Origin of the sequence: Corallococcus interemptor, from assembly GCF_003668875.1 — a bacterium.
Taxonomy (GTDB): domain Bacteria; phylum Myxococcota; class Myxococcia; order Myxococcales; family Myxococcaceae; genus Corallococcus; species Corallococcus interemptor.
In genome coordinates this window covers 56,862-139,936 of sequence record NZ_RAWM01000006.1, presented here as the reverse complement: position 1 = coordinate 139,936, position 83,075 = coordinate 56,862, and the positions used below count along the sequence as shown (strand labels likewise).

The following is an 83,075-nucleotide window of genomic DNA, read 5'->3' as shown; positions in this document are numbered from 1 at the left end:
ACCTATTAAGTCGTCGGCAGCGTCAGATGTGTATAAGAGCCAGGTTCTTCCTGGGCGTGGCGGGGGTGGTGGGCTTCCTCCAGGGCGAGCCGGCCCGGGTGAAGTGCCTGGCGGCGTCCGGCCTCAAGGACGTGAGCGCCGCGGACCTGTACCCGGTGACGCGCTTCCTCCCCATGGCGGCCGAGGCGACGCGGCTCTTGCGCCCCCAGCTGGGCGACTGGGAGCAGGCGCTGCGCTACATCGGGACGCAGGCCACGGTGGACTTCCTGGCCTCCATGTTCGGCCGGGACTTGATGAACGCGGCCGCCGGCAACCCCTGGCGGATGCTCCAGCACATGGCCGAAGGCTACCGCGCCGCGGTCAGCTACGGCGAGCGCAGCGTCCTCTGGACGGGCGACCACAGCGCCCGCTTCGTGATGCGCCGGGACTTCATGCCCGCGCCGTACCACGAGGGCGTGCTCCAGGCCGCCCTGGAGGCCGTGGGCGCGCAGGACGTCCAGGTGCACGGGCGGCAGCTGTCGCTCCTGGACACCGAGTACGACGTCTCCTGGTAATCCCGGGTTGACGGGGCTGCGCGCGGGCGCGTGACGCGGGACGTTCACCAGCCAGCGCTCGGTGGTGAACGTCCGCCATTTCTCCCGCTGGCGTGACAGGGAGGGCCACTAGCATGTGGTGAAACAGGCCCACACCCCACGGGAGGAGTCACGCGAATGGATGCAGCACGAGGCTCCCGGCCGGTGGGGCGTTGTCGGGCCCTGGGGCTGATGGCCGGGGCCCGGGCATGACTCCCTTCCGGCTGCTGCTGGTGGAGGACAGCGTCAACGACGCGGCGCTGGTGACGGCGGAGCTGGAGCAGGCGGGCTACCTGCCCACGACGCGGCGCGTGGACACGCTGGAGGCGCTGCGCGACGCGCTGGCCGCCGGGGCCTGGGACCTGGTGCTGTGCGACCAGCGGCTGCTGGGCTTCACCGCGCTGGACGTGCTGTCCCTCCTCCATGAGGAGGGGCGGGACGTGCCCCTCATCGTCCTGTCCAGCCAGCTGAGCGAGGACCAGGCCGTCACGCTGATGAAGGCGGGCGCGCGCGACTGCTTCTCCAAGGACCGGCTGGCGCGGCTGGGCCCGGCGGTGGCGCGCGAGCTGGAGGAGACCCGCGTGCGGCGCGAGCGCGCCCGGGCGGAGCTGGACCGCGACATCCTGTCCCGGGCCAGCGAGCTGCTCACCGCGTCCCTGGAGCAGGCGGCGCGGTTGGACCAGCTGGTGCAGCTGATGGTTCCCCGGGTGGCGGACTGGTGCGCCTTCTTCCTCCAGGACCCGGACCAGGGCGGCCTGCGGCTGGTGGCGCTGGCGCACCCGGACGCGGAGCGGCGCGCGCATGCGTGGAAGCTGGACCAGCGCTTCCCCCTGGACCCCCTGGCCGCCGCGGGCCCCGCGCACGTGCTGCGCACCGGCCAGCCGGAGTTCATGCCGGACGTGCGCAAGCGCCCGGAGCCCATCACCCGGGACGTGGCGCACCAGCGCGCCATCGAAGGGCTGGGGCTGCGCTCCGTGGTGAACGTGCCCCTGCCCGGCAACGAGGGCCGGCTGGGCGTCATGTCCATGGGCACGCTGGGGGACCGGGTGCTCGCGCCGGTGGACCTGGCGCTGGCGCTGGAGCTGGCGCGCCGCACGGGGCTGGTGCTGGAGAACGCCCGGCTCTTCCAGGAGGCGCGCGAGGCGGTGCGCCTGCGCGACGAGTTCCTCACCGTGGCCGCGCACGAGCTGCGCACGCCGCTGACCACGCTGCGGCTGCAGCTGGGCACGCTCCTGCAGCGCTCGGAGGCGCACCGGCTGGAGCCGGACGTCGTCACGCGCCTGGAGCGCAGCGTGCGCCAGGTGCGCCGGCTGGGCACGCTGGTGGAGGGCCTGCTGGACGTGTCCCAGCTGTCCAGCGGCGAGCTGTCGCTGATGCCCGAGCGCTTCGACCTGGAGGAGCTGGTCTCCGAGGTGCTGGAGCGCTACCAGGCGGAGGCCGGCGCGGCCGGGTGCGAGCTGCGCCAGTCGCCGCGCCGCGGGCTGTGGGGGACGTGGGACCGGCTCCGGGTGGACCAGGCGGTGGCGGCGTTGATATCCAACGCGCTCAAGTTCGGTCCGGGGCGGCCGGTGGAGGTGGACGTGGGCCGGGAAGGCGGCTTCGCGCGCATCCAGGTGCGCGACCGGGGCATCGGCGTGCCCGTGGACCAGGTGGAGCGCATCTTCGAGCGCTTCGGCCGCGCGGTCAGCTCGCATTCGTATGGAGGCCTGGGACTGGGGCTGTACCTGGCCCGCCGCGCCGCGGAGGCGCATGGCGGACGGGCCTGGGCGGAGCCCGCCCTGTCGGGTGAGGGCGCGCGCTTCACGCTGGAGCTGCCGCTGGAGAAGGAGACGCGCGAGTGAGCCGGCCGCTGTTGGTGGTGGATGACGACACGGACCTGCGGGAGGCGCTGGAGGAAGTGCTTCGCGACGCGGGCTACACCGTGCTGGGGGCGGGCAACGGCCTGCAGGCGCTGGAGGTGCTCCGCCGGGAATCCGTGCCGCCCGCCCTGGTGCTGCTGGACATGATGATGCCGGTGATGGACGGCGCCACCTTCGGCCGTCAGATGCGCCAGGTGGAGGCGTGGAAGGACATCCCCGTGCTCGTCTTCTCCGCGTCCGCCAACGCGCGCCAGGTCGCGGAGGAGATGGGCGCCTGCGGCTACCTGCGAAAGCCCGTGGACGTGGAGACGCTCCTCAAGGCCGTGGACTCCAACAAGGCCCCCGAAGCCGTCTGAGCTTCCAGGCGCTCCCCACCGCGGACTCCCCGTCCCGCGTGGGTTGACGCTGCGCGCGAGCCCCTGGTAAGTGCGTCCTTAACACTTTCCCGGCGAGGCCTGTCCGATGAATCCCCACATGCTCGCCCAGCTCCTGGTCCAGCTCATCGTCATCATCACCGTGTCGCGGTTGATTGGCCGGGGCGCCCGGTGGCTGGGGCAGCCCCTGGTCATCGCGGAGGTGGTTGCGGGCATCGCGTTGGGCCCGTCGCTCTTGGGGTGGCTGGCGCCGGGCGCCATGCAGTGGCTGTTCCCGGCGGAGTCCATGCCGTTCCTGAAGATGCTGGCCGAGGTGGGCCTGGTGCTCTTCATGTTCCTCATCGGCCTGGAGCTGGACCCCAAGCTGCTCAAGGGGCGCGGGCACGCGTCGGTGGCCATCAGCCACTCCAGCATCGTCGTCCCGTTCGCGCTGGGCGCGGCGGCGGGCGCGCTGTGGCTCTACAAGTCGCTGTCCAGCCCGGACGTGCCGTTCTCCTCGTTCGTGCTGTTCATGGGCGTGTCCATGAGCATCACGGCCTTCCCGGTGCTGGCGCGCATCCTCACGGAGCGCGGGCTGATGCAGTCGAAGCTGGGCGCCATCGCCATCGCGTGCGCGGCGGTGGACGACGTGACGGCGTGGTGCATCCTGGCGTTCGTGGTGTCGCTGGTGCGCGCGTCGGACCTGGCGCACGCGGGGCTCACCACGCTGTTCGCGCTGCTCTACATCGGCTTCATGCTCCTGCTGGTGAAGCCGTTCCTCGCCCGGCTGGGCGCGCGCGTGGCCAACCGCGAGGGGCTCACCCAGAACGTGGTGGCCATCACGCTGGTGCTGCTGCTCGGGTCCGCGTGGACCACCGAGTCCATCGGCATCCACTCGCTCTTTGGCGCCTTCATGTTCGGCGCGGTGATTCCCAAGGAGGGCGGGCTGGCGGCGGCGCTGGCGGAGAAGCTGGAGGACGTGGCCGTCGTGCTGCTGTTGCCGGTGTTCTTCGCCTTCAGCGGCCTGCGCACGCAGCTGGGCCTGCTGGACACCCCGGAGGCGTGGCTCACGTGCGGCGTCATCATCGTCCTGGCGTGCCTGGGCAAGTTCGGCGGCAGCGCGGTGGCCGCGCGCCTCACGGGCCTGCGGTGGCGGGAGGCCGGCGCCGTCGGCATCCTGATGAACACGCGCGGCCTGATGGAGCTCATCGTGCTCAACCTGGGCCTGGACCTGGGCGTCATCTCGCCCACGCTCTTCACGATGATGGTCATCATGGCGCTGGTCACGACCTTCATGACCACGCCGTTCCTCAAGCTGCTGTATTCGCCGGCGGAGCAGGCGCGCGACCAGTTGCTGCACACGCCAGAGCCCGCGCTGCCCGCGTCCTCGTACACGGTGCTCCTGTGCGTGTCGCATGGGCAGGCCGGTCCGGGCATGGCGGTGCTGTCGCGCGCGCTGTCAGGTGAGCGCAAGGAGGCGAACCTCTTCGCGCTGCACCTGTTGTCCCCGGAGCGCTCGCTCAAGGCCCGAGGCGAGGAGGCGCTGGACCCCGCGGCCGCGTCCGGCGGCGCGCTGGCGCCCCTGGTGGGACGCGCGGAGAAGCTGGGGCTGTCCGTGCGCACGCTGTCGTTCGTGTCGTCGGAGCCCGCGCGGGACATCTGCCGCACGGCGCAGGCCAAGCGCGCGGACCTGGTGCTGCTGGGCTGGCACAAGCCGCTCTTCAGCCAGACGGTGCTGGGCGGCACCGTGCACGAGGTGATGCAGGAGGTGGGCGGCACGGTGGCGGTGCTGGTGGACCGGGGCCTGTCGCAGGTGCGCCGGGTGCTGGTGCCCTTCGTGGGCAGCCGGCATGACCGGGCGGCGCTGGGCCTGGCGCGGCGGCTGGTGAAGCAGGCCGGCGCGGAGGTGACGGTGCTGCACGTGACGTCTCCCAAGGACTCGGGGTCGGGCACCGGCGCGGGCCGCGCGCAGGTGGAGGAGCTGTTCCCCGCGGACGAGGGCGCCTCCGTGAAGCTCAAGGTGGTGCGCCACGCGTCGCCGGAAGAGGCAGCGCTGGAAGAAGCGAAGGCGGGTTACGACCTCGTGGTGGTGGGCCTGGGGGCCGAATGGGGCCTGGAAGACCGGTTGTTCGGCGTGCAGCGCGAGCGAATCGTTCGCGACGCGCCCGCCTCGCTGCTGCTCGTGCATCATCCGGAGGCGGCGACGGTGCTGGCCCAGACCCCGGAGCAGGCCCGGACGCAGGGGACGGCTCCGGAGACGACGCAGCCCGTCGGCGCGCGGAGCTGAGCGCCATGCACCTGGGTGCCACACTTCGTCTGTTGCGGGTGGATGCCGGGTTGTCCCTGCGCGACCTGGCGCGCCGCATTGGCGTGTCCAGCGCGTACCTGAGCCGCGTGGAGAACGGCGTGGACGCGCCGCCCACGCAGGAGCGGCTGACGGCCATCGCCCGGGAGCTGGACGTGCCCCCGGGGCTGCTCATGGACGTGGCCAACCGGGTGAGCCCGTACGTGGCGGGCTACCTGGAGGACGTGCCCGCGGCGGGGACGCTGATGCTGGACATCGCGCGGCGCCAGCTCACCGGCGCGCAGCTGGCGCGCGTGCGGGCCTTCCTGGACGCGGAGTTCCCCCTGCGCGAGGCGCGCGGCCACGAACCCGTGCCGCCGCTGGCGCCGCTGCTGTCCCCGGAGCGGGTGGTGGTGGGGCTGTCCTGCGGGGACTACGAGGACGCGCTGGACGTGGCGGCCGGGCGGCTGGCGGCGGCACTGCCAGGCCAGGACGCGGCGGCGCTCGCGGAGGGGCTGCGCAAGCGGGAGGACGCGGTCCCCTCCCAGGTGGGCAACGGCGTGTCGGTGCCGCACGCGTTCGTGGCCGGCGCGGCCCCGGTGGCGGCGCTGGTGACGCTGGCGCGGCCCCTGAAGCTGGACGCGCCGGACGGCCAGCCCCTGCGCCTGGTGGTGGCGCTGGTGGACGGCCACGTGGGCCGCGCGCGGCTGATGCGGCTGGCGCACGTGGCCCGGCTCGCGGGGCGTGGGCTGGCGGACCGGCTCCACGGCCTGCAGGACCCGCGGCAGGTGCTGGAGACGCTGGAGGAGCTGGAAGCGCTGCGCTAGCGCCTGCCTTCAGCGCCTGGGAGGCACCCAGTGCTCCCAGGCCCCGAGGTCGCGGAAGCCCAGGTGCCGGTACACGCGGATGCCCGCCGGGGTGGACTGGAGCACCATCGCGGTGCACCCGCGCTGGCGCGCCTGGGCGATGATGCCCCGCATCACCGCCGACGCGAGCCCCAGCCCCCGGGCCTCCGGCAGGGTGGCCACCAGGTACACGCCCGCCGTGTCCGCCACGTCCACCACCAGCCCGCAGGACAGCGCCCGGCCGTTCTCGCGCGCCACCACGGTGTGCACCGGCAGGCGGGGCGGCCGCTGCCACACGGCGAGGATTTCCCGCCACTCGGCGCCATAGGTCTGGACGTTGATTTCGACCAGGTCGTTCATGTCCTCCACGGGCTCCACCGGCACGCTGGGGGCCGCGTCCGGCAGGTCCTTCAGCCAGGCCCCCATGGCCACCACGGTGAAGTCCGGCCGGTAGCCCGCGGCGCCCAGCACGCGCGTCGCGTCCCGCTGCCCCGGCGTCAGGGTGACGCGCCACTGGGACAGCCCGTGGCTCCGGTAGAAGTCCATGACGGCCGGCAGCGCGGCCGCCAGCGCGTCCGCGTCCGTGAAGAGGACCTGCTGGAAGTGCGCGTCCTGGTAGATGGGCAGCGCGAACGCGTCCACGCCGGGCAGGTGCAGGTGGCGCAGCGGGCCGCGCTCGGCTTGAAGGCGTTTGAAGGCGATGAGGTTGGTGTGAAGTCGAGAAGTGAGTTCGGCATCCGTCATGCGGGCCGGCAGCCTAGACACGGGGACGACGGGCAAAGAACAGCCGTGGAGGAAAGGGCGCGCGCACGGTGCGCCACGGGGTTAGGTTTCCATCCCTTTTCGCGCCCGCCCCCATGACCCCGCGCTTCTTCCCGTTCGATCCACGCCCCACCCGAATCGCCCTCATCCTGGGCGCGTGCCTCCTGGCGGTCCTCACCGCGTGGGCCCTGGCGGACTACCGGGGCGGGGGGGGGCTGGTCGCCATGGCGCGGGCCGGCATCAGCGCGGGCCTGATGCTGACCTTCCTCGTCTCCGTCCACCGCCTGCGGCCCCGCCAGGAGTGGGGCATCACCCTGGACGCCGCGGGCGTGCGGGTGGCCCGCCCCTTCAGCGGCCAGCCGCTGGAATTGCGCTGGGGACAGTTGGATTCCGTGCGCCGGGTCGGCCGCAAAGGGAGCGTGCTCGGGCTCTTCCTGAAGGAAGAGGGAAGGGTGCTCGTCACGCGACATCTTTTCGCCCGCAAGGCTGTTTATGAAGAGTTGATCGCGGCGCTGGAGGACCGCCTCCCGCCCTCGCGTTTCGACGCCTGATTCATGAATCTTTCCGCAGCCTTGCGTGGGCTCCCGGAGCTTGTCCGGGATGCCCGGTGGTGGTAGGCACAACAGGCTTGAGCCCTGTCGCAACGGCAGCCTTTCCCAAGGACACGCTTCACATGGAAAAGACCCCCGCTACCGGTGTCGCGCCGGCCGCGCCGCCCGGCGAATATGGAACGGACGCCATCACCAAGCTCGAAGGGCTGGAGGCCGTCCGCAAGCGCCCCGGCATGTACATCGGCGATACGATGACCTACGGGCTCCACAAGCTCGTGTACGAGGTCGTCGACAACTCCGTGGACGAGGCCCTGGCCGGCCACTGCACGGACATCGACGTGGTCATCCACGTCGACGGCTCGCTCAGCGTCCAGGACAACGGCCGCGGCATCCCCGTGGGCCCGCACCCCGACCCCAAGTTCAAGGGCAAGGACACGCTGGAAGTGGTGCTCACGGAGCTGCACGCCGGCAGCAAGTTCGGCAACGGCGCGTACAAGGTGTCCGGCGGCCTGCACGGCGTGGGCGTCACCTGCGTGAACTTCCTGTCGGAGTGGTTCAAGGTCCGCGTCCAGCGCGCCGGGAAGATCTACGAACAGTCCTACGCGCGCGGCGTGTCCAACGGTTCGCCCCAGGAAGTGGGCACCACGGACAAGCGCGGCACGATGATCCACTTCAAGCCGGACTCCACGGTGATGGAGACGGCGGACTTCAACTTCGAGACGCTCAGCCAGCGCCTGCGTGAGCTGGCGTTCCTCAACGCGGGCCTGCACATCACCATCCGCGACGAGCGCACCCAGAAGGAACACGACTTCAAGTTCGACGGCGGCATCTCCTCCTTCGTGGAGTACCTCAACAAGGCGAAGGAGGCGCTGCACGACAAGCCCGTCTACATCAAGTCGGAGCGCGAGGGCGTGTCGCTCGAAATCGCCATGCAGTGGAACGATGGCTACGACGAGCGCATCTTCACCTTCGCCAACAACATCAACACCCACGAGGGTGGCAGCCACTTGTCCGGCTTCAAGGCCGCGCTCACGCGCACGCTCAACAGCTACGCGGAGAAGGGCGGCGTCTGGAAGGACCTGAAGGAGACGCCCACGGGTGAGGACGCGCGTGAGGGCCTGTCCGCGGTCATCTCCGTGAAGCTCTCCAACCCCCAGTTCGAGGGCCAGACGAAGACGAAGCTGGGCAACAGCGAGGTGAAGGGCCTGGTCGAGCAGATGGTGAACGACCAGCTCGCGTCCTTCCTGGAGGAGAACCCGCCGCTCGCCAAGAAGGTCGTGGCGAAGATTGGCGACGCGTGCCGTGCCCGCATCGCCGCGCGCAAGGCGCGTGAGACGGTGCGCCGCAAGGGCGTGCTGGACGGTGGCGGTCTGCCCGGAAAGCTCGCGGACTGCCAGAGCCGCGACCCGCACGAGAGCGAGCTGTACATCGTGGAGGGTGACTCCGCAGGTGGCTCCGCGAAGCAGGGCCGGGACCGGCGCAACCAGGCCATCCTCCCGCTGCGCGGAAAAATCCTGAACGTGGAGAAGGCGCGCTTCGAGAAGATGCTGACCAGCGCCGAAATCGTCACGCTCATCACCGCGCTGGGCACGGGCATCGGGGCGGAGGACTACGACCCGGAGAAGGCGCGCTACCACCGCATCATCCTGATGACGGACGCGGACGTGGACGGCAGCCACATCCGCACGCTGCTGCTCACGTTCTTCTACCGGCAGATGCGCGAACTCATTGACCGGGGCTACGTCTACATCGCGCAGCCGCCGCTCTACAAAGTCACGCGCAACAAGAAGGACACCTACGTCAAGGACGAGCGCGCGCTGAACGAGTACCTGCTGCGCATCGCCGCGGAGCACTGCCGGGTGAAGACGCCCGCCGGGGAGCTGGGCGGCGCGGAGCTCAAGGCGCTGCTGGAGAAGGTCATCACCTACGAGGAGCGGCTGGAGAAGCAGGCCAAGCGCCGCGACGCGCGCATCGTGGACGCGCTGGTCCAGGCCACGGACCTGCGCGCGGAGACGCTCGTGGACGCGGCGGCGGTGGAGGCGCAGCTCGCCACCATGCGCGAGTACTGCCAGCGCCGCATGCCGGAGGTGGTGGGCCGGCTGGCCACGCGGCTGGAGAAGGACGCGGAGCAGCAGGAGGCCCACCGCCTGGTGGTGACCACGGACGTGAACGGCTCCATGCGCGAGTCCGTCTTCGACCACGCCTACCTGTCCTCGCCGGAGTACCTGGAGCTCGTCGCCCTGCGCGAGGTCTTCCACTCGCTGGGCAAGGCGCCCTATCGCGTCCAGGTGGACGGCGGTGAGGTGTCCGCGTTCTCCGTGCAGGAGGTGCTGGCCGCGGTCCGCAAGGACGCGCAGAAGGGCCTGGGCCTGCAGCGCTACAAGGGTCTGGGCGAGATGAACCCGGAGCAGCTCTGGGAGACGACCATGGACCCCAGCCGCCGCACGCTGCTCCAGGTGCGCGTGGAGGACATGGTGGAGAGCGACGAGATCTTCTCGCTGCTCATGGGCGAGGCCGTGGAGCCCCGCCGCGAGTTCATCGAGCGCAACGCGCTGGACGTGCAGAACCTGGACATCTGAGGTTCGCAGCACGCCGTGTCTGAAGCATCACGCCGGGCCCCGGGAGAAAGACCCGTGGGCCCGGTGCCGTTTTCGGCTCCGCGCCCACGTGCCCTTCCCATCCTTTTCGAGCCGGGCCGCGGATTGAAGCACGGCGGCCCCCGTGAGCCCTTACGGAAGGAACCTGGCAACCAGTGACCAGCGCGAGGACGCCCCCGCGCGCATGTTGAGGATGGCGGTGATGCCGATGACGCCCGCCATGGTGGCGAGGTTCACGATGCCGCCCACGTCCAGGGCCTTCATCGTCCTGGCGGCCTTCTCCGGCGTGCCCACGGTGGGCGTCAGGCCCGTCTCCGAGGGGACCGCGCCCTCCGGCGCCTGCCTGGCCAGGAAGGCCCCGCCGAAGATGTTGGCCGCGCCCAGCGCCACGCTGGCGCCCAGCAGCACGTCCTTGGCAATCACCAGCCCGCGCGTGGTGCCGTCAATCTCCCGGCCCGTCAGCCGCGAGCGGCCCACCAGCCAGGTGATGGCCGCCAGGCCCAGCGACGCCGCGTTGACGATGTTGAAGCCGTTCCACGCGGCGTTCACCACCTGACCGCGCTCGGCCGTGGAGCCAATCACCTTCACCGCGGGGTTGAGGGCCACCTTGCCGAAGAGCGAACCGCCGAACCCGGCGGCGAGCCCCAGGTTGTGCAGCACCAGGCCGGTGGAGGACAGGACAGGCGTCATGGACGGACTCCATTGGAGAAGAAGTGGATGTCCGTGAGGGTAGGCACGGGCCCTTCGCGCGGGAGCAGCGCGTCAGGGCATCACCGTGAGTGAATCAGACGCCTGCCTGCCGCACGGGCTCCCGGACGGGGGCCCGGGAGGCCGCCTGCTACCGCTCGGAGCTGCGGGCGCCGCGCAGGGCCTCCGCGCGCTCCTTGCGGGACATGTTCGTCACGTCGACGATGTCGAAGTCGAGCGCGCCCTGGTTGTCCGTCAGCTGCAGGTCGGGGAAGACGCAGCGCAGGTCCTGCACGCCGGACACCTGGTAGCGCTTGCCCGTCTCGAAGAGGCGGTGCGAGCTGCGCACGGACTCGGCCTTGGGGCCCGTCTCCATGCACAGCACCGTGTGCACGCGGCCGAAGGAGCCGGAGCGCACCTCCGCGAAGTCGTCGCGCACGGTGAAGGCGTAGGTGGACCTGGGGTTGAGGCCGCGCAGCAGCATCTGGTGCTGGGGCTTCACCTGCAGGGCGTTCTTCTCCGGCTCGAAGAGCACGGAGCGCGGCGGGATGTACGCGGACTGCCGCAGGTGCACGCGGATGGAGCCGCGGTTGTCCTCCGGGCCGGTGGTGTCCAGGGCGAAGAAGTGGAGCTTCTTCGCGCCCTTGAGGGTGCGCGGCGCGTTGCTGATGAAGCCCACGGCGTTGTCCGCCGGCAGGTCGCCTTCCGCGTAGTAGACGAGCGTGCCGGACGCGGTGCCGTCGCCCTCCGCGAAGGCCGCGCTGCCCTCCGTCCACACGGAGTAGGCGGCCCCGGGCGACACGTCGATGGTGGCCGTGGGGTACTCCGGCAGCGGCAGCGCGTTGTACATGGGCCGCAGCACCAGCAGGCGCGTGGGGTAGTCCACCTGCCGCATCTCGCGGTCCTTGTCGTCCGCCAGTGCCTCCACGCCCGCGTCGGCCTGCGGAGCGGCGGCGGCCAGGCCTCCATCCGCGTCCGTCTCCATCCCCGCGTCCCCGGCGGGAGCAACTGCTGCGACGGCGCCCGGGCCCGCGTCCGTCTCCAGGGACGGGGCGCCCGCGTCGAGCGCGGCGGACGTGGTGGGGATCTCCGACGCCATCTGCGTGGTGCCGGGCGCGACCTCCAGCTCCGCCTTGAGGTGGACTTCGGCCTGGTTGGGGGTGAAGCGCCGCGTCCAGGCGCGGTAGCCCGGCTTGGTGACGACGATGGTGTGGGGCGTGCGCTGGTCCGCGCCGATGATGCGGCTGGGCGTGGGGCCGACCGGCCGGCCGTTGACGACGACGGAGGCCCCTTCCGGCTTGGAGGTGATCCACAGGACGACGGGCTCGTCGCTGCCCTCCGGCATCTCCGGCGGGGACAGGAGGTGGATCATCAGGCCGATGAAGATGACCACGGCCGTGAGGCCGAAGACGACCATGCTCAGCTGGCGCACCTGCTTCGCGCGCTTCTGCTCGCGCTCGGCGGCCTCGGCGGCCAGCTTGTCGCGCGCGTCGTCCGCGGTGGTGCGCGCCCGGGGGGACTCCTTCTCCTCGGGCTGCGGCGGCTCCGGCGCGATGGCCGTCTCCACCGGCGTGTCATGCGGCGCGGCCAGCGTGGGCATCGTCCGGGGGACCGCCGTGGGCTCCGTGCCCCCGTCGGTGTCCGGCTCGGGCGGAAGCTCCGGCGGCAGCGGGCGGCGGCCAGTGCCGGTGTTCTCCCGGGTGCCCCCCGGCGTCACGCGGCGCGCGCCGGTGGTGCTCTTGCGCACGGCGGTGGCCTGGGTGGACGAGCGGCGCGGGGCGCTGCCATCCGTTGACGGGCGCAGGGCGGGTGCGCTGCCGGACGCGCGCACGCCGGGGCTGGAGGGCCGCGCCACGCCCGCGCTGGACGGGCGGGCCACGCCAGAGCTGCTGGGGTTGCCAGGGTTGGAAGACCGGCCGTTGCTGGACGGCATCCGCGCGCGGCCCTGCGAGGGCTCCGACCCCGGCGACTGCCACGCGGCCAGCTGCTCCTTGAAGCCGGGCGGCAGCTCCACCTTGCGTCCCTCGGCGGCCAGCTCCTCCGCGAAGAGGTACGTCATGAGCTGGCTCAGCATCGTGGGCGTGAAGCGCGGCGTGTCCCGGTAGAGCAGCTCCACCGAGGACTCGCTCAGGTCCTTCGCCGTCTGGTACCGGGCCTCGCGGTCCACCGCCATCGCGTGCGCGACGATGGTCTCCAGCTCCTCGCCAATGGCGGGGTTGATGGCGGACGGAGGCAGGCAGTCGCCGGTGATGATGCGGGGCAGCACGGTGACGAACTCGCCCTCGAAGGGGCGCCGGCCGCAGAGCATCTCGTAGAGGACGACGCCCGCCGCGTACACGTCCGTGCGCGCGTCCAGGTCCTGCCGGCCCTGCGCCTGCTCCGGGGAGAAGTACGGGTACTTGCCCTTGAGCGTGCCAGGGGACGTCTTGGCCTCCACCGCGCTCGTGGCCTTGGCGATGCCGAAGTCGATGACCTTGACCTCGCCCTCGTACGAGATGAGGACGTTGTCCGGGGACACGTCGCGGTGGACCAGGCCCAGCATCTGGCCGTCCTCGCCCACGTGGCGGTGCGCGTAGTCCAGGCCCTCGCACAGCTTGCCGGCGATGTGCAGCGCCAGCGGCTGCGGGAAGAACCCGATGCCCGCGCGCGACGCCCGGCGCAGCACCTTCGACAGGGGCTGGCCGTGCACCAGCTCCATGGCGATGAAGTACTGCCCGTCCACCTCACCGAAGTCGAAGACCTGCGCGATGTTCCCGTGCGTCAGGCCCGCGACGAGGCGCGCCTCGCTGATGAACATCTCCACGAAGTCGTGGTCGTCCACGAAGTGCGGGAGGATCTGCTTGATGACGCAGGGCTTGGTGACGCCCATCGCGCCCGTCATGCGCGCGCGGTAGGTGACCGCCATGCCCCCCGCGGCAAGCTTGGAGATCAGGACGTACTTGCCGAATTGCTGGGGACTGGGTTCTGCCACGGGCGGGGAGGCGGGGCCGGGTTTGGGGAAGCCCCAGCATACTCGTCTTCCACCGAAAGTCCCGGATGCGCTCGCATGGCATGCGAAGATTTCGCTGCGGGTGCTGACTGGCCAGTCAGTGACGCCCTGGTGGGTTGGAACCGCCCTTGTGCAGGAGGGGACGTTCCAGGTGGGTGGGTGGAGCAGGCGTGAGGCGGACTGTTGCGCCGGTTCACACTTCTTCACGCTGCTTCGTTCGGCGCATTCCGGGGGCGGGGTTATCTCCTGCGCCATTCCGGGCTTCGGGCCGGGGTGGGAGGGGTGGAAGGCCGCTCCCAGGGAAGCGAGACGACGGCCATGGGGCATGGGCGCCCGGTGTGGAGTGCGCGGGCCACCTTCGCGGTGGGCCTGGGGCTTTGGCTCGCCTCGGGGGCTGCGTGGGCGCAGGACGGCGGGGGCTGGCGGTCCGCCTTCGACCTGCTGGCGAGCGGCCCGGAGCTGGGCGGCAGTGACATCCCCCGGGACGTGCCGGCGCGCCGGGGTTCGGACGCGTCGGTGGTGCCGCCGGAGGTGATGGCCCGGGTGCTGACGGAGGAGGGGCCCCGGCCGGTGCCCACGGCGTCCGCGGAGGGCCCGGTGGTGGCGCCGGAGGCTCCGGACGCCGCTCCGGATGCGTTGGAGGCTGGCCGGGTGTCGGAGCCCCGCGTGCGGCTGGTGGAGGACGCGCCCCGCCCGCCGTTCAAGGTGGCGCCGGTGGCGGTCGCGGTGGTGCCGGGCCTGCTGCTGCACGGGCTGGGGGCGTGGACGGCGGGGGACACGCAGACGGCGAAGGGGCTGTTCGCGGCGGAGGCCATCGGGCTGGGGCTGATTGGCGCGGGGCTGGTGCCCATCGCGTTGACGGGCGCGTCGCGAAAAACCATCGGGCCGCTGTACGCGGTGACGCTGACGGGCGCGGGGGTGTTCTCCCTGTCGATGCTGGCGAACCTGTACGCGGTGACGTCGCCGGCGTTCGACCCGGGGCGGGTGCCGGACACGCTGCCGCCGCTGGAGCTGGACCTGGGCTACCAGTACGTGAACGACGCGACGGCGGACTACCGGAACTTCTTCGCGCTGGGCGCGGTGGCGCGGCTGTCGAAGGTGCAACTTCAGGCCTCCGCGCGGCTGGCGCCGGACGAGGGCAACACGTTGATCCGCGCGGGCGCGGCGTACCGGCTGTGGGGCGCGCCGGAGCGGACGCTGGGGCTGGACGGGGATGGCACGTCGTTGGACGTGGAGGGCTTCGCGACCTACCACCGCTACCCGACGGAGGGCTTCACGCTGGGCGGCGGGGAGGTGGCGCTCAAGGGCCGCTACGCGATGGCGCGCTTCGGGCCGCGCTTCGCGGGCTCGTTCGTGGAGGGCGGCGTGGGCGTGTCCGCGCAGGCCTACAGCTATCCGGGGCGCGTGGACGACGACAACCTGTACGGCCAGCTGCTCTACACGTTCGGCTATGGCGTGTGGCTGGGGCGGGGCGGGCCGCTGCGGGGCGAGGCGGTGCTCTTCTACGACCACCGCAAGGACGGGCTGGTGGGCGGCCTGCGCGGCCGGGGCGGCGGCATGGTGGGGTCGTTCGGCTTGAAGGGGCGCGTGCTGGTGACGGAGCGCTGGGGCGTGGCGGCGGAGGCGCAGGCGGGTGGCGCGCTGATGGGGCGGCTGTCGCTGGTGTACGCGGTGGGAGGTGACACGTGAGCGGTGGACTTCGTGCACTGGGGTTGACGGCGGCGCTGCTGCTGTCCACGGGCTGCATGCGTCCCAGCGAGGACCGCGCGGTGCGGGACACGCGCGTGGGCCGGGCGGAAGCCGACGCATTGAAGGTGGAGGTGGAGGGCGGGCTCGCGTCGGTGCGGACGCTGGCGTCGGGGACGCTGGAGCTGTGGGGCCAGGCGCCGGTGTTCACCACGCGCGTCACGGCCGCGGCGGATGCGCGCACGGACTGGCTGTTCACGGTGCACAACGCGATGCCGGGCGCGGAGCTGGTGGCCGTGGACGGAGCGGGCTCGCCGCTGGACGTGGTGGCGCTGCCGGACGCGCACCCGACGGTGAAGGCATGGCGCGTGGCCCTGCGTCCGGGGACGGACATGCGCCTGACGGTGGCGCCGCCGGACTGGGACACGCGTGAGCCGTTCCGTTTCGCGGCGCTGGCGGACGTGCAGGAGGCGCTGTCGAAGGTCGGGGATGTCTACGCGAAGCTGAACCAGGACCCCAGCCTGCGCTTCATCTTCTTCGCGGGGGACCTGACGGAGTTCGGCACGCGCGAGCAGCTGGAGGAGTTCCAGCAGCGGCTGGAGGCGGACTCGCGCATCCCGCTGTACGCGACGCTGGGCAACCACGAGACCTTCACGGACGACGCGCGCGAGTACCAGCGGCTGGTGGGCCGGGCCAGCCAGCACTTCACCTTCCACGGCGTGCACTTCAGCCTGGTGGACTCCGGCAGCAGCACGGTGGATCCGCTGGTGGAGGAGGCGCTGGACGGCTGGCTGGAGGAAGCGCGCGACGCGGTGCACGTGGTGGCGATGCACATCCCCCCGTTGGATCCGATTGGCGTCCGGGGCGGAGGCTTCGCGGTGCGCAACGAGGCTGCCGGGCTGGTGGGGAAGATGGCGCGCGCGGGGGTGGACCTGACGCTCTACGGCCACATCCACAGCTACTATTCGTTCTCCAACGCGGGCATCCCGGCGTTCATCTCCGGAGGCGGCGGAGCGATTCCGGAGCGCTTCGACGGGGTGGGCCGGCACTTCCTGGCGGTGGACGTGGATCCGTCGGCGGGTGTGCGAGAGGTCGGTCTGGTGCGGGTGGATTGATCAGCGGGGTCGACATTCCGGCTGGTTAGAAGACCCCCTTGAAAGGACACTGAACATCTGGGCAGATAGGCGCCGTTCAAACGCCTTGTGAGGAGGCCTGTCCATGTTCGAAACCCCCGAGAACGATTCCATCTCCCCCGCGCTGCGCGCGCTGCTCGAGCTGTTCGCCACGGACCTGGCGGACGTGAAGTTCCCGGACGTGGACACGGCGGTGCTGGGCGAGTCCGCGGCGCACGTGCGTGAGAAGGCGGAGGCCGTGGCCCGGGCGCAGGCGGCGCTGGACGCGGCCCGGCACGCGCTGAACGAGAGCCAGGAGTCGCTCTTGCAGAAGGGCCAGCGCGCGCTGGCGTACGCGAAGGTGTTCGCGGAGGACGACGCGGACCTGGGCGCGAAGCTGGAGGCCATCCACCTGCCGCGTCCGGTGCGCAAGGGAGGCCCGGCCCAGGCGGAGCCGGTGGGCGCCACGCCGGGCAACGACGACAACGCCCCGCGCCGCCGCGGCCGTCCCCCGAAGCTGCGCCCGGTGGCCAACCTCTTCACGGACGGCGGCAACGGGCAGGACGGCGCGCAGGAAGAGGCCGCCGCGAGCCTGCAGTCGTAAGCCGGTCCCCTGGCCTCCGGCCCGGCGCTCCTGCGAGGGAGTGTCGGGCCGTGTTGTTTTCGGTGGGATGCCGAACTGGGGCGGAGCCTCGAAGTTGAAGTAAGGAGGCAGGCATGATGCCCAAGGCGGAGGCCCCGGATGCTTGAGCGGTTGGAGATGGAGGGTGTGGGCCCCAGTCCGCGCCTCTCGTTCGAGTTCGCGCCGCGCCTCAACCTGCTGACCGGAGACAACGGTCTCGGAAAGACGTTCGTACTCGAACTCGCTTGGTGGGCGCTGACTCGACACTGGGATGAGCCACCAGCCCTGAGAAAGGCTGACTGGCACGGTCCCTCATTCATCAAGGCCGGAATTCGCGGCAATAACGCGCAGATCTCCATCCGTCGAGAGGTTGGGCCGTTGGCACCGCTGGAGTTCTATGGCCTCCCTAATAACGGATTGACCATCTACGCACGTGTAGACGGTGGCTTCTCTGTATGGGACCGGATCCGGAACCGCCAAAGAGACGGCCACTCACCTGTGCCTTTCCTTCAGTCTTATGACTTCACGCCCAATCAACTATGGAACCGCTTGGAGAAGGATGGGCGCACGCTCTGCAATGGACTGATCCAGGACTGGGTGGCATGGCAGATAAAGAATGCAGAGCCCTTCCAGAGGTTGAAACGAGTTTTGACGGCGCTCTCGCCAGGGGAGCAGGAACCTCTTGTCCCTGGAGAGCCCACGCGGATTAGCGTGGATGACGTTCGTGACATACCGACTCTGCAGATGCCCTACGGAGTGGTGCCTTTGACGCATGCCTCGGCTGCGGTCAAACGCATCGTGGGGCTTGCGTACTTGTTGGTTTGGGCCTGGGAAGAACATGAACGTGCGGCGGCGCTCCGTCACGAACGTGTGACGGACCACATCGTGCTGCTCGTCGACGAACTGGAGGCCCACCTTCATCCGCGCTGGCAGCGACTCATTCTCCCCTCGCTGCTCGAAGTCGTCCGGGCCCTTCGAGAGGACGTGAAGGTCCAGGTGATTGCCGTCACTCACTCACCCTTGGTCCTGGCTTCGGTCGAGCCCCTGTTCGATGAAGCGCAGGATGCGCTCTTCATGTTCGACCTGGTGGGCCAGGAAGTTCAGGCCACCAAGGCGGAGTGGCGCCCACGCGGAGACGCCAACGCCTGGCTCACCTCCGAAGTCTTCGACCTGAAGGAACCCCGCTCCGTGGAGGCCGAACAGGCCATCACGGCGGCGAAGGCCGCGCTCAAGGATCCGAACCTCCCCATCGAAGAGGTCCGCCGCATCCACAACGAGCTCTACCGGGTGCTCCGGGACACGGACCCCTTCTGGCCACGATGGCTTGCGCGTGCGGAGGCCGCGGGCATCGAACCATGATCCACGTCGATCCGCAGCCAGAGCCCGCGGACTTTGATGCGCGGGTTCGCCAGAAGGGAAAGGAAGATCTCCAGGGCACGGACGAACTGCGTCCTCATTGGCGGCACTGCATCCCCCAGCTCTGGCAGGCGTACCGGGGCATCTGCGCCTACTCCTGTCTCCACATTCCGCGTGGGACGGGAGCCATGTCTGTCGACCACCTGCTGCCCAAGTCGAAGCAGCGTGCGCTGGCCTACGAGTGGAACAACTACCGGCTGGCCTGCAGCCGGATGAACGCGCGCAAGAATGCCTTCGAGGAGGTCCTCGACCCGTTCGAGGTGCAGGACGGTTGGTTCGCGCTCGACCTGTCCACGCTGCAGGTCACTCCTGGCGCGGGACTGGCGGCTCCAATCCAGCAGCGCGTCCAGGACACCATCGATCGCCTCGACCTCAACGACGATGAGTTCATCACCGCGAGGACGGCGTACTACGACAGCTATCGGGACGGGGACCTGACCTTCCGGCACTTACGGAAACACTTCCCCTTCCTCGCCATGGAGCTCATCCGCCAGGGACTGGCTCCCAAGGACTCCTGAAAAGAAGACCGCGTGTCCCCGGACGGTGTTGCCGGGAGCACGCGGTCATGTGTTCACCGAAGGGCTAGTTCTTCGGGAACGCAGTCCAGCCGGCCAGCCAGTTGGTGGTGCCCACCGCGCCGACGAAGCGCGCGCTGGTGTCGAAGCCCGCGCCCGGGGTGGCCGCGTTGTCCGGGTTGAGCGCCGGGGAGCCCGCCGCCGGAGCGAAGTTCGGGGCCTCCAGGTTCAGCGCCGCCGTCAGCTGCGCGTCCACGACCTTGTTGTTCAGGCCCGCGGCCAGCACCTTCTCCGCCTCCACGAACTTGCTCACGTCCGGATCCGTCACGTTGCCCGCCGCGTCCTTCTTGGGGTTCGGCGCGTTCGGGATGGAGGCCGTGTCACCCTTGTTGCTCCAGAAGAACGTGTTCTGGATGGACAGCTCCGGGGTGGCCGCGTTCCACAGCGCCGCGGACGCCGTGCCGTCCACGTCCACGGCCTTGTCCGCGAAGTGCGCCACGATGACGTTGCGCAAGAGGCCGCCCGCGCCCGTGTTGAACACCAGGCCCTCCTGCGCCGGCGTCGTGCCCGCCGGACGGCCGGAGCCGATGAACGTCGCGTTCCAGATCTCCGGCACCGTGTGCGGCTGCGCGCCGTTGTCGTTCTTGTTGCCGGAGGCCTCGATGCCGCGGTTGCCCACGGTGCCGTTCTGCTGCACCACCAGGAACTGCACCTTGCCGCGCCAGCCCAGGTCGTAGTCCAGGCCGTCGTCGTCCGGCTGGCTGATGACGATGTGCTTCAGGCCCGCCGTGCCGCCGAACATCTCCACGCCGTCGTCGGCGCCCTTGTGCACCTGCACGTAGTCGATGTCCGTCGCGCTGCCGCACGCGCCCGTCGTCAGGCCGTTGAGCTCGTTGTCCTCGGCCAGCTCGTAGCCCGCGAACTCGATGCGCGCGTACTTCAGCTTGCCGCAGTCGTGCGCGTCGTCGGCGTTGGCGCCGCCGCCGTACTTCGTGCGCGTGTCACCGCTGGTGGCGAAGAAGCCCTCGATGGTGTTCTCACCGCCGGCCACGTTGATGCGCGCCTTGCCCAGCAGCACCACGCCGCCCCAGTCACCGGCCGCGCGCGTTCCTGCCGCCTGCGCGCTGGTGAAGACGATGGGCTTCTCCGCCGTGCCCACCGCGTTCAGCTTCGCCTCGCGCGTGATGACCAGCGCGCTGCCCGTCCCGCCCTTGATGGTGACGCCCGGCTCGATGGTGAGCGTGCCGCTCTCCACGAACACGTAGTCCTTCAGCGTGTACGTCGTGCCGGCCTTCCACGTCGTGTCGCCCTGGATGCTGCCGGACACGTCCTGCCCGGTGGCCTGCGGGTCCCCGCCGTCCGGGGTGTTGCCCGGCTTCGGGTCGTCCTCGCCGCAGCCGGCGAGCAGCGCGAGGCTGGAGAGCGTGAGGACGGAGGCAAAGAGGTTCTTCATGTTGGATACGTCCTTTCAGGGGAAATGGGAGGGGCTACAGGGCCCAGCCGAGCGACGCGGTGAACGCCACGCCGGGCTTGTACGTCTGCACCGTCACGTCCCCCTGGCGGAGGGTGACGGACGCGTTGAGGAGGTTCGCGGCGGTCAGCTTCAGCTGCGTCGCGCCCAGCTTCTGCGTGAGGCTGAGGTCCACGCGGTGGAAGGGCCGCTCGTACACGTCCGGCAGGCCCTGCACGCCGACCTCGCTGATGCGTTGGCCGTACACGTTGTAGAGCACGGCCACTTCCGTGCCGCTCTCCGGCCGCTCGTAGCCCACGTTCACGTTGACCACGTAGGGGGACTGGCCCTGAAGCGGACGGTCCTTGTTCGTCTGCGCGCCCAGGGCGGCGTCACCCAGGTCCACCCGCGACTGGATGAGCGTGAGGTTCGCGCCCACGCGCACCGGGCGCAGCGCCGGGCTGAAGCGCGCCAGCGACGTGCGCGCCTCCAGCTCCACGCCGTAGCTGTCCGCGCCGGCCGCGTTCTCGAAGCCCAGGTCGCCCGAGTCCGGGTTGCGGATGACGCGCTCGATGGGGTTCTGGAAGCGCTTGTAGAAGGCGCTCGCGGCCAGCACGTCGTTCTCGCCCACGAACCACTCGGCGCGCAGGTCGACGTTGTGGATGCGCGTCTCCAGCAGGTCGGGGTTGCCGGACACGTTCCGGCGGCGCACGAAGTCGAAGAAGATGAAGGGCGCCAGCTCGCGGAAGGTGGGCCGCGCCAGCGTGTAGCTGTAGCCCGCGCGCAGGTTCACCTCCGGGGACAGCGCGTACGTCGCGTTGAGCGACGGCAGCACGTCCAGGTAGCGCTGATCCGCGCCGCCGTTGCCGCTCTCCACGCCGGTGAAGGGGTCCTTGAGCGTCAGCTGCTGGCTGGACGCCTCCACGCGCACGCCGCCCACCAGGCGCAGCGGCTCCACGGGCTTGTAGTCCGCGGACACGTAGCCGGCGTGGATGCCCAGGAAGGCGTTGTAGGCGTCATCCGCGCGGGTCGTCTCGCGCACGATGATGGAGCTGCCCACGTTCTCCGGGGAGAAGAGCTGCTCGGGGGTCTGGGTGCGGTCCACCGGCTCGTCGGTGAGCAGGTAGCGGAAGCGGCGCGCGTTGAAGTCGCGGAAGGACACCTGCGTGAGGCCGCCCACCTTCACGCGCAGGCCGGAGGTGAAGGGCAGGGTGAGGTTGAGGCTGCCGCCGGTGGACGTCTCGCCCAGGTCCGCGAAGAAGCGCTCGCCGCTGTTGGGCTGGTTGGGGAAGGACAGCTGCGCGTCCGGGTTGCTGAGGGCGGCGCTGTAGAGCGTGTCGCGCGTGTCCGGCTCGTCGCGGTCCACGCGGGAGATGTTGGCCTGCCAGTCCACCTCGGAGTCGCCCAGCAGCCCCAGGCGGTGGAAGCCGCGCAGCTGCGTGAAGGACAGCGCGCGGGTGATGAACTGGAGGCGGGTGCTGGCATAGGCGTCGCCGCGCACGTTGTTGTTGCCGTTGGCGGTGTACGTGCGCGTGTCGGTGCCGCGCGTGTAGAGGCTGAAGAGGGTCAGCTCGTTGTCGCGGTCGAACTGGTAGCCCACGCTGGCCAGGCCGCTGAGGTTCGCGGTGGAGAAGCCCTGCGTGGTGCGCGCCACGTCCTGGGAGATGAGGCTGCCGGACTCGTCGCGGGCGGCGCGGGCGAAGTCACCCGTCTGCACGCCGTCGCGGTGGCCGTAGTTGACGGTGGCCAGGTAGCCCAGGCGCTGGTTGCCGAAGCGCAGCGTGTCACCCAGGGACGCGCCCAGGCCCAGGTTCGGAGCGGCGCGCGTGGTGCGGCGCTCCCAGATGTTGGAGAAGCTCTCCCACTGGCCCTCCAGTTGCTGCGCTGACTCACCGCCCGCGCCCAGTCGGTGGTCGCTGGGGATGTCCCTGGGCAGGCCGCGGCCGGAGGAGGCGAAGCCCAGCGTCTCGCCGAAGCCGCCCTGCGCCTGTGCGTTGCGCGTGCGGAAGGTGGTGACGGTGTCGCCGCCCAGGGTGAGGCGCGGCTTGAACTCGAACTGGGACGGGTAGGTGTTGGTCTCGATGAGCAGCGTGCCGCCGCCGAAGGTGCCCGGCAGGTCCGGCGTGTAGCTCTTCACCACGTTGAGGTTCGCGAGCAGGCTGGTGGGGAACAGGTCCAGCGGCACGCTGGGCTCGTCCGGCTCGGGGCTCGGCAGGAGCGCGCCGTTGAGGAGCGTGGTGGCGTAGCGGCCACCCAGGCCGCGCAGGAGCACGTAGCGGCCGTCCACCACGGTGGCGCTGACCACGCGCTTCACCGCGTCACCGGCGCTGGAGTCCGGCGTGCGGGCAATCTCCTGCGCGCTGATGGCGTCGGAGACGGCGGCGGCCTTCTTGCGGTCCTGGAGCAGGGCGCCTTCGGCGCGGCGGTCGGAGCGGGCCTCGACGACGACCTCCTGCACCGCGCCCACGTCCGCGCTGAGCGCGACGTCCAGCTTCGTGGCCTTGCCCTGCGTGACGACGACGCCCGTGATGCGGCGGCCCTGGTACACGTCGTAGAAGGCGCGCAGGTCGTACTTGCCCGGCGGCAGCGCCAGCCGGTAGTTGCCGTCCAGGTCCGTGAGGGCCTGCTTGTCGGCGCCCGTCACGACCTTCACGGTGGCCTCGATGAGACCTTCACCGTTGGCCTCGTCCGTCAGCCGGCCGTAGATGCCCGTGAAGTCCGGGGGCGGCGTGGCGGCTTCGGTGACGGCTTCATCGCCCATGGCCGATTCATCGGCGGACGGATCAGCAGGCTGCGGGTTCGCGGCGCTGCCGGGCTCCGTGCCTGGCGGAGACGGAGGAAGCTCCCCGGCCGGCTGCTGACCGGGGGACGCGGAGGGCGAAGGCGCGCCGGGTGCCTGCGCGGAGGCAGGCAGGGTGATGAGCACGAGTGACGCGACGACGGCGCGCACGAAGGTCGAGAAAGACAACACGGCTCTCCTTGCCGACAGCGACGCGCACTCAACGCGACGCCCGTGGCATTGGGATGAAGGGTTTGTGACGTCTGTGGCGGGGGAGGGAAAACTCGGCGTCACGAACCGCGCGCGGCTTCACGAGAGCCGCGCGCGGGGCGCCTGGAGTCAGTCCGCCAGTCGTTCCGGCAGCACGGCGACGGTGATGTTCCCGCCCCGCGCCAGGTCCAGCACTTCCATGGCACTGCCGTACGGCACCGCGTCGCCCGCGTCGAAGAAGACGACCTTGTCCGCGCGCGCGTTGAGCATCCGTTGCAGCCGCACCACCACTTGGTCGCGCGGCACTTCTTCATGGTTGATGCGCAGCGTGCCGGCCTTGTCCACCGTGAGCACCACGGGCGGCTTCGCGTCCGGCGGTGGAGGCGTGGCCTCCTCCTTCTTGTCCGGCTTCGCGGGCACGTTCATCCACAGGTTCTTGGTCATCAGCGGCGTGACGACCATGAAGATGATGAGGAGGACGAGCACCACGTCCACCAGGGGCGTCACGTTCATCGTGGGGCGGACGCCGCCGCCCTTGTTGCCACCGACGTCGAATGCCATGGCGCGTGCCTCCCCTTCAGTTCTTCTTCCGGTCGATGACCTGCAGGCTGATGCCCGGGAACCCGATGTCCTGCATCGCCTTGAACACGCCGCGCACCTGCGCGTACGCCACGCCCTTGTCCGCCTTGAGCACCACGGGCGCGTCCGGCTTCGCCTGGTGCAGCGCCTTGAGCTCCACCACCAGCGCGTCCCGGTTCAGCTGCTTGCGGTCCAGGTAGAACGACCCGTTGGCCGCCAGGCTCACCGTGGTGGGCTCCAGGTTCTTGTTCTCCGCGTCGGGGTTCATCGCCGCGGGCAGGTCCACCGCGGCGCCGGCCTCCAGTTGCGGCGTGACGACCATGAAGATGATGAGGAGGACGAGCACCACGTCCACCAGCGGCGTCACGTTCATCTCCGGCGTGAGGCTCCTACGCGTGGCCGACATCGCCCGCCTCGGTCCGCGTGGAGACGACGTCCGTGGCGCCCGAGTGCGTGCCGCCGTGGGCCGCCACCGCGCGCTTGTCGCCAGCCATGTCCTCCAGGTGGTCCATGAACTCGCTGCGTGCCTGCTCCAGGGAGAGCAGCAGCGCGTCCGCGCGGGTGGACAGGAAGTTGAACATCAGCACCGCGGGGATGGCGACCAGCAGGCCCAGCGCCGTGACGACCAGCGCCTCCGCGATACCGGCGGACACCGCGCCCAGGCCACCGGAGCCCTCCTTCGCGATGCCGGCGAAGGCCTCGATGATGCCCACCACCGTGCCGAGCAGACCGACGAACGGCGCCACCGAACCCACCGTGGCCAGCACCGACATGCCCCGGCGCACGTCCGCGGTGATGCGCTCGTTGATGCGCACCAGGTCGCGCCGCGTGAGCTCCACCGCGCCCAGCTTGCCGGCCGGAGCGCGGGACTTCGCGAGGAACGTCTTCATGCCACCGCCGAGCATCATCGCCAGGTGGCTGCTCTTGTTGCCGTCCGCCTCCTTCACCAGCGCGTCGTGCTGCTGCTGCGCGAGCAGGGGACCGGCGCGGCCCGCGAACTGGCGGGACGCGGCGCGCGAGCGGAAGAAGACGAACAGGCGCTCGAAGAACACCGCCAGCGACGCGACCGCGAAGGCGACCAGCGTCCAGGCGATGCCCAGGGCGAAGACGCCCATGTGCGCGTAGATTTCCTTGAGATTGAAGTTCATGGCGATGGCTCTCCGAAGAGGGGAGGAAGGCGTCAGGACTTGAGGCGGAACGGGACCTTGAAGATGCGGAAGACGGCGGTGGGCTGACCGGACACGACGGCGGGCTTGAAGCGCCACGTGCGCACGGCGGCCAGCGCGGCGCTGGCGAAGGGCTCATCGCCGCGCATCACCTTGAGGCCGGTGACGCGGCCGTCGGCCTCGACGACGCCCTTGAGGATGACCAGCCCCTCGAGCCCCTTGGAGCGGGCGTCGGCGGGGTACTCGGGGATGAGGTTCGCGGCCAACGGCTCCGGCGGCGTGCCCGTCTCCGGGAGGTTGATGGGCTGCGCGCGGCCACCACCGATGGCCATGCCCTCGCCGCTGCCGGTGCCACCCACCACACCGCCAGGGACGAGCGTGCCCGTGCCGCCCACGGCCATGGGCGCCGCGGCGACCACTTCCTTCTCAGCCTCGGGCGGCTTGTCGAGCGGCACCGCGTCCGGCGCCTTCAGCGGCGCGGGAGCGACGGTGGGCATCGCCGCGGGCGGAGGCGCTGCCCTCGCCACGGGAGGCGCGGCGCGGGGCGGAGGCTTCGCGACGGGAGGCGGCGGCGGGGGCGGCGGCTTCGCCTCCACGACGGGAGGCGGCGGAGGCGGAGGGGGACGGAAGACGACGTCCACCTTCTTCTCCTTGATGACCTCCTTCACCGTGTTGGCCGCGGTCATCGCCGCCACGGCGATGAGTCCGAAGACGGCGACCGACGCGGTGGTGGAGAGCGCGAACCGCCGGGCAGCGGGGGCGCTGGAAGCGCTGTCGAACGTTTCGAACATGACGGGGACGCATATAGCGACACCGTGTGTCACGAAGGTTCAGGCTCCGTGACACTTTGCCCCCGGGCATGTCTCGATTGGGTCACGGACCGCGAGCGTTCAAGAATCCGCGCGGCAGGTGGGTCACGGTCTTGTCGGAAATCACCGCCGTGGGCGTTCCATGCCGCCGCGTCTGCCACAACAGGGCGATCAGCAGCGCGGCGTACGCCACCGCGAACGGACGCAAGAGCAACACGCGCCGGGCCCCTTCCGCTCCCAGCACGGCGTCCGACACGGCCACGCCGATGAGGGCCACGATGGCCACGCACGCCTGCCCCAGGCGCGAGCGTCCCTCCAGCGCCACGCGGATCACCGGCCACGCGAGCAGGTAGTTCGCGCGCCACGCCAGCGGTGACAGCAGCGTCACGCCCAGGCAGCAGAACGCGAGCAGCTCCACCGGACCGGGCCGGGCCCACACGAGCGCGGCGATGAACAGCGCCATCGCCACGGCCTGCGCCAGCGTCATCGCGCCTGCGGGAGGGATGGACTCCGGGGGCAGCACCAGCGACAGCAGCAGCGTGGGCAGGCCTTGAGGGTTGTGACCCAGCGCCCAGGGCGGCGTGGTGCGCGCCAGGATCTCCGTCCAGTCACGCAGCTGTGACAGCGTGCCCGTCCACCCGTAGCGGCCCAGCGTGGGCAGCACCAGCAGCACGCCGAAGAGGGCGGTGGTCCCCACCACGCGCCAGTGCCTGCGCGCCAGGAAGAACAGGCCCAGCAGCGCGGCCGGAGGCTTGAGCAGGCACGCCACGGCGAAGGCCGCGCCGGGACCCCACGCGCGGCCCCGCTCCGCACCGACGGCCGCGAGCACCAGCAGCCACAGCAGCACGGCGTCCACCTGACCGTAGAAGATCTCGAAGGAGAACGCGGGCAGGAGCGCGGCGGTGGCGAGCACCGGCGCCCACGGCCATGGCGCCGCCTCATCACCCCTGGGCACCGCGCGGCGCGTGAGCACGGACACGGCGCCCAGCGCGAGCACGGAGCCCAGGTTCCACAGCGCCACGGCCGCGCGCGGGGGCAGGGCGGTGAAGGGCAGGAACAGGGGCGCGGTGACGGGCGCGTACTTGAACGGCATGGTGCCGTCTTCCGCGCGGTAGAGGTCCGTGCCGTCGCGGAAGCGCTCCGCGGCGGTGAGGTAGACGCGGAAGTCCGCGCCGCGCCGGGGATGCTGGCCCACCGCCACGGCCGCCACGGCGAGCACCAGCAACAACGCCCACTCCACCTTCAGGGATGCGCGTTGGCGGTGCTCGTTCACGGACAGGGACACGGTGGGGCGCGCACCATTCCACGCGGGGGCGCCCCGCCGCAATCACAGGCCGTAGGCTTCCAGCAGGCGCAGCCACACCTCGCTCACGGTGGGGTACGACGGCACCGCGTGCCAGAGCGTGTCCAGCGGCACCTCGCCCGCGACGGCGATGGTGGCCGCGTGGATCATCTCGCCCACGCCGGGCCCGGTGAACGTGGCGCCCACGATGACCCGGCGCTGCTCGTCCACCACCAGCTTGGCCGTGCCCTGGAGGTCCTTGCCCATGACGGACGCGCCGGCCACGTTGCCCAGCTCGTACTGCACGGTCTTCACCGGCACGCCCGCCTTGCGCGCCTTCTCCTCGGTGAGGCCCACGCTGCCCACCTGCGGGTGCGTGAAGATGACCTGCGGCGTGGCCTTCGCGTCCGCCCACGCCTTCGCGGGCTTGCCCAGCAGGACGTCGCCCAGCAGCCGCGCCTGGTACTTGCCCATGTGCGTGAGCAGGTTGCGGCCGTTCGCGTCGCCGCACGCATACAGCCAGCCGCCGTCCACGCCCGTGGCGCGCAGCTGATCATCCACCTCGATGGACGCGCCGGGCTTGAGCCCCACGGTGTCCAGCCCCAGGTCGTCCGTGCGCGCGGTGCGGCCCATGGCGACGAGCAGCGCGTCCGCGCGCAGCGTGTCCCCGCCGGTCAGTGTGATGGTGTATTCGCCCTGCGCGCCGGAGCGCTGCACCTTGGTGGCCTGCGTCTCCAGGAGCACGCGCACGCCGGAGTCGCGCAGCGCCTGGGCCACCTGCTCGCCCACGAAGGGTTCGAAGCGCTTGAGCACGCGGGGCCCGCGCTGCACCAGCGTCACCTCCGAGCCCAGCTCGCGCCACGCCTGCGCCAGCTCCACGGCCTCCACGCCGCCGCCCAGCACCACCAGCCGGCCCGGCACGGCCTTGGCGCCGGTGCCCTCGCGGTTGTCCCACGGGTTGGAGTCCTTGAGGCCCGCGATGTCCGGCAGGCGCGGCTTGCTGCCGGTGGCGACGACGACCGCCTGCTTCGCCTCCAGCTCGCGCACCTTGCCGTCCTTGCCGGTGACGGCCACCTTGCGCGGGCCGGTGAGCCGGCCGTGGCCGCGCATCACGGTGAGCTTCGCGCCCTCGGCCCACTTCACCTGGGACTTGTCGTCGTAGTTGGACACCATCTGGTCGCGGTGCTTGAGCACGGCGTCGGCCTTGAGCGGCCCCTGGATGAGCTCGCGCACGCCGGGCGTGTGCTTCGCGAGCCACAGCGTCTCACCGGGGTGCAGCAGCGCCTTGCTGGGCATGCAGGCCCAGTAGGAACACTCGCCGCCCAGAAGCTCGTGCTCCACCAGCGCGACCTTCAATCCGCCCGCCGCCGCGCGCGCGCCCGCGTTCTCTCCAGCGGGACCCGCCCCAATCACCACCACGTCGAAAGTCTCGGCCATGACGCCTCCTGGCCCCTGCTTGCCCCGGGATGGCCGTCCCGCCAATCCGACCGGCGCCGCGCGTCGGATGGTGGATGGAGCGGCTGGTCACCAGAGGACAGCCCCGCCTTTGTCAGGACCTGGAATGTCCCCGCGTCCAGGCGGGCACGGATGCGTGTGTCTCTTCCGCGTTCGTGGACGGTCCGTGCGGCGGATGCGCGGCGGGAGGTGTGCCATGGGACGTGTCGCCAAGGTGGTCTCGGTCCGCTCCGCGAGGGCTCGCTTCTAGCGTCACCGGAGGCGTGTCCGCGTGGGGGCACTCACGTGCACACCCGGCCGTGCTTCCGGCACGGCTTGCAGGAACCCGTCTTCTTTCATGTCCTCTTCCAGGCATCGCCGTACCCGCGCGTCCAACCGGCGCTCGGGCTCCTCGCTGTTCCATTCCGAAGCTCCGTCCGCGCGTCACCTGCGCGTCCAGTCCACCCTCTCCGACGACGTCTCGCTGCTCTTCCGCGGCGAGCTGTCCGACCCCCGGCTCGAAGACGTCACCCTGGCGTCGTGCGAGCTGTCCTCCGAAGGCCGCACCGTGCGCATCGGCTACACGCTGCCGCACGACGCGGACCCCGCCGCCGTGAAGGAGGCCCTGTCCCGAGCAGAGGGCTTCCTGCGCTCGCGGCTCGCGCAGCACCTGAACCTCAAGCGCACCCCGCACCTGCGCTTCGTCCTCGTGGGCACCGCCCCGCGAACGGAGCCAGCGGAAGGAGGTGACTCATGATGCCCCGCGTCCTCGAAGTCCCACCGGGCGCGGTGCCGCTCCTCGCCTGGGCGCGCACGGTGCCTGTGGCGGCCCTGAAGCAGCTCCAGCAGCTGGCCGCGCAGCCCTACGTCACGGAGCACGTGGCGGTGATGCCGGACGTGCACCTCGCGTCGGGCGTGGCGGTGGGCACCGTCTTCGCCACCGAGGCCCACGTCGTCCCCGGCGCGCTGGGCAACGACCTGGGCTGCGGCGTGAGCGCGCACCGCTTCGCCTTCCCCGCCGCGTCCCTCTCGCGCGCGGACCTGGAGCGCGTCCTGTCCCAGCTCGCCCGGGTCATCCCGGTGGGGGACGCGGTGCACCGGGGCAAGGGCCTCCCCCTTCCTCCGGGGCTCGAAGCGCCTCCGCTGTCCACCCACAAGCTCGCCCGAGCCTGGGAACGGCTGGCGCCGCGCCATCTGGGCACGCTTGGCGGGGGCAACCACTTCCTGGAGCTGGACCGTGATGGGGCCGGGGACCTCTGGCTGCTCATCCACTCGGGCTCGCGGGGCGTGGGGGGCGCCGTGGGGGAACACCACCAGCGGGTGGCCCAGGCCATGGGCCAGGGGACACCGGCCGCGCTCCACACCGGTACGGGGGAGGGCCAGGCCTGCGTGAATGACCTGGACCTGGCGTGCCGCTTCGCCCGCGCGAACCGGGACCAGCTCGCCGCCCGGGCCCTGGCCGTGCTGGCGGACGTGCTGGGCGTGGCCCCGGACCCGGACAGCGCCGTGGACGTGCACCACAACCACGTCGCCTCCGAGACGCACTTCGGCCGCGTGCTCTGGGTCCACCGCAAGGGCGCGGTGGGGCTGGACGCGGGGGCCCGGGGGCTCATCCCCGGCTCCATGGGCACGGCCTCCTACGTCGTGGAAGGGCTGGCGCAAGCCCGGGCCTTCCGCTCCTGCTCCCACGGCGCGGGCCGGGTGCTCACCCGCAAGGAGGCCCGGGCCCGCATCCGCCCGGACGCCCTGGTCCACGCCCTGCGCCGCGTGGTGTTCGACCCGGGCCGGACGCACGCCCTGGTGGAGGAGGCGCCCGCCGCCTACCGGGACCTCACCGAGGTGCTGGAGGACGAGGCGGACCTCGTGACGCCCCGCGTCCGGCTCACGCCCCTGGCCGTGCTCAAGGGCTGAGGGCCTGGAAGGGGAGGGGGGCGCCTGTCGGGTGGATGACAGCCCGGCCGGGTGATCCACCCCCCGCACTCCACGGACAGGGGGGCCAGCGTCAGAGTGGGTTCCCGCGCCCGTCAAAGTGCCGTAGTATCGGCCCACGAGTACGCGTGCGAACCTGCTGGGGCGTCGTCTAATGGCAGGACGTCAGACTTTGACTCTGATTATCAAGGTTCGAATCCTTGCGCCCCAGCCACTCCGCTCCGGGGGGACGCGGTAACGTCGTCCGTCCGGAAGCAAAGGCGGTGGGCTGATGCCGCAGAAGACGCTCCTGCTGGTCACCGTGGGCAGTCCACCGTCCGCGCTCGTGAACGCCTTGCAGGATCCGTTGGCGACCCATCTGGGCGTCAGCGCGGTCTTGAGCCGGATGGCGTTGTCGTCGCCGGCCTACGCCTTCAACAAGGACCGGAGCCAGTACCACTGCAACGCCATCATGCGCCGGTTGGGGACGGTGCTGGATGAGTCGCCGCAGGACCTGGTGATGGGCGTGACGGACGCGGACCTCTTCGAACCGGACTCGCCCTTCGTGTTCGGTCAGGCGGACCGGGAGTCCAAGGTCGCGGTGATGAGCCTGTACCGGCTGCGCCAGGGCGCGGAGGGGGAGACGCTCCGCCGCCGCGTGCAGGTGGAGGCGGTGCACCAGGCCGGGCACCTCATCGGCCTGTCGTACTGCGAGGACTCGCGCTGCGTGATGTTCCTCCCGCAGTTCCCGCAGGACATCGACCGCAAGTCGCTGGGCCCCTGCAACGTCTGCCGCAACGAGCTCAACCGCCTCAGCCGCTGAAAAAAGGCGCGTGCGCGCTCCCGGACACGGGTGCGCGTGAATGCCTGCGTGCGCGTTGACGTCCTGTCCGGCGCGGCCTGTAGTGTTCGGGCGCGAAGCGCGTGTGGGACAGGGCCGGCACGGCGGGAGACACAGTGATGATGGGCATGCGGCGATGGCTCGGCGGTGTGGTGGCGGTGGGGTTGTTGGGGGCGTGCGAGCCCACGGACTTTGGCGGTGGCGGCACCACGGGTGACGTCCTCTTCGACCGGGGCTTCGCCTTCGTGCGCGAAGACCGGAACGTCTACGTGGTGGACGACGACGGCGACCCCAACAGCCCGCAGCGGCTGACGACGGCGGGCGGCGCGTACACGCCCTCCATCTCCAGGAACGGCAACAGCATCGTGTTCGTGCAGCGCTCGGGCAGCACGTCGTCCATCCAGACGGTGCCCACCTCGGGCGGTCCGGTGGCCACGCTGCTGAGCAGCAACGACGCGGCGTGCGGCAACTGCACCAACTTCCGCGGGCCCACGTTCAGCCCGGACGGCCGCACCATCGTGTTCGCGTTCGACCGGGGCTCGGGGTCGCAGAGTTCGCTGGGGCGCATCGCGGCGGATGGCAGCGGCTTCGTGGACCTGACGCCCGGCACCACCATCGCGTACGGCGCGCCGTCCTTCTTCCCCAGTGGGACCACGGTGGTGGCGCCCGCGGGCACCAGCGCCTTCCAGTTCAACCAGCTGGCCTTCGTGCAGGTGAACACCGGAGCCATCAACAACGTGTCGCTGGGCAACGAGGTGCTGGCCATCGCGAACCGCGCGGTGGTGTCGCCGGACGGGCGGCAGATTGCCCTGGATGGACGGCTGTCGTCGGGCAGCACGCGCATCTTCGTGGGCAACGTGACGGCCCAGAGCATCAGCGGAACGCTGCGGCGGCTGACGGACTACACCGCGAGCACCGTGCAGGAGAGCTTCCCCAGCTGGGTGAGCAGCACGGAGCTGGGCTTCCTCTTCAACGACTCCGGCGGTGACCCCAGCATCTACCGCGCGCCGGTGTCCTCCACGGCCAGCTCCGTCTCGCTCGCGGTGCCCGCCGCGAACGAGCCCTTCTACGGGCCCAACTAGTACGCGCCCAGCTGCCGTTGCGGCCGGGTGGCGGGCGGCCTCGAGTGCGAGGCCTCGTCGTAGTTCCGCAGCTTGTTCGAAGGCGGGGGCCCCCGGGTCTGCGGAGCCTGCTTCGCGGGCGCGTTCATCATCATGATGAGGGCCAGGGCCGTGAACACCACCAGTCCGAAGATGCCGGTCAGGGTGCCGAGCAGCCCCATCTCCGAGCCCACGCGCTGGTGCAGGTGGGGGTTGTCCGGCAGGTAGAGGACCTCCAGCAGATCGCCCGGGGATGAGCCGTGGGACCGGAACAGGCTGCGTTGTTCCTTGTACTCGCCAGCGATCTCCGAACCGTCCGGCAGGAAGAAGACGTACTCCACGATGCGGTACTTGCTGTTCAGCCAGCTCGTGCGGACGCGGAGCACCTTGCCCCGCGCGTGCAGGCCGTGCTCCTGCAGCCGCTGGGTGAACTGATACTGGCGCCACATCTGCACCATCATCACCAGGGGCACCCCGATGAAGAACATCAGGATCAGGATCGCGTTCAGGGGCATGGCCGCCTCAGGATGACGGGGTTGGGGACTCCGGGGCAACCGGCGCTGCCTTCGCCAGCAGCGCCACCCCTCCGATGAGGGTGAGGAACACCAGCACGACGGTGAAGAAGACGGCGAGCCCCAGCGACATCACCCCGTGGCCCTCCGGGAAGCTGCGGCGCGGGTCGCTCTGGCCGTACTGCACCTGGATGCGGTCCCCGGGGCGCAGCCGCGTCCACAGCGCCTTGGAGATGTTCCGCCGGTGCTGCTGGCGCTCGCCCCCCTGGGGCGTGAAGGCGTAGACGAGGATGAAGTCGCTGTCGTCCGAGGCCGCCAGGAACTCCTTCTTCACCACCGTTCCTTCCGCGTGCAGCCCCTCGCGCAGGATGCCCATGTCCCGCCGGTACGACCCCCAGGTCATCACCAGCATGGACACCCCCAGCACCACGAACGTCGCGCCCATCACCCGCGCCGCGAAGAGAGCCACGCCGTGCCTCCTGCCACCCCCTTAAGCGAGCTGCCGGCGATGCGAAACGGTAAGGCCCGCTGGGCCCCTTCAGGGCGCGTAGAACACCCTTGCGAAGGCCACGGCCATGAGGACCACCAGGCCGAAGATGCCAGCCATGACGGTGTGCCGCTCGACCTCCACCTCCGAGCATTGGTGCCGGTGGGGGTCTTCCGGCAGGTAGCGGACCTCCACGGGAATGCCCTCGAACACGGACTGGGACGGCAGCCTGTCCTTGTGGACCTTGTACTCGCCGCGGATCTCCGGCCTCCCCGGCGGGCGGAAGACGTACTCCACGACGAAGACGTTCCGCTTCATCCAGCTTTCGCGGATGTGGACCACCTTGCCCCGGGCCAGCCGTCCACGCTCCCGCAGCGCCAGGGTGAGCCGGTGCTGGCGCACCAGCAGCACCATCACGCCCAGAGGGGCCAACACGAAGAACACCGTGAACAGGATCACGTTGAGGGAGTGCATGGCGGGCTCGGGATGCAGGGACGGGAGGCCTTCCCCCGAAGTCTACCACCCTGCCTTGAGCGGGCTCCTGGCGTCGCGTCCTCCGAACCGCCATGCTCCCTCGCGTCCTGCCGGAGGTACGCACCGTGTCCCTGTTCGATGCCGTCGCCGCGGGTGACCGCGCCGCCCTGAGCGCCCAGCTCGACGCGGGCGCGGACCCCAACCCCTACGACGACGAGGGGCGCACGCCGCTGATGGTGGCCGCGCGCTCGGGCCAGGATGACCTGGTGCGCGTGCTGCTGGAGGCCGGCGCGGACCCCACGCTGCCGGACAACGTGGGCGAGACGCCCTTCGTCGCCGCCGCCGCGTACGGCCACGTCAACGTCTGCGCGCTCTTGTCCCCGCACGCGACTCCGGATGAGAAGGACATGGCGCGCACGCTGCTCAAGAACCAGGGCATCGATGAGATTCCCGCGCGTCCCTCGCGCGCGTCCGAGGTCTCGCCCGACGATTTCCGCCGCAAGCTCGCCTCCGCGGGCGCCTACGTCGCGGGCAAGCTGGGCGACGCCGGGGCCACCAAGCGCCTGGAGCGCGTGCTCCGCTCGGAGGGCAACGCTCCCAAGGGCCGCAAGTAGCAAAAGCGAAGGGCCCGGCCGCTCCCATTTCGGGGAGCCACCGGGCCCTCGTTACAGCCGGACCTCTTGCTACTCCGGCTTGGCGTTCACCACGGGGCTGGGGCTCACGGTGCCGCCCTTGTTGCTGACCTCCATGGAGTCAGCGACCAGCTCGGTGATGTCCTTGATTTGAATCTGATCACGGGCGGTGTCGTTCTTCGCGTCGTTGAGCATCGTGGAGCAGAACGGGCAGGCCACCGCGACGATGCCCTTGCCGCCCGGCTCCTTGTAGTCGCCCACCATGCCCGGCTTCTTCTTGTCCGCGGCGTCGGGGAAGGGCGTGTTCGGGTCCTCCGCGTGCTTGAGCGTGAGGGCCGCCTCGTTCATGCGGTTGTGGTTGATGCGCGTGCCGATGTGCTCCTCCATCCACATCCGGCCGCCACCGGCGCCGCAGCAGAAGCCCTCGCGCTTGCTGCGCTGCATCTCCACCACTTCCAGGCCCGGGATGGCGTTGAGCACTTCGCGGGGCGCGTCGTACACGCCGTTGTGCCGGCCCAGGTAGCAGGGGTCGTGGTAGGTCAGCTTCGTTCCGGCGTTCATCACCGAGGACAGCTTGATGCGCTTGTCCTTGAGCAGCTCGTTGATGAGCTGCGTGTGGTTGATGACGCGGTACTCGCCGCCGAACTCCGGGTACTCGTTCTTGATGGTGTTGAAGCAGTGCGGGCACTGCGTGATGACCGCCTTCACGCCCATCGCGTTCCAGGACTCGACGTTCGTCTTGGCCAGCGTCTGGTACAGGTACTCGTTGCCCATGCGGCGCGCGGAGTCGCCGTTGCACATCTCCTGCTTGGACAGCGTCGCGAAGGACACGCCCGCCTCGCGCATGATCTTCACCAGCGCGCGGCTCACCTTCTTCTGCTTGTCGTCGTAGCTGCCCGCGCAGCCCACGAAGAAGAGGTACTCGTACTCGCCGCCGTCACCCCAGGTGGGCAGCGCCAGGTCCTCCGCCCACTCGTCGCGCCGGTCCTGGCCCAGGCCCCAGGGGTTGCCCTGGCGCTCCATGCCCTCGAACACGCGCTGGATTTCGGGCGGGAACTCCGCCTTCACCTGCACCTGGTAGCGGCGCATGTCGATGAGGCGCGGGACGTTCTCGATGAACACCGGGCAGGCCTGCTCGCACCAGCCGCAGCTCGTGCACGCCCACACCGTCTCCGCCTTCAGCGCGCTGCCGACAATCTCAGGCAGGGGCTCCTTGGTGCCGTGGGGGCCGTAGCCCTCCTCCACCCACTTCTCGTTCTCCCAGATCCAGTGCTTCAGGTCCTGGTTCACGCCCTTGTGCGTGAGCGGCTTGCCCGTGATGTACGTGGGACAGTGCGTCTGGCACCGGCCGCACTCGGTACAGGAGTACAGGTCCAGGCCGTTCTTCCAGGTGAGGTCCTTCACCGTGGCGGTGCCGAACTCCTCCTTCTCCAGGTTGGGCGTGGACAGCTTGCCGGTGGAGTGCGTGCGCTGGAAGAAGACGTTGGGCAGGCCCGTGATGATGTGGAAGTGCTTGCCCAGCGGCAGGAAGTTCAGGAACGCCAGGATGATGGTCAGGTGGATGAAGAAGCCCGCCACGCCCAGCACGTGCGCCGCGGTGGCGCCCAGGGGCATCATGGCCAGGCCCGTGAGGCTGGTGATGGGCTCCCACCAGACCATCGCGGCCGGGGCCGCCGGCACCTGCGTGGCGCCCATGGGCACCTGCTGCGCGGCGGCGTGCGCGGCCACCATGTGGCTGCCACCGAACATGAACTCGGTGATCATCAGGCCCGCGATGAAGCCCAGGATGAGGTAGGCCTCCCAGGACTGGGACATGCGGTCCGGCTTCACCTTCCAGCGCGTCCACACGAAGTAGGCCACGCCCGCCAGCGCGAGCGCCGCCACGATGTCCTTCACCAGCAGGTAGACCTTGTAGAGGCCCAGGAGCGGCGGAGCGGCATCCCACGCCGGGTGGGACAGGTCCGTGAGCACGTCCAGCGCAGTGGACGAAAAGCCCATCACGAACAGCATGATGGTGCGCACCGCCAGCACCATGAACGCCGCGTAGATGAAGATGTGGAACAGGCCCGGCGTGAACTCCTCCGGATCCACCATGCGCTTCTGGCCCAACCCGAAGCGCACCAGCTGCGCCACGCGGTAGGGGATGTGGTCCAGCCGGTTCTCCTTCTTCATCGCGAGCAGCACGCCCACGCGGCCGGACATCGTGATGACGAAGAGTGAGACTGCGCCTGCCAGCAGCAGGCCGGTGATGATGGGGTTCATGGAACCTCTAGACCCTCTGGGCCGCACGACGGCAACGCCTGCGTTGCTGCGACGCGGCAATTCTGGAGTGTGAATCAACCCTAGCAAGGGTGATTCGCGAATCAAGCATCGTGCGGAGGGCGTGTCCGGCAGCGGTTCCTCCACTGCTCCCAGGGAGCCGTCCAGGGTGGTGCCCACCCACCCTCCCGCCCGGACCTTCCGTGCACGAAACCCACCCCGCCTGGCGTGCCGGAAGGCAGGCGGCCGGGCGTGGTCCGGCGGACGCTCCAGGAACTTTGCTGTTCCGAGGGCTTTACAAAACAGGAGCGGGCCCCCAACATGTCAGTAAATCGGTCAAGAAGTGCTTGTAAAGGGACCCGCATGGGGCGGGCCCGGTTGACCGACGCAGGGCGTCCAAGGGGACGCGAGCCGCTGCTGGCCGTACACCCCGTGAATGGAGCGCCAAGGAGCCGGACATGAGCCACGACGAGAGCACGTACCTGGACGAGGGGCGGGACGACCTGGAGCTGACGGCCGAGGGCGAGTTCGGACGGACGGTGAAGCCGGTGGAGCCCACCGATGACCGGCGCTGGGGTCACCTGGATGAAGAGGCCTGGGGCGGCTGGCACGTGGCGGAGTGAGGCCCAGCCCCCGCGGCCCGTGGCCTGCGCGGGGGCCTTCGTTGACGAACCTGTCGGACACTCGGACAGGTTGGGGAGTCATCACTCCCGGACGCTGATGCAGTGCGCTGGATGCCATGACGCTCCCCGGCTTCGAGCGGGTCGAGCCTGGCGGACGCGGGGCCCCGGAATGACCGGTGGCGGACCCTCCAGAAGTAAATTCGTAAATACCTGAACGGTCCTGCGGAAAAGCAGGTGTCTGTAGGTGACGCGCGGCGTCCGGAGCGGGCGTGGCGCGCTGATCGCCTCCACGCCGCGTGAGGGCCCCGGTCGGGCCGGACACGTTGCTTTCACGGCCTGAAACCCGACATCCTCCAGGCATACGCGACAGGAACTTCGGGAGACGGCGACGCGGGCCCGTGTGCACAGGGGCGCTGCCGGGGCTCCAGGGCGTCGTCGCGACAGGATTGGCGGGCAGGCAGCATGGGCCCACCCACCATGCGGGAGCGCGGATGAAGCAGACGGCCTGGGCAGTGGAGCGCGACGCGGAAGGCGGCCGCGAAGTGCTGCTGCTGGTGACCCTGGAGGCCGAAGCGGAGACGCCTCGGGCCCCGGTGGCGGTGAACCTGGTCATCGACCGCAGCGCGTCCATGCGGGGCGCGCCCCTGGCCGCGGCGGTGGAGGCGGCGCGCGCGCTGGTGGAGCGGGCGGGCCCGAAGGACTACGTGGGCCTGCTCACCTTCGACGCGGACGCGGAGCAGGTGCTGCCCGTGCGCGCGATGGAGCCCAACGCGAAGGCGGCCTTCCTGAAGACGCTGTCCCGCCTGGACTCCGGTGAGGGCACCGCGCTGCACGAGGCCGTGGAAGAGGGCGCGGAGGCCGTGCGGCGCGTGCTGGTGCCGGGCGCCCGGCCGCAGCTGCTGATGCTCACGGACGGCGAGCCCTCCGTGGGCCCCACCGCGCTGGGTGAGTTCAAGGTGCTGGGCCAGCGGGTGCACGACTCCGGCGTGGCGCTGCACGCGCTGGGGCTGGGCAGGCACTACCTGCCGGAGATTCTGGAAGCCCTCACCGGCCCGTCCGGCACGGGCTTCACGCACGTGGACGACGCGGAGGGGCTGCCGCTGGCGGTGGGCGCGCTGGGCGCGGAGCTGTTCGGCGAGGTGGTGGCGGACGCGCGCGTATACGTGCTGCCCACGGGCTTCGCGGACCTGCGCTGCCGCCACCGCTACCCGTCGCGCGTGGAGGGCGACGCGATGAGCGCCGCGTTGGGGGCGGTGTCGCACGCGTTCCCGCGCCGCGTCCTCTTCGTGGGCGGGCTGGAGAAGGCGGAGTGGAACCTCACCGTCAACGCCTCGTACACGGAGCACGGCGACACCCGGCGGGTGTCCGTGCCGGTGACGCGCCTGTTGCCGGACAGCGACGAGGGCCGCTTCGTGCGCGCGGTGTCCGCGGAGCTGGAGCTGGTGTCCTGCGAGGCCGCCGCCTGGAAGGCGCTCTCCCGCCGTCAGCAGGACGCGGCCGAGCGGGCGCTCGAGGGCGCGGACAAGGGGCTCTACAAGCTGGCGCGCCTGGGCTCCGCGGAGGTCCCCGCGCAGCGGCACGTGGACCGGCTGGCGGACCTGCGCCGCGCGGTGGAGCGCCGGGCGGCCCAGCCGTCCGCCCTGGGTGTGCGCCGGGCGCAGTCGGAGGTGTCGCGCATCACCATGAGCCGCATCGGGCCGGCGCTCCCGGCCCCGGCTCCCGCCCGCGCGGCCCTGCCCGCCGCCGCGAACGGCGGCGCGCCCCCGGCGGGGGCCCTGGACGGCGCGGCGATGCTGCCCTGGAAGACGGGCAACACCGAGTCGTAACCGCCCGGAGTCCTTGAGCGTATGGAGAGGGCGCGGGGGCCGGCGTGGCCCCCGGCGCCGGGCGTGCGGGCGTGCGGAATGCCCGGCTGCCCGGAAGGTTGAGTGCACCCTGTGGGGACGCATCCCAGGTAGCACGGCGTTTCCAGGTGGATTAACGGGAGTCGCATGACGCATCCGTGGAGCAAGAGGTCTGGAAGCCGGCTCGGTGGGCTGGGCGTGGTGGGCGCGTTGCTCCTGGCGACGTGGGCCCAGGCCGCGCTGCCTCCCACCGCCGTGGGCAGCACCGCGCCGGACGAGGGCGACCCGCGCCTGGAGGGCGCGCTGCTCCTGGACGTCACCCAGGTGAAGGCGGGCGGCGACTTCCGCGTGGGCGTGCGCCTCAAGCTGGACCCGGAGTGGCACGTCTACTGGAAGAACCCGGGTGACTCCGGCCTGGCCACGGACGTGTCGTGGGACATCCCGGGCGTCACCGTCGGGGATTTGCGCTGGCCCTTCCCCAGCACGTTCCGCACGCCGGACGGCTTCATCACCACGCACGGCTACCACGACGAGGTGCTGCTCTTCGCGCCCGCGCACGTGTCGGAGAAGGCCGACGGCACGCTGAACGTGGCGGCGGCGGTGGACGCGCTCGCGTGCAAGGTGCACTGCATCCCCGCGCAGCTGGTGCTGACGCGCACGCTGCCGGTGGGGCCGGAGACGGTGCTGGACCCTGAGTTCGCGCAGCAGTTCGACGCCTCGCAGGCCCGGGTGCCGGCGCCGGTGGGGACGCAGGGCGCGCCGCGCGTGGCGCTGACGCTGGAGGGCGCGTCGCTCACCGCGGGCAAGCCGTTCACCGGCAAGCTCACCGTGACGGGCGCGGACGGCAAGCCCTTCGCGGGCGGCGTGGAGGAGGACTTCTTCGTGCCCGGCCGCATCGCGGGCGTGGATACGGTGGCGCTGACGCAGACGGCGCCGGGGACGTTCGCGCTGAAGGGCCAGGCGTCGTCGATGGTGCCCAAGGTCGAGCCCCGGCTCACCGGCTCGCTGCGCCTGGGCACGAAGGCCACGGGCTATACGGCGGTGGACGTGGACACGGCGCTCGCGCCGATGGTGGCGGCGGCCGGTGCGGTCGCGGGCCCGGCGCCCCTGAAGCTTCCGTCGGTGAAGGACGCGATGGGCAAGGTGCAGCCCGCGGTGGTGGCGGCGCCCGTGGCGGCCGAGTCTCCGCTGGGCCTGGGCGTCGCGCTGCTGTTCGCGTTCCTGGGCGGCGCGCTGCTCAACCTGATGCCGTGCGTGTTCCCGGTGCTGGCGCTCAAGGCGTACGGCTTCACGCGGATGGTGCAGGAGGAGAAGGGCAAGGTGGCGCCGCACGCCGCGGCGTACGCGGGCGGCATCCTGGCCACGATGCTGCTGCTCGCCGGCGCGGTGCTGGCGGTGCGCGCGGGTGGGGCCAGCGTGGGCTGGGGCTTCCAGTTCCAGGAGCCGCTGTTCGTCGCGGGCGTGAGCGCGGTGCTGGTGGCGTTCGCGCTCAACCTCTTTGGCGTCTACACGCTGGGCGCGGACGGCACGGCGCTGGCGGGCAAGGTGGACCAGAGCCACGGCCTGATGCGCAGCGCGGGCGAGGGTGTGCTGGCGGTGGTGCTGGCCACGCCGTGCTCGGCGCCGCTGCTGGGCACGGCGGTGGGCTTCGCGTTCGCGGCGGGTCCGGCCACGGTGATCGCCGTGTTCATGGCGCTGGGCCTGGGCCTGGCGCTGCCCTTCTGCCTGCTGGTGCTGGTGCCGGGGCTGGCGAAGCGGCTGCCCAAGCCGGGCATGTGGATGGAGCGCGGCAAGCAGTTCCTGGGCTTCGCGCTGCTGGGCACGACGGTGTGGCTGGTGTGGGTGATGGGCGGGCTGGCCGGCGTGGACGGCATGGCGCGGCTGTTGGCGTTCCTCATCGCGGTGGGCCTGGTCACGTGGCTGTATGGCCAGTCGCAGGGGCTGGAGGGCGGACGCCGGGGCGTGACGATGGCGCTGGCGGCGCTGGTGCTGGTGGGCTCGGGTGTGGTGGCGCTGCGCTTCGAGGAGGCGCAGGCGTCCGTGGAGACGCGCGGCGCGGTGGCGTCGTCACACGGTGGGGCGCAGGCGTGGGACGAGGCGGCGGTGACGGCGGCGCTGGCGGCGGGGCAGCCGGTGTTCGTGGACTTCACGGCGGACTGGTGTCTCACGTGCAAGTTCAACGAGCGCACCGTGCTGTCGCGCGATGATGTGCGGCAGGCGTTCCTGAAGCACAACGTGGCCTTCTTCGTGGCGGACTGGACGCGGCGGGACGCGCGCATCACCACGAAGCTGGCGGAGCATGGCCGCGCGGGCGTGCCCATGTACCTGGTGCTGAGCCCGGGTGCGCCGGACAAGCCGGAGGTGCTCAACGAGCTGCTCACCGCGGACAGCGTCATCCAGGCGGTGCAGCGCGCGGCGGAGTGTGGGTCCCCGTTGAAGGGGGGCTCGGTGGTGTGTGCCCGGCCTTGAGCCGGGATGTTGTTCGTTCGTGCGCAGCGTTCAACTCACTGGAGGTTCCGTCATGAAGCAGGTCTTCACGGCATTCGCTCTCACCGCGGCGTTCGTGTCCGCGCCCGTCTTCGCTGCTGACACCGCGGAGGTGGGCAAGCCCGCTCCGGCGTTCACGCTGAAGGACGAGGCGGGCAAGGCCCACTCGCTGTCCGAGTACAAGGGCAAGGTGGTGGTGCTCGAGTGGACGAACCCGGAGTGCCCGTTCGTGAAGCGGCACTACGAGGCCAAGACGATGCAGAACACGCAGAAGGGCTTCGACGCGAAGAAGGTGGTGTGGCTGACGGTGGACTCGTCCTCCACGCACAACGCGAAGAGCGCCGCGGACTGGAAGAAGAAGGAGGGCTTCAGCCAGCCGGTGCTGCTGGACACGGACGGCACGGTGGGCAAGAGCTACGCGGCGAAGACGACGCCGCACATGTACGTCATCGACGGTGAGGGCGTGGTCCGCTACGCGGGCGCCATCGACAACGACCCGCGCGGCAAGGAAGCCACCAAGGTGAACTACGTGCAGACGGCGGTGGACTCGCTGCTCAACGGCAAGCAGGTCGCGACCCCGACCTCCGAGCCGTACGGCTGCTCCGTGAAGTACAAGAGCTGAGCGACCGTCCTGAAGGCCCGTGTCCCTGTGAGGGGACGCGGGCTTTCTCAGCGTTGCCATTGTCATTTTTCTTCGGGAAATTTCGTACCACCATGCCCGCTGCCGTCCATCCCATGCTCGAGCCTGGCCGCGTCTACCGGACGAAGGAGTTGGCTACGTGGGGCGTGAATGCGCCCCGGCTGGCCCGGCGATTGGTGGGCGAGGGCGTGCTGATTCCCCTCGCGCATGGGCTCTACGCCTGTCCGAAGCGAGGGCGCTTTGGCGTGGTGGCGCCGTCCGACGAAGCCATCATGAAGGCGTTCCTGGAGGGCAGCCCGTTCGTCTTCACCGGGCCGGAGCGGTGGAATGCGCTCGGGTTGGGGGCCACCGCGGTCTTCGCTTCGGCGCTCGTCTACAACACGAAGCGCTCGGGCCGCTTCGAGTTGGGGGGCAGGACCTTCGAGCTGCGGCGGGTGGCCTTCCCCCAACCGCCGACGCCGGAGTGGTTCGTGGTGGATCTCTTCGAGAACGCCGTGAGTGCTGGCGTCGTGCCCGCTGCGCTGACGCGTGCCTTGGCGCGTTTGCTGAAGCGCGGCGCGTTCAACGCCCGGCGGCTTGGAGAGATGTCGGAGCGGTTTGGTAGGCAGAGCACGCGTGAGTGGATTCGCGAAGCGATCCGCTCCGCCTCTGCATGACCTTCATCCACGACGACCCTGAGTTTGATCAACTGCTACGAATCGTCGCTGACAAGCGGCGGCTCTCCCTTGCGCTCACCGAGAAGGACTACTGGGTGACCCACACGTTGTGGGCACTGCATGACGCGGGCTTCGAGGTCTGGTTCAAGGGAGGCACGTCGCTCTCGAAGGGCTTCTCGCTCATCCAGCGGTTCTCGGAGGACCTGGACCTCAAGCTGGAAGCGGGGACGGTTGACCTTCCCGGGGTGACGGATTGGAGCCGCACGGGAGTGGGAGCGACGAAGGTCCGCCGGGCGTACTTCGAGGCCCTGGCTGAATGCATCCAGGTTCCTGGCGCGCGGACGGAACTGGACGCCGATGGAGCGGACCGGTACTGGCGCTCCGCGAACGTGCGCATCCTGTATCCCGCGCAACATCTGGGAGGCATGGCGGGCGTCCTGCGTCCCTTCGTCCTCCTGGAGGTCGGCAACGCGCGAGTGACGCCCTTTGTCCGGCGCGACATGGCGTCATTCGTCCACGAGGAGCTGGAGGCCCAGCGGCAGCTGACGGACTTCAAGGACAACCGCCCCAGGGCCGTGCGGTGCGTGCATCCCATGGTCACGCTGCTGGAGAAGGTGGATGCGCTCCAACGTCGGCTCCAGAGGGAACCGCTGGAGCCTGCGACCTTCGTGCGCCACTACGAGGACGCGGCACGCATCATCGCCGCCGAGGATGCGCTACCACCTCTTGCTGACTACCCGGACGTCCGTGCGCTGGCCGAGGAGATGATCCGGCAGAAGCAGATTGTGGCACCTCCGGCCGGTGATTCGCGGCACTTCCTCCCAGGTGGTGAAGGTACTGCGGCCATCCGTGCTGCCTTCGAGGCGATTGCCCCGATGTTCTGGGGACCGCGTCAGACGCTGGATGAAGCCGTGGCGGTCATCTGTGCCTGGCTCACCCGGTTTCATTCCGCGTCGCGGTGGGCGTAGTCCGGGCCCAGGCCTTCGATGCGGTAGGCGTTGCCGGGATAGGTGCGGTTGAGCGTCGTATCCAGGGTCGAGGGGTAGCGCTCCAGGGAGACGTGGCGTTTGACCCGCTTGCGCAGCTTGAGGGCGCCTCGGACCAGGCCTCCGACCCAGGCGGGTGGGGATTCGAACTGGATGGCGGGCAGCAGGCGCCGGGGCACCAGGCTCAGGCTGATGGGGGCCACCAGTGGACGCAGCGGGCGCGGCACCCAGCCGGCGAGGATGTCCACGGTGGATTGGGCCACCCGGTGGCTGGCTTCGTTGGGGACGAACTCTCGCGCCTCGTAGTCCCGGATGAAGGCGTCGTAGGCGGGCTTGTCCTCGGGGAGGTCCTTCAGCCCCATTCGGCGGCCGATCTCGCACCAGTAATGGAACCAGGCCTCCTGCTCGTGCCCGGTGAAGGGACGCCAGCCGTACTCCTTCATCCACTGGATGGGGAAGTCGATGAACGTCCACAGCACGAAGAGGAAGTCCTCGTTCGGGATGCGGAAGAAGGAATGGATGTGGTTCATCTGCTCCAGGGAACGGCGCCCTGCCTCTCCCTCCCAGCCGCACTCCATGAACCGCGCGATGAGCAGCCGCGTGTCGTCGTAGCGCTTCTGGCCCCGCTTGTTGAACTCACCCGTGCGGTCCAGCAGCCGTGAGACGGAGCGGCTGCCGTACGTGTGGAAGAGCGCGATCTCCGTGGACCGCACGATGTCGAACGGGAACTCGTAGTTGGTCAGCAGGTGCACGATGCGCTGGCAGTCGCGCCGCGCATCCAGGGAGGCGATCTCCTGGCTCACCTCTGGCAGCCGCGCTCGCCAGAAGGGCTTCCGGTAGACGGGCCCGGGCACGTGAGCGGCGGAAGGCTTTCCCGCGCCGCTGAAGGGGCAGCCCGTGGCATCAGCGGGAGAGACCGGTGGGGGCATGGCGGCTCCGGGAAGCGAGGCGACTGGCGATGCTACCCCGCTCCGCGACGCCTTGTCGGAGGATGGGACGCGCCGGACCTTGTCCTGGAGGGCAGGACATCCAGACAGGAGACGCGACATGGCCAGCAACAAGGGGCCGCCGGTGAGAGGGCCCGAGCGCACGGACACCCACAGCGCGGAGGAACTGGAGCGCGAAGCCAGACACCAGCGCCCGGGCACCGAGCGCGGCGACGTGACGGACGAGGACGTAGGCGAGGACCGCATCCTCCAGAAGGGCATTGGCGGCTACGGCGCGCAGAAGGGCACGGAGCCCGCGAGGGAAGCACCACCGCTCAGCGACGACGGCGAACGGTAACGCCATCCACCAGACAGCGGGCAGGGCCTCCGCGGGCCTAGAGTGCCGCCATGGCCTCTGCCCGCCTCGTGCGTTCCTGCTGTGTGCTGGTGTTGTTGTTCTTCGCGATGCCAGGCATGGCACAGGAGGTCGCTGCTCCAGATGCGCACGCGTGGCTCGCGGGGCGCAACGCGGAAGCGGTCCGCATGAACCAGACCGCGATGGGCATCCTGTTCGGCTGGGCGGTGCTGAACATCGGCACGGGCGTCGCGGGGCACTTCGCCAGTGAAGGCGAGACGCAGGCCTTCTTCCAGGCGAACGCGGCCTGGAACGTGGTGAACCTCGTCATCGCGGGGCTCGGCTATCACGGGCAGGCGACGGCGGATCCGGCCTCCTGGGACCTGGCGCGCAGCCTGTCCGAGGGGCAGCGGATGGAGCAGGTGCTGCTCCTCAACGCGGGCCTGGACGTGGGCTACATCGCCTTCGGCGGGCTCCTGTGGGAGCGCGGGCTGCGCAAGGACTCGGCGCGCCTGCGGGGCTGGGGCAAGGGCGTGCTCCTGCAGGGCGCGTTCCTGCTGGTGTTCGACGGCGTGCTGACGTTCCTCAACGCGAAGCTGAACGGGGAGCTCACGGCGCGCCTGGTGCCTGCTCCGGATGGCGTGGGCTTGATGCTGACGTGGCCGTGAGCCTCAGACGCTCGCGTGCCATTCGAGCCCACCGGGCAGGGGCCGCGCCGCGAACTCCAGGTGGATGACCCGGCGATGCGCGGGCGCGCGTGCCGGTGACGAGGCGTGCAGCAGCAGGGGCCGCATCACCAGCAGGCCGCAGCGGGGCACGAGGCAGTCCACGGGAGCACCGCGTTCGAGCCAGCCTGGGATGCTGGATGAGGACAGACGTCCTTCACGGTGCGAGCCCGCGAGGACTCGCACGGGGCCGTTGTCCTCGCCGCAGTCGTCCAGGTGCACTCGCACCGCGACCATGTCCTCCAGCACGGACGTGGGCGGCTGCACGCAGGGCACACCGGCCTTCTCCGACCAGGGGCCGCAGCCGGGCACGTCGCGGCGTTCACGCACGGCGACGGTGAGGTCCTGATGCCAGATGACCTTCCAGTTCGCGTCCGGGGTCTTGTCGAACAGCAGGCCTCGCACCGCGAAGCAGTGCGGACCCAGGACGGACTCGGCCACTTCGCGCACGGGCGCGGAGCGGGCCAGCTCCCGCACGGCGGGCACGTTCTCCAGCAGGTTGCGCACGCCTCCGCGCCGCTGGGAGGCCGTGGATTCTTCGCTCACGGCGCGCAGCGCGTGGAGCAGGGCGTCCGCGGTGTCTGGTGGGATTCCGCGCGGGAGGATGGCGAAGCCCTCGCGCTCGATGCGCGCGGCCAGCTCCTCCGAGGTCATGTCGTGCGCCGTCGATGCGGACATCGCGGCGCACAGCATAACGGCTTCAGGCCGCCACCGGCTCACGGCGGTGGCGGGCCCGGGCGGAGACGTCCTTGCGGCGGCCCTTGCGCAGCACGTCCAGGTGGACCTCCTCCTCGGAGGCGAGCGCCATCAGCCGCTGCAGGTCATCCACGCTGTTGACCGGCCGGCTGTTGATGCCGAGCAGCAGGTCGTCCGGCTGAAGACCGGCGTCATCCGCGGGCGTGCCCTCCTGCACCTTCAGCACGCGCACGGCTCGCGGTTGTCCGGTGTCCTTCGCGAGCGCGGGCTCCAGGTTCACCGCCGTGGCGGCGATGCCCAGGAACTTCCGGTCCACCCGGCCGCGCTGGATGAGCAGGCTCGCGACCCAGGCCGCGGTGGTGGCGCTCACCGCGAAGCCAATCCCCTGCGCGAACGGCAGCACCAGCGTGTTGAGCCCCACCACGCGCCCGCGCGTGTCGAGCAGCGGCCCGCCGGAGTTGCCCGGGTTGATGGCGGCGTCCGTCTGGAGCATTCCCTCCAGGATGACGCCGTCGGGCAGCGTGATGGAGCGGTTGATGGCGCTCACCACGCCCAGCGACACCGACTGCTCCAGGCGGAAGGGATTGCCAATGGCCATCACCAGCTGCCCCACGCGCACCGTCTCCGGATCCGCGAGCGGCAGCGTGGGAAAATCATCTCCCTCCGCGCGCACCACCGCGAGGTCCGTGGGGGCATCCCCGCCCACGAGCGTGGCCCGGCGCTCCTCGCCGTTGTGGAGCTGCACGGTGAGCCGCTTGGGCGTGCGCATCACCACGTGACGGTTGGTGAGCACGTAGCCGTCCGGCGTGAGGAACAGGCCGGTGCCGTGGCCCCGAGCGTGCTCCACGCCCACCACCGCCGGAGCCGCGCCGGCCACGAGTCCTTCCAGGTCATCCGAGAGCTGCTGCAACAGTTTCATGGCCGGCTCCTTTCAAGAACGCTTGCCCACGGTGATGGGCACCTCGCGCAGCTCGCCCGCGCGCAACACCTTCGCCTGGATGGACGTGCCCACCTTCTCGCCGCCCAGGTAGCCCAGCAGGTCCTCCACTCCGTTGAGCGTCTGGCCGCCCAGGCTCACCAGCACGTCGCCCAGCAGCAGCCCGGCCTTCTGCGCGGGGCCGTCCGGATCCACGGAGAGCAGGATGAGGCCCGCCTTGGTGCCGTCGATTTCGCGCGGCAGGCGCACCGGGTAGGCGCCCACGCCCATGTAGCCGCGGCGGATGCCGCCGTGCTCGCGCAGCGAGTCCGCCACGCGCGTCAGCGTGCCGCCGGGAATCACGACCGCGGCGGTGCGCGAGAAGGCCGCAGTGGGGATGCCCAGGAAGCGGCCCTGCGCGTCCACCAGCGCGCCGCCGGAGAAACCCGGAGGCAGGTCGGCGTCGGTCTCCAGGTAGCGGTCCACCTGGCCGCCCGCGTGCGTGCGCCAGTCGCCGCCGGACGCGCTGACGATGCCCAGCGTGGCCCGCGCCGTGCGGCCCGGGCGGCCGATGGCGAGCACGATGTTGCCGACCTTCACGTCATCGAGCGGCGCGGGCGTGAGCGCGGCGAGGCCGCTGGCGTCGGCCTTGAGGAGCGCGAGGTCGGTGCTCGGGTCACGGCCGACGAGCTCGGCGGACACCGAGCGGCCGTCCGCGAGGCCCACCTGGATGGAGCCTTCGTGTTCGACGGCGTGGCTGGTGGTGAGGATGTGACCGTCGGCATCCCAGACGACGCCGCTGGCGCCCCGGCGACGGCGGGCCTCCACGCGGACGAGGGAGGGAGCGATGCGCTCGACGACGGTGGAGATGGACTGCGAGAGGGACTGGAGGGCGTCGGTGGACATGGCGTGTTCCTTTCGAGCCAGAAACTAAAGGGCTCGAAATCGCGCCACATCGGCGGACCGGGCAGGATGGCGACCTACCCGTTCAGGCAGGTCCCCGGTGCTTCGGGCAGGAGGCTTCAGCCCACCTTGCGGAAGCGCTCGTAGCGCTCTTCCAGATAGAGCTTCTTGGGCTGCAATTCCTTCGCGCGCGGCAGCTGGAGCGTCTTGCCCACGAAGCCCTTCAATGCGTGCTCCAGCGTGGGGCCGTCCCGGGTGGCGAGCAGGCTGGGCGCCAGCTCGATGACGCCGTCGGGACGGAAGCCCATCAGGTTCGTGTCGAAGGCGCCGTGGTGGAGCCGGCAGAGCGCCAGTCCGTTGGGGACCTCCGCGTGGCCGCGTTCGTCGCGGTCCGGGAGGATGTGGGCGCCGTCCAACAGCTCCGTGCGAGGAAACGCGCAGACCGCGCAGCGGTGGTCGTAGGCGCGCAGGACGTGCTGGCGGAAGGCCGCCTGGTGCAGCCGCTTCTTGGCCTGCACCGTGGTGTAGCGCCGCTCCAGGGGCAACAGCTTCGCGTCCGCGACGAAGCGCTGTTTCACCATCTCGGGATCGGAGGCCATGACGTGGAAGGAGCGCGAGGCGAGGTCCACGTCGGAGATGTAGACGGGCCACAGGGGCCGGTAGAAACCGGGCTCGATGCCGTAGAAGTAGATGAGCGGTGCGTCCAGTTGCTGTGCGCGCACGAGCCGGCGGTTGTCTCGCGCCTCCACGTCCGTGCCCTGGAACTTGTAGAGGAAGGCTCCATCCGAGGCGATGTTGTCATCGTCGTAACGGGCGACGCGCGTTCCTCGCGGCACGGTGGTCTTGATGGACAGCGCGGTCTCCTGCATCTGCCGGGGCCAGAAGATGCCGCGCGTCCGGTTGGCGAACAGGTGCTGCTCGCCGTGGAGCTGGAAGCCCTCCGCGATGCGCTCCCACGACAGCACTTCTCCATGCCGCTCCACCAACGCGTCCAAGGCGTTGAAGGCCGCCACTCGGATGGCCTGGTCGTTGTCGGAGGGCGTGGGCACGGGTCCACGACCAGGTTACCAGGCTCAGCCTCGTTCGAGCAGGGCGCCACCCGGGCCGAAACCCAGGGACAGACACAGCACGCGGCGTCCCTTCACCTGGGGCGCCCGCCGCGCGGACTCGGCCGCCAGCTCCGCGTCGTTGAGCACGAGCACCGGTCCTCCCGTGTCCGGCAGGCCTGACTGGGCGAGGATGTCCGGGACCAGGGACGCCGTGCCCTCGAAGCCGTAGGTGCAGCCTCCGGGCATCAGGTCCTCATCCAGCGGACACGGCAATGCCAGACACAGCGCGTCCGGTGGCTCACTTGTGCCCTCCGCCAGGAACGTCCGCAGCGCTCCCGCGATGAACGCCACCGTGTCCCGGATGTGATGGCCGTCAGTGGGACGCGGCTGCCCGATGAACAGCGGCGGGAGCGTGGAGAGGTTCCGTTCCATCACCCGCGTGGTGCCAGGACGCGCGAGCTTGATGCTCGTCTGGCCCACGTCCACGCAGAGCGGACTTCGCGCGCCCTGGGCCTCCAGCATGCGCAGCCCCGCGCGCACAGGAGCGAAGCGCGGTGACAGCGCGATGTGCACCGGGCAGCGCAGCGATGCCGTGGCCTCCCGCACCGCCGCGGGAAAACCGTCCAGCTCCGCCAGGCCTCCGCTCAGGTACGCCGCGTCCGGTGCGTGCTGCTTTCCCAGCAGGAAGAGCGCTTCCGCCAGCGGCAGCATCATCCGCGCGGAGAGCGTGGCTCCAGGCACTCCCGCGCGCCGGTCCTCCTCCACCCACGGCGAGCCCAACACCTCCCACAGCTCGCGCCCGAACACCGGCAGGTTCCAGACCTCCAGCGGCGAGACACCGGCGGGGTGATGCCGGCGAGGACTCCACCTGGATGCACTCATGCCACGAGCCCGGCGATGCGTTCGGCCGCGGTCCTCGCGCCATCATTCGCGCGGTAGGACCGGGAGATCTCCGCCACGCGGTCCCGCATCGGCGACTTCGGTTCGAGCAATCGCGCGATGGCCTCGCGGCAGGACTCCACCGTGAGGGTCCTCGGGTCCCTCGCGAGCCCGGCTCCGGACTTCTCCAGGAAGTGCGCCTGCACGGGCTGGTCGTTGCACACCGGCAGCAGCAGCAGCGGCACGCCCGCCGTCATCGCCTCCATCACGGAGTTGGCGCCGCCGTGGGAGATGAACGCCGACGCTCGCTCCAGCACCTGACGCTGCGGCGTGTAGCGGACCGCCACCACGTCACCGGGGAGCGTGCCCGGGAAGTCCGTGTCCGCCAGCTCTCCCGCGCACAGCACCAGCGACACGCCGAAGGGCTTCGCCGCCTCCGCGATGAGGCGGAACAGCTCCGGCTGATACGAAATCTGGCTGCCGAAGGACACGTACAGCACCGGCTTCGCGCCCAGGCGCTCCCAGGGGAAGGGCACCTCGTCGCCTCGGGGTTCGGGCGGAATGGAGGGCCCCACCAGCAGCGTGTCCGGGGGCACTCCCGCGTCCGGGCCCAGGAAGGCCTCGGTGGCGAAGATGACGTTGAGCCGGGGCGACAGGCACTCGCAGGTGCGGAAGCGCGCGTCGAAGCGGTGACGGCGGAACAGCGCCTGCCGGTCGTCCTTCAAGGCCCGCACGTTGCGCAGCAGGGGAATCTCCGGCCGGGGCTCCAGCAGCGTGAGCGCGGAGGACACGCCCGCCCAGGGGATTCCTTCCGTGTGCGCCGCCAGCACCGCCGCGTACTGCATCCCGTCCAGGGCCATCACGTCGGGACGGAAGGCGCGCACCACCTCGCGCACGGGCTCCAGCATCGCGGGGACCGAATCCAGGAGCAGGCCCCGGATCCATTTCCCCAGCGCCACGTCATCGAGCACCAGCTTCGCCAGCGCTTCGCCTCCCGTCTCGATTCCCGGCGGCGCGGCTTCGACGTGCGGCAGCCGCAGCACCTCCACGCCCAGGGACTCCAGCTGCGGCGCGGGTTCCGGGATGCACAACCATCCGACGGTGTGCCCCAGCCGGCGCAGCCATTGGGCCACGCCGACCATCGGGTTGAGGTGGCCCTTCTCGGGTGAGGTGGCGATGAGGACTCGGGACATTCAGGAGGGCGCCTCGGCGTGAGCCTGGAGCATGGCCAGGGACATGAGGCGCATCAACAGCCGATCCATCGGACCGGCCTTCGGGTCATCCGGTGGCAGGCGCATGTAGCGCTCCAGCAGGCCCTGCTCCGCCCGCGAGTCGATGACCTGGAGGGGTTCCAGCCGGGCAGGAGACAGCCACGCGCGATACAGCTCCAGCCAGCGGGACCGCACCGGGCTGGAGAGGGCGGTGTGCCCGTACCGGGGTGTCTTGCGCGCCAGGCGGACCTCCTCCGGAACCAGCGACCGCACGGCGTGCCGGAACAGCCACTTGCCGAACCCATCCCGCGACAGCACGGCCTCCGGCAGGGCCAGCGCCACCCGCGCGAAGCCTTCATCCAGGTACGGCGTGCGGACCGTGAGCCCATGGGCCCGGGCGCCCCGCAGCTCGGGCGGGAGGATGAGCTCGGTGAGCACCCACCGGGCGTATCGCAGCTCCTCGGACGGGAGCGCATCCGCCGAGGGCAGCTCCCACGGCGCGGTCCCCAGGTTGTCCACAGGGGGGCGGCGCGGGGCGTGATCGCTGTCTTCGCGCTCGGAAACAGTCCTCAAGTTGTCCACAGGTGGGGAGCCGTCGCGAGGACCCACGGTTTGATCGGAACCTGGGTTCCTGGAGGGAATGGATGGCTTTGATTCCTGATCGCCACGCCGGGCCCCGGCCCGCGGCGGTCCCGAGTTGTCCACAGCCCCGGCGGCTGTCTCATGATCGTGCGAGCCGGCCCGGAACGGCGCCCCCGAGTTGTCCACAGCCACCAGGACCCGCGCGGCCAGGGCCCGGTCCTCGTCCACGCGCGCCTTCGCGGAGGCGAGCACCCCCGGCGTGCCCTGGAGCACTTCATCCGCGCCCGCGCCGCTCAGGAGGACGGGGCCCGCGCCCTGCCGCCGGGCCTCCAGATAGAAGACGTAGCTGGCCACGGCCCGGGCGTTGAGGATGACCGTCTGGTTGGCGAGGACCGCGTGCTCGAACAGGTCCGGGAGCACGGCGTCCGGGATGTGCACGTCCACCAGCTCCGCGCCCGTCACCTTCGCCATCCGCCGCGCGTTGCCGCGCTCCACCGCGTCCGCGAAGTGCACGTCCATGGTCCACGCGCGCACCTTCCCGGGAGCATGGCGCGCGGCCATCGCGCACAGGGCCGCGCTGTCCACGCCGCCGCTCAGGCTGACTTCGTGCGTGCCCGCTTCGACATGAGCTCGCACGGTGCCTGACCAGGCGGACAGCAGCCGCTGCGTGAGCCCTTCCTCGTCCCGTGCGTCGAGTTCCCGGGCGACTCGCGGCAGGGCCACGCTGATGGGCTCCGACCCTGGCCACAGGCCCGCGTTGGACGCGCGGGCATGCAGCAGCAGGTCGCTCACCGCCCGAGGAGACAGGCCACGCGCGGGAGACACCTTGGGAGGGTGGGTCGGCATGCGGTCCGCATCATAGGGGCACGAGAGGGTGCGATATCCTCCGAAGGCGAACAGGGAAGGGCGGGATGATGCGGGACGATGCGGTGGACGTCGTGTTGCGGGAGCGCTTCGGTCTGGAGTCCTTCCGGCCCGGGCAGCGTGAAGTGCTTACGGCGTTGCTGAAGCCCCAGGGCTCCGCGCTCGCGGTGTTCCCCACGGGCGGTGGCAAGTCGCTGTGCTACCAGCTGCCCGCGCTGCTCCTGGACGGGCTCACGGTGGTGGTGTCACCGCTCATCGCGTTGATGAAGGATCAGATCGACGCGCTGGAGCGGCGGGGCATCCGCGCCGCGCGGCTGGACTCCTCCCTGTCACTGGAGGAGTCGCGCGAGGTGACGGAGTCCCTGCGCGACGGGACGCTGAAGCTGCTCTACGTGGCCCCGGAGCGCTTCAACAACGAGCGCTTCATGGGGCTCTTGAGCGAGCTGTCCATCTCCCTCTTCGCGGTGGACGAAGCGCACTGCGTCTCCGAGTGGGGCCACAACTTCCGGCCGGACTACCTCAAGCTCGCGCAGGCGGCCCGCACGCTCCAGGCCGAGCGCATCCTGGCGCTCACCGCCACGGCCACGCCGCAGGTGGTGCACGACATCTGCGAGGGCTTCGGCATCCCGGAGTCGCAAGCGGTCGTCACCGGCTTCTACCGGAACAACCTCACGCTGGAGACCACGCCCACGGGGCCGGAGGCGCGCGATGCGCTGCTCGTGGAACGTCTCAAGTCGCGCCCGCCCGGCTCCACCATCGTCTACGTCACGCTGCAGAAGACAGCGGAGCGCGTGGCGGCGCTCTTGAGCGCGGAGGGCCTGCCCGCGAGCGCGTATCACGCGGGGCTCGAATCCGAGGATCGTGAGCGGGTGCAGGAGGCGTGGACCCATTCCGCGAAGAACATCGTCGTGGCGACCATCGCGTTCGGGATGGGCATCGACAAGGCGGACGTGCGCGCCGTGTATCACTACAACCTGCCCAAGGGCCTGGAGAGCTACAGCCAGGAGATTGGCCGCGCGGGCCGTGACGGCAAGCCCTCCGTGGTGGAGCTGCTCGCGTGCCCGGATGACGTGCCCACGCTGGAGAACTTCGCGCTGGGGGACACGCCGCTGCCGGAGGCGCTGACGGCGCTGGTGAAGGAGCTGTTGGGCTCGGGGCCGGAGCTGCACCTGGACCTGTACGCGCTGGGCAACCGCCACGACCTGCGGCCCCTGGTGCTGCGCACGGCGCTCACGTACCTGGAATTGGAGGGCGTGCTGCGCCAGGGCACGCCGTACTACGCGGGCTACAAGGTGCAGCCGGCGGGTTCGGTGGATGCGCTCGTGGGCCGGTTCCAGGGGGAGCGCGCGCGCTTCGTGCAGGAGCTGTTCGCGCACGCGAAGAAGGGACGCACCTGGTACACGTTCGATGTCACCGAGGTCGCGAAGGCGTTGAATCAGCCGCGCGAACGGGTGGTGAAGGCGCTCGACTACTTCCAGGAGCAGGGCTACGCGGAGGTGCAGGTGGCCGAACCGCGCCAGCGCTTCACGCGGCTGCGCGAGCACGAGGACGCCAAGGCGCTCGTGGCCCTGTTGCAGGAGCGCTTCCAGAAGCGCGAGGCCCAGGAGGTGTCACGGGTGCGCGACGTGCTCCGGCTCGTCACGCACGACGGTTGTCAGAGCAACGCGCTGGTGGCCCACTTCGGTGAGCACCGCGAAGCGCCGTGCGGCCACTGCACGTACTGCCGCACGGGCGTGGCGCGCGTGCTGCCGCCACCGCATCCCCGGCCGGAGCTGCGCGAACAGCTGGACGCGGCCACGTTCCGGTCGCTCGTGACGAAGCACCCGGAGGCGCTGGGCCATCCGCGTCAGGCGGCCCGCTTCCTCTGTGGACTGAGCAGCCCCGCGCTCTCCAAGGCGAAGCTCAGCGGGCACAAGCTCTTCGGCGTCCTGGCTGAATATCCGTTCGCCCAGGTGCTGTCGTTCTGTGAAGGCTCAGCGGAGCGCGGCCAGCAGGCTCGGTGAGAAGGGCGGCAGGGCAGCCCGGAGCGTCTTTCCGGCCCCTTCGCGGATCGCGCGACGGAAGGGGGCATCGGTGAGCGCCCAGAACCGCAGCTCGCGCCCGAACTCCGCGTCGAGCCGCGCGGCCTTCTGTTCATCGACCTCGAGCGTGGTCGCGAGGCCCTTCAGGACGTCGGCCTCATCGAGTCCGCTGAAGGTGGCGGCCACGGTTTCGGAAGACGTCTGACGGAGCGCCGGCTCCAGCTCCGTCACGTCCGGGAGCGGAGCCTCCAGGCACGCCTTCGCGTTGACGAGGCCCGCGCCCCACGCGAGCTGGCTCTGGGGCCAGGGGTCACAGGTGGCGCGGAGCACGTGGCGGAAGACCCGCGCGAGCGTCGCCCCACCCTGGTATCGCGCGAGCAGCGAATCCCGGCCATGGTGCGCCAGCCAGAGTGCTGCGATTCCCGCGACGATGGCCGTCGCATACGAAGTGCCGCTGCTCTGCTCGACCTTGTCGACGGGCTGCGCGGTCCAGACGTTCTCGCCCGGGCCGGTGGCGTCCACCGCCTTGCCATAGGCGGAGTGGGCCCAGGGCTGGGCGCTCGCGTTGCATGCGGCCATCGCGACGACTTCGGCGTAGGCGCCCGGCCAGACGACGATGGGGCCCGTGTAGTTGCCCGCGGCGGCGATGACGATGATGTTCGCCTGCACCGCCTGCTGGATGGCCCGGTGCATTCCGGCATTGGGCAGCCACCCCAGGCTGATGCTGATGACGTGGACGCCCCGCTGGATGGCGAACCCGATGGCGTCGCGCAGCCGGTCGGCGCCCACGTTGAACAGCACGGGCGCGGGGACGAACAGCGTGGGCTTCGCGACGCGCAGCGGGATGACCTCGGCCTTCGGCGCGATGCCATCCACGAACAGCGTCCCATCCGCGTTCGGGCCGTTGTACGGGCTGGACATGACGCTCGCGGTGCCCAGCCCGTGGCCTCCGCCCGGGTTCTCCGTCGTGGGGTCGTCGTCGATGAAGTCCCAGCCGAGCTTCGGCGTGAAGTTCGGTCCCAACTCGGGGTGGGGCAGGTAGCCGCTGTCCGGATGGCCGATGAGGATGCCTTCGCCCTGGCTCGCGCCGCCGGGCAGCTGCCATGCCTCGTCCGCCTTCACGAAGCGCAGGCTCCAATCACAGTCATTCGCGTTGAACGTCCGCGCCGTGTCCCCGGCTGGACCCGGTTCCGCGTAGACCGCCTCGAACGCCGGATCCGCATCCTCCACACCCGGGTCCGCCTGGAGCCGGCGTGCCAGCTCCCACGCCTGCGCGGGCTCGATGATGCCGGGCGGGAGCAGGTCGAACGCACGGCCGGTGGGCGCATAGGGCGCCGGGCGGATGATCCACGGCTCCGTCCCGGCGAGCTCCGCCACGGCCTTCTCCAGGCTGGTCCGGTCGAAGCCCTCCCGGAGGAGGACGTCGAGGGCGCGGAGCTTCGTGGACTCGAACTGCTCGGGCGGCGGCGCCATGGTGGCGCACCTGTACCTCCAGGACTTCGTGAGGGGCTACGGACCTCCAGGGCGGTGCGGGCGTGAACAGCTGGACGTGACCATTCGCGCAGGCGCAGGCGCTCTGTGAGGCACAGGGGCGCAGCGAGTGGTCACACCGAGGTCACTGGGAAGTCGTAGGTCTGCTGGAGCGCCTTGCGCAGCTCTTCGTCCTGGCAGAGTTTGTCCACGACCGATGCAAATGAGCATCCTGCGGCATGCACATCGCGCGCAGGGAATGCCTCGGAGGCCAGTGCGCTGTTGTGCTTCGCGCCCAGGCAGACCTGTTCCTTGGGCTTCCTGACCTCATCGAGCGTGTGCCGCTCTTGCTCCCAGCGTTGGAACTGGTCGGCGTCTCGCCCACCGTAATGGCGCTCGCAAAGACGGATGGCCACACGGGTGTTTTGGAAAAGCCAGGCTTCGATGCTGTAGAACGGGACAATCCGCTTGAGGCGATTCATCCGCTGGCGCGCTTGGGCTTCGACTTCCTGCTGCGCGACGGGTGTGGCGGCGCGTGTTGCCCGGGTCGAAAACTGCTCGACGATGAGCGTGTAGACCTTTGCCTCGATGAGTTGGCTGAACTTCGCCACATTCTCACTCGAGGAACGTTCAGACCAGGGACGGTCTCCATCGAAATGGAAAAACGCCCAGCCATGATCACGCAGGAGTTGAGTCGCCAGAGTCCGGACCAACTCCACCTGGTGGCGACGGTCGCGAGCCTTTTCGCTCTTCCACACATTCGCATGAAGGGCTCTGAGCGCTTCCGCGCTTCGAACAGGTTCAAAGGAAAGGCGGGCAGGCTGCGTCTGCGTGTACGCATCGACCTGCTTCAAGATCTCCTTCGCAAGCCGCTGAAGGGTGTCGAAAGCGTCGCTCCCAGAGTCTTCACTCAAGAGAAGGACAGAGAGGGCGGGCTGCGACGGGCTCACCACAACCCCCGAGTACGCAGGATTTCGCTGACGTGCTGGATGCCCACCTGGTACGCATCGAAGAAGCCCTGGGCTTCCTCCGAGGACATGTTCTCCCAGGTCACCTGAGTCCGATCTTCCTGCGCCTCGCTGCGACAATGAACAAAGCAGGACTGGACTTCTTCAGCTGTGTCAAATGACAGGTAATCCAGGAGCAGAGGGTTCTGGCTGGTCAGGAAGGCCTGCCGGCCATTCAAGTCCTCCAGGCATGCCTCGATCCATTCGTGATGCATGCCGTTCACAAGCTCGTCGGCAACAACAACAGATGGATTGAAAGCCATTTGGTAGTAGAAAGCCAGAAGCCGTTTCTGCCCGTAGCTGAGATGGGAATAGGACAGGATGGTTCTATCCGGTCTGGAAAACTCGAAGCGAATATTCCCGAAGTCAATGTCCTCTGCGTATCCGAAGGGACGGCGGGCTGTTCGTTCTAGTTTGGCATTCGCGACATCCAGCCCCACGAGGTGGATGAACTTGTTCAGGAAGTCAGCGGTGTGATTTCCCGTACTGAGACGGATCTCGTCTGCATCCGGATACCGGCGGAGCTGAAGCTGGGCTTCTTTGAGGATGGGAACAGGACTGTTACCAAAGAATAGAAGCCCTCCCTTGCGCTCCCCAAGTGGCGGAATATTGCGCGCCGAAAAAAGGCGCGGGTTGGAGGTGGCTCCCGTTAGGAGTTCAAGCGATTCGTCCAGTCGATTGACGGAATGGTTGGCCCTGAAGATTGACAGCAGCCGCGTTGCTGTAGGTCCGTAGAACTCGTTAAGGTCTGCAGTCTGAATGTGCGAGACGATGTCTATAAGACTCGCTGTGTCGTTTGGGATGGTGAAATAGTCCGGGATTTCCTTGAGGACTTTTTCAGGCGTGCGGATGAGCACTTGCTCTATTCTGAAGCTGGCGGTGATGGGTGGCGTGAATTCGGGGCCTGAGAGGCACCCCTTTAAACATCTTCGGCACCAGTTCTCTGCGTGGAGGCGTGCTGGCTGGCGAGCAGGTGTGCGCTGCAAGGGGCTGCTCCATCGGCACGCCCTGTCCCCTGGGCGGACGGTGGCCCCTTGGCCACTCTTGGACTGGGGGTCTACCGTCATGTTCGATGCCATCGTGAAGCGCTTCGTTGCCGAGAGTCCACTCACCGTCATGGCCCGGGTGGTGCTTGAGCGAGCCTGTGACGCGGCGTGGGTAGATGCGGCGTTCCAGGAGCACCGGGGGCGACAGTATGAGCGCGAGTTGCTCTTCTCCGACGTTGTCGACCGCATGAGTTTGGTGGTGCTGGGCCTGCGCCCCTCGCTGCATGCGGCGGCGCAGCGGCATCGCCTGCCTGTCTCGGTGCAGGCGCTCTACAAGAAGGTGAACCGGACCGAGCCGGCGGTCCTCCGGGCGCTGGTGCGTGGCGCGTACGCCAGGTTGGCTCCGGTGCGCTGTGCAATGGAGCAGGGGGATGCGGTGTGCGAAGGGATGGCCGTCCGCATCGTGGACGGCAACGACTTGCCAGCCAGTGACAAGCGCCTTTCTGCGTTGCGTGGCTTCCGGGGCGCTGCGATGCCAGGCCAATCCCTCGTGCTTTATGACCCGGACCTGGACCTGGTGGCCGACGTGCTGCCCTGGGAGGACGCGCATGACCATGAGCGCTCGCTGCTGAAGCACTTGCTGCCGCACGTCGAGCCAGGCCACCTCTGGGTGGCGGACCGGGGATTCAGCACGCGCTCGATTCTCCAGGCCTTCGCCGCGCACGACGCCTTCCTGCTCGTGCGGGAGCATGCTCGCAATCCCTCACCGACCGAGGAGCGCCCGCGGCGGAAGGTGGGGCGCATCGAAACGGGGACGGTCTTCGAGCAGGCGGTGTCCATTCCAGACGGAGCAGGTGGCATGCTGCGACTGCGGCGCATCGAGATTGAACTCGACACGCCCACTGAGGACGGCGAAGCCGTCATCCGGCTGCTGACGAATGTCCCGGCGGACCGCAAGGGGGCCACAACGCTCGCACGGCTGTACCGCACGCGCTGGCGGATTGAATGTCTTTTTGGTCGCCTGGAGTCTGTCCTTGAGAGCGAGGTGCAAAGCCTTGGCTCGCCTCGGGGCGCCCTGCTTGGATTCTGCGTCGCACTGGTGGCCTACGACGTGTTGGCCCTATTGCAGGCGGCGGTGCGGACCGCGCATCCGGTGTGCAAGGAAAAGCCCATCTCCTCTTTCTACATCGCGGCCGAGTTGCGCGAGTACTACGGCGGAATGAAGGCCGCCCTTCCGGAGGCAGTCTGGCTGCCATACGAAAGCAAGACATCGGTGCAGCTGGCCCGGACGCTCGTGACAATGGCAAAGCACGTCGACCCGGCGATGCTCTTCAAGCACCCTCGCGGGCCGAAGCCAAGGAAGCAGAAGGGCTACGCGCCAGGAAGCGAGGTGCGCCGACAGGTCGCGACATCACGCGTCCTCGCTGCCGGCACCGTCGACTACGTCGAGCAAGATGTTTAAAGGGATGGGCCTGAGAGGGTGATTTCGCCAGACACGGAGGGGCGCACATCCGATGAAGCTCGAGTGAGCGCCGGGTCTCCCCAGATAGGGCCTTGCCCGCTCAGCGGAGGCAAATCCAGCGGAGAAAGCTGGAGGGTGTTACGCAGGTGGACTTCAATCTGATCCTGGCCTGCCTCCAGTTCGTATTCGAGCTGGAATGGCTCATCAAGAAGCGCAGTGAAGTCCCCGCGCAACGCCATGACGATGAGGTTCAGCAGCGTCGTCTTTCCGCTGCCGTTCTTGCCCAGGAGGAGATTGAGGGAATCACGGAAGTGAAGCTCCGTGCCCGGGGCGACGTGCCGGAATTCATCAATCTTGAGTCGTCTCAGTTTCGTCATGGGCCGGGCCACCCTACCAGGACCCCGGAGGACGGAGGGATGGGAACCCTGAGTCCAGGTGCGCCGAGGTGGAGTTGTCCACCTTGGAGCCTGGAGGCAGACTTCCCGCATGGCGACGCTGATTCCCTCCCTGAACCAGTGCCTCGGCCGGATGCAGGCCGGCGAGAAGCGGTTTGCTCGCCGGTTGGAGGAGAAGCTCGAGGACGACTACCTGCTCTGGTACGACGTCCCCATCGGGGGAACGGGGCACCATCCGGACTTCATCATCCTGCATCCGCGCCGGGGCCTGCTGGTGCTCGAGGTGAAGGACTGGAAGCGCGACACCCTCCAGAACATCGACAAGACGCGCGCGGTCCTGATGACGCCGACGGGTCTCAAGGAGGTGGCCAATCCCTTCGAGCAGTCTCGTCTCTACGCCCAGGAGATCGCGACGCTGCTCCAGCGTGACCCGATGCTCGTATGTCCGGAGGGCCCATATCGGGGGCGCCTGGTCCTGCCCTGGAGCCACGGGGTCGTGCTCTCGAACATCACCCGGAAGCAGTTCGACGAGGGACACCTGGGGAATGTGCTGCCTGCCTCTCGCGTCATCTGCCGGGATGAGATGGCGGAGGACGCTGAGCCCGAACAGTTCCAGAAGCGGCTCTGGGACATGTTCCCGTGGTCACCTGCGCAACCCATCTCCTTGCCGCAGTTGGACCGGATCCGCTGGCACGTCTTCCCTGAACTGCGGGTTGGCAGTGGCCCGCTCGCCCGTTCCGCGCCAGTCCAGGCGGAACTGGAGCTTTCGGTCCCGGACCTCATCCGCATCATGGACCTCCAGCAGGAGCAGCTGGCTCGCAGTCTGGGAGAGGGACACCGTGTCATCCACGGGGTCGCGGGCTCCGGCAAGACGATGATCCTGGGCTACCGCTGTCTTCAACTGGCCCGGACGCTCCGCCGCCCGATTCTCGTCCTCTGTTTCGGGAAGCCGCTCTATGGCTGGCTGGAGCAGATGCTGCGGGCCCAGGGCCTTTCAGGGCACGTGGTCATCCAGACCTTTCATGCCTGGTGCTACGCCCAGCTCCGCCATTTCCATGCGGGACTTCCACCCCAGGGCCTGTCGTCCGATGAGTTCTCCGAGCAGCTCGTTCAGCGCGTCATCGCCGCCGTGGATCGCGGCCTCATTCCCCGGGCGCAATACGGGGCCGTGCTCATCGACGAAGGACACGACTTCCAGCCCGAGTGGTTCAAGCTCATCTCGCAGATGGTGGATCCGAGCACGAACTCACTCCTGCTGCTCTACGACGACGCCCAGACCATCTACCCGCACAAGCGCTTCAGCTTCCGGAGCGTGGGCATCCAGGCGCAGGGACGTACCACCATCCTGCGACTCAACTACCGCAACACCGCGGACATCCTCCAGTTCGCCGCCGACTTCGCGCGTGAGGTGCTGACGCCCAGCGACGCGGACGAGGATGGTGTCCCACTGGTCCAGCCCCAATCCGCGGGTCGCCGTGGACCGGTCCCGAAGATCGTCGCATTGCCCAATCTGTATGAAGAGCTGCGCTACATCGCGGGCCGCTTCCAGCAACTCCACGCGGAAGGCCACGCCTGGAATGAGATGGCGCTGCTCTATCGCAGTGCGGACATGGGGCAGCGTGCCGTCCAGCAGCTGACCCGGATGGGCATTCCTCTGCAATGGGTGGGCAAAGGCTCCGGCCAATCCGCCTTCAAGTCCTCCGAGGCGAGCGTGAAGGTGCTGACGTTCCACTCCAGCAAGGGGCTGGAGTTCCCGGTCGTCGCCATTCCCCGCCTCAAGCGCCCAGCCGCCGAGCATCCCGATGCCAAGAAAGAAGCTCGCTTGCTCTACGTGGCGATGACCCGTGCGATGGACCAACTCGTCCTCACCGTGAGTTGAGGACAATCAGGGTTAGACTCCCGCGCCGTGCGCTACGAGCTTCACGACAGCCGCGTCCTCACCTGGTCCCTGGAGACGCACGTCACCACGCACTGCAACCTGCGCTGCGCGCAGTGCTGCCCCCTGTCGCCGCACCTGCCCGCGTGGGCCGTGTCGCCCCAGGCGCTGGCCGAGGACCTTCGCCGGCTGTCGCGTGTGCTCAAGCCCAACGTCTTCAAGCTCACCGGCGGTGAGCCCTTCCTCCACCCGGACCTGCCCGCCGTGCTGGACGGGGTGCGCGCGTCCGGCATCACCGACCAGGTGTCCGTCACCACCAACGGCTTCCTCGCCCAGAGCGCCCCCGACGCCGTGTACGAACGGCTCGACCGGATGACGCTGTCGTTCTACACGTCCGCGCCCCTGCCTGAACGCTCCATCGCCCGCATCACCGAGCGCTGCGACCAGCACGGTGTCCACCTCACGGTGAAGGCCATCGACCGCTTCCAGCGCATCACCCCGGACGCGCCCCTCGCGTCCGACGCGGAGGTCCAGGACGTCTTCGCGAAGTGCTGGCTCAAGCAGCGCTGCCACCTGGTCCACCAGGGCCGCTTCTACACCTGCACCCGGCCGCCCCACGTCGCCACCGTCCTCGCCGCCCAGCACCCGCACCTGCCCGCGCTCGCCAGGGACGACGGTGTTCCGCTCGACGACCCGGACCTCCTCACGCGCCTGCTGACCTATCTGGAACGCGACGTGCCGCTGGCCACCTGCCGCCACTGCCTGGGCTCCAGCGGTCCCTGGGAACCCCACGCGCAGCTGCCTCGCGCCCGCGCCGCTTCCTGATCAGCGTGGTGCTTGCAGGGGCAGCTCCACGGTGAAGATGGAGCCCTGGCCCAGGCGGCTCTCCACGCGCACCGTGCCGCCCATGGCCTCCACCAGCGTGCGGGTGATGTAGAGCCCCAGGCCCAGGCCGCCGTAGTGCCGGTCACTCACCGCGCGCTCGAAGCGGCCGAAGAGGCGCGGCAGGGACTCTTCTGAGATGCCGATGCCCTGGTCCCGCACCGTCAGCGCCGCCTTCCCGTCGCGCGTCTCCAGCCGGACGTGGATGGGGCGCCCCTGGCCGTACTTGATGGCGTTGTCCACCAGGTTCACCACCACCTGCTCCAGGCGCGCCCGGTCCCACGTGCCCATCATCACGGCGTCCGTGCCCTCCAGCTGGAGCACGGAGCCGGAGCGCGCGGCGGGGCCCTCGTAGGCGGCCACCACGTCGCGCACCAGCTCCACCAGGTCCATGGACACGCACTCCAGCGACAGCCGGCCCGCGGCGATGCGCGACACGTCCAGCAGGTCGTTCACCAGCTCCGCCAGCTTCTTCATCTGCCGCGAGCCCACGTCCAGGTAGCGCTCCACCAGCTCGCGCGGCACCGGGCCCGGGTTGCGGTCCAGCTCGCGCCGCAGCGCCTGGAGCTTGAGGTTGAGCGGCGTGAGCGGCGTCTTCAGCTCGTGGCTCGCGATGGACAGGAACTCGTCGCGCAGGCGCACCGCCTCTCGCGCCTCGCGGTACAGCCGCGCGTTCTCCAGGGAGAGCGCGGCGCGGTTGGCCAGCTCCTGGAGGAAGGGCAGGTCCGCGCGCGTGTAGACCCGCCCGGAGCGGTGCGTGGTGACGAAGCTGAGCAGCCCCAGCGAACGCTCCCCGACCACCAGCGGCACCACCACCAGCGAGCGGACGCGCAGCTCCTTGAGCAGCGCGATGCGCTCCGGGTCGCTCGTTATCTGGGGAAGGAGCTCGTCGTTGAAGTCCTCGATGAAGAAGGGCTGGCCGTGGAACAGCGGGGCCGCGCCGGCCAGCTTGGGGAGGCCCGACTCGTACGTCGTGCGGGACCGCAGCGGCTCCGCGAACGCTTCCGGCTCCGTGGCCGCGTGCTCCACCTCCATGCGCTGGAAGGTGCCGTCCTCCAGCGCGCTGTCGATGAGGCACCAGTCCGCCAGCGTGGGGACCGCCAGGCGCACCACGTTGCGCAGCGTGGCCTTGTAGTCCAGCGACGTGGCCAGGAAGGAGCTGGCCCCCGCCAGCAGCCGCAGGTGCTCTTCGTTGTGCGACAGCTCGCGCGCCAGCCGCTCCGCCCGGGCGCGCGCGCGCACCAGGTCCGTCACGTCGAAGCCGAAGCCCGCGATGCCGTCCACGTTCCCGTGCGTGTCGTGCGTGGGCGTGTACGTGACGTCGAAGATGGACTCGCGCACGGAGCCATCCGGCTGCGGCAGCTTGAGGGACACCTCCCGCCCCACGAAGGGCTCCCCCGTCGCATAGACGCGGTCGAGGATGCGGGCCACGCGCTCGGCCTCCCGCCTTGGCCCCACCTCGCGCACGGGCAGGCCCAGCAGTTGTGGCGGGTTGTTCAGCAGCGTGGCGTTGAGGGGGTTGGACAGCTCGAAGACGTGCTGGGGCCCGCGGAAGATGACCAGGTGCGCGGGCGCGTGCGTGAACAGCTCGTGCAGCCGCATGCGCTCGTACTCGGCGGCGGCGCGGGAGGCGCGCTCGCGCTCCAGCAGGTCCGCGCGGTCCGCGTTGGCCCGGCGCAGGCGCACGTTGAGCAGCGTCACGAACAGCGAGAGCGCCAGGAAGAAGGCCAGCGCGATGACGTTGCCCGGGTGGATCATCCAGTTCCCCAGCGGGGACAGGAAGAAGTAGTCCACCATCAACAGCGACAGGGCCGTCGCCACCAGCCCCGGCCCCCAGCCTCCCCGCCAGCCCGCGAACGCCACGGCGGCGAAGAAGGCCAGGAACGGCCCGCTGGCCATGTAGGGCCACAAGAGCCGCTGGGCCAGGAGCGCCACCACGACCGCCGTCACCGCCAGCGCGTAGCTCAGCAGCGTGGAGCCCTCCTCCTTCGGAAGGGACTCCGGTGTGCGCGGAGGCGGCGAGGAGGAGGGCGCCGGCGGGTGCGGCGGCAGGGACGGAGCGGGCGCGGTCATGCGAAGCGCAGGGCGGACGGGCCAGGGGCCCGGACGTCAGCGTGCCTCCTTCCGGGTGTCCGTCTGGAGGAAGCCCTGCATGGCGGTGGGGTAGCGCTCGCCCGAGGCCACGCCCGGCGGCGCGATGGCTTCGATGTCCGCCAGGTCCTTCTCCGTGAGCTTCACGTCCACGGCGCCCAGGTTGTCATCCAGGTACTTGCGGCGCTTGGTGCCGGGGATGGGCACCACGTCCTGCCCGCGCGACAGCACCCAGGCGAGCGCGAGCTGCGCGGGGGTGCACTGCTTCTGCCGCGCGAGCCGGTCGATGTGCTCCACCAGCTTCAGGTTGCGCTGGAAGTTCTCCCCCTGGAAGCGCGGCGAGTGGCGGCGGTAGTCGTCCTCCGGCAGGTCCTCGAAGCGCTTGAACTGGCCGGTGAGGAAGCCCCGGCCCAGCGGGCTGTAGGGGACGAAGCCCACGCCCAGCTCACGGCACGTCTGGAGGACGCCGTCCTCCGGGTCGCGGCTCCACAGCGAGTACTCCGACTGGAGCGCGGTGATGGGGTGCACGGCGCACGCGCGGCGCAGCGTCTCCGAGTTCACCTCCGACAGCCCCAGGAAGCGCACCTTGCCGGCCTTCACCAGCTCCCCCATCGCGCCCACGGTGTCCTCGATGGGCGTCTTCGGATCCACGCGGTGCAGGTAGTAGAGGTCGATGACGTCCATTCCCAGGCGCTTGAGGCTCGCGTCGCACGCCTGCTTCACGTAGTCCGGCCGGCCGTTGACGCCGCGCGACTGGGGATTCGCCGGGTCGCGCACGAGGCCGAACTTCGTGGCCAGCACGATGCGCTGGCGGTGGGGACCCAGCACGCGGCCCACCAGCTCCTCGTTGCGGCCGGGGCCGTAGGCGTCCGCCGTGTCGAAGAAGGTGATGCCCCGCTCCAGCGCGTGGAGCAGCGTGGCCTCCGACTCCGCGTCGTCACGGCCCGCGTAGAAGTCCGACATGCCCATGCAGCCCAGGCCCAGCGCCGAAACGGTGAGGCCCTGCCTGCCCAGCTTCCGAGTCTCCATGTGTCCTCCGTGCGGGTGCGAGTCCCTGGGACAATCCTCACGCGAGGCGTGGGAATCCAGGGCAAACGGCCGGGGGAAGGCCCGGCTCATCCCGCAGGCGGCAGCTCGCAACGGAAGGGGAGCGGCTTGGCGGCCGGCGCCAGCCCTTCCGCCCCCAGTACCTGCACCTCCGGCGCGCTCCATCCCAGGTTGCGCAGCGCCGCGGTGAGCCGTCCGCACAGCGCCGCCACGCTGTCCGGGGGCGCGCCCGAAAGCTCCAGCGTGAAGTGCTCACGCGCCACCTGCGTCAGCCGGAACGCGCGCAGCGGGTGGTGCTTGAACACCCACGCCAGCGACCAGGCGTCCACCGCGCGGCCGGAGGGCGTGTGGAATGCGCAGGCCCCGCGTCCGCCAAAGCCCGTCAGCGTCCAGCCGTGGAAGCCGCAGGCGCACGCGTCGCGCCGCACGGTGCCGGTGTCGCCGGGCCGGTAGCGCAACAGCGGCAGCACGCTGGGGCGCAGCCGCGTCACCACGACCTCATCCCCGTCCGGCTCCAGCCAGACGTCCGGCGTGAGCACGTGGAAGCGGCCCTGGTTCGCGTCCTCAAGGCACTCCCACGCGAGCGGCCCCGTCTCCGTGGCGGCGTAGTAGTTGAGCACCGGCGCGCCGCGCTCCTGCCGCCACGCATCTCGCAGCGCGTGCGGCAGGTGCTGCGCGGAGGTGAGCACCAGCCGGGGGGAGGGCACCTCCGGGTGCGCCAGCAGCCAGCGCAGCCCCTCCGGGTCGGAGAAGACGACCGAGGCCTTCACCCGCGTCAGGCGCGCCACCGCGTCATCGCGCAGCACGGAGACGCGGTGCAGGGCGCCGTCGTGGAACAGCGGCAGGCGCACGGAGTACTCCAGCCCGCCCGGCAGCGCGTCCAGCAGCACCACGCGCGGACGCGGCGGGGGCACGGTGCCGGTGCGCTCCGTGAAGAAGCGCAGCACGGCCCACATGAGCAGGCAGTCGCGCCGGTCGCGCAGCACGTTCACCGGGTCGCCGGTGGTGCCGGAGCTCTTCACCACCACGCACTCGTCGGACGTGGCGGGCAGCGTGGGCACGTCCTCCCAGTGGCGCGCGAGCGTGCCGCGGTCCAGCGCGGGGAAGTGCCGCAGGTCCTCCAGGCGCCGCAGGTCGTTCGGGTGCAGGCCCGACTCGCGCAGCACGCGCACGTAGTAGGGCGAACCCCACAGCGCTTCGCGCAACGCCGGCAGGCGCGCTTCCAGCTCCGCGCGGGCGGCGGCTTCGTCCACCATGGACGAGCCGCGCTGGAGGCCCGCCGCCACGTCCAGCGCCCACGGCAGGTGCGGGCGCTGCGTGTGGCTGTCGCGGCGGATGCGGGCCCTGGGCGCGACCCCGAGCGTCACTCGCGCCAGCCCCGTGCCTCGGCTTCCTTGCGCTGGGCCTCCTGGAGCAGCTCCTTGCGCCGGTCCGCCTCCTTCTTGCGCGCATTCTCCACCTTGCGCAGGTCCGTCACGGCCTGCCTGTAGTCCAGCTCCTTGAGGCGGTGCTTGGACTCGGCCTCCGTCTCGCCTTCGATGTCCGCGCCCATGGCCGCCACCCACTTGCGCAGGAACTCCTCCTGGCGGAAGACGTTGGAGCGGATCATCTCCGCGGTGAGCGGGTGCACCTCCTCGAAGAACTGCTGCAGGCGCGCCTGCGGGGTGCGGTCCGGGGTGAGGTGGAGCACCGTCTTCTTGCGCAGGTCGGACACCAGCAGCACGTGCGCGAGCATGCCCACCTGTTCGTGGAACAGTGGGTTCTTCACGCGCTGCTCCAGCTTCGCCCATTCGGGCTGGGACGGGGGCCGCTGGCTGGCCATGCGGAAGGTGTCGCAGACGATGGCCACCGCCAGGTCGTGCGGATACGGCGACAGGATGGGCATGGCCGCCAGCTGCTCACGGAGGTGGGGAATCGAGACCGCCATCATTTCTCCAACAGGGCATCGGCCAGTGCCGCGGCGGCACGGCCAAAGTCAGACATCCATTGCACGGTCGCCAGCCGGAAGCGCGGGCTGCCCAGCACCGGCGCCAGCACCTGCCGCGCGGGGCCGTCATCCGGCAGCGCGAGGAAGGCCACCACCCGGCGCGACCGGTTCATCCCTCGGACAAAGCGCGGCAGCGCGCCCTCCTGCCGCATGTTGTGGAGGAAGTCGCTGTCGGAGATGACGACGCGCAGCGCGTCCGGCCGCTCCTGGGACAGCGCGTCCATCAGCTCCACCGGGAAATAAGTCCCCCCGCCGATGTAGTGCAGGAAGAAGTCGCGCGCGGTCTCCTCGTCGTACATCCACGGGGACACGACGGGGTTGTCCGCCGAGTAGATGATGCCGCGCACCGTGGCGCCCTTGCGCAGCGCGGAGGCGGACAGCACCTGCGCGGCCAGCGTCATCGCGTTGAGGTCCTGCTGCGGGTTGGGCATGGAGCCGCTGGTGTCCAGGTAGATTTCCAGCGCGGGCACGCCCAGGTCCGACGGCGGCGGCAGGTCCGCCTCCAGCTCGCGGCGCAGCGGGTTCACGGCGGCCAGGTGCCCCTGTGCCATCACCGTGAGCGTCCAGTCGATGGTGGTCGGGTCGTCGCCGTACTCCCACGCCTCCGGAATCGTGCGCAGGTAGGGCTCCGGCCTGGATGGCGACGCGGGCAGCTTGAGGATGTACCGGTCCACCAGCCGCCGGTAGTACCGGCCCACCAGCGCCCGCCGCAGCCTGCCGCCGTCGTTGCCGGGCAGGTGCGCCGTCGCGCGGCGGATGGCCTCCAGCGGCTCCGGCTCCTTCGTGTCGTGCGAGTCGTCCAGCCACCCGTTCGCGCGGGCCTCGTTCAGCGCGTCCTCCCACCGGCCGCCGGACTGCACCGCCGCGTCCAGGTCCGCCTCGTCCGGGACGCCCAGGTCGCCGGCCAGCGGGATGCGGAAGCCCACTTCGGAGGGCAGGTCGATGAAGCGGATGAACGCGGCGCAGAAGTAGAGGAATTGCAGCCGTCCGTCGTGCAGCGCGTAGAACGTCTGCACGAACATGCGCGCCTGCGCGCGGAAGCCCGGGTAGGCCTCCTCCAGCTTCGGCAGCAGGGCCTTGGGCACCAGGTGTCCGGGCTCGCGGCGCCACAGCTCTTCGTAGATGGCCAGGTAGAAGCAGAACAGCGGTGACGGGCCCGCCGTGTCCGCGTCCTTCTTCTTGTTCCGCTTGCGCCCGTCGGGCGTGCGCAGGAAGCCCTGGTACACCTGGCACAGGGCTTCGGCGTGGGTGCGCCCCACGAACTCGTTCACCTGGAGGTCGAAGAAGAGGTTGGTGAGCGACTGGCGCAGGCCAGGGATGAGGCGCTGCTCCAGCACGCGCAGCTCCGCGTCCCAGCCCAGCGTGTGCGGGAAGCGCACGTGGTGGCCAATCTCGTGGGCCAGCACGGCGGTGAGGCTGCCGCGCGCGCCCATGCGGGTCAGCAGGTCGAAGTGGACGAACACCTGCCGGCGCACCAGGTCGATGTACGCGAGCGGTTCATCCGGCGTGGCCTCTCCGGGCCGGAAGGGCTGGTGCGGTTCGGGCGGGCTCAGTTGCACGTGCACGTCCCACAGCGCCAGCGCGTCGCGCCAGCACCGCTCCACCTCCTCCGGGGTGAAGGCCGCGCCCGCGCTCATGCCGGGAGGATGACCGCCAGCCACTGGGACGTGTGCATCGTGGCCACCGCGCGCCATGTGTTGTGCTGGGTGCTGTACCAGTCCCCCGCGCGCGGGTCGCGCTGCGCCAGCGAGGTGAGCGCCTTGGGGGGCTTTTCCGTGGAGGGCGCCAGCCGCTCGTTGCAGCCCATGGGCCCCAGCAGGATGGGCTTCTTCGCCAGCCACACGCCCTGGGTGGCCGCGTCGCGTCCGCCGGCGGCGGTGGCGCGGTGCCGGTCGTGCACGCAGATGACGGCGGGCGCCAGGAAGTGCATCTCCCCGGGCATGAAGCGCGCGTCCTCCTGGGACAGGTCCACCCAGTGCGCGGTGGACGTGTCGCCCAGCGGCTGGGTGGGCGGCTCCATGGCCTCGTTGGCGATGGTGTGCAGGTGGCCCTCCAGGTCCTCCAGCGAGGACAGGCTCGAGCCCAGGCGGCAGAACAGCCGCTGCACCCAGGGGGGCGCGGACTCCAGGTTCTCGCCCAGGTTCCACATGCGCGCGAGCGCCGGGGCCTGCTCCTCCCGGCGCAGGTCCGGCAGCAGGCGCGGCAGCAGGTCCGTCCACGCGAGCGTGAAGAAGTTCTCCCTGCCAGCGGACACCGGATACAGGTAGCCCAGGCCGATGCCCTCGGCGCCCAGCCGCAGGTAGTCGCGCAGGATCGCCTCTCCCGCCGCGGCGTCACCGCGCGTGAGCGCCCGGCCCATGCGGACCCCGTGGCCCTTGAGGAACTCGTCCCACAGCGCGCGGTCCCAGCGCACGAACCGGCCGCGGGCCTCCTTCTCCAGGTCGTCGACGAATTCGCTCATGGCTGTTGCCCCTGACCGCCCGGGTTCTCCTTCAGCCACGTCGCGTAGTTGCGGTAGCGGCTGTAGAGGGACTTCAAGTGGATGAGGTCCTCGTACACCGGACCGGACAGCTCCTGGCGGGTCATCAGTTCATTCATCAGCACGGTCACGGCGGACAGGCGCTTCTCCGTGGTGCGCAGGTCCACGCCGGACAGGCCCAGGTCCAGCTCCGCGCGCAGGGCCGCGACCTTCTGGCGCACGGGCGCGTGCGTGCCGTAGCGGGCCATGGCCATGTCGAACATGTTGCGGATCCACGCCACGCGGTCCTGGAGCAGCAGCTTGTTGCCCTTGGCTTCGAAGAAGGGGCTGCGCGCGTTGGGGGTGAGCTTCTCGTGCAGCACCCAGGGGATGATCTGCCGGAAGTCCTCCAGTTCCGTCACGCGGTGGCCCCGGAAGAACGCGAGCGCCTTCGCGAAGTGGAGGATGGTCTGGTACGCGCGCACGCTGGTGCCGTTCTCCGTCTGCGTGCAGAGGTGCACCTTCTTGTCCAGCGGGCACTGTTCGTTGCACACGGCGGACACGGTCTGGCCGGCCAGCTTCAGCGTGTCCTTGTGCTTGAACTCGAAGCGCGGGGACGCCATGCGGCAGAAGTCCAGCTGGCCCAGGAAGAAGGCCACGCGCTCCAGCACGCCCCTGGGCACCTCCACGGCGAGGATGGCGTTGTAGGCCTTCTCCAGCTCGCCGGGCGTGAAGACGATGTCCTTGGGCAGCAGCTCCTCCGGGGACTTGTCGGACTCGATGCGCTGGAGCAGCGTGTCCACGAAGCCGGAGTTGAAGGGCACGGCGCGCACGACGACGTCCAGGCGGTCCTTGAGCGCTTCGATGACCTGGAACGTGCCGCCGCCCTGGTCGTCGTTGGCGGTGAGGAACCAGGACGAGCGGCCGGTGTAGACGTACTGGTCCATCATCTCCGCGTAGCCCTCGCCCAGCAGCGACAGCAGGGCGGACTGGGTCTTGGTGGGGATGCGGTTGTACTCGTCGACAATCTTGACGCGCTGGGTGATCCACTTGCGCCAGCTGACCTTCACGGCGGACAGGTCCTCCGCCTTGAGCATGTCGGAGGGCAGGGGCGCGCCGAGCAGGTCCGCGATGGACAGCTGCGGGTGGCCGCGCTGGATGCCCCGGTGGACGTCCTCGCGGCCCATGCCGGAGAGCAGGGCCATGAGGATGGCGGACGTGGTTTTTCCGCGGCCCGGGCCGCCCACGAGCAGGGCGCGGCGGCAGGTGAAGAGGGTGAGCAGCGGGATGAGGACGAAGGAGCTGTAGCTCATGTCCTCGGGGAGGTGGACCTCGTCTCCGGCGGTGTTCTTGAGCGCGGCGGTGCCGCCGAACTCGATGTCGTAGTAGGGGCAGATGACGGCGTTGTTGGTGATCCACCAATACGCCTGCCGCATCTTGTCGTGGAGGCTGCCGCCGTCGCGCTCGGAGAGGTGGACGCTGAGGCCCTTGTCCGCCGACGCACGCCCGGTGAGCAGGCGCGAGACCCAATCCTGGTTGGCCATGGAGGAGCGGGAGTGTAGCAGCGCGAGCGTAAGGGCGGGGAGCAGGCGTAGGCTGCTCGCATGCTCCCGCGTGGATACCGATACCTGCTGTCCCTGGGCCTGCTCCTGACCGGCGTGGCGTGCCGGAGCCCCGAGGCCCTCCGGAAGCGCGCCGATGCACAGGTGGAGCAGGCCGCGACCCATGCCTGGGCCGGGGAGCTGGCCCGGGCCCGCAAGGAGCTGGCCGAGGTCCTGAAGGATTCTCCCCAGCATCCGGGCGCGCTGAAGGTGCAGACCTGCGTGCTGCTGGAGCTGGGCGCGCTGGACGAAGCCGACCAGGCCGTGTCCCTCCTTCAGGCGACGAGGCCCGACGCGCCGGAGATCGCGGTGCTCGCGGCGCTCGTTGAAGCGCGCCGCCAGACGCCGGTACCGGGCTGGCGGGAGGCGCTGATCCAGGCGTGGAATCGCGCGGGACGCCCGGACCTCAAGGAGTCGGCGTCATTTCCGGCGCCTCGTTCAGAAGAAACGTCCTTCGTCGGGGCGGTGTGGGAGCGAACCCAGTCTCCGGAGATCCGCTTCACCGCGATGCTGGCGGACACTGCTTCGGATGCGCAGCGGCAGTGGCTCGCGGCCCATGTGTCCGAGCTGAAGGACCCGAACCTGCTGCTCGCTGCTTATGAGTACTTCCAGGCCCGTTCCGGTGAGGACGCGCTCGCGGATGTGAGGCGTCAGGCTCGCGAGACGTTGCGGCGCAAGCTTGAGCCCATCGCCGCCGGAGCGAGCGAATCCGAAGGACCGCTGCTCCTGCTGCTGGGGGAGTCCGCGAAGGACGCGCCGCTCACGTCAGCGGACCTCCAGGCGCTGGAGCGGATCGCGGCCCTCCCGCGTTACCGGAGCCTGACGCTGGGCCAGGCGGGGGACGCCGCGAAACAACGCCTCGAATCCACGGGCATCACTCCGCCGGCCATCCGCCTCTTCCAGGCAGCCACGGCTTCGCAGGTCCTGGATGTGACGTTGATCCTGAAGAAGCGGGTGGAGGCGACGAGGGAGCGCCTCTCCCACGAAGAGCGGATCCGATTGGGCCAGGCCGTGTACACCCTGGGCGAGCGCATCGCAGCGGGCCCGGCGTTGATTGATCGCCTGGTGGGGCTCAGCCAGATGCGGCAGGGCGCGGAGTTGATGGAGGACGCGGCGAAGCTCGCCCAGGCGACCCGGGACCTCGAACATGTCCGGGCCGTGCACCAGGCCACGACTTCGCTCCAGGTCGACACATGGCCCCTGCCGTCACTCCATCGCGACTGGGTTCAGGCCGCCCTGGACGATGAATGGAAGAGTCTGAGCGCCCTCGTCACACCCTGAACAGCGAGGTACCCGTGGCTTTGCCTCATCTGGAAGTGATTCACGGTGTCATCGTGTCGAGCACACCGGAGCTCCGCATCGCGCTCCCGGACGGCAGGGACCTCGCCGTGACCGCCACGGCGGAGCAGGTGGCGCGGGCCTCTGGCTTACGAGAGGTCTCCGCGATGGTCGTCATGAGCCCCAGTCCCCGGCTCATCTGGATCCGTCAGAAGGGTGCCGACGTTCCGGTGCCTCCCGCCGGGGAACGCGACGCGCACGCCCTGCGCAAATGGAGTGAACTGCTCCGGAGGCTGGCCCAGTGAGCGACGACGCGCAGCCGTATGACCGGTTTTGTGGCCTGACCCGGCTCCAGGAATTGCAGGCCAAGGGCATCGCCGCGCACGGCGGAAGATTGGGCGTCCGCGATGCGCTGGGCCCTGGCGCGACCCTGGGCGCGGCCTGGACCGCGGAGGAGTACGGCGCTCCACCGGAAGCGGTCCCGGGGCTGCTGTTCGCCGTCTACCTGCTCTTCTACATCGCGACGAAGCAGGTCTTCGTGGATGGGAACAAGCGCATCTCCTGGCTCGCCATGTGCGAGGCCCTGGCCTGCATGGGCCTGGAGGTGGACGCGACCATCGATGAAGCGGAAGCGCTGGTGATGGCCATCTCCAACAACCGGTTCAAGGACGTCGAACCGGTATACCTCTGGGTGGTCGAGCACCTGCGCGAGCTGCGCGTCGGCACCTAGAGCGTCACCAGTCCCAGCCGTGCCGCGCGCACCACGGCTTCCGTGCGGCGCTGCACGCCCAGCTTGGCCAGCACCGCGTTCACGTGGAACTTCGCGGTGTGCTCGCTGATGTCCAGCCGGTCCGCGATGGCCTTGTTCGACAGGCCCTCCGCCAGCAGGCCCAGCACCTCGCGCTCGCGCGGCGTCAGCGTGTCCGGCCCTGGCGCTCCCGACGGCGCCGTGCTCCTCGGCGCGGCGCGCACGTGGGACAGGCCCGGCTCGAACACCGTGAGGCCTCGCGCCACCGCGTGCAGCGCGGCCCCCAGCATCCCCGGTGCCACGTCGCGGAACAGCAGGCCCCTCGCGCCCGCGCCCAGCGCCAGCTCTCCCGCCGCTTCGTCCGCCACCAGCGCCAGCACCGGCGCGCCCAGGTCCGGCGCCGCGCCCTCCTCCAGCCGCAGGCCCGTGTCCCAGAGCACCACGTCCGGCGGCTCGCCCCGCGCCGACTCCAGCTCCACCTGCGTGCCCGCCGCCACCACCGTCCAACCTTCCGCCTGGTCGCTCAGCGCCCGTGCGAGCGCACCCCGGGCCAGGGGGTCCTCCGACACGAGCGCGAGCCTGGGCGATGACGAGGGCGCATCCAACATGAGCCCCTCATCCCTAACCGCGCCCGCCGCGTTCGCCACACCGCGCGGCGCCAGAACGCCGTCGCTTCCCTCGGGGGCGCGCTCCTGTGAAGAATCGTGAAGTCCGCCCGGGAGGGGCACGCCATGACGATCCGGACAGCGCGGTGGTGGGTGGCGGTACTGCTCCTCGCGGGCAGCGCTCAGGCGGCGAGCCCCTATGCCAAGCGCGGCGAGGAGATCGTCACCCTCGTGCGCACCCGCTTCGTCGACGCGGCGAAGGGCGCCGCCTGGGCCGACGCGCACCAGGGCTACGCCGCCGGCGCGAAGGACCTGGAGGACTTCACCCGGCGCACGAACGCGGCGCTCGCGGAGCTGAAGGCCTCCCACACGGCCTACTACCCGAAGGAGAGCCCCGCCCACGCGGCGGTGACCTCCATCTTCCAGACCTACCTCAAGCAGGAGGACATCACGGCCACCGGCATCGGCGTGGACGTGCGGGAGACCCCGGACGGCTTCTTCGTCCGCCACGTCTTCGCGGACGGCCCCGGCGCGAAGGCGGGCCTCCTGCGCGGGGACCGGCTCGTCACCGTGGAGGGCAGGCCCTTCCATCCCTGGCACGCCTTCAGGAACCGCGCGGGCCGGGCCACGCGCCTCACCGTGGAGCGCGTGAAGGGCGCCGCACCCCTGACCCTCACCGTCACGCCCCGCCGCATGAACCCGCGCAAGGAATGGCTCGCGGTCCAGAAGGCCAGCAGCCAGGTCGTGGAACGCCAGGGCCGCCGCGTCGCCTACCAGCACGTCTACGCGTGCGCGGGCGAGGCGTACCAGCAGGCCCTGGAGGAGGCGCTCCAGGACACCTTCGCGGACGCGGACGCGCTCGTCATCGACTTCCGCGACGGCTGGGGCGGCTGCAGCCCGGCCTTCATCAACCTCTTCAACCCGCAGGTCTCGCTCCTCGTCAACACCGGCCGCGACGGCAAGCCGCATCCCTCCGCGCTGTCCTGGCGCAAGCCGGTGGTGCTGCTCGTCAACGGCAACTCGCGCAGCGGCAAGGAGCTGGTGGCCTTCGCCATGAAGCGCCACCGGCTGGCGACGCTCGTGGGCGAAAGGACCGCGGGCGCGGTGCTGGCCGGCGGGCCACAGAAGCTGTCCAACGGGGACCTGCTCTACCTCGCCGTCATGGACGTGACGGTGGATGGCGAGCGGCTGGAGGGCGTGGGTGTCCCCGTGGACGTGGAGGTCCCGGACGCGCTGCCGTACGCGGGCGGCGCGGATCCGCGGAAGGAGAGGGCGCTGGACGTGGCCGCCTCCCAGGTGAAGGGCTGACCTCCGTCAGCGCAGCGTGACGCCGTGCCCCGGCGCGTCCGGGTCCAGCGTCAGCCGCCCGCCCGTGTACCGGCCGCCGCCCTGGAACGGGTGGTCCGCGATGAACAGCGGCGTGTCCAGGTCCGCGTAGGTGAAGCCGCCCAGGCCCGCCGCCAGGTGCGCGGACGCGGTCATCGCCAGCACGCTCTCCACCATGCCGCCCACCATCAGCTCCAGCCCCGCGGCGCGAGCGAGGCTCCACATGGTCACCGCGTCCACCATCCCGCACTTCATCGTCTTGATGTTGATGCCGTGGCAGGCGTTCTCCCGGATGAGCCGCAGCACGTCCTTCACCGAGCGCGCTGATTCATCCGCGCACACCGACACCCGCGAGCGGCGCGTCACCTCCGCGAGCCCCGCCACGTCCGCCACCGGCTGCTCGAACAGCGACAGCGGCACCTCCGCGCGCTCCAGCTCCTTGAGGAACGCCAGCGCCTCCGCCACGTCGTAGCCCCCGTTCGCGTCCGCGATGAGCCGCGCCTTCGGGGCCTCCTGGTGGATGGCCACCAGCCGCGCCGCGTCCGCGTCCGGGTCCAGCGCGCCGACCTTCACCTTCAGCGTGTCGATGCCCCGCCCCAGGATGGCCCGCGTGGACGCCACCGCGTGCGCCAGGTCTCCGGCGGTGACCGTCATGTCCACGTCCAGCGCCGTCCCCGCCCCGCCGAAGAAGGCGTACATGGGGATGCGGTGGTGCCGCGTGAGCGCGTCCAGGAGCGCGATCTCCACGCCACACCGCGCGGCGGGCGCCAGCGCGAGCGCGTCCCCCAGCGCCTCCGACGCCGGCCGCCACTCCTGGGCGTCGCGGCCCACCAGCAGCTCGCGCACCGGCTCCAGGGAGGCGAGCGTGCTGGCTTGCGTCTCTCCGCTGACCGCCGTGAAGGGCGCCGCTTCGCCCAACCCCACCGTGCCGTCCGCGAGCGTCACGCGGACAAGCACGTTCTCCGCCGCCAGCTGCGCGCCGGTGGCGATGGCGAAGGGCTCCGTCAGGGACAGGTGCAGGGCTTCGAAGGAAACGTGCGTGATGAAGGTAGGGCGCATGGGCAGGCAGGAGTGTGGCCGACGTCCCGGTCCGGAGGGGAGTCTTTCCCATCCTTCCCGCTTTCACTCTTACGTGTCTGTAATTCGAGAAGGTTAAGAAAGATACGAAGACTTGGGCTGGCTTGAGCCGCCGTGCGATTCGTGGCGACATGCGGGCTCCCCGGGGGGTGCGCAGTGCCGGGGCTGCGAGGAGCAGGATGTCGGCGACCGAGACGACCGTGGTCCTCCCGCTCCCGGACGCGCTCCTGGCCGCGCTGGAGGAGGCCGAGCGGGAGCACCCCGAGGCATGCATGGTGCTCCGCGCCGTGCGCTCGCCGGGGGGGGCCATCCTGGACTTCGAGTGGCTGTGGGCGAACCCCGCCGCGTCGCGCGCGCTGGGCCGGGACCCGGAGTACCTGCGCGGCCGGCGCCTGGGTGAAGTGTCGTCGAAGGACGGCATCGCCGGGCGCCTGGACCTGCTGCGCCAGGTGGTGGAGTCCGGCCGTCCGCACGCGGACCACTTCAGCGAAGGGGCCGTGCTGCTGCAGGGCACCGCGGTGCCGCTGCGCGACGGGGTGCTGTTGCGCCTTCGTGACATCACCAGCGCCCAGCGGGTGGAGGAGGGGCTGCGAGAGACGCTGGACTGGGTGCGCGACGTGCTGGAGAGCATGCCGGACGCCTTCTTCACCCTGGACGCGGACTGGCGCCTCACCTACGTGAACCACAACGCCGCCGCGCTCACCGGCCGCTCTCAGGAAGAGCTCTTCCGCCGCGTGCTGTGGGACGCGTGCCCGGAATTGTGCGGCACCCCCTTCGAGCGCACGCTGCGCGAGGTGGCCGCCGAGGAGAGCTACCGCCTGGTCGAGCTGCGCACCGGGCGCGACCGCTGGCACGAGGTGCACGCCTGGTCCAGCGGCCGCAACATCTCCACCTACGCGCGCGACATCACCGACAAGAAGCGCGTGCAGGCGGAGCGCGACGCGCTGCTCGCCCGCGAGCACACCGGCCGCCTGGAGGCGGAGGCCCTGGCCCAGCGCCGCACGCACGAACTCATGGCCGCGCGCGAGCGGCTGGTGCAGTCGGAGAAGCTGGCCATGGCGGGCCAGCTGGCCGCGGGCGTGGGCCACGAAATCAACAACCCCCTGTCCTACGTCAGCGGCAACCTCCAGTTCGCGGTGGAGCAGCTGACGCCGCTGACCCGCAACCCCGCGCTTCCTGGGCTCCTTCCTGGGCTCCCTGGGCTCCAGGACGCACTGGGTGAGGCGCTGGACGCGCTGCGCGAGGCGAAAGAAGGGGCGGAGCGCATCCGCGTCATCGTGCGCGACCTGCAGACCTTCGCCCGCGCGGACGAGCTGCGCCTGGGGCCGGTGGACGTGCACGCGGCGCTGGAGTTCGGCATCTCCATGGCGATGACCCACCTGCGCAGCCGCGCCCAGGTGGAGCGCCACTTCGGCCAGGTGCCGCCCGCGCTGGCGCACGAGGCGCGCCTGGGGCAGGTGTTCCTGCACCTGCTCATCAACGCCGCGCACGCCATCCCCGTGGGCGCCTTCGACCGCCACCGCGTGACGGTCACCACCCGCCGCGAGGGCGCGTGGGTGCTGGTGGAGGTGTCCGACACCGGCCTGGGCATGACGCCGGAGGTGCTCCAGCGCGCCTTCGAGCCGTTCTTCACCACGCGCCCCGTGGGCGAGGGCAGCGGCCTGGGGCTGTCCATCTGCCTGGGGCTTGTCCGCAGCATGCACGGCGAGCTGACGGCCACCAGCATCCCCGGCCTGGGCAGCACCTTCCAGGTGCGGCTGCCCTGCGTGGAGCCCATCGTTCAGCATCCGGCGGGCCCCGTGGTGCGGCCGCGGGAGGGGGCCTTGCGCAAGCGCGTGCTGGTGGTGGACGACGAGCCTCAGCTCACCTCGGTGCTCCGGCGCATCCTGGGCCGGCAGCATGACGTGGTGGTGGCGCACAGCGGCCGGGAGGCGCTGACGCTGCTGGAGCAGGACGACGCCTTCGACCGCGTCTTCTGCGACCTGATGATGGCGGACCTCACCGGCATGGACGTGCACGCGGAGCTGTCCCGGCGCAGGCCGGAGCTGCTGTCGCGCTTCGTGTTCATGACGGGGGGCAGCTTCACGGAGCGCGCCCGCGCCTTCCTGCAGGCCGTGCCGCTGCCGCGCATCGAGAAGCCCTTCGAGCCGGGCCTGCTGCACTCGCTGGTGGAGTCCTCGCCGCCGCGCACCGGGTAGCGCACGGCGGCGAGAGGCGGTGCGGCTACAGCTTCACCTCGTCGCGCTCCGGCCGCGTGATGTACGCGGTGGTGGGGTTCGCGGGGTCGGCCAGCCGCTTCAGCAGGCTGTCCATGCCGTTGGAGCGCGCGAAGGCCATCTCGTTCTTCGTCACGCCCACCAGCGTGAGCAGCTCCACCTGGCCGCTGGGCAGGGTGAAGTGGCTGGGGCGGTTGGCGTCCTTCACGAAGACGAAGCCCGAGAGCTTCGTCTCACTGCCGGTGAGCGTGCCGTCCACCGGGTAGCGGTGCCCCATGGCGAACAGCCGCGCGCACACGAGGTTGTAGGCCATCATGTCCAGGAGGCGCAGGATGGGCCAGCGCTCCTCCTCGGGCGTGTGGATGACCATCTCGTAGCCCAGGCCGCTGCGGGCGTCGTCCGCCAGCTCCTCGCCGGGGGCCACCGTGAAGGGGTTGGACAGGCCGCTGGTGACGTAGGTCCAATACGGGTGCTCCGGGCTGGGAGGCGCCACGCGCACGCCCATGGGCAGCCAGTTCGGATCCATCTCCGTACCCTGGGCCAGCTCGCTCTCCAGCCACCCCTCCAGCACGCCGGTGCCCTCAAGGAGGTCCACCTCCTCGCGGATGGCGCCGAACAGCTTGGGGTACTCCACCTCGTCGCGGTCCGCCCAGCAGTCTTCGTACCACTGGATGAAGTCTTCCTCTGTCTCCGGGACTTTCATGGGGGCGGACTCTAGAGGTTCACCCCGATTTCACAACTTGAACCGAGCACGGACGGCCACCGGCCGGTGGGCTGGCGGACAGACGTTCAGGTTTTCAGGTTCCGGTGGACCCGGGGGCTGTTGTGGCGGGGGCCCACGGCTTGAGGCCGCAGATGCGCTCCGCCTCCTCCACGGCCGGGGCCAGCCGCAGGCGCTCCATGCGCAGGAAGCCGCGCACGGCCTTGTCCAGGCGTTTGTCGAAAATCAGGTGGGCGCTGTGCACGGCGGTGGGCTCGAAGCCGCGGGACACCTTGTGCTCGCCGCCGGCGCCGGGCTCGAAGACCTTGCGGCCGGCGCGGATGCAGTCGTCCACGGAGTGATACAGGCAGACGTTGAAGTGCAGGAAGGGGTGCTCCTCCGTGCAGCCCCAGTAGCGGCCGTACAGCCGCTCCGGCGTGGCCAGGTTGAAGGCCCCGGCGATGACCTTCCCGTCCTTCACCGCCTCCACCATCTCCACGGTGCCGGGCAGGTCGCGGAAGACGCGCTCGAAGAAGCCCGGGGTGAGCTGCACCTGGCCCCAGGAGTGGCGCTCGCAGGTGGACGTGTAGAAGGTGTACGCGCGCAGGGCGTGCTCCGGCGTCAGGTCCGCCCCACGCACGGTGCGCAGCTGGATGCCCTGGGTGGCCGCGGCGCCGCGCTCGCGCTTGAGCTGGTTGCGGCGCTTGGAGTCGAAGCGGGCCAGGTAGTCGTCGTAGCTCTTGTAGCCCGGGTTCTTCCAATGGAACTGGAGGGTGATCCGGCGCGCGAGCCCGGCCTCCTCCAGGAAGTCCGCCTCCTCGTCCGTGGGGTAGAGCACGTGCACGCCGGAGCAGTCCTGCTCCTGGGCCGTCTGGACGGCGGCCTCCAGGAGGGCCCGGCGCAAGGCAGCGGCGTCTTCTCCCGGGGCGGTGAGGAAGCGCGGCACGGTGGCGGGGGACAGGGGGCCGCCGACGAGGAGCTTCGGGTAGTACTCCACGCCCAGCTGGGCGGCGGCGTTGGCCCAGCCGAAGTCGTAGATGTACTCGCCCATGCTGTGGAACTTGAGGTAGGCGGGCGCGGCGGCGACCAGCTTCTTTCCGCGCCACAGCGTCAGGTGGTGCGGGGCCCAGCCGGTGTCCTCGGTGGCGCTGCCGCTCTCCTCCATGGCGGACAGCCACGCGTGGCGCACGAAGGGGGGCGCGCCGCCGGCGACCAGGGCATCCCATTGGGCGGCCGGGACATCGCGGATGGCATCGAGAATGCGGACCTGGAGCGGGGTGTCGGCGGGCACGGGAGCAGTCTTAACGCGGGCCTGTCTCCTTCGCTCCCGTTCGTCCCGCTGGAGGGCACCCGGGCAGGCAGGCCCGCCCGGGGCGGCTCAGGAGGCCGGCTCAGGAGGCCGGCTCAGGAGGCCGGCTCAGGAGGCCTTCTTGCGGGGCGAGGCCTTGTTCCGGGCGGCCATCACCCGGGCCACGTTGTCTTCAATCCAGGTGGTGAGCGCCTCCACGTGGACGGCGACCTCTTCACCCAGGGGCGTGAGGCTGTAGTCCACGTGCGGGGGAATCACGGGGTGGGCCTCGCGGTGCACGAAGCCGTCCTGCTCCAGGGCCTGGAGCGTCTGGGCGAGCATCTTCTCGCTGACCCCGCCCACCTTGCGGCGCAGCTCGCTGAAGCGGTGGGTGCCTTCTTCCTTGAGCGCGACGAGCACCAGCACGCCCCACTGGCTGGTGACGTGCTCCAGGACGCCGCGCGAGGGACACATGGGCGCGTACAGGTCCCCGCGCTGCTTCACCTTCTCCAGCAATGGACTGCCCTTGCGTGCCTTCATGACGGGACACTTACCATGGGGTGCGTACTTACGAAAAGTGAGTACCCCCGTTACGGTAAGCCCCAGTCCGATTTCGCGCCTGGAGCGCGGGTTCAGGAAAGGGCGGAGCCATGTTCGTTGTCACGGGAGCCACGGGGAAGCTGGGGCAGTACGTCGTCGAGGGGTTGCTGAAGAAGGTGCCGGCGAACCAGGTGGCGGTGGCGGTGCGCAACCCGGACAAGGCGAAGGCCTGGGCGGCGAGGGGCGTGCAGGTGCGCCAGGTGGACTACGACCGGCCGGAGACGCTGAACGGGGTGTTCTCGAAGGGGGACACAGTGCTGCTCATCTCGGCGAACGAGGTGGGCAAGCGCTTCCCGCAGCACTCGGCGGTGATTGAGGCGGCGAAGAAGGCGGGCGTGAAGCTCCTGGCCTACACGAGCATCCTGTTCGCGGACCGGAGCGGCCTGTCGCTGGCGGGCGAGCACAAGGCGACGGAGGAGGCCATCCGCGCGTCGGGCCTGCCGTACGTGTTCCTGCGCAACGGCTGGTACGTGGAGAACTACACGGAGCACATCGGGCCGGCACTGCAGTACGGCGTGGTGCAGGGCAGCGCGAAGGAGGGCCGGGTGGCCACGGCGACGCGCGAGGAGTACGCGGACGCGGCGGTGGCGGTGCTGACGGGCACGGGCCACGAGAACCAGGTGTACGAGCTGGCGGGGGACTCCAGCTTCAGCCTGCCGGAGTACGTGGCGGAGCTGTCGCGCCAGTCCGGCAAGCCGGTGAAGTACGTGGACCTGCCGGTGGCGGAGTACTCCGCGGCGCTGCAGCAGGTGGGCGTGCCCAAGCCCTTCGCGGACACGCTGGCGGACGCGGACGCGGGCCTGTCGCGCGGGGAGCTGAACGACACGAGCCGCACGCTGA

The 83,075-nt window shown here is 70.1% G+C and carries 74 protein-coding genes and 1 tRNA gene (1 of these 75 only partly in view); 36 read left to right on the top strand and 39 right to left on the bottom strand.

Annotation, left to right across the window (positions count from 1 at the left end; all coding sequences use genetic code 11):
* The first annotated feature begins 26 nt into the window (after positions 1–26).
* The 5 genes from D7X96_RS42030 to D7X96_RS04105 all read left to right on the top strand — a co-directional run bounded on the left by D7X96_RS42030 (position 27) and on the right by D7X96_RS04105 (position 5,895).
* Entirely contained in the window at positions 27–554 is a 528-nt protein-coding gene (locus D7X96_RS42030; RefSeq protein ID WP_279637350.1) for a TIGR02265 family protein, read from the top strand.
* Between the two features lie 227 nt (positions 555–781).
* Positions 782–2,413, top strand: coding sequence for a sensor histidine kinase (locus D7X96_RS41385; RefSeq protein WP_279637349.1), 1,632 nt, complete (start codon positions 782–784; stop codon positions 2,411–2,413).
* A complete protein-coding gene (locus D7X96_RS04115; RefSeq protein WP_120552495.1) occupies positions 2,410–2,787 on the top strand; it encodes a response regulator in 378 nt (125 codons plus the stop codon). Before D7X96_RS41385 ends, D7X96_RS04115 begins: the two co-directional genes overlap by 4 nt.
* Positions 2,788–2,893: 106 nt before the next feature.
* Positions 2,894–5,071 (top strand): cation:proton antiporter domain-containing protein, encoded by a 2,178-nt coding sequence (locus D7X96_RS04110; protein WP_121769033.1) that lies wholly within the window; start codon positions 2,894–2,896, stop codon positions 5,069–5,071.
* A 5-nt stretch (positions 5,072–5,076) separates the two neighbouring features.
* Positions 5,077–5,895 (top strand): helix-turn-helix domain-containing protein, encoded by an 819-nt coding sequence (locus D7X96_RS04105; RefSeq protein ID WP_121769032.1) that lies wholly within the window; start codon positions 5,077–5,079, stop codon positions 5,893–5,895.
* Positions 5,896–5,904: 9 nt separating this feature from the next.
* Here D7X96_RS04105 and D7X96_RS04100 read toward each other — a convergent pair whose 3' ends face one another.
* Positions 5,905–6,657, bottom strand: coding sequence for a GNAT family N-acetyltransferase (locus D7X96_RS04100; protein WP_121769031.1), 753 nt, complete (start codon positions 6,655–6,657; stop codon positions 5,905–5,907).
* A 113-nt stretch (positions 6,658–6,770) separates the two neighbouring features.
* On the opposite strand from D7X96_RS04100, the gene D7X96_RS04095 reads away from it, so the two are divergent.
* Together D7X96_RS04095 and gyrB are read left to right on the top strand one after the other, a co-directional pair.
* A complete protein-coding gene (locus tag D7X96_RS04095; protein WP_121769042.1) occupies positions 6,771–7,226 on the top strand; it encodes a hypothetical protein in 456 nt (151 codons plus the stop codon).
* 122 nt (positions 7,227–7,348) lie between these two features.
* Positions 7,349–9,805: a DNA topoisomerase (ATP-hydrolyzing) subunit B gene (gene gyrB, locus D7X96_RS04090; protein ID WP_120552491.1), complete on the top strand. Its 2,457-nt coding sequence runs from the start codon at positions 7,349–7,351 to the stop codon at positions 9,803–9,805.
* Between the two features lie 150 nt (positions 9,806–9,955).
* On the opposite strand, the gene D7X96_RS04085 is transcribed toward gyrB, so the two are convergent.
* Positions 9,956–10,513: a hypothetical protein gene (locus D7X96_RS04085; RefSeq protein ID WP_120552490.1), complete on the bottom strand. Its 558-nt coding sequence runs from the start codon at positions 10,511–10,513 to the stop codon at positions 9,956–9,958.
* Between the two features lie 148 nt (positions 10,514–10,661).
* Positions 10,662–13,481, bottom strand: coding sequence for a serine/threonine-protein kinase (locus tag D7X96_RS04080; RefSeq protein WP_120552489.1), 2,820 nt, complete (start codon positions 13,479–13,481; stop codon positions 10,662–10,664).
* A 300-nt stretch (positions 13,482–13,781) separates the two neighbouring features.
* On the opposite strand from D7X96_RS04080, the gene D7X96_RS04075 reads away from it, so the two are divergent.
* The 5 genes from D7X96_RS04075 to D7X96_RS04055 all read left to right on the top strand — a co-directional run bounded on the left by D7X96_RS04075 (position 13,782) and on the right by D7X96_RS04055 (position 18,853).
* Positions 13,782–15,188, top strand: a complete 1,407-nt coding sequence (locus D7X96_RS04075; protein ID WP_244219438.1) for a hypothetical protein — start codon at positions 13,782–13,784, stop codon at positions 15,186–15,188.
* 56 nt (positions 15,189–15,244) lie between these two features.
* On the top strand, positions 15,245–16,300 hold the full coding sequence (locus D7X96_RS04070) for a metallophosphoesterase family protein (protein WP_121769040.1): 1,056 nt from the start codon (positions 15,245–15,247) through the stop codon (positions 16,298–16,300).
* A gap of 103 nt (positions 16,301–16,403) precedes the next feature.
* On the top strand, positions 16,404–16,901 hold the full coding sequence (locus D7X96_RS04065; RefSeq protein ID WP_120553149.1) for a hypothetical protein: 498 nt from the start codon (positions 16,404–16,406) through the stop codon (positions 16,899–16,901).
* A gap of 138 nt (positions 16,902–17,039) precedes the next feature.
* The gene (locus D7X96_RS04060) at positions 17,040–18,278 is read left to right on the top strand and encodes an AAA family ATPase (protein WP_121769030.1); all 1,239 of its coding nucleotides are present in this window, start codon (positions 17,040–17,042) and stop codon (positions 18,276–18,278) included.
* A gap of 185 nt (positions 18,279–18,463) precedes the next feature.
* The gene (locus tag D7X96_RS04055) at positions 18,464–18,853 is read left to right on the top strand and encodes an HNH endonuclease family protein (RefSeq protein WP_208647262.1); all 390 of its coding nucleotides are present in this window, start codon (positions 18,464–18,466) and stop codon (positions 18,851–18,853) included.
* A gap of 64 nt (positions 18,854–18,917) precedes the next feature.
* Here the strand turns inward: D7X96_RS04055 and D7X96_RS04050 are convergent, their stop codons facing one another.
* The 8 genes from D7X96_RS04050 to D7X96_RS04015 form a co-directional block, all read right to left on the bottom strand.
* A complete protein-coding gene (locus D7X96_RS04050; RefSeq protein WP_121769028.1) occupies positions 18,918–20,303 on the bottom strand; it encodes a beta-helix domain-containing protein in 1,386 nt (461 codons plus the stop codon).
* A 34-nt stretch (positions 20,304–20,337) separates the two neighbouring features.
* Complete coding sequence (locus tag D7X96_RS04045; RefSeq protein ID WP_121769027.1) at positions 20,338–23,271, bottom strand: TonB-dependent receptor domain-containing protein; 2,934 nt, start codon at positions 23,269–23,271, stop codon at positions 20,338–20,340.
* A 147-nt stretch (positions 23,272–23,418) separates the two neighbouring features.
* Positions 23,419–23,850 (bottom strand): ExbD/TolR family protein, encoded by a 432-nt coding sequence (locus D7X96_RS04040; protein ID WP_120552041.1) that lies wholly within the window; start codon positions 23,848–23,850, stop codon positions 23,419–23,421.
* Positions 23,851–23,866: 16 nt separating this feature from the next.
* Positions 23,867–24,274 carry a biopolymer transporter ExbD gene (locus D7X96_RS04035; RefSeq protein WP_120552042.1) on the bottom strand — a complete coding sequence of 136 codons (408 nt, stop codon included), beginning with the start codon at positions 24,272–24,274 and terminating at the stop codon, positions 23,867–23,869.
* Positions 24,258–25,016, bottom strand: coding sequence for a MotA/TolQ/ExbB proton channel family protein (locus tag D7X96_RS04030; protein ID WP_121769026.1), 759 nt, complete (start codon positions 25,014–25,016; stop codon positions 24,258–24,260). The genes D7X96_RS04035 and D7X96_RS04030 overlap by 17 nt, the downstream gene beginning before the upstream one ends.
* Positions 25,017–25,048: 32 nt before the next feature.
* Positions 25,049–25,825 (bottom strand): energy transducer TonB, encoded by a 777-nt coding sequence (locus tag D7X96_RS04025; protein WP_121769025.1) that lies wholly within the window; start codon positions 25,823–25,825, stop codon positions 25,049–25,051.
* 82 nt (positions 25,826–25,907) lie between these two features.
* On the bottom strand, positions 25,908–27,128 hold the full coding sequence (locus D7X96_RS04020) for a glycosyltransferase family 87 protein (protein WP_244219437.1): 1,221 nt from the start codon (positions 27,126–27,128) through the stop codon (positions 25,908–25,910).
* Positions 27,129–27,170: 42 nt separating this feature from the next.
* A complete protein-coding gene (locus D7X96_RS04015; protein WP_121725466.1) occupies positions 27,171–28,562 on the bottom strand; it encodes a dihydrolipoyl dehydrogenase family protein in 1,392 nt (463 codons plus the stop codon).
* 355 nt (positions 28,563–28,917) lie between these two features.
* On the opposite strand from D7X96_RS04015, the gene D7X96_RS04010 reads away from it, so the two are divergent.
* The 5 genes from D7X96_RS04010 to D7X96_RS03990 all read left to right on the top strand — a co-directional run bounded on the left by D7X96_RS04010 (position 28,918) and on the right by D7X96_RS03990 (position 32,390).
* Complete coding sequence (locus D7X96_RS04010; protein WP_120552046.1) at positions 28,918–29,316, top strand: ribosome-binding factor A; 399 nt, start codon at positions 28,918–28,920, stop codon at positions 29,314–29,316.
* Positions 29,313–30,470, top strand: coding sequence for an RtcB family protein (locus D7X96_RS04005; protein ID WP_121769024.1), 1,158 nt, complete (start codon positions 29,313–29,315; stop codon positions 30,468–30,470). The genes D7X96_RS04010 and D7X96_RS04005 overlap by 4 nt, the downstream gene beginning before the upstream one ends.
* 158 nt (positions 30,471–30,628) lie before the next feature.
* Positions 30,629–30,702, top strand: a tRNA-Gln gene (locus tag D7X96_RS04000).
* A 57-nt stretch (positions 30,703–30,759) separates the two neighbouring features.
* A complete protein-coding gene (locus D7X96_RS03995; RefSeq protein ID WP_120552048.1) occupies positions 30,760–31,290 on the top strand; it encodes a non-proteolytic archaemetzincin-like protein in 531 nt (176 codons plus the stop codon).
* Positions 31,291–31,436: 146 nt separating this feature from the next.
* A complete protein-coding gene (locus D7X96_RS03990) occupies positions 31,437–32,390 on the top strand; it encodes a TolB family protein (protein WP_306449569.1) in 954 nt (317 codons plus the stop codon).
* Here the strand turns inward: D7X96_RS03990 and D7X96_RS03985 are convergent.
* The 3 genes from D7X96_RS03985 to D7X96_RS03975 form a co-directional block, all read right to left on the bottom strand.
* Entirely contained in the window at positions 32,387–32,923 is a 537-nt protein-coding gene (locus D7X96_RS03985; RefSeq protein ID WP_121769022.1) for a DUF3592 domain-containing protein, read from the bottom strand. The two genes, D7X96_RS03990 and D7X96_RS03985, sit on opposite strands and share 4 nt — an antisense overlap.
* Positions 32,924–32,930: 7 nt before the next feature.
* Positions 32,931–33,389, bottom strand: coding sequence for a DUF3592 domain-containing protein (locus tag D7X96_RS03980; protein ID WP_120552051.1), 459 nt, complete (start codon positions 33,387–33,389; stop codon positions 32,931–32,933).
* A 69-nt stretch (positions 33,390–33,458) separates the two neighbouring features.
* A complete protein-coding gene (locus tag D7X96_RS03975) occupies positions 33,459–33,881 on the bottom strand; it encodes a DUF3592 domain-containing protein (RefSeq protein ID WP_121769021.1) in 423 nt (140 codons plus the stop codon).
* A 125-nt stretch (positions 33,882–34,006) separates the two neighbouring features.
* Between D7X96_RS03975 and D7X96_RS03970 the strand changes: the two genes are divergently transcribed.
* Positions 34,007–34,495, top strand: a complete 489-nt coding sequence (locus tag D7X96_RS03970; protein ID WP_199747263.1) for an ankyrin repeat domain-containing protein — start codon at positions 34,007–34,009, stop codon at positions 34,493–34,495.
* A gap of 69 nt (positions 34,496–34,564) precedes the next feature.
* Here the strand turns inward: D7X96_RS03970 and D7X96_RS03965 are convergent, their stop codons facing one another.
* Positions 34,565–36,775: a (Fe-S)-binding protein gene (locus tag D7X96_RS03965; RefSeq protein ID WP_120552054.1), complete on the bottom strand. Its 2,211-nt coding sequence runs from the start codon at positions 36,773–36,775 to the stop codon at positions 34,565–34,567.
* 455 nt (positions 36,776–37,230) lie between these two features.
* On the opposite strand from D7X96_RS03965, the gene D7X96_RS39870 reads away from it, so the two are divergent.
* From D7X96_RS39870 to D7X96_RS03940, 6 genes are all read left to right on the top strand, one after another.
* A complete protein-coding gene (locus D7X96_RS39870; protein WP_158616167.1) occupies positions 37,231–37,395 on the top strand; it encodes a hypothetical protein in 165 nt (54 codons plus the stop codon).
* Between the two features lie 491 nt (positions 37,396–37,886).
* Positions 37,887–39,221 (top strand): vWA domain-containing protein, encoded by a 1,335-nt coding sequence (locus D7X96_RS03960; protein ID WP_120547189.1) that lies wholly within the window; start codon positions 37,887–37,889, stop codon positions 39,219–39,221.
* Between the two features lie 165 nt (positions 39,222–39,386).
* Entirely contained in the window at positions 39,387–41,708 is a 2,322-nt protein-coding gene (locus D7X96_RS03955) for a protein-disulfide reductase DsbD family protein (RefSeq protein ID WP_121769020.1), read from the top strand.
* A gap of 52 nt (positions 41,709–41,760) precedes the next feature.
* Positions 41,761–42,348, top strand: coding sequence for a redoxin domain-containing protein (locus D7X96_RS03950; protein WP_121769019.1), 588 nt, complete (start codon positions 41,761–41,763; stop codon positions 42,346–42,348).
* Positions 42,349–42,440: 92 nt separating this feature from the next.
* Positions 42,441–43,022 carry a hypothetical protein gene (locus D7X96_RS03945; protein WP_120547192.1) on the top strand — a complete coding sequence of 194 codons (582 nt, stop codon included), beginning with the start codon at positions 42,441–42,443 and terminating at the stop codon, positions 43,020–43,022.
* Positions 43,019–43,990, top strand: coding sequence for a nucleotidyl transferase AbiEii/AbiGii toxin family protein (locus tag D7X96_RS03940; RefSeq protein ID WP_121769018.1), 972 nt, complete (start codon positions 43,019–43,021; stop codon positions 43,988–43,990). The genes D7X96_RS03945 and D7X96_RS03940 overlap by 4 nt, the downstream gene beginning before the upstream one ends.
* Here D7X96_RS03940 and D7X96_RS03935 read toward each other — a convergent pair.
* Complete coding sequence (locus D7X96_RS03935) at positions 43,966–44,937, bottom strand: oxygenase MpaB family protein (RefSeq protein ID WP_158626374.1); 972 nt, start codon at positions 44,935–44,937, stop codon at positions 43,966–43,968. The two genes, D7X96_RS03940 and D7X96_RS03935, sit on opposite strands and share 25 nt — an antisense overlap.
* Before the next feature lie 118 nt (positions 44,938–45,055).
* On the opposite strand from D7X96_RS03935, the gene D7X96_RS03930 reads away from it, so the two are divergent.
* A complete protein-coding gene (locus D7X96_RS03930; RefSeq protein ID WP_120547195.1) occupies positions 45,056–45,292 on the top strand; it encodes a hypothetical protein in 237 nt (78 codons plus the stop codon).
* 50 nt (positions 45,293–45,342) lie between these two features.
* Positions 45,343–45,957: a DUF6992 family protein gene (locus D7X96_RS03925; RefSeq protein WP_121769016.1), complete on the top strand. Its 615-nt coding sequence runs from the start codon at positions 45,343–45,345 to the stop codon at positions 45,955–45,957.
* Positions 45,958–45,960: 3 nt separating this feature from the next.
* Here the strand turns inward: D7X96_RS03925 and D7X96_RS03920 are convergent, their stop codons facing one another.
* The 7 genes from D7X96_RS03920 to D7X96_RS03890 form a co-directional block, all read right to left on the bottom strand.
* Positions 45,961–46,692, bottom strand: coding sequence for a phytanoyl-CoA dioxygenase family protein (locus D7X96_RS03920; RefSeq protein ID WP_244219436.1), 732 nt, complete (start codon positions 46,690–46,692; stop codon positions 45,961–45,963).
* A 22-nt stretch (positions 46,693–46,714) separates the two neighbouring features.
* Positions 46,715–47,629: a S1C family serine protease gene (locus D7X96_RS03915; RefSeq protein WP_120547197.1), complete on the bottom strand. Its 915-nt coding sequence runs from the start codon at positions 47,627–47,629 to the stop codon at positions 46,715–46,717.
* A 12-nt stretch (positions 47,630–47,641) separates the two neighbouring features.
* Positions 47,642–48,532, bottom strand: coding sequence for a S1C family serine protease (locus D7X96_RS03910; protein WP_121769015.1), 891 nt, complete (start codon positions 48,530–48,532; stop codon positions 47,642–47,644).
* A gap of 116 nt (positions 48,533–48,648) precedes the next feature.
* Complete coding sequence (locus D7X96_RS03905) at positions 48,649–49,578, bottom strand: HNH endonuclease (protein ID WP_121723473.1); 930 nt, start codon at positions 49,576–49,578, stop codon at positions 48,649–48,651.
* Positions 49,579–49,602: 24 nt separating this feature from the next.
* Positions 49,603–50,460: an ROK family protein gene (locus tag D7X96_RS03900; protein ID WP_121723472.1), complete on the bottom strand. Its 858-nt coding sequence runs from the start codon at positions 50,458–50,460 to the stop codon at positions 49,603–49,605.
* The gene (locus D7X96_RS03895) at positions 50,457–51,650 is read right to left on the bottom strand and encodes a glycosyltransferase (RefSeq protein ID WP_121769014.1); all 1,194 of its coding nucleotides are present in this window, start codon (positions 51,648–51,650) and stop codon (positions 50,457–50,459) included. The genes D7X96_RS03900 and D7X96_RS03895 overlap by 4 nt, the downstream gene beginning before the upstream one ends.
* Positions 51,651–53,096 (bottom strand): asparagine synthase-related protein, encoded by a 1,446-nt coding sequence (locus D7X96_RS03890; protein ID WP_121769013.1) that lies wholly within the window; start codon positions 53,094–53,096, stop codon positions 51,651–51,653.
* A gap of 65 nt (positions 53,097–53,161) precedes the next feature.
* Here D7X96_RS03890 and D7X96_RS03885 point away from each other — a divergent pair, with 65 nt between their 5' ends.
* The gene (locus D7X96_RS03885; RefSeq protein ID WP_279637348.1) at positions 53,162–55,117 is read left to right on the top strand and encodes a RecQ family ATP-dependent DNA helicase; all 1,956 of its coding nucleotides are present in this window, start codon (positions 53,162–53,164) and stop codon (positions 55,115–55,117) included.
* Here D7X96_RS03885 and D7X96_RS03880 read toward each other — a convergent pair.
* From D7X96_RS03880 to D7X96_RS03870, 3 genes are all read right to left on the bottom strand, one after another.
* A complete protein-coding gene (locus tag D7X96_RS03880) occupies positions 55,088–56,608 on the bottom strand; it encodes a S8 family peptidase (protein ID WP_121769012.1) in 1,521 nt (506 codons plus the stop codon). The two genes, D7X96_RS03885 and D7X96_RS03880, sit on opposite strands and share 30 nt — an antisense overlap.
* 131 nt (positions 56,609–56,739) lie before the next feature.
* Positions 56,740–57,459: a hypothetical protein gene (locus tag D7X96_RS03875; protein WP_147442664.1), complete on the bottom strand. Its 720-nt coding sequence runs from the start codon at positions 57,457–57,459 to the stop codon at positions 56,740–56,742.
* A 92-nt stretch (positions 57,460–57,551) separates the two neighbouring features.
* Positions 57,552–58,469, bottom strand: a complete 918-nt coding sequence (locus tag D7X96_RS03870) for an AAA family ATPase (protein ID WP_158626545.1) — start codon at positions 58,467–58,469, stop codon at positions 57,552–57,554.
* 259 nt (positions 58,470–58,728) lie between these two features.
* Between D7X96_RS03870 and D7X96_RS03865 the strand changes: the two genes are divergently transcribed.
* Complete coding sequence (locus D7X96_RS03865; RefSeq protein ID WP_121725693.1) at positions 58,729–60,060, top strand: IS4 family transposase; 1,332 nt, start codon at positions 58,729–58,731, stop codon at positions 60,058–60,060.
* Here D7X96_RS03865 and D7X96_RS03860 read toward each other — a convergent pair.
* Entirely contained in the window at positions 60,057–60,437 is a 381-nt protein-coding gene (locus D7X96_RS03860) for an ATP-binding protein (RefSeq protein WP_121769010.1), read from the bottom strand. The two genes, D7X96_RS03865 and D7X96_RS03860, sit on opposite strands and share 4 nt — an antisense overlap.
* A 109-nt stretch (positions 60,438–60,546) precedes the next feature.
* On the opposite strand from D7X96_RS03860, the gene D7X96_RS03855 reads away from it, so the two are divergent.
* Positions 60,547–62,334, top strand: a complete 1,788-nt coding sequence (locus D7X96_RS03855) for a DEAD/DEAH box helicase (protein ID WP_208647261.1) — start codon at positions 60,547–60,549, stop codon at positions 62,332–62,334.
* A gap of 27 nt (positions 62,335–62,361) precedes the next feature.
* Positions 62,362–63,156: a radical SAM protein gene (locus tag D7X96_RS03850; protein WP_121769009.1), complete on the top strand. Its 795-nt coding sequence runs from the start codon at positions 62,362–62,364 to the stop codon at positions 63,154–63,156.
* Here the strand turns inward: D7X96_RS03850 and D7X96_RS03845 are convergent, their stop codons facing one another.
* From D7X96_RS03845 to D7X96_RS03815, 7 genes are all read right to left on the bottom strand, one after another.
* Positions 63,157–65,286 (bottom strand): sensor histidine kinase, encoded by a 2,130-nt coding sequence (locus tag D7X96_RS03845; RefSeq protein WP_121769008.1) that lies wholly within the window; start codon positions 65,284–65,286, stop codon positions 63,157–63,159.
* Between the two features lie 36 nt (positions 65,287–65,322).
* A complete protein-coding gene (locus D7X96_RS03840; RefSeq protein ID WP_121769007.1) occupies positions 65,323–66,333 on the bottom strand; it encodes an aldo/keto reductase in 1,011 nt (336 codons plus the stop codon).
* Between the two features lie 86 nt (positions 66,334–66,419).
* Positions 66,420–67,718 carry an AMP-binding protein gene (locus D7X96_RS03835; RefSeq protein WP_121723945.1) on the bottom strand — a complete coding sequence of 433 codons (1,299 nt, stop codon included), beginning with the start codon at positions 67,716–67,718 and terminating at the stop codon, positions 66,420–66,422.
* Positions 67,715–68,281, bottom strand: coding sequence for a hypothetical protein (locus tag D7X96_RS03830; RefSeq protein ID WP_233609959.1), 567 nt, complete (start codon positions 68,279–68,281; stop codon positions 67,715–67,717). Before D7X96_RS03830 ends, D7X96_RS03835 begins: the two co-directional genes overlap by 4 nt.
* Positions 68,278–69,975 (bottom strand): vWA domain-containing protein, encoded by a 1,698-nt coding sequence (locus D7X96_RS03825; protein WP_120547211.1) that lies wholly within the window; start codon positions 69,973–69,975, stop codon positions 68,278–68,280. The genes D7X96_RS03830 and D7X96_RS03825 overlap by 4 nt, the downstream gene beginning before the upstream one ends.
* Positions 69,972–70,799 carry a hypothetical protein gene (locus D7X96_RS03820; RefSeq protein WP_208647260.1) on the bottom strand — a complete coding sequence of 276 codons (828 nt, stop codon included), beginning with the start codon at positions 70,797–70,799 and terminating at the stop codon, positions 69,972–69,974. The genes D7X96_RS03825 and D7X96_RS03820 overlap by 4 nt, the downstream gene beginning before the upstream one ends.
* Positions 70,796–72,340 (bottom strand): MoxR family ATPase, encoded by a 1,545-nt coding sequence (locus D7X96_RS03815; RefSeq protein ID WP_121769005.1) that lies wholly within the window; start codon positions 72,338–72,340, stop codon positions 70,796–70,798. Before D7X96_RS03815 ends, D7X96_RS03820 begins: the two co-directional genes overlap by 4 nt.
* 60 nt (positions 72,341–72,400) lie before the next feature.
* Between D7X96_RS03815 and D7X96_RS03810 the strand changes: the two genes are divergently transcribed.
* From D7X96_RS03810 to D7X96_RS03800, 3 genes are read left to right on the top strand one after another with little or no spacing between them, the layout of a single operon-like run.
* A complete protein-coding gene (locus D7X96_RS03810; RefSeq protein ID WP_121723949.1) occupies positions 72,401–73,678 on the top strand; it encodes a hypothetical protein in 1,278 nt (425 codons plus the stop codon).
* 14 nt (positions 73,679–73,692) lie between these two features.
* Positions 73,693–73,980, top strand: coding sequence for a hypothetical protein (locus tag D7X96_RS03805; protein WP_147468221.1), 288 nt, complete (start codon positions 73,693–73,695; stop codon positions 73,978–73,980).
* On the top strand, positions 73,977–74,405 hold the full coding sequence (locus tag D7X96_RS03800) for a type II toxin-antitoxin system death-on-curing family toxin (RefSeq protein WP_120547217.1): 429 nt from the start codon (positions 73,977–73,979) through the stop codon (positions 74,403–74,405). The genes D7X96_RS03805 and D7X96_RS03800 overlap by 4 nt, the downstream gene beginning before the upstream one ends.
* Here D7X96_RS03800 and D7X96_RS03795 read toward each other — a convergent pair.
* Positions 74,402–75,031, bottom strand: coding sequence for a response regulator transcription factor (locus tag D7X96_RS03795; protein ID WP_121723951.1), 630 nt, complete (start codon positions 75,029–75,031; stop codon positions 74,402–74,404). The two genes, D7X96_RS03800 and D7X96_RS03795, sit on opposite strands and share 4 nt — an antisense overlap.
* 123 nt (positions 75,032–75,154) lie before the next feature.
* Here D7X96_RS03795 and D7X96_RS03790 point away from each other — a divergent pair, with 123 nt between their 5' ends.
* Positions 75,155–76,336, top strand: coding sequence for a S41 family peptidase (locus D7X96_RS03790; RefSeq protein WP_121723952.1), 1,182 nt, complete (start codon positions 75,155–75,157; stop codon positions 76,334–76,336).
* Positions 76,337–76,342: 6 nt separating this feature from the next.
* Here the strand turns inward: D7X96_RS03790 and D7X96_RS03785 are convergent, their stop codons facing one another.
* Positions 76,343–77,413 carry a dipeptide epimerase gene (locus D7X96_RS03785; RefSeq protein ID WP_120547220.1) on the bottom strand — a complete coding sequence of 357 codons (1,071 nt, stop codon included), beginning with the start codon at positions 77,411–77,413 and terminating at the stop codon, positions 76,343–76,345.
* Between the two features lie 197 nt (positions 77,414–77,610).
* Between D7X96_RS03785 and D7X96_RS03780 the strand changes: the two genes are divergently transcribed.
* Entirely contained in the window at positions 77,611–79,629 is a 2,019-nt protein-coding gene (locus D7X96_RS03780) for an ATP-binding protein (protein WP_120547221.1), read from the top strand.
* Positions 79,630–79,654: 25 nt separating this feature from the next.
* On the opposite strand, the gene D7X96_RS03775 is transcribed toward D7X96_RS03780, so the two are convergent.
* The 3 genes from D7X96_RS03775 to D7X96_RS03765 form a co-directional block, all read right to left on the bottom strand.
* Positions 79,655–80,350 (bottom strand): suppressor of fused domain protein, encoded by a 696-nt coding sequence (locus D7X96_RS03775; protein ID WP_120547222.1) that lies wholly within the window; start codon positions 80,348–80,350, stop codon positions 79,655–79,657.
* A 94-nt stretch (positions 80,351–80,444) separates the two neighbouring features.
* On the bottom strand, positions 80,445–81,638 hold the full coding sequence (locus tag D7X96_RS03770) for a GNAT family N-acetyltransferase (protein ID WP_121769003.1): 1,194 nt from the start codon (positions 81,636–81,638) through the stop codon (positions 80,445–80,447).
* 126 nt (positions 81,639–81,764) lie between these two features.
* The gene (locus tag D7X96_RS03765; protein WP_121769002.1) at positions 81,765–82,175 is read right to left on the bottom strand and encodes a winged helix-turn-helix transcriptional regulator; all 411 of its coding nucleotides are present in this window, start codon (positions 82,173–82,175) and stop codon (positions 81,765–81,767) included.
* 110 nt (positions 82,176–82,285) lie between these two features.
* On the opposite strand from D7X96_RS03765, the gene D7X96_RS03760 reads away from it, so the two are divergent.
* A protein-coding gene (locus tag D7X96_RS03760; protein ID WP_120547225.1) for an SDR family oxidoreductase crosses the window boundary here: on the top strand, positions 82,286–83,075 show its 5' portion. 68 nt of this gene lie beyond the right edge of the window; the window shows 790 of its 858 coding nt (coding positions 1–790); the start codon lies at positions 82,286–82,288; its stop codon lies off the right edge, out of view.

Excerpts from the sequence above, each read along its gene's own strand:
- D7X96_RS42030 (WP_279637350.1), top strand. The coding sequence starts at position 27 with ATGTGTATAAGAGCCAGGTTCTTCCTGGGCGTGGCGGGGGTGGTGGGC.
- D7X96_RS41385 (WP_279637349.1), top strand. The coding sequence starts at position 782 with ATGACTCCCTTCCGGCTGCTGCTGGTGGAGGACAGCGTCAACGACGCG.
- D7X96_RS04110 (WP_121769033.1), top strand. The coding sequence starts at position 2,894 with ATGAATCCCCACATGCTCGCCCAGCTCCTGGTCCAGCTCATCGTCATC.
- D7X96_RS04105 (WP_121769032.1), top strand. The coding sequence starts at position 5,077 with ATGCACCTGGGTGCCACACTTCGTCTGTTGCGGGTGGATGCCGGGTTG.
- D7X96_RS04100 (WP_121769031.1), bottom strand. The coding sequence starts at position 6,657 with ATGACGGATGCCGAACTCACTTCTCGACTTCACACCAACCTCATCGCC.
- D7X96_RS04095 (WP_121769042.1), top strand. The coding sequence starts at position 6,771 with ATGACCCCGCGCTTCTTCCCGTTCGATCCACGCCCCACCCGAATCGCC.
- gyrB (WP_120552491.1), top strand. The coding sequence starts at position 7,349 with ATGGAAAAGACCCCCGCTACCGGTGTCGCGCCGGCCGCGCCGCCCGGC.
- D7X96_RS04085 (WP_120552490.1), bottom strand. The coding sequence starts at position 10,513 with ATGACGCCTGTCCTGTCCTCCACCGGCCTGGTGCTGCACAACCTGGGG.
- D7X96_RS04070 (WP_121769040.1), top strand. The coding sequence starts at position 15,245 with ATGCGTCCCAGCGAGGACCGCGCGGTGCGGGACACGCGCGTGGGCCGG.
- D7X96_RS04065 (WP_120553149.1), top strand. The coding sequence starts at position 16,404 with ATGTTCGAAACCCCCGAGAACGATTCCATCTCCCCCGCGCTGCGCGCG.
- D7X96_RS04060 (WP_121769030.1), top strand. The coding sequence starts at position 17,040 with ATGCTTGAGCGGTTGGAGATGGAGGGTGTGGGCCCCAGTCCGCGCCTC.
- D7X96_RS04055 (WP_208647262.1), top strand. The coding sequence starts at position 18,464 with ATGTCTGTCGACCACCTGCTGCCCAAGTCGAAGCAGCGTGCGCTGGCC.
- D7X96_RS04050 (WP_121769028.1), bottom strand. The coding sequence starts at position 20,303 with ATGAAGAACCTCTTTGCCTCCGTCCTCACGCTCTCCAGCCTCGCGCTG.
- D7X96_RS04040 (WP_120552041.1), bottom strand. The coding sequence starts at position 23,850 with ATGGCATTCGACGTCGGTGGCAACAAGGGCGGCGGCGTCCGCCCCACG.
- D7X96_RS04035 (WP_120552042.1), bottom strand. The coding sequence starts at position 24,274 with ATGTCGGCCACGCGTAGGAGCCTCACGCCGGAGATGAACGTGACGCCG.
- D7X96_RS04030 (WP_121769026.1), bottom strand. The coding sequence starts at position 25,016 with ATGAACTTCAATCTCAAGGAAATCTACGCGCACATGGGCGTCTTCGCC.
- D7X96_RS04025 (WP_121769025.1), bottom strand. The coding sequence starts at position 25,825 with ATGTTCGAAACGTTCGACAGCGCTTCCAGCGCCCCCGCTGCCCGGCGG.
- D7X96_RS04015 (WP_121725466.1), bottom strand. The coding sequence starts at position 28,562 with ATGGCCGAGACTTTCGACGTGGTGGTGATTGGGGCGGGTCCCGCTGGA.
- D7X96_RS04010 (WP_120552046.1), top strand. The coding sequence starts at position 28,918 with ATGTCCTCTTCCAGGCATCGCCGTACCCGCGCGTCCAACCGGCGCTCG.
- D7X96_RS04005 (WP_121769024.1), top strand. The coding sequence starts at position 29,313 with ATGATGCCCCGCGTCCTCGAAGTCCCACCGGGCGCGGTGCCGCTCCTC.
- D7X96_RS03995 (WP_120552048.1), top strand. The coding sequence starts at position 30,760 with ATGCCGCAGAAGACGCTCCTGCTGGTCACCGTGGGCAGTCCACCGTCC.
- D7X96_RS03990 (WP_306449569.1), top strand. The coding sequence starts at position 31,437 with ATGCGGCGATGGCTCGGCGGTGTGGTGGCGGTGGGGTTGTTGGGGGCG.
- D7X96_RS03985 (WP_121769022.1), bottom strand. The coding sequence starts at position 32,923 with ATGCCCCTGAACGCGATCCTGATCCTGATGTTCTTCATCGGGGTGCCC.
- D7X96_RS03975 (WP_121769021.1), bottom strand. The coding sequence starts at position 33,881 with ATGCACTCCCTCAACGTGATCCTGTTCACGGTGTTCTTCGTGTTGGCC.
- D7X96_RS03965 (WP_120552054.1), bottom strand. The coding sequence starts at position 36,775 with ATGAACCCCATCATCACCGGCCTGCTGCTGGCAGGCGCAGTCTCACTC.
- D7X96_RS39870 (WP_158616167.1), top strand. The coding sequence starts at position 37,231 with ATGAGCCACGACGAGAGCACGTACCTGGACGAGGGGCGGGACGACCTG.
- D7X96_RS03960 (WP_120547189.1), top strand. The coding sequence starts at position 37,887 with ATGAAGCAGACGGCCTGGGCAGTGGAGCGCGACGCGGAAGGCGGCCGC.
- D7X96_RS03955 (WP_121769020.1), top strand. The coding sequence starts at position 39,387 with ATGACGCATCCGTGGAGCAAGAGGTCTGGAAGCCGGCTCGGTGGGCTG.
- D7X96_RS03950 (WP_121769019.1), top strand. The coding sequence starts at position 41,761 with ATGAAGCAGGTCTTCACGGCATTCGCTCTCACCGCGGCGTTCGTGTCC.
- D7X96_RS03945 (WP_120547192.1), top strand. The coding sequence starts at position 42,441 with ATGCCCGCTGCCGTCCATCCCATGCTCGAGCCTGGCCGCGTCTACCGG.
- D7X96_RS03940 (WP_121769018.1), top strand. The coding sequence starts at position 43,019 with ATGACCTTCATCCACGACGACCCTGAGTTTGATCAACTGCTACGAATC.
- D7X96_RS03935 (WP_158626374.1), bottom strand. The coding sequence starts at position 44,937 with ATGCCCCCACCGGTCTCTCCCGCTGATGCCACGGGCTGCCCCTTCAGC.
- D7X96_RS03930 (WP_120547195.1), top strand. The coding sequence starts at position 45,056 with ATGGCCAGCAACAAGGGGCCGCCGGTGAGAGGGCCCGAGCGCACGGAC.
- D7X96_RS03925 (WP_121769016.1), top strand. The coding sequence starts at position 45,343 with ATGGCCTCTGCCCGCCTCGTGCGTTCCTGCTGTGTGCTGGTGTTGTTG.
- D7X96_RS03920 (WP_244219436.1), bottom strand. The coding sequence starts at position 46,692 with ATGTCCGCATCGACGGCGCACGACATGACCTCGGAGGAGCTGGCCGCG.
- D7X96_RS03915 (WP_120547197.1), bottom strand. The coding sequence starts at position 47,629 with ATGAAACTGTTGCAGCAGCTCTCGGATGACCTGGAAGGACTCGTGGCC.
- D7X96_RS03910 (WP_121769015.1), bottom strand. The coding sequence starts at position 48,532 with ATGTCCACCGACGCCCTCCAGTCCCTCTCGCAGTCCATCTCCACCGTC.
- D7X96_RS03900 (WP_121723472.1), bottom strand. The coding sequence starts at position 50,460 with ATGAGTGCATCCAGGTGGAGTCCTCGCCGGCATCACCCCGCCGGTGTC.
- D7X96_RS03895 (WP_121769014.1), bottom strand. The coding sequence starts at position 51,650 with ATGTCCCGAGTCCTCATCGCCACCTCACCCGAGAAGGGCCACCTCAAC.
- D7X96_RS03890 (WP_121769013.1), bottom strand. The coding sequence starts at position 53,096 with ATGCCGACCCACCCTCCCAAGGTGTCTCCCGCGCGTGGCCTGTCTCCT.
- D7X96_RS03885 (WP_279637348.1), top strand. The coding sequence starts at position 53,162 with ATGATGCGGGACGATGCGGTGGACGTCGTGTTGCGGGAGCGCTTCGGT.
- D7X96_RS03880 (WP_121769012.1), bottom strand. The coding sequence starts at position 56,608 with ATGGCGCCGCCGCCCGAGCAGTTCGAGTCCACGAAGCTCCGCGCCCTC.
- D7X96_RS03865 (WP_121725693.1), top strand. The coding sequence starts at position 58,729 with ATGGCCCGGGTGGTGCTTGAGCGAGCCTGTGACGCGGCGTGGGTAGAT.
- D7X96_RS03860 (WP_121769010.1), bottom strand. The coding sequence starts at position 60,437 with ATGACGAAACTGAGACGACTCAAGATTGATGAATTCCGGCACGTCGCC.
- D7X96_RS03855 (WP_208647261.1), top strand. The coding sequence starts at position 60,547 with ATGGCGACGCTGATTCCCTCCCTGAACCAGTGCCTCGGCCGGATGCAG.
- D7X96_RS03845 (WP_121769008.1), bottom strand. The coding sequence starts at position 65,286 with ATGACCGCGCCCGCTCCGTCCCTGCCGCCGCACCCGCCGGCGCCCTCC.
- D7X96_RS03840 (WP_121769007.1), bottom strand. The coding sequence starts at position 66,333 with ATGGAGACTCGGAAGCTGGGCAGGCAGGGCCTCACCGTTTCGGCGCTG.
- D7X96_RS03830 (WP_233609959.1), bottom strand. The coding sequence starts at position 68,281 with ATGATGGCGGTCTCGATTCCCCACCTCCGTGAGCAGCTGGCGGCCATG.
- D7X96_RS03825 (WP_120547211.1), bottom strand. The coding sequence starts at position 69,975 with ATGAGCGCGGGCGCGGCCTTCACCCCGGAGGAGGTGGAGCGGTGCTGG.
- D7X96_RS03820 (WP_208647260.1), bottom strand. The coding sequence starts at position 70,799 with ATGAGCGAATTCGTCGACGACCTGGAGAAGGAGGCCCGCGGCCGGTTC.
- D7X96_RS03815 (WP_121769005.1), bottom strand. The coding sequence starts at position 72,340 with ATGGCCAACCAGGATTGGGTCTCGCGCCTGCTCACCGGGCGTGCGTCG.
- D7X96_RS03810 (WP_121723949.1), top strand. The coding sequence starts at position 72,401 with ATGCTCCCGCGTGGATACCGATACCTGCTGTCCCTGGGCCTGCTCCTG.
- D7X96_RS03795 (WP_121723951.1), bottom strand. The coding sequence starts at position 75,031 with ATGTTGGATGCGCCCTCGTCATCGCCCAGGCTCGCGCTCGTGTCGGAG.
- D7X96_RS03790 (WP_121723952.1), top strand. The coding sequence starts at position 75,155 with ATGACGATCCGGACAGCGCGGTGGTGGGTGGCGGTACTGCTCCTCGCG.
- D7X96_RS03785 (WP_120547220.1), bottom strand. The coding sequence starts at position 77,413 with ATGCGCCCTACCTTCATCACGCACGTTTCCTTCGAAGCCCTGCACCTG.
- D7X96_RS03780 (WP_120547221.1), top strand. The coding sequence starts at position 77,611 with ATGTCGGCGACCGAGACGACCGTGGTCCTCCCGCTCCCGGACGCGCTC.
- D7X96_RS03775 (WP_120547222.1), bottom strand. The coding sequence starts at position 80,350 with ATGAAAGTCCCGGAGACAGAGGAAGACTTCATCCAGTGGTACGAAGAC.
- D7X96_RS03765 (WP_121769002.1), bottom strand. The coding sequence starts at position 82,175 with ATGAAGGCACGCAAGGGCAGTCCATTGCTGGAGAAGGTGAAGCAGCGC.